We start from the raw sequence: 95,543 nt of genomic DNA on the forward strand, positions 1-95,543 counted from the left end.
CCGGTGCCGGCGCGGGATTGGCCAACATCTCGGCCTTTTCCATGCTCAGCTTGGACTCGGCATCCGCGGTGGACAGTTGCCGGGTGTCGCTGGCTGCTGTCATTGTGTTGGACTCTGATGCCTGGCCGGCTGCACCCAGCCCGACCAGAAGGGCGCAGGCCGTGCCGATCACGGCGGCGCGCTGTCCCAGCGACGGAATTCGCTTGTGAAGTTTGTGCGCCCCGCGCTGCGGGCGTGTTTGTACCTTGAATTCAGACATGATGGATCGCCTCTCACACCTGCGGAGTTAGCTGTCGGGTTCGGATGAGGGCATCCGGCCACACGGAACATCACGTGCTGGCTTCACCCCAAGGGCAAATAAAAAAGCCCGGGACTCTGGGTCCCCCGCCTCTGCCTGGTCTGAGCGGAATCCGGGAAGCGGCAGAGCTTGGCGTCATCCGGATATGTGGCCCGAACGGGAACCACACCATATCGACGGTACAGGAGCTCACCGCTTAAGTCACATTTTGGTAACGAGCATCACGACGACGGCGTGTTGCCTTGTGCGGATTGCAAATCGTCATCTGCGTGATTGGATGGTCGTGGTTGGCTTCCGTTTTGTGATGTCCGGCGCGCGCAGACCGTACCTTTTCTACCCGGCCAGGGCGTATACCGTGGTGCCGCCGATGGTCTGCGACGGGAAGTTGGCCGCCACCCACTCGGCTATCAGGGCTGGCGCGTCCGAACCGGTGCCGGAGGGCATATTCCCGCCGGCAATAAAGTAATGGATCCTACCCTGCGTCACCAGGTCCTGGAATTGGGCAACGGTGGGGGAGGGGTCCGTTCCGTTGAAACCGCCCACGGCCATGACCGGCAATTCCGTGGCCAGCTGGTAACCCGCAGCGTTGTTGGAACCCACGACGGCGGCCGCCCACGTGTAGCCGGAAGCGCCACTTTTCAATGCGGCAACAAGTTCAGGAGACGGTGTGGTTGCTCCGAGGAGTCCGCCCATCCCGCCGGCCTGCCGGTTACCGCCGGCGGTGCTGCCCTGTGACCCCGGCCGCTGGAAGCCCTGGGACGTGCTGCCCTGTCCGGTATTACCCTGTCCGGTGCCACCCTGCGCGGTATTACCGTCGCCGGTGCTGCCCTGTCCGGTATTACCCTGTCCGGGGCCGAAACCGTTGCGGGTCCCGCCCGGGCCGCCGATGCCGCCGGCCGCAGCGCCGCCCGGACGGAAACCGCCGGTGGTCGTCGCCGGTCCGGCACTGACGATCGCTCCGCTATGGGCCACGGCCGCCGTGGACAGCGAGAAGGCCAGCGGTCCGGCGAGGGAGGCAGCGACGGCGAGGACCGCCGTCGTGCGCTGCACAAAACCGATCCTCAGGTACCTGCCGAACAGCACCCCCGCGGCGCCGGCAAGCCCGCCAGCCAGAACCAGCCAGCGGAGCCACGGACCGTATGCGGAGGTGGTACCCAACAGGGCGAAGGCCATGAATGCCGCCGCTGCCACGGCGGCGGAGAGCAGCAAAGCCGCGACAGCCTGCCGCCGGTGCTGCCAGAGAAGGACACTGCCCAGCCCGGCCAGCCCGGCGATGCCGGGCGCCAGCGCCACCGCGTAGTACGGGTGGATGATGCCCGCCATGAAACTGAACACCAGCCCGGTCACCAGCACCCACGAGCCCCACACCATAACCGAGGCGCGGACGGCGTCCGTGCGCGGTGCGTGCCGGCCCACCCACAACAGGCCCGCGGCTAGGAGCAGGGCGGAGGGCAGCAGCCACGCAATCTGGCCGCCGAATTCGCTGTTGAACATCCGCAGCAGGCCGGGCACGCCCCACCCGTTGCCGCCGCCCACGCTCCCGGTTTCGTCGCCGGTCAGGCGGCCCAAACCGTTGTAGCCGAGCGTGAGCTCAAGGATCGAGTTGTTCTGCGAACCGCCGATATAGGGCCGCAGGTCCGCGGGCGTCAGCTCCACCGCGAGGAGCCACCAGCCGGCCGCGACCAGCATGGCTCCGCCCGCCGCCGCCAGGTGGAGCAGACGCCGGCCGAATCCTCGCGGCGCCGCCACAGCGTAGGCCACCGCAAAACCGGGCAGCACCAGGAGTACCTGAAGCTGCTTGGCCAGAAAGCCGAAGCCCAGGAACACACCGGCCAGCATCAGCCAGCGCAGCCTGCCGTCCTGGACGGACCGTAGCGTGGCGTATCCGGAGGCCGTCATGAGCAGGACCAGCAGGGCGTCGGGATTGTTGAACCGGAACATCAGCGTGGCCACCGGCGTGACGGCCAGGACCACTGCCGCCAGCAGGCCGGCCCGGTGCGCCAGCCGGGAATCACCGGTGGCCGGCGCCGCCGCACGTCGCACCGCGAGATACAGCAGCCAGGCCGTGGCTACCCCCATGATCGCTTCAGGGACCAGGATGCTCCATGAGCTTAGGCCGAAGAGGCGGACCGACAGGCCCATGATCCACAGCGAGGCCGGAGGCTTGTCAACCGTGATGGAATTGGCGGCGTCTGAGGAACCGAAGAACCAGGCGGTCCAGTCCTGCGATCCGGCTTGGGCCGCCGCGGAATAGAACGCATTGGCCCAGCCGGAGGCTCCGAGGTTCCAGAGGTACAGCACCGCCGTGGCCACCAAAACCACCGCCAACTCCACATGCTCCCGGAGACGTCGGGGGCGGGCGGCGTTCAGGCCCGTTGCCTCCTGGCGCTCGCCGGCGGCCTGGTGGGAAAAGTGGATGGCCATGGCGTACTACTTCGTCAGCGCGTACACGGTTGAGTTGCCCACGGTCTGGGCCTGGAAGTTGGCCTGCACCCACGCAGCCACCTCGGAGTTGCCGCCGCGGCCGCCTATGGCCCCGCCGCCCATGCCACCGCCGCCCATTCCGCCGCCTGCGATGAAGTAGCCGATCTGTCCCTTGGACACCAAGTCCTGGAACTGCGCGAGCGTCGGGTACGGATCGCCGCCGTTCCAGCCGCCGAGGGCAATGACGCTGGTGTTGGTTGCGAGTTCCAGGCTGGCCGCTTGGGTGGCGCCGGAGACGATCGCCGACCACTTGGTGGTGGTGGCGGAGAGCAACGCCGTCACTGCGGAGTCCGCCGAACCTTCCCCGCCGGGACCGGCTGCACCGCCAGGGCCACCAGCCCCGCCGGAACCTGCCGCAGCGCCGGGGTCAGTGCGGCCAGGACCTGCCGCTGCACCGTCGGTGGCAGCTCCGGTGCCGCTCCGGTCACCCCGGAAAGCACCGTCCGGGAAACCGGCGGCCCGGTTCCCGAAGCCGCCCGCCGAGGAGCCCGCGGGGCCCGACGTCGGGATGGAGCCCGAGTGCGCGGCGGCAGCAGTCGCCAGCGTCCAGGCACCGGTGCCTGCGCCTCCCGCAAGGAGGGACACAACGACGACGGCGGCGGCACCCGCGTGCCGGAACCTGCCTGCGGTGCCAAGGGAGTCGAGCCGAAGGACAATCGCCGCAGCGGCCAGGACGCCGAGGACAACCGTCACGATGCCCAGCCAAGGGAGCCAGGACGCATCGCGGCCCAGCAGCACCATGGACCAGATGGAGCTGCCAAGGATGACCCCAGCCAGGACGATCCGGGCCGGCCAGTAGGCGCGGCCACGCCACAGCTCCGCGGACCCGATGCCCACCAGGGCCGCGATTGCCGGCGCCAGTGCCACGGCGTAGTAGGGATGGACGATGCCGCTCATGAAACTGAAGACGCCGGCGGTGACCAGGAGCCAGCCGCCCCACAGAATCAGTGCAGCCCGCGTACGGGACGTGCGGACTTCCCTGCGGGTGAACCACAGGCCTGCTGCCAGCAGGACCAGCGCCGCCGGCAACAGCCAGGAAACTTCGCCGCCGAAGCTGGTGCCGAACATGCGCAGCAAGCCGGCGGCCCCGCCGAACCCGCCGTTTCCGCCGCCAAAGCCGCCTGCAACACCGCCCGCCCCGGGGGCATCGGCGACGCCGCCCGGCATTCCCTCTCCGGAGCCGGTGATGCGGGACAAGCCGTTATAGCCGAAGGTCAGTTCCAGGAAACTGTTGGTGGTTGAGCCTGCCATATAGGGCCGCGCGGACGCAGGCGTCAGCTGGAACAGCGCCACATAGCTGCCGGCCACTACAACGATGCCGCCCAGCGCGCCGAGCAGGTGCAAGAGCCGCCGGCCCAAAGTGGTGGGCGCCGCCCACAGATAGGCCACACCCAGGGCAGGGACAATGAGGAATCCCTGCAGCATCTTGGTGAGAAAGGCAAGACCCACCACTGCGCCGGCGGCCACGAGCCACTTCCAGCCCGCCCGCTCAATGGCCCGCGTGGTGAAGTACGCGGCGAGGACCAGGCAAAGGGTGAGCATGGCGTCCGGGTTGTTGAACTTGAACATCAGCGCCGCCACGGGCGTCAGCGCCAGAGCGCCGCCCGCCAGCAGGCCGGCCCCCGGTCCGGAGATGCGCTTGACCGTCAGATACAGGATGCCGACGGCGGCCACCCCCATGAGTGCCTCGGGGACCAGCATGCTCAGCGACGAGAAGCCGAAGATTCTGCCCGCGAGTGCAGGGATCCACAGTGCGGCCGGGGGTTTGTCCACCGTAATGGCGTTACCGGCGTCGAGGGAACCGAAGAGGAACGCCGTCCAGTCTTTCGTTCCGGCCTGGATGGCCGCGGCGTAGAAGGAGTTGCCGTATCCGGTGGCCGCGAGGTTCCACAGGTACAGGACGGCCGTGGCCACCAGGAGGCCCGCCGCCGAAGGCCGGACCCAGCGCGGCTGGCTCCCGAAGGCGTACCGGGTCCACCGGCTTTGGGGACCCGCGGCGCCGGGAACGGAACTGCCGGAAGGGGCATGCCCGGATTGTGCATGCCCGGGAGAGGCATGCCCGGAGTGCACCTGTCCGGAAAGTGCAGCGGTGTCCTGCCCTGAAGGGGCATTCGGCGGCGCAACCGCGGCCGAGCCAGCGTCTGTAGGCGTGAAGGTGGAAGTCATGATGCTGCCGTTTCTTTCGAAGTGGACGGGGCCGCGGCTGCTGGAACCGCGGGCTGCGCTGCAGGCCCGGGCGCACCGTTTGCAGGCGCCCCGGGCGAAGGGGTCGATGCGGGAGACGCAGGCGCTGCCGGGCCGCGGAAAACCCAGAGCCGGAACAGCAGGAACCTGATGGCGGTAGCGGCGAGGTTCGCACCCACCACGGTGAGGACTTCCACCCAACGGTCGGGCGTCGTCGTACTGTGCACCAGCGCGAGGGCACCGGAGGTGAGCAGCAGGCCGATGCCGAAGACGATCAGTCCCTCGAAATGGTGCCGCACCGGATTGCCGCCCTGGATGCCGAAGGTGAAACGCCGGTTCGCGGCCGTGTTGGCCACTGCGGTGATGAGCAGGGCCACAAAGTTGGCCAGCTGGGGGTCCATGAATCCGCGGCCGAACAGGAAGATGGCCAGATAGGCAAGGGTGGACGCTGCGCCGATGAATCCGAACCTCACCAGCTGGCCAAAGAGGCTGCCCACCCGCGTCTGCTCGACAGCCCGGGAAGATGCGGGCAGCGGACCGCGGGCGAGGGCGGCGCGTAGTTCCGGCACTGGGATCCGGCCGGAGACCAGGTCCCGGGTCAGGCGGGCCATGCCGCGCATGTCGGCCACGGCGGTGCGCACCACATCGACGCTCGAATCCGGATCGTCGATCCAGTCAACCGGGACCTCATGGACGCGCAGGCCGCAGCGTTCGGCGAGGACCAGGAGCTCCGTATCGAAGAACCACGAGTTGTCCAGGGTGTAGGGCAGGATCCGCTGTGCCACGTCGGCCCGGATGGCTTTGAAGCCGCACTGCGCGTCACTGAACTTCGCACCCATGAACGAGTGGAGCATGAGGTTGTAGCTGCGCGAGATGATTTCCCGCTTTGGCCCCCGGACAACCCTCGAATTGCGGGTCAGCCGCGTCCCGATCGCGAGGTCGGAATGCCCCGAGATCAGCGGAGCGAGGAGGGGCGCCAGCGCGGCGAGATCGGTGGACAAGTCCACGTCCATGTAGGCGAGGACCGGCGACGGCGACGCCAGCCACACTTTCCGCAGCGCATTGCCGCGTCCCTTTTCGCCGAGGTGGACCACCACGAGTTCCGGAAGCTCCCTGGCCAGGCGTTCGGCGATCTTCAGGGTTCCGTCCGTGCTGGCGTTGTCCGCCACTGTAATACGGAAGTTGTGCGGGAAGGACTGCTGAAGGTGGGTGTGGAGCCGGTGGAGGCACTCCGCCAGGTCACGCTCTTCGTTGAAGACGGGGATGGTGACATCGAGGACCGGGACGGCGGTGCGCGTGTCCACGGCGGCGCGCCGTCCGGCGGGCCGCGGGGATGGCAGCCCCTGCAGCGCCACTGCGGCGTCCGGCAGTGTTCCTGAAGTGGAGTCGGTGAGCGTCATAAATCAACAGTGACGCCGGCTCATTTGAGGGCTTTAGGCGCAACCTGTGACGTGCCTGTGTAAGTCGCCTGGGGCTAGTCCGCGGGGTTTATCACCCGCCGCCTGGACTCAGGCCGCCGGATTCAGGCTGCGGCAACCTTGGATCCGGGCAACCGGATGGCGAACTCCGTCCGGCCCGGCCGTGAGGTCAGTTCAACACTCCCGCCGTGGGCCTCGACTATTGACTCCACGATGGAGAGACCCAGCCCGGACGAGCCCTCCGAGCCGGAGCGGGCGGCGTCCGCGCGGGCGAACCGCGAGAAGATCCTGCCCTGGAACTCGGCCGGTATGCCCGGGCCGTCATCGGTGACTGTGACCACGATGCTGCCATCGGCTGAGCGCATCACGCCCGCGGCCACCGTGGTGCCGGCCGGTGTGTGTTTGCGTGCGTTGGAGAGCAGGTTGGCCAAGACCTGGTGGAGCTGGGTGTTGTCGCCCCGGACGGTGATGGGTTCGGCAGGGAGCTTCAGCTGCCAGACGTGGTCCGGGGCCATCACTTTTTCGTCGCTGACGGTCTCAACCACCAGTTGGGTAAGGTCCACATCGGTGGTCTCGGGAGCCCTGCCTTCGTCCAGCCGGGCCAGCAGCAGCAGGTCCTCCACCAGTGTGGTCATGCGCTCGGACTGGCTCTGGACCCGCCCCAGCGATTTGCGGCCGTCCTCGGTGAACGTCTCCGTCATCCGCAAAAGCTCTGTGTAGCCGCGGATGGCTGTCAGCGGGGTGCGCAGCTCGTGGGATGCGTCAGCCACGAACTGGCGCACCTTCGTCTCGCTGCGTTGGCGCGCTTCCAGCGCGCTGGAGACGTTATCCAGCATGAGGTTCAGTGCGTGTCCAACGCTGCCCACCTCCGTGCTGGGATGGGCGGCCGACGGCGGCACCCGGACTGCGAGGGCCACCTCACCGGCGTCGAGTGGCAGCTTGGAAACCTTCGTGGCGACGTCGGAAAGCTTCTCCAGCGGGCGCATGGTGCGGCGGATCAGCGCTGTCCCCGCGAGTCCGATCACGAGAAGCCCGCCCAGCGATACCAGCACCATCGTCAGCACCAGCGAGGCTTCGGTGCTTTGTTTTGTCGCCAGCGGCAGGCCGGTGATGACGACGTCGCCGAAGGGGGTCGAGGTGGCCAGCAGCCGATAGTCTCCGTTGGAGAGCTCCCGGTCCACCGGGCCGCCGGTGTGGGGCAGCGCCTGCAGGACGGCGACGTCATGGGACGTCAACGGCGTGCGGGTCGCGTCCGATGACAGGAAACCTGCTTCTTTGCTGACCTGCCCGCTCACGACCCGTGCGTTGAGGGTTCCCACACTCTGCCCGCGGGCATCGAGCGGGTCGGGACGCCCCGACGGGTTGCCTTCCGGTGGGCGGCCGCGGGACGCCAGCATCAGCTGCGCGTCCAGCTGGTTGGTCAGCACCACGTCCATGGACGCGTAGCTGACCACGCCGATGGCGCCGGAGATGGCCACCAGCAGGGCCATTGAAAGCAGAATAAGGCGCGTGCGAAGGTGCCAGGTGGAGGGGTTCAGCCAGTATCGGCCGGATTGCCGGGGAACACCGGAAAGAGCGGACATGCGGTCCCCGGCTAATCGGCAGGCTTGATGACGTAGCCGGCGCCGCGCACGGTGTGGATCATCGGCGGGTGGTTGGCCTCGATCTTCTTGCGCAGGTAGGAGATGTACAGCTCCACGATGTTGGCCTGCCCGCCGAAATCGTAGTCCCACACCTGGTCCAGGATCTGGGCTTTGCTGACCACGCGCCGGGGGTTCTCCATCAGGTAGCGCAAGAGTTCAAACTGCGTTGCCGTCAGCTGGATCCCGTCGCCGGCCCGGGTGACTTCCCGGGTGTCCACGTTCAGGGTCAGGTCGCCCACCACCAGTTCCGCGGTGTCCATGGCGGCCACACCGGAGCGCTGCACCAGGCGGTGCAGGCGCAGCAGGACCTCCTCCATGCTGAAAGGTTTGGTGACGTAGTCGTCGCCGCCGGCGGCCAGCCCGACGATCCGGTCCTGGACATCGTCCTTGGCGGTGAGGAAAAGCGCCGGTACCTCCGGCGCAAAGGCGCGGATTCTGCCCAGCAGCTCCACGCCGTCGAACCCCGGCAGCATCACATCCAGCACCAGGACGTCCGGGTGGAAGTCTTTGGCGGCCTTGACGGCAGCCGGGCCGTCCGCGGCGATGGCCACTGACCAGCCGGCCATGCGCAGGCCCATGCTCATGAGCTCGGACAGGCTGGGTTCGTCGTCCACCACGAGGGCACGGATCGGCGAGCCGTCCGGGTGCGTGAGCTGCGGAAGGTTGTTGGTCATGGAGTGCGGGGATGCCATGGGACAACTCTCTGATCTGCCGGTGTGTCGGTGCTTTGCGGTTCCTGTGTGCGTGCTGTGAGTTCCAGCGTAGCCACCTGCCCGGAGTGGCGGTACGCAGCGGGCGCCGTAACCGGCCCATGTCACCGGTCCAGGTCACAGGTCCAACTCACAGGTCCAGGTCACAGGCAGGTTGGCCCTGCCGCACAGCAGGAGCACAGCAAAGCGGCGGACGCTGGTCGGACAATCGCAACCAGCAACATCAACTTCCTTTGGAGACAAGCCATGGATCAGCAGAATAACCGGCCCGTCCCCGTCCCCGGTGCCGCGGCCGGCGACGGACAGCCACAGCGACGGGAGGAGGACGGCCACAGCCAGCCTGCCCCGGTCTGGGAAGGCACCCCCGCCGCGGTCTCGGAGGGGACGCCTGCCGCCAGGTGGGAAGGAACGCCGGAGGAGACCGCGCCCCACGCGGGGACTCCGGGCTGGGACGGCCAGCCTGTTGCGCCGCAAAACCAGCCGGGCCAAGGTTGGGGTGCTCCGGAACCGTCCGCTCCTGCCCAGTCCGCTCCGTCCCAGTCTGCGCCGGCCTGGGGCACGACGCCGGAAGCTCGCCAGGGCGGGAACATCGGGACCGGTTGGGGCGCGCCCCGGCAGTCCGCGCCGCAGGCTCCCTCGGGAACCCGAGGAAACAGGACCTGGACAGCCAGGAAGGGCGTCGTTGTCGGAGGCGTGGCGGTGGTTGTTGCTGCCGCAGCAGGCGCCGGCGCCTATGCGGCCGGGAACAGTTCGAGCGCGGCAGCAGCTGCCGACGGCCAGGGCGCGGCCGGCAGCCAGGGCGCTGCGGGCAGCCCAGGTGCCGGCCAGGGCCAGTTTGGTCCGGGTAGCCAGAACGGCATGACCGGTCCCGGAGGTGCCGCCGGGGGAATGGACGGCGGCCCCGGCGGTCTGGGCATGGGAATGGGCGGCCTCACGGCCGCCATCCATTCGGAGTACGTCATCCTCCAGGGCTCCAACTACGTCTCCATGGCAGGCCAGACGGGAACCGTCACCAGCGTCTCGGGGAGTTCCCTGACCGTCAAAAGCGACGACGGCTTCACCCGTACCTACGCTGTCGGCGCCAGCGTCCAGGTGTCGGCGGGAATGCGGCAGCGCGGGAACGCGGCTGGCAGCACCCTCAGCCTCTCTGACGTCGCCGCCGGCGCCAGCGTCCGCGTGACGGCCGTGAAGGATGTCGATACCTACACGGCTGAATCCATCCAGCTGGCCACGTCCGGCACATCCACCACCCCGAATTCGGGAACCAGCCCGAACTCCGGCACGTCCACCACGCCCAACTCCACCACCCCGAATTCGGAAACTACCACGAACTAGGGCCGGCGGGACCTTCCCGCCGGCCGGGAGGGCGAAGCGGCGCTCCGAATGGTGCCGGCGTGCCGGAAATCCTGTCGGGGATTGGACAAGAGCGGCTCGCGATGCTGCGATTTTACGTCAAGCGCGTGAAGTTTCGATGGATTCTAAGAAGGAACCCATCATCGAATTAAATTCGTCCATGAGCGGCTTGTAGGCCGCCGGGCGCAAATTTGGATAATTAGAAGCCTGCTTGCCGAATTGTGATACGACGCACATTATTGTCCATTCGTCTCACGATGCGGACAAGCAGCCCCTTTGTTACTTGCAAGTTTTCATTGTTACGTTGCACACTTTGAATTGTGAACAAGAACTCAACAGCAACTGCAGCCGCAGAATATTGGCCCAGCACATCCGCTGCTGCCGACATGCGCTGTTGTCGAATGCACGCCTGACCTTCAAACCCACGAAGTTCTTAGGCATTCGCCTCCCCAGTCCAGAGACGGGCGCCCATCCAGATTTTTATTGCGGGCAACCAAGCATTCGAGCCGCAATGACGGCCATTCACATTTGAGGTAAGCATTCATGTCAGTTGCATCCGGATACGTCCACATCTCCGTCCGTAACGCAGGTAAGCCCAGCCAGGCTTCCGGGCTCCGGCAAGGTTTTGGTACCCGCCAGGCGTTCGCACCGGGCGCTGCCGGAACCAGTTTCCCCGCTCCCGGGTACGTGCCCCAGGGCTACAACCCCAACTCCTACGGCCAGCTCCGCGCCGTGCAGCCCAACGACGCTGCGCCGCTCACCGCGCCGACGCCGGTTGTAGCAGGGAACAACGCGGCCCGCCCCACCGCGAACGACAACGTCGCCCGGGGGTTTGTTCTCTACATGGGCATCGACGAGGAGACCGCGGCGGCTGCCGGCACCTCCATCGCCAAGCTGGCCCAGGAAATCCGGGCCTACGCGCAGTCCCTCGTGACCGGTGCTGAAAGCTACGCTGCAGTGGCCATGGCCCCGGCCGGCACCCCCGGTTCCGCGCTCGACGTCGTCCGTTCCACCTTCGGCGACCCCACCGTCAATGCCCAGAAGCGCACTGAAACTGCACGGCTGCAGCAGGCCGCGGAGCCCCGCCCCTCCGGCGTCCTCATCGACCTGGCCCGCCGCGAAGTCCACCTCGACGGCGAATCCCTGAACCTGACCTTCAAGGAATTCGAACTCCTCAACTACCTCGTCGAGAACGGCACCCGCACCGTCGGCCGCGATGAACTGCTCGAAGGCCTGTGGCGCAACGCCGAGGAAGTACCCAACGAGCGCACCATCGACGTCCACATCCGCCGGCTCCGCTCCAAGCTCGGCCGCCTGGCCAACACCGTGCGCACCGTCCGCGGCCAGGGATACCGCTTCTACGAGCACCCCGAAGTAGTGGTCTGGGCCGCTCCGGAATACTCGATCTAGCCTTCTGCCACGCGCGAAAGCGGCATCTCGCCGTGCCTTAGACACCTCCTTCGTTCCTCAGTCGGCGATGCGGCACTACGCGAGATGCATCTTTCGCGCGTAAGGGCCAGTGAGCATTGGTCTCCGCGGCTGTTGGTTGGGGACGACGGCGGCGGGCTGGGTTCTGCTGGCGTTAGGCTTGGGGCATGAGTGACCACCACATCAAACGCCTGGTGATCATGCGCCATGCCAAGGCTGACTGGCCCGGCGGCGTCGCGGACCATGAGCGGCCGTTGGAGGAGCGCGGGCACCGCGAGGCGCCGCTGGCCGGGAAATGGCTGGTTAAGCACAGCATCTTCCCGGACTTCATCCTCTGCTCCAGCGCCCTGCGCACCCGGCAGACCTGCACATGGGTGTGCGCCGAGCTGGGGGATAAGGCCCCGACGCCGAAACTTGAGGACGGTCTCTACGCCGCCTCCGCGCTGCGCATGCTCACCGTGGTCAACCATGTGCCGGACACCGTCACCACGCTGATGCTCATCTCGCACATGCCCGGAGTCCAGGACCTTGCCATGCACCTGGCGTCACGGGACTCGAACCACGATGCCTACATGGACGCCGCCACACGCTACCCCACCAGCGCCCTCACGGTGCTGGAAACGGAAAAAACCTGGGCCGAACTCGACGGCCAGGACGCCCGGATCACCAAATTCAAGGTTCCCCGCGCGCACTAACGCACGGCAGTCTGTCAGAGTTGAACGGTGAACCTTAGACACTCCCTTCTGGCCCTGCTGGTCGCCGTCCTCTGGGGCGTTAACTTCGTCGCCATCGACCTGGGCCTGCACCCGGACGGCGAGGACGTCCCGCCGCTGCTGTTCGTCGCCATGCGGTTTGTCCTGGTGGTCTTTCCCCTGATCTTTTTCGTCCGGAAGCCGGACGTGGGCTGGGAGACGATCGCCGGCGTCGGACTCTTTATGAGCGCCGGCCAGTTCGGCCTCCTGTACCTGGCCATGGCGCTGGGCATGCCGGCCGGACTGGCCTCGCTGGTGCTCCAGGCGCAGGTGCTGCTGACGGTGCTCCTAGCGGCCGGGTTCCTGAAGGAGCGGCCCAGCCGCAGCCAGCTGTTCGGGGTTGGCCTGGGCGTCGCCGGGCTGGGAGTGGTGGCCGCGGGCCGCAGCGCCGTGGCGCCCCTGCTGCCGCTGATCATTGTGCTGGGCGCAGCGCTGTCCTGGGCCGCAGGCAACGTGATCGTCCGCCGGGCCAAGGCGGCGTCGGGGCTGGGACTGGTGGTCTGGTCCGGCGCTGTTGTTCCGCTGCCACTCGCCGGGCTTTCGCTCCTGGTGGATGGACCCGATGCGGTGCTCGGCACGCTGGCCCACCTGCAGCCGGTCACCATCGCCAGCGCACTGTACACGGCGATCTTCGGATCAATGGTGGGGTATGGAATCTGGAACCGGCTGCTGGCCCGCTACCCGTCGTCGGCCGTTGTTCCCTTCACTCTTCTGGTCCCCGTGGTGGGAATGAGCGCTGCGTGGCTCATTCTGGCCGAGGTCCCGACGCCGGCGGAACTGGCCGGCGGCGCACTGCTCCTGGGCGGGGTGGCGACGGCGGTGCTCACCGGAGGAGGCAGGCCGCGTCAGCGCCGGGACGTCGTTTTTGCGCCGGACTTGGGTGCCGCCGGGGGCACGGGTTTGGGGTCCGGCTTACGTGCCGGGGAAGCGGACGACGGCGGCCGCTTGGCTGCCGCCGCCGGCAACCTGGCCGGCGCACGGGAGCCGGAGGCACGCTGAGCGCTTGCCCCGGGGCTGCGGACAGCCGTGTTCCGGGTTGCGGGCCTGCGCCCGGCCGGCGTGGCCCGCGCCGAAGGGCCGCCCATTGAGGGCGTGCGCCTGCGGCTGCTGCCGGCAACCGGACGGCGCCCGGCCCCCAGCCGGTGCCCTGGCGGCCAGACTGCCCCCAGGAACAGCACCACCATGGTGGCGCCGGCCGAGGCGGCGGCCCAGAAGAAGTAATTATCGGGATCATCAGTGGGAAGTGGCGTGCCGATGATGGTCGACTGATTCACGAAAGCCAGCTCCCACGTACTGAGGAAGGCCAGCGAAAAAGCAACCGTCAGGCTGCTGCCCACCCCGGTGGCCACCAGGGCAACATGGCGGCGCCGCACCAGGAGTTCGGCCACCGCGGCCACATACGAAACTGCCGCGAGCCCCAAAAAGGTGACCGCAACAGCTTCCTCCAGCGTGATGGCGGTCAGCACCAGCACGCCCAGGGCGGCGACGGCCGTAATGAGGGCGAACTTTCCGCTGAAACCCATGTGGCGCATGGGATCAATCATCCCCGAGGGCGGGCTTACTTGAGCACGTAGCCGCGCATGATTGCCATGATTGCTGCAACGCTTTGGTCACGGCTGCGCTCCGGGTTGTAGGTCACCCGGTCCAGGCCCACCACGAAGCAGGCACCGAAAATTGCCGTCTCCAGGCTCCCGCGCGAGATGCCGCCGTCAACGGGATGAACGGCGGCCACGGCCTCGATGGCGTCACCGATCACGGCCAGGAGTTCGGTCCTGAGCACGGCAAACGTATCCTGCCACACGCTGGGGGTGCGCCAGTTTTCACTGACCCAGAGCCTCGCGAAGGACGGATAGTCGGCCATGAAGTCCATGGCCTGCCCGATCATCGCCTCCATGGCCAGCAGGGGGTCGGCGGCGGGGGCGGCAGCCGCACTGAGCAGGCGTGCCTTGAGGATATCCACACCATGCCGCAGCAGCTGGGCGATCAGATCGGACTTGCTGCCGAAGTTGTAATAGACAGTGCCTTTGGAGACGCCGGCCGCCGCAGCAATCTCGTCCACGGTCACGCCGGCGGCACCCCGTTCGCCGATCAGTTCCATCGAGGCGTCGAACAGCTTTTGCCGGGTGGCGTTGGTCCGGGCCGGCCGGAGCTTCTTCTCAGCCGCAGCAGGGTCCGGCAGCACGGTGCTCATACGGCAATCTCGGGTTTGAGGGTCTTGAGCGTCCAGTACTTGTGCTTACGCACCGCGAAGGTGGACATTGCGGCGCCCAGCAAGGTGTAGCCGAGGAGCCCCAGCACAATGGGCACAATCATGGACAAGTCCGCGCCGTAAATGAGGTGCCGCATGCCCGTGACCACGTAGCCCATGGGAAGGACCTCGTGGACCACGTGCAGCGGTTGCGGGGTGGTCTGCCAGGGAAACGTTCCTCCCGAGGAGACCAGTTGCAGCACCAGCAGGATCAGCACCACCAGCTTGCCGGGGGACCCCAGCAAAGCCACCACACCCTGGATGATGGCGCTGAACGCCATCGCCGCGGCCAGCATGAACAACCACATGAGGACCGGATGCGCAGGGTTCAGTCCCAGCGCCAGGTTGACCACCAGGGTCAGCAGGGTGGCCTGGACTGCTGAAACGGCCAGGAACGGAAGCCAGCCGCCGACGGCGATTTTCCAGGCCGGGGCGTTCGACGCCAGGGCCCGCTGGGTAATGGGCCGCATGGCCTGGACCAGCATAAAGATGCCGATCCACAGGGCAAGGGTCATAAAGAAGGGCGCCAGCCCCGCGCCGTACGAGTCTGCTTTGGCCTGGGAGACGTTGCTGACGGCGACAGGATCGGCCATCACCTGTGACAGGCTGTTCTTCTGCGAATCGTCGGGGTTGGGTACCTGGCCCGCGCCCCGGGCGATCTCGGTGGCGAGCGTCCGCGACCCGTCAGCGGCGGTAACAGCGCCGGCCTCAAGCTGCCCCGCACCGGCGTCCACCGTCTTGGCCCCTTCCGCAAGCCGGCCCGCTCCGTCGAGGGCAGCCTGCTCGCCGGTGGCCAGCGTGGCGGCGCCGGTGTGAAGCTGGTCCGCGCCGCCCGAAGCCTGCGCCACGGCGTTTTTCAAGGCAGGCGTGGCCGAGGCAAGCTGGGCGGCGCCCACACTCACGGCCGTGGCGCCGTCTGAGAGTTGCTGGATCTGGGCGGCGTCGCCCTGAAGGGTGGCCTTCGCGGCGGCCACCGGGCTGGAGGCTGCCGTGGAGTCGAACGCGTTCATCAGCTTTGTCGCTTCCTCAGGGGTCAAACTTGAGAGGGCGGCGGTTTCAACGCGTGCGCGGAGCCCCTTATCCGCGGCGTCGAGCTGGGTGGCAACGTTCTGGACCTTGGTATTCAACTGGGCGTTCCCGGCAGCCACGCTTGCGGCCCCGTTGGCCAGTGTCTGGGTGTCCGTGGGGAGTGTTGCGGTCTTGTCCTTCAGGAGGGTGAGGCCGCTGCTGAGTTGCCCGGCGCCGTCGGTCAGCTGGTTCGCCCCATCGCGCAGCTTCAGTTGTCCGGCGTAGAGCGCCGCGGCACCATTGCTGAGTTCGGTGGTCCCCGCGTGGAGTGTGCCGGCTCCGTCGCGGAGGGTGGCGACGCCGTCGGCCAGCTGGCCGGCACCGTCTCCCGCCTTGAGCATTTGGGCGTGGATGGTGCCAAAGCCGGTCAGGAGCTGATTTGCAGTCTCTTCACCCACCTCCTTGGCAACGGTGGTGTGAACCGAGGTGGTCAGCTTGTCCACGATGGTGCTCAGCAGGTAGTTGTTGGCATCGTTGGTGGTGACGTTCAGCATGGCCTGGCTCGCGGAATCGAAGCTGCCCGGTGAGACGAGGTTGGCGGAGAAGTCCTGGGGGATCTTCAGCGCAAACGCGTACTGGCCGCTGCTGACGCCGGCGTCGGCCTCCGCGGTGGTGGCCACCGGCTTCCAGTTGAAGACATGGCCGCTGATCAGCCCGTCTGCCACCTTAGTGCCGGCATGGAGTTCGGTGCCGTCAGCCGCCGTGGCCCCGGAGTCTTCCACCACCAGGGCGGCATCGATCTGGTTCAGGTTCCCGTAGGGGTTCCAGTTGGCGTAGAGGTACACGGCGCCATACAGCAACGGCACCATGGCCAGCGCCAGGATGGTCAGTTTTGGCAGCAAACCGCCGGTCATCCGCTTGAGTTCGGAGCGGGCCAGCCGCAGCACAGTCACTTGGCATCCTCGGTTTCGAGTAGGAGGGTTTCCGGTTCGTAAGCCGGGTCAGGTTCGTTGATCGATGCAGGCCGGGCCGGTGCCGACTGAGCCGGTGCAGATTCCGGGGCGGCTTCCGGGGTGGCGGCTGGTTCCTCCGCCGCCCGGACCTCGTTGCCGATCACGGCGGCCGGTCCGGTCCACGAGTCCGGGAGGGCAGTGACGGTAGCGACGACGGCGAGTGGCCGGCCGCCGTCGTACGCCAGCTCCTGGAGCCGCGGCAGCCAGTCCGCAACATTGGCGCTGTGCCTGTCGGGGGAGTCCACCACCAAAAGATCGGCGTTGGGGTTGGCCAGCGCCAAGGCCGTCAGCAGCTCCATCCGCTTGCCGGCGGCCAGCTGTTCGGTCCAGAGGTCCGCGATGTCTTCAAACCTGTTGACCTTGAGCCAGGGTTTGCTGAGAAGCGCGCCGCGGTAGCGCCGGGGGACCAGGGCGAGGTCCTCGGTCACGAGGTCGCGGACGCTGAGGTGCTGCTCCGGCTCGTTCACCCCCGGGGAGTCAACCAGCGCGCTCGCGAGCCGAAGGGCTTTGATGCGCGAATGGCCGCCCCAGGTGACCTGCCCGCCGGTCGGTTTCATGCGCCCGCTGATGGTCAGGGCGAGGGCGGTCCGCTGGTCCTGTCGGTCGGCTGCCACCAGGAGCAGCTCGCCCCGGCTGACGCGCAGTGAGGTGGGGGGAAGCAGGTCGTCACGCCGGCCCCTGACATGGAGCTGCTGGACAAATAGCAAGGATGGCCTTCCGCCGAGGTATGTCTCTGCCACCATCCTAACCGAACTGACTGGTCAGTTCAAATAGACTACAGGCCGTACTTTTCCAGGAGCCGCAGCCACACCTCGCTGATGGTCGGAAACGACGGCACCGCATGCCACAGCCGGTCCAGCGGGACCTCGCCCACCACCGCGATCGTGGCGGCGTGGAGCAGCTCACCCACGTCCGGTCCGGCGAAGGTGGCTCCCAGCAGGACCTTGCGGTCCTCATCGACCACCAGCTGCGCCCAGCCCGCGTAGTGCTCGGCGTGCAGCGATGAACCTGCTACCTCGATGGCCAACTCCACGGACGAGGCGTTGTAGCCGTCCGTCCTGGCTTGCTCCACCGTGCGTCCCACGGAAGCCAGCTCAGGATCGGTGAACACCACGCTGGGCACTGCGTGCTCGTTGGCCGTCTGGGCGTAGCGGCTCCAGGCCTCCGGGGCGCCTTTCAGTTCCCCCTTGGCCCGGGCGGCGATGGCGTCACCGGTGGCCCGTGCCTCGTACTTGCCCTGGTGTGTGAAGTAGTTCTTGCCGGCGGCGTCACCCACTGCATATAGCCAGGGCTCATCGCCCGGCGCGTCCTGGACTAGGCCAGTGGAGTCGGTGCGGAGCCGGAGCGGGCGCCCTTCTTCCGCCTCGAGGCCAACGCTGTCCAAGCCAAGGCCGTCCAGGGCCGGATGCCTGCCGGTGGAGACCAGGACCTTGTCCGCCATCACGGTGCTTGGTTCGCCGGCGGTCCGGTCGCGCAGGGCCAGGGTGAACGTGCCGTCGTCGTTCTGGCGGATGCTTTCCGTGGATGCGCCGAGGCAGACCTTCACTCCGTCCGCCCGAAGAGCCGCCGCCACGAGGCTTCCGGCCTCGGCGGGGAAGGCCCCCAGGAGGCCGCTCCGGGCCACGAGCGTCACGTCCGAGCCCAGGCGGGCAAACGCCTGGGCCAGTTCGGTGCCGGCCACCCCGCCCCCCAGGACGGCAAGCCGCTCCGGAATTTCCTGTGCCGAGGTAGCTTCGCGCGTGCCCCAGACCTTGAGTTCCGCCAGACCGTCGATAGGCGGCCGGTTGGGCGTGGACCCGGTGGCCAGTACGACGGCGTGCCGCGCCTTGAGCTGGTAGGTGTTGCCGTCCAGCCCGGCTACTTCCACAGCGCGGGGCCCGGTGAGCCGGCCGCGTCCGCGGATGAGATTGATCCCGGCGCCGTCAAGCCACTTCACCGCGCCGTCGTCCTGCCAGTTGGCGGTGAAATAGTCGCGGCGCTTGAGCACTGCCGCGGCGTCCAGTGTCCGGGTCACCGCCTCTTCGGCGCCCGGCACGGTCTGCGCACCGTGGAGGGCCGTGCCGGGGCGGAGCAGCGCCTTGGACGGCATGCAGGCCCAGTAGGAACATTCGCCGCCCACCAGTTCTGCCTCGACCACTACAACGGTGAGTCCGCCCTGCACTGCCCGGTCCGCAACATTTTCGCCCACCGCCCCGGCGCCGATGATTACGACATCAAATTCGCGGTCCACGGTTTGGGGCGTCATTTCTCCAGCCTACGCCCGGCCCTGCGGCGGCGGGGAGGACCGCCGCCCCGGGGTTAGCCCCGCCTGGCTGGCTCCCGGGCGAGGCCGCGCCGGGATTTACACACGTTTTGTCCTATAACCCCTAACCCGCGACGCGGCCTGGCGGTTAAAGCAAAAGGTCCGCACCGGCGAACCGGTGCGGACCTTCATTCTGTGCGCCCAAAGGGATTCGAACCCCTGACCTTCTGTTCCGTAGACAGACGCTCTATCCAGCTGAGCTATGGGCGCATATTCTGTTTCGCGGAGTATCTCGCTCCCCGAACCTCGAATTACTTTACGCGAGGGTGGGCCCTCGTGCCAAATCGAGGGGCATGTAATATAGCTGACTAGACCGGTCTAGGTGACCTTCATCACTTAAATTAGGCGATTTCAGTAAAGTTTCCTTGAATTTGCGCGGTTTACGTCCCTAACGATCACAAACGTGCATTGCCGGTGCCTCATGGGACCCCCGGGTGGCCAATAACATTTAGGACACACCGATGAACCCGAGGAAGGGAACCGTAATGGGCGATCTGGCGCAGAAACCGCTGCTCGAAAAAGCACCCACCACGCATGCCGCACTGTTGGCATGGGTCGAAGAGGTTGCAGAACTTACGCAGCCGGACCGCATCCACTGGGTTGACGGATCTGAGGAAGAGTACACCCGTCTCACCGACGAACTTGTCGCAGCCGGCACGCTGACGCGGCTGAACCCGGAGACGTTCCCCAACTCCTTCGCGGCCTTCTCCGATCCTGCCGACGTAGCGCGGGTCGAGGAGCAGACCTACATCTGCTCCGAAAAAGAGCGCGACGCCGGCTTTACCAACAATTGGATGGCTCCGGCTGAGATGAAGCAGAAGCTGCGCGGCCTGTTCGCCGGCTCCATGCGCGGCCGCACCATGTACGTCATCCCGTTCGTGATGGGCCACCTCGACGCCGAGGATCCCAAGTTCGGCGTGGAAATCACCGACAGCGCCTACGTGGTCGCCTCCATGCGCATCATGGCCAACATCGGCACCGAAGTGCTGGACAAAATTACGGCGACGAACGCATTCTTCGTGCCTGCCCTGCACTCCTTGGGCGCGCCGCTCGAAGCCGGCCAGGCCGACGTGCCGTGGCCGTGCAACCCCGACAAGTGGATTGTCCACTTCCCCGAGGAACGCTCCATCTGGTCCTTCGGCTCCGGCTACGGCGGAAACGCCCTGTTGGGCAAGAAGTGCTACGCCCTGCGTATCGCCTCCGTGATGGCCCGCGACGAAGGCTGGCTGGCCGAGCACATGCTCATCCTCAAGCTCACCTCGCCGGAGAAGAAGAACTACTACATCTCCGCGGCCTTCCCCTCCGCCTGCGGCAAGACCAACCTCGCCCTGCTGGATCCCACCATCGACGGTTGGGAAGTCGAAACCCTCGGCGACGACATCACCTGGATGCGGATCGGCAAGGAAGGCGAGCTGCGCGCCACCAACCCGGAGGCAGGCCTGTTCGGCGTAGCCCCGGGCACCGGCTGGGGGACCAACCCCAACGCCATGCGCGCCATCGCCAAGGGCCACAGCATCTTCACCAACGTCGCACTCACGGACGACGGCGGCGTGTGGTGGGAAGGCATGACCGACGAGGTCCCCGCGCACCTGACGGACTGGCAGGGTAACTCCTGGACGCCGGATTCGGACAAGCCGGCCGCGCACCCGAACTCCCGCTTCTGCACGCCGATCTCGCAGATCGACATGCTGGCTGAGGAGTACTACAGCCCCGAAGGCGTAGAGCTCTCGGCCATCCTGTTCGGCGGCCGCCGCAAGACGACGGTTCCCCTGGTCACTCAGGCCCGCAGCTGGACCAACGGCATCTTCATGGGCTCCACGCTCTCCTCGGAAACCACGGCGGCTGCCGCCGGCCAGGTCGGCGTGCTCCGCCGCGACCCGATGGCCATGCTGCCCTTCATCGGCTACGACGCCGGCGACTACCTGAAGCACTGGATCAGTGTCTCGGGCAAGGCCAACCCGGAGCGGCTCCCGCACATCTTTCTGGTCAACTGGTTCCGACGCACTGCCGACGGCGGGTTCGCATGGCCGGGCTTCGGCGACAACGCCCGTGTCCTCAAATGGGCCATTGAGCGTCTCGAAGGCAAGGCTGACGCCGTCGAAACGCCCATCGGATTCGTCCCGGCGGGCCACTCGCTGGACCTTACCGGCCTGGACCTCACCCACGCCCACGTCGAAGACGCGGTACGCGTTGACCGCGAGGAGTGGGAGGCCGAGCTGGCCTCGATCGAGGAGTGGTACGCGAAATTCGGTGACTCCCTGCCGGAGGCTTTGCGCGCCGAGCTCGACGCCCTGAAGGAGCGCATGGCGGACCACAGCTAGTCAGCTGGGTAGAAACAGACATTACGACGGCGGCCCCGCACCTTTCTCGAAAAGGTGCGGGGCCGCCGTCGTACTTTTTTGGGGACCTAGCTGGCGAGCCAGATGTCCGGGCCGAAGACCTCATAGTGGATGGATGTGGCCGGGATGCCCGCGTTGATGGCCTCATTGCGGATGTTTTTCATGAACGGCAGCGGGCCGCACAGGTACAGCGACGCGTCGGCCGGGAGATCCACCTCGCGCAGGGACATGAAGCCTTCCTTGGTGCCTTCGACCGGCTGCTCCAGCCACAGCTGCAGCTCGGCACCGTCCAGGCGTTCGACGTCGTCCGTCATCTGGCTGCGCAGCGCCCAGCTGTCGAGGGTGCTCTCGGCGTGCAGCACCAGCACCTGCCGGTCGGAGCCGGCTTCGGCGAGGGAGCGGAGAATCGACGCTGTGGGCGTGCAGCCAATGCCGGCGGAGGCGAGGACCACGGGGCCGTCGCCCTCCTTCAGGGTGATTTCGCCGTACGGGTTGGAGATATCGAGCACGTCGCCCACCTGCACGTTGTTATGCAGGACGGGGGAGACCTCGCCGCCGTCGTCGAGCTTGGTGGTGAAGCTGCGGCTGGTGCCGGCTTCCCCGGAGAGCGAGTACTGGCGGACCTGCCGCAGGCCTTCGGGCAGGGTCACCTTGACGCTGACATACTGGCCGGGCAGTGCGGGCGTGATGGGAGTGTCGTCTGCCGGTTCCAGGGTGAAGGTCATGGAGCCGAGGCCGGCGGGAGTCTTCGCCGCGACGCGCCACGGAGCCCACATCTTGCCATTGGCCTGTGCTGCGTAGAGGCCCTTTTCGAGTTTGATCAGGGCATCGGCCATCAGCCAGTACACCTCGGTCCAGGCCTCGGCGATTTCGGGGGTGATGACCTCGGCGAGGTCATCGGCGATGGCGGCGAAGAGGTGCTCGTAAACCACCTTGTACTGCGGTTCGGTGATTCCCAGTGAGGCGTGGCGGTGTGCAATCCGGGAGAGGACCGTTTCGGGGAGGGTGCCGGGGTTGCTGACCAGATGGCTGGCGAAAGCGGCGATGCTTCCTGCCAGCGCCTGCTGCTGATCGCCCGAGCGCTGGTTGGAGCGGCTGAACAGGCCGTCCAGGAGTTCCGGGTGCGCGGCGAAGAGGCGGGCGTAAAACTTGGGGGTGATGGCGCCGATCCGCGAGCCGACCAGCGGCAGGGTGGCCTCAATGACAGGGCGGGATTTGTCCGAGAGCATGCTGACTCCTGAGGTAGGTGACCGGGGCCTTCGTCCGGTCGGATAATACATGCATTTGAAATGCATGTATTGATACCTCAAGTTCTACACCCTGTAGAAATATGAAATCAAATCGAGTGTGTCATGTGGCGTTCGACGGCCGGACAGCCCGGCTGCGGGTGGGGCTACGGAGCCTTCAGGACCTCAGGCTGGAGGCCCGTAGGGTGGAGTCCCTCAAGCTGGAGGCCAGCAGGCTGGAGTCCCTCGGGCCGGAGGACCTCGGGCTGGAGGCCGGGGCGCAGGCCGATCATTTGAAAGACCGGCGTCATCTGCTTCGAGCCGGGCAGTTCGGCCACCACGACGTCGTCCAGTTCCCGGTAGAAGGCCTCACGGGCGCGGCCCAGGGCGGCGCGGAGCTTGCACTCGTTGATCAGCGGGCAGTTACCTGCCGGGGAAACACAGTCGGCGGCATCGGTGCGGGTGTTCAGCGCCCGCAGGACCTGGCCCACCGTGACCAGGCGGCCGGCTGAGCTGAGGCGCGAACCGCCGCTCCTGCCCCGTTCAACATCAATCAGGCCCAGGCCCCGCAGCTTGGCCATCGCCTTGCTGACATGGTTGTACGGCGTGGCCACGGCATCCGCAATGTTCTGGGTAGTGAGGAGCGTGGCCTCCGGGGCGGCAGCCAGGACCATTAGGGCCCGGAGGCTGACGTCGGCGAAAGCGTTGATTTTCATGACCATCGGCCGCGGTCTAGCCCACCCAGATGGCGGGCTCGTTGGTATCAGCCGCCAGCGGGCCGAAGTCCCATTCGCGGGTGGTCTGGTTGGCAGAGTACGGGAGGACGGCCGCGAAGACGGACCCGTCGCGGTGCTCGGCGGCCACGTGGATGGCATCCGAATCTTCCTCGACCAGCGTGATGTCGCAGACCACTGCGGCGGCCCGGAAATCATCCCGGTTTTGACGCAGGAGTTCGGTGAGGTCGCTGATCATGGCCTCGGCGTCGAAGTCACCGTCGGAGCCTTCCGTAGCATCCGCCGGAGTAACGGCCATGAGCCGGACCTCGCCGTCGTTCTGCACCACCAGCGCGAAAGGCAGGAACCCGCCGTTGCGCTGGAGCTGTTCCTGGGCGGCGCCAAGTCCGGTGCCCATCAGGTTCTCCAGATCCGCGGCGCTGGCCTCCGGAACGGAATCCCGCCAGGACGGCCCAGCCTGGCCGGCCGCGGCGTCGCTTGCCGGGCCGTGCTGTGCCTGGGGCTTAGCGCCGGACATTGGCCAGCACGCGGTCACGCACGCGTTCCATCAGCAGCCGGTCCGTGGCCTCCACATTAAGCCGGAGGAACGGCTCCGTGTTGGACGGGCGCAGGTTGAACCAGTAGCTTCCGTCGTTGGCCGTGAACGTGCTTCCGTCCATGGTGTCCACGATGATGTCTTCAGCGGCGAAATCTGCCTTGACCCGGTCCACAGCTCCGGCCTTGTCCTCGATTTCGGAGTTGATTTCACCGGAGGAGACATAGGGTTCGTACTCACGGCCGAGCTCGGACAGCGGACCGTCCTGCTCGCCGAGTGCGGCCAGGACGTGCATTGCGGCGAGCATTCCCGTGTCCGCGTTCCAGAAATCGCGGAAGTAGAAGTGCGCGGAGTGCTCACCGCCGAAGACGGCACCTTCTTCGGCCATGACTGCCTTGATGAAGGAGTGGCCAACGCGGGTGCGGACTGCGCGTCCGCCGTCGTTCGCCACCAATTCCGGCACCGCACGTGAGGTGAGCAGGTTGTGGATGATGGTGGGTGTCGCCTCGCCCTGTCCCTGCGCACGGGCGATTTCGCGGCGCGCCACCATGCCGGTGATGGCCGACGGCGAGACGGGCTCGCCCTTTTCATCGATCACGAAGCAACGGTCGGCGTCGCCGTCGAAGGCCAGCCCGATATCGGCACCGTGTTTGATAACGGCGGCCTGCAGGTCGCGCAGGTTCTCCGGCTCGAGCGGGTTCGCCGGGTGGTTGGGGAAGGAACCGTCGAGCTCGAAGTAGAGGGGGATGATCTCGAACGGCAGCTTCGGCAGGAGGGCGTCGCCGAGGACCGCGGGGGTGGTCAGGCCGGCCATGCCGTTGCCTGCATCGACGACAACCTTGAGCGGACGGGACCCGGAGAGGTCCACCAGTTCGCGGAGATACTCCGAGTAGTCCTTCAGGACGTCGTGGACGCCGATCTGGCCACGCTTCGGGGCGGCCGGGATGTGGCCGGTGTTCAGGTATTCCTCAGCCAGCGCCTGGATCTCCTTGAGCCCCGATTCGGAGGAGATGGGCTGTGCGCCGGCCTTGGCCATCTTGATGCCGTTGTATTCGGCGGGGTTGTGGCTGGCGGTGAATGTGGCGCCGGCTGCGTTGAGGGAGCCGCACGCGTAGTAGAGCTCATCGGTGGAGATGAGGTCAAGGAGCTGGACGTTGGCGCCGCGGGTGGCTGCGCCGTCGGCAAAGGCCTTGGCGAACTCGGGTGAGGAGGGGCGCATGTCGCCGCCTACCAGGACGGTTTTGCCTTCGAGTTCCAGGACATCGACGAACGCGGCGCCTACGGCTTCGACGATTTCGGCGGTGATGGAATCGCCCACGATGCCCCGGACGTCGTAGGCCTTGAAGGATGCCGAGAGGTCAAAAGTCTTTGTCTGTTCGCTAGTCACGGGTCTTATCTTACGTGGAAGTGCACGGCAGCCTGTTGAGGGGGAGTGGGCGCCAGGCCATGTGACGGAGGGTTCCTTTCCTTGTGTGCCGGCATATGGGGTTGTCCACATAGGGACCTTCGGGGAACCGGTGTCGATGGGGGCTGGGATACTGAATCAATGGTCGATACCCAGAACGCCGCCCTTCTTTCCGCTTCCCCTGATGCTCCGTCCACCACAAAGGTCCAGGCGCTGGAGGTCCTCCGGGAACTCGTGGGCCATCCGGAAGCCGCATTCCATGACGGGCAGTTCGAAGCGATTGAGGCACTGGTCGACGCCGGCCGGCGGGCGTTGGTGGTCCAGCGCACCGGTTGGGGAAAATCGGCCGTGTATTTCGTGGCTTCACTTCTGCTTCGGCGCCGCGGCGCCGGGCCAACGTTGATCGTCTCGCCCCTGCTGGCCCTGATGCGGGACCAGGTGGCCGCCGCCGCCCGCGCGGGCGTGCGTGCCGTGGCCATCAACTCGGCGAACCAGCTGGAATGGGACACCGTGCGGGAACAGCTGGCCGCGGACGAGGTGGACGTCCTACTGGTATCGCCGGAAAGGCTCACGAATCCGTCGTTCCGTGAGAACCAACTGCCGGAGCTGATCCGGCGAACCGGACTGCTGGTTATTGACGAGGCCCACTGCATCTCCGACTGGGGCCACGACTTCCGGCCGGATTACCGGCGCATAGCGGACCTGATCACCCAGCTGCCGGACTCGGTTCCCGTTCTGGCCACCACCGCCACGGCAAACTCCCGCGTGGTCCACGACATCGAGGAACAGCTCGGGGCCGGTGTCCTGACCATCCGCGGCACCCTGGGCCGTGATTCCCTGCGGCTGGGCGTCCTCTCCCTCCCTGATTCGCGCCAACGCCTGGGGTGGCTCCTGACCCACCTCGGCGATCTCCCCGGCAGCGGGATCATTTACACCCTGACCGTTTCAGCCGCGGAGGACACTGCGCGTCTGCTCGCCGAAGCGGGCCATGAGGTGCTGGCGTACACCGGCCGCACCGATCCCGCCGACCGCGAACGCGCCGAGCAGCTGCTTAAGGACAACCAGGTCAAGGCACTTGTGGCAACGTCCGCGCTCGGCATGGGCTTCGACAAACCTGATCTCGGCTTTGTGGTGCATCTGGGCGCGCCGTCCTCACCGGTGGCCTATTACCAGCAGGTTGGCCGTGCGGGCCGTGGTGCGGCAAACGCCGATGTGCTGCTGCTGCCGGGTTCCGAGGACCGTGACATTTGGCAGTACTTCGCTACTGCATCCATGCCTTCCGAGGAGAAAGCCACGGCGGTGCTGACTGCCCTGGCCGAGGCCGGTTCCGCGGTGTCCACGGTTGCCCTGGAAGCACGCGTTGACCTCCGCCGCACGCCGCTGGAGCTGCTGCTCAAAGTGCTGGCGGTGGACGGTGCCGTGGAGCGGGTCGGCGGCGGCTGGCGTTCGACGGGCGTGCCGTGGGTCTATGACGCCGAACGCTACCGCCGGATCGCCGAGGCCAGGGTGGACGAGCAGGACTCCATGGTCATCTACCAGGACACCGCCGGGTGCCGGATGGAGTACATCACCTCGGTTCTTGACGACGAAACAGCGCATGCCTGCGGGCGGTGCGACAACTGCGCCGGCCGCTGGTTCCCGGCTGACATTGCAGCCGACGCCACGGCAGCCGCAGGCCAGACCCTCAGCCGGGCCGGCGGGGTCCTGGAGGCCAGGCTGCAGTGGCCAAGCGGAATGGACCGCCTGGGCGTACCAGTGAAGGGCAAGATTAAGCCCGATGAGGGAGTGGCCAACGGCCGCATTCTGGCAAGGCTCACGGACCTTGGGTGGGGCGGTGCACTGCGGGAACTTTTTGCGGCCGGAGCAGCCGACCGGCCGGTGGACCCCGCAATGCTTCAGGCCTGTGTCCAGGTCCTGCATGAATGGGCAACGGGTGATGGCCGGACCCCGGGCTGGAGCGGCGCCGGAAGGCCGGCGGCAATCGTCAGCATGCCTTCACGGAGCAAGCCCGAACTTGTCCGCTCCCTGGCGCAGGGGATCTCGGAAATCGGCCGGATGCCCTACCTTGGCGAACTGTCTATGGGCCACGGCGGACCGACGGGAAGCAGGGGCGGCAACAGTGCCTACCGGCTGGCGGGGGTCTGGGACCGTTTGGTCGTGGGACCTGAACTCGAGGCAGCCGTGGCGTCACTGCGCGGGCAGGGCGTAATGCTGATAGACGATCTGGTGGATAGCCGGTGGAGCCTTACGGTCGCCGGACGTGCCCTGCGGCAGGCCGGGGCGGGTGCTGTCCTTCCGCTGGTGCTTGGGCAGGCGGGCTGACGGCCGGGCTGCTTGAATCCGGGCTGTTTGAATCGGGGCTGCTGGAATCCGGACTGTTTGAATCGGGGCTGCTGGAATCCGGACTGTTTGAATCCTGTCGGCTGGAATCCGGACTGCTGGCTGCCGGGCTTTTGGAATCCAGACCGGCGACTTCCGGTCCCGCAGGGCGGCTGACTTCTGCGCCGGCGTGCCGGTGCAGGGACAGGCTGTCCGCGGTGCTGAAGAGCATCAGGACCGCCATGGTGAAAAAAGCGCCACGGAACGGGCCCGCCGCATCCGCGTCGAAGACCGCCACGCCGTCAAAGACACGGATGAGCAGCGCGCCGACGGCAATGCCGGAGCCGGCCGCGAGCTGAACCAGCGTCGCGGATACTGAGTTGGCTGAGGTGAGCTGGGCGGGCACGATGTCCGCGTACTGAACTGAGGCGTATGCAGAAAATCCGATGGAGCGGAAAGCCCCGCTGCAGACCAGCAAGGCGAAGATCAAGGCCTGCGGGGTGTCCGGAGTGAGCAGGGCGCACAGCGCGAAGGTGACCGCGGACGCCAGGGAGCCAAGGACCAGCATGGCGCGGAAACCGAAGCGGCGGATCAGCGGCGTGGTGGCCGGTTTGATGCCGATGTTGCCGATGAACACAGCAGCCACCATGATGCCGGCATGCAGTGGAGTCCAGCCGAAGCCGGTCTGAAACATCAGCGGCAGCAGGAAAGGCACGGAGCTGATGGTCAGGCGGTACACAAAGCCGCCGGTGGCCATTGCCCGGAAGGTCCGGGTGCGGAATACCGAAAGATCAAAGAGCGGGTGTTTCGCGCGCCGCATCCACAGCACGGCGCACGTCAGGGCAACCAGCCCAGCCACAGCGGAGATCGCGGCCCACGGCCCGTCGGGATGGGCCGTGGCCAGCTCCAGGCCAACAACCAGGGAGCCCACTCCCGCGGTGGTCAGGGCCAGCCCCAGCCAGTCCAGCCTCCGCTCCGGATCGCCCGCGACGGCAGGAACAATCTTCAGCGCCGTGATGAACGCGGCTGCCCCCAGCGGCAGGTTGATGAGGAAGATCCAGTGCCAGGACAGATAGGTGGTCAGTGCGCCGCCCACAAGCGGAGCGAGCACCGGTGCGAGCAGCGCCGGCCACACCAGGAACGCCGTTGCCCGCAGCAGTTCCGATTTGGGTGTGCCGCGAAGCACCAGGAGCGTGCCCACCGGAACCATCATGGCTCCGCCGGCGCCCTGCACGATCCGGCTGACAGTCAACACCGTCAGGTCAGGGCTCAGCGCGCAGGCCAGGGACGCGAGCGTGAAAAGGGTGATCGCCAGGCAGAAGACCTTCCGGGCACCGACGCGTTCGGCGAGCCAACCGCTTAAGGGGATTCCCATCGCCACGGTCATGAGGTAGGCGGTCATGGTGATGTTCACATCGGCGGCGGGCACACCAAAGTCGCCGGCGATGTTGGGGATGGCGGTGGTGAGGATGGTGCCATCGAGGAATTCCATAAAGAATGTGGCGGCCACCAACAGTGCCAGACGAGGATTCCACGCCGGGCTTGTGCCGGTTTCGCTGTTCGGGGTGCTGCGTGCGGGCATTGCACCATCCTGCCACCGTCGGTCCGCACGCCCCCATGTAGGTCGCAGTTGATGTCGTTATGACGCTTCATAAGAGCATCTGCTGCTACTTAGTTGGGGGGAGGAGCGGGGGAGCCGGAGCCAGGAGGCCGGGTCCGGGTACGCAAAAGGCCCCGGTGCAGGACCGGGGCCAAACGCGGAGACGGGGGGATTTGAACCCCCGGTGGAGTTGTGCCCCACACTTCATTAGCAGTGAAGCCCATTCGGCCGCTCTGGCACGTCTCCAATTGCTATTCCTAGCCCACCAAGGATACGCAGAACCGGGCACCGATCGCAAAACGACCAACGCGGGGTCACTTCGCGCCAATAAAAGGCTCGTTATCGGGCGTGGAGCGACCCCGCGTTGGTCTGTGTGGGACGTACCATCCTGAGTTCGCGGAGGTTTTCCCAGTCAGTGATGTTGTCCTCGGCGCCGTCGGCTGCGAAGCCGAGCCGGCGGTAGAAACCGATGGCCCGGGCGTTGTCGGCGGCGACCCACAGGCTGGCGGGTGCAGTGCCCAAGGCCGCCTCGAGAAGCCGGCGGCCCAGACCCAGGCCCTGGTGGGACTCCAGCAGGTACATGCCCCAGAGCTCCAGGTCACCGGACGACGGCGGCGGGTGGCCCTCCGGCGAGCCGGGAGCGGGCAGCCGGCGGGCGCCGGCAAACCCGATCACCATGCCGTCGTCGCACGCCACCCACACTTCCGCCGGTTCCGGCCGGTCCAGGAGTTGCTTCCACAGCGCCAGCCGGCCGGCGGGATCCACCGCTGCCAGGAAAGCGTCGGACAGCATGCCGCGGTACGTTTCCTGCCAGCAGCGGACATGGACCTCGGCCAGCCGTTCCATATCAAATGGAACCGCCCGGCGCACCGACAACCCGGACATCAGCCGCCGGCCAGGGCACGCCACAGGAAGTGCTGGCTCCGGGCCTGGAGCGCGGCGGCCTGCCGGTTGTCCGAAGCGCCGGCGTGGCCGCCCTCCAGTGATTCGTGGAACCACACGTTCCTGATGCCCATGGCCTCCATGCGGGCAGCCATCTTCCGGGCCTGGACCGGGCCAACCCGGTCATCCGACGTGGCAGTCCAGATGAACGTTTCGGGGTACTCCACACCGTCCTTGAGCAGGTGGTACGGCGAGAACGTTTTGATGTACTCCCATTCGGCCGGCACATCCGGGTCACCGTATTCGGCAATCCATGAGTGCCCGGCGGAAAGCTTGGTGTAGCGCCTCATGTCCAACAGTGGAACGCCGCATGAGATGGCGCCAAACAGTTCCGGGTAGCTGGTGAGCATGTTCCCCACCAGAAGCCCGCCGTTGGACCCGCCTACACAGCCGAGCCGTTCGCGCGAGGTCACGCCGCGGGATACGAGGTGCCGGGCCACGGCTGCGAAGTCCTCGAACGCCCGGTGCCGGCTCTCCTTCAACGCGGCCCGATGCCAGGCCGGCCCGTATTCGCCGCCGCCGCGGATGTTCGCCACCACGTACACGCCGCCGCGGGAGTGCTGTGCCTCGCCTGCGGCGCCGGTTGCGGCCGTCCGCCGCTCCAGCCACGCCCTGCCCACTGTTCCGCTGTACGCGGGGGTGCGCGAGACCTCGAATCCGCCGTAGCCGGACAGTTGCGTGGGGTTCTGGCCGTCCAGGACGAGGTCCCGCGAGGCAACCTGGAAGTACGGCACCCGGGTGCCGTCCGCGGATACGGCGAAGTGCTGCTGCACTTCGTAATCGCCGTCGTTAAAGAACGACGGCGATGCCTTCACTTCCGCGTGGCGGCTCACCACGCGGGTGCTTGGGTAAGGAGTGTCCGCGTCAGCTGTGCCCGCGTCAGGAGTGCCCGCGGCCGCGTCGCCGCGTCCCTCCGACGCAGCCCGTTCCAGCCTTTCCCGTTCCAGTGTTCCCCGCATCAGCGTGCTGGGCGTGGTGAAGCTGGTGGCGACCAGCCAGAAATCGTCGCCCGCACCGCCGTCGTCTGGGCCTTCATCCTCATCGTCCACGGCGTAGGCGTTGACGTCATGCAGCGGCGGGCACGCATCCAGCAGCGACGAGGCCCAGGCCCCGGAAGCAGGGTTGGCAGAGGGCGCAGCCGGATCCAGCACCCGGATTTCGGAAGAGACGTCGCGGAGGAGGTTCAGCAAGAGGAAGTTCCGCGTCCAGCTCCAGGACTGCAGCGACGTGTGGGCGTCGGGGGTGAACAGCACCAACAGGTCCCGCGAGCCGGCAACGTAGTCGTCGAACCTGGCAGCAAGGAGGGACCCGGCGGGGTAGGTTTTGCCTTCGAGGGCCCAGTCCTGCTGCGGCCTGAACAGGAGCCATTCACGGTGGGCGCTGAGGTTCACGTCGGTGGGTGCTTCGAGCTCCACCCAGGAGTCCCCGGACCGGACAAACGTGCTGCGGTTGTGGAAATCGATGTAGTCCACCGCGAAGGTGCGCTCGAAGCCGGGTGTGGAGTCATGCGCCACCACCGCCAGCATGTGGTCCTCGGGAATCTCGAACAGCCGGGGAGCCGCAGGAAGGGCCTCGCCGCGGCGCAGGGTGACGGCCGTGCGGGCGTACCCGGACGCTGTCGTCGGCTGTCCCTCCGCCGTGGAGGCGACCAGCAGCGTGTCCGCGTCCAGCCACGAGAGGTTCCCCTTCGCCGTCGGCAGGTCAAAGCCACCGGCGGTCGGGTCAACGAAGGCGCGGGTGCCGACGTCGAACTCGCGGTAGCGGTTGGCGTCGCCGCCGTCGGGGGACAGCGCCACCAGCGCCAGACGGTACGGTTCCCCGTCGGCAGGGCGCAGGAACGTGGCCCCGTGGAACACCCACTCAACCCCCTCGGCGGCGGCCAGCGCGTCCACATCCAGCAGGACATGCCACTCGGGGGAGTCGGTGAGGTAGCTCTCCCACGTGGTGCGGCGCCACAGCCCCTTCGGGTTCGCCTGGTCCTTCCAGAAGTTGTAGTACCAGTCGCCGCGTTTACCCACCATGGCAATCCGGTCCGTGGAGTCCAGCACTTCCAGGATGCTTCCTTCCAGGGCCGCGTAGTCGGCGTCCTCCAGGAGGTCCTCCGTGCGGGCATTCTGCTCCCGGACCCAGGCCAGCGGCTCCTCGCCGTAGGTTTCCTCCAGCCAGACGTTCTCATCCGGGGGCTCCGGCGCAACCCCCGCGGGGACAGTGCCAAGGGGCGTAGGGGTGGAAGTGGACGATGAACCGGGCGCTGAATCAGCTGCAGTGGTGGTCATGCGCCCCATCCAAACAACAGATTCGCCCGGCAAGCAAGTCAAGGCCCTCCGGCCCGGGCGGATACTCTGGATGCCGTGGGTAAATCGACGAGCATCCGGGTAGCCATCATCGGCGCAGGTCCCCGGGGTACCAGCGTCCTGGAGCGCCTGCTCGCCCATGCTGCGACCCGGGACGGGTCCGTGGCCGTCCACATCGACGTCATCGACCCTTACCCGGCGGGCCCGGGGCACGTCTGGCAGCCCGGCCAGTCCCGGCTGTACCTCATGAACACCCAGTCCTTTTATCCCACGGTCATTCCCGAGGACCCCCGGCTCGCCGCGCCCCTGGCCGGTACAACATTCGACCAGTGGCGTGCCCGCCAGCAGGATGACCCCTCGCCTGCCCTGACGCCGGACGAACACGAGGAACTGGCCACCCTGGAAGCCCGTGACTTCCCCAGCCGCGCACTGTACGGCCGCTACCTTCGCTGCACCGTGGAGGAGCTCCTTGAGAGGCTGCCCGACGGCGTTACCGTCGTCTTCCATGAGACGGAGGCGTTGTCAGTGCGCAGGGCAGGGGACGCGTTCGACGTCGGACTCGTCACCGGCGGGTCGCTCACGGCCGACTCCGTGGTCCTCGCGCTCGGCCACATCCCTGCCAGGCTGAGCCCCGAGCAGCGCGAACTCCAATCGTCAGCCGGGCAGCTGGGCCTGCGCTACCTCCCGCCCGCCGTGCCCGCCGATGTGGACTGGTCCGCCATTCCGGCCGGTGAACCAGTCCTGGTCCGCGGCATGGGCCTGAACTTCTTCGACGCCATGGGCCAGCTCACCGAAGGCCGGGGCGGCAAGTTCATCGACGCCGGCGCCCGGCTGGAGTACCAGCCCTCGGGCCGGGAACCGCTGATCATCGCCGCCTCCCGCCGCGGGACCCCCTACCGTGCGAAGGCCGCGCTGGACGGCTACTACGCGTCGTCGGTCACGCTGCGCTACCTCACGGACGCCGCGCTGGAGCGGTTCGCGGCCGCCGGCATCCTCCCGGGGTTCGACCACGACCTCTGGCCCCTCCTGCACCGCGACACCCTCTGGGCGTATTACTCCACCCTGGTGCGCTCGCAGCCCGGTGCCGTCCCGGATGTGCCGGTGTTTCTGGCGGCCCTGGATGAGGCGATGCGGCCACACGCCCACAGCTCAACCCGCTGGGAGGACGCCGTGGAGAGTGTGCTGGCCGTGCACGTCGGGCCGCGGCACCGGCTGGACCTGCTGGGCCTTGCGTCCCCGCTGGCGGGCCGTTCGTTCGCCTCCCGCGCGGAACTGGATGCCGCCGTCGTCGATTACCTCCTCGATGATGCACGCCGCTCCGCGCTCGGGGAACTGGACCCGGTCAAGATGGCCATCGGGGCGCTGCACCGCGGGCGTGCGGTGCTGAAGACGGCAGTGGCCGACGGCGGCATCACCGATGAGTCCTGGGTCGCCGGCCTCCGGGGCTGGTTTGAGTCCTTCGTGGAGGGCCTGGCCAGCGGGCCGCCTGCCCTGCGGGCCGAGCAGCTGGCCGCGCTGGCCCGTGCTGGAGTGGTCAGCTTCGTGGGGCCGGACCCCCGGTTCAGCGTGGACCGCCGGGCAGGCCGGTTCAGCGCCGTGTCTCCGTGGGTGGACAGTCCGCCGGTGACGGCCAAAACGATGGTCGAGGCCCTGGCACCCGCCAACCGCGTTGCTGCGAATGACTCACCGCTCCTGCAGCAGCTCCTCGACGACGGCATGGTGCGGCCCCGGCTGATGATGACGGCGGAAGGCGCGCCGGTGGCGGCGACAGGCCTGGACGTCAGGCCGCATCCCTACCGTCCCGTTGCGGCCAACGGCTCCGTGACTGACGGGCTGTACGTCCTGGGCCTGCAGCTTTCCGCCACGCAGTGGGGTACCGCCATCGCGGCGGAAGCGGCCCAGTCCGGCGGCCCCGCCTACGCCAGCGGGCAGCGGACCTTGCGCGATGCCGACGAAATCGCGCAGGCCATCCTGGGAGGGTAGGACTTAAACCGCGGCTAGATCTTAAACCAACGCGGGGTCACTTCACGCCCGATTTCCTTCCCGGAAAGGACGCGAAGTGACCCCGCGTTGGTTTGTCGTGCGAAGTGGCTAGCCCTTCGCGTCCTTCAGGCAGTGGCGGTAGGCAGCCATCGCCTGGCCGTAGTTCAGCTGGCCCACGAGGTCGCCGGGCCGCTGGGGCTTGACCGGCGCCGTGCAGACCGGCTGGGCCGGGACGGTGACAGCAACCGTGACATCAGTCCTGACCGCGGTGCCGGATTCGACGGCGGTGAGCACCAGGGTGCCCGTTCCCGCAGCCGCGCCGGCCGGGACGGCAAGGTTGACGGTGGCCGCACCGGCGGTCACCGGCACGCTGCCCAGCTGGGTCACCGTGCCCGCTGCGTCGGTGAACTCGGCGTGCAGGGAGGTGTTGACCGGGCTGCCCAGCGATGTGAGGTCCAGCTTGGAAACCGCCAGGGTGATGGCGTCCCCGGCCTTGACCTCGGCGGCGGTGGTGTTGACCACGGCAACGGAACGGCGGGCGAAGTCCGGGGAAACCGGGCTGTGCGCCTGCAGGTACTTGATCCACGCGTCACGGTCGATCAGTCCGGAGTCCTTGGTGTTGGCGCCTTCCTGGAAGATCCGGAAGTTGTCACCACCCTGGGCCAGGAAGCTGAACGTGCCAACACGGTAGGACTTCGCGGGATCGATCGGAGCGCCGCCTACAAGGATCGAGGTGATCCGGTCACCGGCGGCGCGGGAGGCGTCGTAGGTGTAGTTGACGTTCTTTGACAGGCCCAGCTGCAGGTAGGCGCGGCTGGGAACCGTACCGTCAGCGTTGGTCTGCCACTGCTGCTCCAGCAGGACCTTGAACTGCGCACCGGTCAGGGACGTGGTCCACAGGTTGTTCACGAACGGCAGGACTGCATTCGCCTCGGCGTAAGTGATGGTGCCGTCCGGGGCGTAGTACAGCTCATTGCGGAGGCCGCCGGCGTTGACGACGCCGATTTCGGCGCCTCCGAGGTTGGTGTCCTTGAGCGTGTCCACCAGCGAGTCGGCCACGAGGTTGCCCAGCGTGGATTCGCTGCCTCGGTCATCGCGCTTGGCCGGACCGCCCGCGGGATCGGGAGTGAACGCCGTGGTGATGTCCTTGGTGACAGAGCCGACGGGCTGGTTGCCCACCTCGGCTGCGGCCGCCAGGGCCTTCTGCACGATGGAATCGACTGCCGCCACCCGGGGGTAGACGTTCTTCAATTCACTCGCCGCAACTTTCGTGCGCATGACGTTGGCGGCGGTGTGGGCCGTGACCTGCTTGCTGGCGGTATCCACCGTGAGCTTGATCTGTCCGATGTTCTCGCCGTAGTTGCCGGTCTGGACGATCGGACGGGTCTTGCCTGCCTGGCCCGGAACCGGGGCGTCCCAGGCGTATTCCTTGTGGGTGTGCCCGGTGAAGATGGCATCCACGTCGGCGGAGGTTTCGTTGACCAGCTTGGCGAAGGGGCCGCCGGCTGCGAGTTCCTGCTCCAGGGTGGCACCATCCGGGGTACCGGAACCGGCGCCGTCGTGGTTTTCCGCAATGATCACGTCAGCGAGGTTCTCCGCGGTGATCTTGGCGGCCGCACGGTTGATGGCCTCGACCGGGTCACCAAAGTCCAGGTCGGCGATTCCGCCGGGGCTCACCAGGGCGGGCACCTCCTGGGTGACGGTGCCGATGACGGCCACCTTGACGCCGTTCATGTCCAGAACCGTGAACTCGGGCAGGGCCGGTTCGGTGGTTCCCTTCTTGTAGACGTTCGCACCCAGGTACGGGAACTTGGCGTTGGTGCCGCCCGCAGTGACGCGGTCGCGCAGGTCTGCCCAGCCGCCGTCGAACTCGTGGTTGCCCACGGCGGACGCTTTCAGTTCCAGGGCGTTGAGGACGTCGATGGTGGGCTGGTCCTTGGCAACTGCCGAAGCGAACAGCGAAGCGCCGATGTTGTCCCCTGCGGACAGGAGGGCCGTCGCACCCGGGGAGGCCTGGGCGCGCAGCTGCTCAATGGTGCCCGCGAACTGGACGGTGTTGGCATCGATGCGGCCGTGGAAGTCGTTGATGCCCAGGAAGTTCAGGTCAACGGTGGCCGGTGTGGCGGGAAGGTCCAGCCCAACCACCACGGGGTCGTGGTCGCTGGCGCGGAACTGGTCCGGTGCGTAGTAGTTGGTGACGTTGTTGTTGTAGCGGCTGTACTCGAGCGCCACGGATTCGACCGAGTTGATGTTCCAGATGTCCGCGCCCGTGACGACGGCGTTGGCGGCCGGCGAGGCGAGGATGTGGTCCAGGGAGCCCACCAGGCCGCCGAAGAGGTAGGATTGCTTCGCGGATCCGTCGGCGTTTTTGGCTTTCTCGTCCTGGTTGACGTAGCCGGCGGCCCGGAAGACGTTCATCGGGTCTTCGTGGGCGTAGGAGTTGAAGTCACCGATCAGGAACACCTTGTCGGTGCCCTTGGATTTCTGCAGTTCGGCCGAGAAGGCCAGCAGGGACTGCGCCTGGGCGGTGCGGGCGAGGTTTGAGGCGCCCTGGCCCTGGTCGGTGTCAGCCGGAGTTGCTGCCGAGCCCTTGGACTTGAAGTGGTTGGCGATGGCGATGAACTTCTTGTCATCGGCGGCACCGGCCGGCTTGAACACCTGGGCGAGGGGTTTACGTGCACTGGCGAAGGCGGTGGTGTCGTTCAGGATGATTGACTCGCCCACCGGCTCTGCGCTGGCTTTCTTGAAAATGAAGGCGGTGCGGATCATGTCCTCGTCGGCCAGCGGGGGAGCGTTGGCGGGTGTGCGCACGTAGTCCCAGATGCCGGGGGTTTCAACGTTGAGGGCGTCCACCAGTTTGGCGAGGGCGTCGTCGCGGTTCTTGCCGAACTGCGCGGAGTTTTCGACCTCCATCAGGGACACGAGGTCGGCGCCGGACTTGGAGATGGCGGCAACGATTTTGTCCTGCTGGCGCTTGAAGTTCTCGGCGTTGGCGGCGCCGCGGACATCGCAGCCGCCGCTGACCGTGATGGGGTTGCCCGCGCGGTCGGTGTAGAACTTGCAGCCTGCCAGCGTGTCGCCGGTGGTGGGGAAGTAGTTCAGCACGTTGAAGGACGCGATCTTCAGGTTGCCGCCCACGTTGGCCGGAGCGTCGGTGCGGGTGGCGCCGAAGCCGGCCGGCTGGACGGTGTCCTTGTTGTCCTCGGTGAGGTGGGTCAGCGGCTGGAGCTTCCAGGCGTTGTTGGCGTAGCCGAGCACCACGTTGGTCTTAAACGTCACCGGAGAACCGACGCGGACGGGGTCCGTGGCAGTCAGGTACGGGAGCACCTGGGCTTTGGTGGTGGCGTCCTTGAGGAAGTTGGTGCTGGATCCGTCGTCGAGCTTGATGCCGCGATCGGCGTTGTCCGCCACGGCGGCCTTGTACTCGGCCGAACCGTAGGGCGCGACGGCGGTGGGCTGGACCAGGGTGGTGGTCCCGCCGGCCAGGCCGATCTCACCGTACTGGTTCAGGCTGTAGTTGTCCGTGACGGTGAGCGGTCCCTGCGGTGCCAGCAGCATACCTTCGAGGGATTCCCGGAAGGTCTCGTTGGCCGGCAGCACGAAGGTGGTGGGCTTGACCTCGGGGGCAGCTTCGGTGAGCTGGGTGAGTCCCGCGGCGGCGACGTTGAGCTGCGTCATGCCGAAGTACTCACTGACGGTGCCCGTGACCTGAACGTAGTCGCCGGACTGGACTGCCGCAGCAGTGGCGGGCGAGTAGACAAAAATGCCTTCCGAGGCCGCGTGGTTGGTGATCGTGAGGTCACCGCCGGTGCCCGCGGTCTGGATGTAGTAGCCGTTGAGGCCGCCGGTGGGGAAGACTGCGGTGACCTTGCCCGTCGTGGTGACGGTGGCTCCGGTCAGCGGGCTTTCGGCGCCGGTGCCTTGGATCTCTGCGATGGTCTTCAGCACGGGGGTGCCCGGGTCCACGGGGGGATCCACCGGCGGAGTTGCCGGGCCGGAACCCTGCGGGGTGATGGCGGCGCTGAGGGTGAAGTCGGCGGAGTTGTCATTGCTGTCCGCGAAATTGGTGCGGTTGAGGCTCTTGACGTCCGTGTTGCCCGACGGCGGTGTGGCGGCTTTGGTCTCGAAGGTGTTCGAGGTGCCGTACCCCAGCAGGTCGGCGATGCCGGCCGCCTCGATGACGGAGCCGGTGGCGAGCCCGGTCAGGGCGGTGGCCTGCTTGGCCAGGACAATGGTGCCGTCGGTGCCGGACGGATTGAAGTTGCTGGCATCGACGTCGGCCGCTGGCAGTTCCGGCGCCGTTGAGGTGGGGCTGTTCGTGCCGCCCTTGACCAGGAAGTGGCCCTTCGCGGGAATGGAACCGGCCAGCGGGGATACGCCGGTGGGTGCCCCCGTGCCGGTGCGGGAACGGTACTGGACCGACCAGCCGTCCAGCGAGACCGGCGCATCAGAGGTGTTGTACAGTTCCACGAACTTGTTCTTGTAGGCCGCTCCGGCGCTGCCGCCGCTGAGGTAGGCCTCGTTGATCACTACGGGCGAGGTGCCGGCAGCAGGCGAGACCTCTGCTGCCGCGGGCAAGGTTGCCAGCGGGGCTGCGATGAGCCCCACGGACAACGCTGTGCCCAGCGCTAATTTCCAAGGTGAGTTTTGCATCCGCTCTTACTTTCATAGGGGTGTCCCCGGATGGGGGGACCCGATGGAATGTGCCCGGTTTGTACCTACGGGCAGGGAACCGGACTCCGCTCCTGGTCAAAGTGGGTCCGGCACATCAAAACAGCGCTGGGTAAACGCAGGGTGGATTCCCCGTGTAGCACTGTTTGCTGTGTTGGGTTGCAGGGTTGAGCAGTGACCGATCACCCCCAGGTGACGGTCATCACAAAGAATACCGGCCGGTAGCTTCCAGGAAGCTACCGGCCGGTATTTTGTCGAAGAAATTTACTTAATCGATGATCCTGAACGTCGCCCCGGTGGGGTCAGCCAGTGCTGCCACGCGCCCAAACGGCGAGTCCGCAGGGCCGTCGAGGACCGTGGCGCCGAGGGCCACGGCTTTTTCGATCGAGGCGTCAGTGTTTTCCACATTGAAGTAAACCTGCCAGTTGGACGGGACCTCGGCCGGGAGAAAGCCGGAAGCATCCATGATGCCCGCCTTGGCGGCATCTCCGGCGCCCAGGGTGGTGTAGCGGAAGTCCGGGGTATCGCTCATGACATCCGTTTCCCACCCGAAGACGTCTTGGTAGAACTTCACTGCGGCATCGTAGTCCTTGCTTTGAAGCTCATGCCACGCAGCAGCGCCAGGCTCGGCAACCACTTCGTAACCCCGCATTTCGCGGGGCTGCCAGACGCCGACGGCTGCGCCCGAGGCGTCGCCGAAGACGGCCATGTGACCCTGTTCCGGAACATCCATGGGCGGCATGTAAACCTGGCCGCCATTGGCCGTGACTGCGGCTGCAGTGGCTTCGGCGTCATCGGAGCGGAGGTACGTAGACCACATGTCCGGCATGCCGGCCTGGGACTCATCTTTCTGCATGAGCCCGGCCACCATCTTGCCGTTCTTCCGGGCGGTGGTGTAGCCGCCGTACTTCTCCTCATCTCCGGTCTCGTATTCCCAGCCGAAGAGCTCGCCGTAGAACTGGCGGGCTTTGGCGATGTCGGAGGTCATCAGGTCAATCCAGCAAGGTGCTCCGGGGCTGATCTCGGGTGCAGGCATAGTGGCTCTTTCTGTGGAGGAACGGCAACAGGAATGACCCTATGCGGGGGCACCGACACTTTCAATGGGTTGGCCTGGTCCGGTGGTGCGCCGCTTGGGCTGCCGTCCGGGCCATCGCGTGCGCCGGAAACGACGGAACCCCGGCCTGCCATCGCTGGCAAACCGGGGTTCCTATCGCGGAAGGTAAGAGATTCGAACTCTTGGTACGGGGTTACCGCACACTAGTTTTCAAGACTAGCTCCTTCGGCCGCTCGGACAACCTTCCCTAACGAGTAGTGTTTCATAGGCAGTTGGCTGCAACAAAACAGAGTCTGCCGGCCGTCCGGTGCAGACTGGTTCCGGGGCACGAATCAGCTAGAAAACGGGAGTTGTCATGAAAGCCGTCTTTATTGCCGAACCTGGTGGTCCGGAGGTGCTGGAAGTCCGTGAAGTGGACGCCCCGGTTCCCGGTCACGGCGAGGTGCTGATCGACGTCGTCGCTGCCGGCCTGAACCGCGCGGATGTGCAGCAGCGCCGGGGCCTTTACCCGCCGCCGCCCGGTGCGTCCGAAATTCCGGGCCTGGAAGTTTCCGGCCGGATTGCGGGGTTCGGCCCCGGCGTCACCAAGGCATTCTCCGTGGGGGACAAGGTGGTGGCGCTGCTTGCCGGCGGTGGCTACGCGCAGAAGGTTGCCGTGCCCGCGGAGCAGGTCCTCAGGGTCCCCGACGGGGTGGACCTGGTCACTGCCGCGTCCCTGCCGGAGGTCGCTGCCACGGTGTATTCGAACCTGGTCATGACGGCACAGCTGCAGGCGGGGGAGACAGTCCTGATCCACGGCGCCACCGGCGGGATCGGGACCATGGCCATCCAGCTGGCCAAGGCGCTGGGCGCAAAGGTTGCCACCACTGCGGGGAGCGATGAGAAAGTGGGCACCGCCAAGGCCTTCCTCGGGGCGGACATCGCCATTAACTACAGGGAAGAAGACTTCCCGGACAGCCTGCGCCGGCAGAACGGCGGCAAGGGCGCCGACGTCATCCTCGATGTGGTGGGCGCAAAATACCTGGCGCAGAATGTGGATGCCCTGGCTGACTATGGCCGGCTCGTGGTGATCGGGCTCGTGGGCGGGGTGAAGGGCGAACTCGATCTCGGCCAGCTCCTGCGGAAGCGCGCTGCCATCGTGGCCACGTCCCTGCGGCCGCGTCCGGTGGAGGAGAAGGGCGCCATCATGAGTGCGGTGCGCGAGTCCGTCTGGCCGCTGATCGCCGATGGCAGGATTCGCCCGCTGGTGGCCAAAACCTTCCCGCTGGACCAGGTGGCCGCCGCGCACGAGTACTTCGACACCGGCGACCATGTGGGCAAGATCCTGCTGCTGATGTAGCAGCAGGCCGGAGGCTCCGGGTCACCGGGGGAAATCAGTAGATACTGAGTATTGCGTTGCCGGATCCGCTGGGCTAGTCTCGAGCCATACGCGGTATGCACGGATTTGGGGGTCCGTGCAGACCGGACGCCGAAGCCCCCGCCGGGAGACAAATGTCCATCCGCCACAGCCTCCTCGCCCTGCTGCAGGACCAGCCGCGATACGGCTATCAGCTTCGGGTCGAGTTCGAGAACCGCACAGGGGCCACCTGGCCCCTGAACATCGGGCAGGTGTACACCACGCTGGATCGGCTGGAGCGTGACGGCATGGTCAGCAATGACGGGGGCGACGGCGAAGGCCACGTGGTCTACAGCATCACCGAGGCCGGGAAAGCCGAGGTGCGGGGCTGGTTTGCCGCCCCCGTGGAACGCACCAACCCGCCTCGCAACGAACTCGCCATCAAGCTCGCGCTCGCGGTGACCCTTCCGGGGGTGGATGTGCAGGCCGTCATCCAGGCCCAGCGGGTGGCTTCGATCCGGGCCCTGCAGGACTACACCAAGTCCCGGCGGGACACGGCCGCCAACCAAAAGCCCGCGGACACTGCCTGGCTTCTTGTCCTCGACTCGCTCATCTTCCAGACGGAAGCCGAGGTCCGCTGGCTGGACCTGTGCGAAGCGCGGATGGTGCAGCAGGCCGCCGGCCAGGGTGCCACGGGCCAGGGAACTGCACGCAAAACGTCCACCGGGGTCACCACGGAAGAGGCTGCCCCGCTCCCCGCGGAGACGCGCCGATGAGCGTCCGGGGGCCGCAGCAGGTCCTGGAACTCGCCAAAGTCAGCAGGACGTTCGGTGAAGGGGCGACGGCGGTGGCCGCGCTGCGCGAGGTTGACCTCACCATCGCCGCGGGCGAGTTCGTCGCGGTCATGGGACCGTCCGGTTCCGGAAAATCCTCCCTCCTTGCGCTGGCCGGGGGACTGGACCGGCCGACGTCGGGCGGTGTCTTTGTGGAGTCCACGCCCCTCGGCGCGCTGGGACTGAACGAACTCGCCCGGTTGCGCCGCCGCGCCGTCGGCTATGTCTTCCAGGACTTCAACCTGGTGCCCACCCTGACGGCCGCGGAAAACGTGGCGCTCCCGCTGGAACTGGACGGGACGGCGGCGAAGAAGGCCCGGCGCCAGGCGCTGGACGCGCTGCGGCAGGTGGGGATTCCGGAACTCGCAGACCGGTTCATGGACCAAATGTCCGGCGGCCAGCAGCAGCGGGTGGCCATTGCCCGGGCCATCGTGGGCGACCGGCGGCTGATCCTGGCCGACGAACCCACCGGCGCCCTGGATTCCACCACCGGCCACGGCGTGATGGAGGTGCTCCGCGGCCGCGCGGATGCGGGTGCGGCGGTCATGTTGGTGACCCACGAGGCCCGGCATGCCGCCTGGGCAGACAGAGTGGTCTTCCTCAGGGACGGCAGGATCGTGGACCAGGCGACGGCCCTGCACGATCCCGCCGTGCTGCTTGCGCAGGTCGGCTCCTGACGTGGGGCTCAGTCTTGCGCCGGCCCCCGGCGGGCGCCGGCACGCTTTCCGTATCGCCCTGCGGATGGCGCGCCGCGATATCCGCCGGCACAAAGGGCGTTCACTGCTGATCATCCTGCTCATCATGCTGCCGGTAGCCGCCATGACCGGGGCGCTCACACTGTTCGAGAGCACCCAGGAGACGGCAGCAGAACGGGTGGAGTACCAGCTGGGCACCACGCAGGCGCGGTTCCGGGCCATGGCGGCGCCCAACAGTTCCATGGTCCAGGATCCCGTTGACGAGACCCGGTTTGATTCCGCGAACTGGGACAGCGACCCCGCGTTCACGCCCCGGGATCCCCGGGAGATGATTCCCGCGGGCTACACCGTGCTCACGGAATCCGAGGTGGAACTGTCGGCGGAGGCTGGTGCTGCCGATGTGCCATTGCTCGGCCGGGCGGTGGACGCGCTGGATCCTGCTTTCACCGGAAAGTACACCCTGCTCCAGGGGAGGGCGCCCGCGAACGACACCGAAATTCTGGTCTCGCCCGGCCTGCTGGACCGGTTCGGGCTGGACCTGGGCGAAGACCTGACGACGTCGGCGGGGACGTTCGTTGCGGCTGGCACCCTGCGTGACGCAGGCTATTCCGACAACAACTCCATCGCGTACCTCAGGCCGGGGCAGGGCGCTTCGTCCAGCCGGGACGCGGCACCGCCCGCGGCTGGTACCGCGGCCGCAACCCTTCGATCCACGTTCTATTACGTGGTGGGCCCGGAACCGGTGACGTGGAACCAGATCCGGGCGGCCAACGCGGCGGGAGTGGCGGTGCTGTCCAGGTCAGTGGCGCTTGACCCGCCCCTGCCCGACCAGCGCCCGCCAGCCAGCCAGGGTGCGCAGTCCGCCGCGGCCGCCCCACTCGCAGCGTATGCAGGCGGCGCCCTCCTCGGCGCGCTGGCGCTCCTGGAGGTTGGCCTCCTGGCCGGTGCCTCGTTCGCCGTCGGTGCCAAGGGGCAGGTCCGGGACCTGGCGCTGCTGGCCGCGACGGGCGCCGAACCCCCCACTATCCGCTCGGTGGTGATGGCTGCCGGCCTGTGGCTCGGCGGCATAGGGGTTGCCGCCGGCGCGGTCCTGGGACTGGCCGCGGCCGCCGTGGTGGTCGGCGTCTTTCGCCTGAACGGGTCGGTCCGGTTTCCGGGGTTCCATCCCGACGCGCCGCTGACTGTGCTGGTCATGGCCATGGGTTTTGCCGCCTGCCTGCTGGCCGCGCTTGCTCCGGCATGGCAGGTGGCGCGCCAGGCTGTGCTTGGCGCCCTTAAGTCCGGTCGTGCCCCGGCCCCTGCGGCCAAAGCTTCCACGGTGCTGGGCAGTATCCTCCTTGGCGTGGCCGCTGCGGCGCTCGCAGCGGGCACGTGGCTTGCCGTCAGCAGCGGGGACCCTGACGTATTCGCCGCCAGGACGCCCGTCATCGCCTGGCTGCTGCTGGGCGGGGCGGTACTGGGTGTTACGTCGCTGGTCCTGCTCACCGGCACCGTGGTGCGCATCCTGGCCCGGCTGGCAGGGCGGCTTCCGCTGGCGGGCCGGATGGCCGCCCGTGACGCGTCGCGGAACCGGAGCCGGACCGTGCCGGCGGTCGCCGCCGTCCTTGCGGCCGCCACCCTCGCCAGCGCCGGAATGGTCATGGCGTCCAGCCAGCAGGCGAACGAAGAACAGAACCACCAATGGTCCGGATTGCGGAACCAGGCCGTCCTGCCGTTGTTTGCCGGTCAGCCCGCGCTGGCTGACGGCACAGTGCCGGAACCGGTGCCGGTGGATCCTGCCACGCTGGTGTCAGCCCTGAAGGGGGTCCTGGACACCGTCGAATGGACCCACGTCCTGCGCACCCCCGCCATCAGGAACTGTGAGACCCGCCCGGAACGTATGGATGGGACACCCGCCCAGACGGCCACGTCCAGTTGCCTGCAATACTCGCTGGCAACCCCGGCGGGCAACGAGTGCCCGGTGACCGCGGGCCAGCGTGTCCTCGATCCTGACGACTGGCGCTGCCGGGGAGCGATGCGCCCGCACGCCTCTCAAGGAAGCGTCGACTCCATGGTGGTCGGAACAGCGGAAGACGTCGAAAGGCTGTTTGGAAAGACTCCCACGGCGGAAGCACGCGACGTGCTGGCTGCCGGTGGCATGGTGGTGACCAACCCGGCCTTCGTGCGCAACGGGCACGCGTCCTTGGTGGCGCATGACGTGCGCACGCCCCAGCCGTCGGTTCCCGGTTCGGATGCCTTCCAGGGATTCAGGGAGGCAGGGCGGACGGAAGTGGCCGCAGCGGTCCTGGAGCCGGCCGTCAGTATGCACTACTACGGAGTGATATCCCCGGCAGCTGCCGCGGCGGCCGGCATGCGGGTGGAAAGCGACGCCCTGCTGGTTCAGCTCAGCGCCTACCCTGATGCCGCCCAAATGGACAAAGTCACGTCCGCATTCGCCGGAGTCTATAAGCACCGGTACGCGTCCATGTACGTGGAGCGCGGAGCCGAGCGGGATGCCTCCCTGGTTCTCTGGTCCATCGTTGGCCTGGGTGCGCTGATCACCCTCAGCGCCGCAGGCATCACCACGGGGCTGTCCATGGCGGACTCGCGGAAAGACCATGTGACGCTGGCCGGCGTCGGTGCCGCCCCGCGGTTGCGCAAAGCGCTCGCGGGTTCGCAGGCGCTGATGACGGCAGGCCTCGGAACCGTGCTGGGAAGTGTTGCCGGGACTATCCCGGCGCTCCTGCTGGTGACTTCCACCGGGATGGCGCGTACCGCCGTCGTGCCCTGGCTTCAACTGGTGGCACTGCTGGTGGCGGTACCGTTGACCGGCGCCGCCCTGGCCTGGCTGTTTACGAGGGCGAAGCTGCCGGTGTCGCGCCGCGAGGTGGGGACCTGACCGGCCCCGACGCGGGGGAGCGGCCGCACTCCGTTACGGAGTCGGGTCTTTTCCAACGGCAGGGGCAGGCCTACGGTAAGAGGCAGGAGTTCTGTCACTGAGCGCCTCAAGCCTGCCGTTCACCGCATGGACTCACGACGTTGGCGAGGGGCCGAGTTTGCGGTCATGCCGCGTTGGTAGGGTGCCTTGGAGCAACCGATGGAAGCAGCAATTCTCGAGGAGGAGACATGGCCAACAGGCCTGACGAACCGGCAGGTTCAGCGAAACGGGGCGGCCCGCTGACCGCCAACCCGGAACTCCCGCCCACAGCGGTGGATGCGGCAGTTGCCGAGGCCGAAGAGAAGAAATGGACGCCGGCGAAGATCGCGCTGTGGGCGGCCATCGCCCTGCTCGGCGGTGTGGCCTGGTTTATGGTGGCCATCATCCGGGGCGAGACCGTCAACGCCATCTGGTTCGTGTTCGCCTCGGTCTGCACCTATCTGATCGGTTACCGCTTCTACTCCAAAGTGATCGAGCGGTACATCACCAAACCCGATGACCGCCGCGCCACACCGGCCGAGTACAAGGCCGACGGAAAGGACTATGTCCGGACCGACCGGAACGTCCTGTTCGGCCACCATTTTGCCGCTATTGCAGGCGCCGGCCCCCTGGTCGGACCAATCCTCGCCGCCCAGATGGGTTACCTTCCCGGAACGATCTGGATCATCCTTGGCGTGGTCCTGGCCGGCGCAGTTCAGGACTACGTGGTGCTGTTCTTCTCCATGCGCCGCGGCGGCCGTTCCCTGGGCCAGATGGCCCGCGAAGAACTCGGCGTCATCGGCGGCACGGCTGCGCTGATAGCCACACTGCTGATCATGGTCATCATCGTGGCGATCCTGGCACTCGTGGTGGTCAACGCCCTGGCGGAAAGCCCCTGGGGCGTCTTCTCGGTGGGCATGACCATTCCGATTGCCCTGTTCATGGGTGTCTACCTCCGTTTCCTCCGCCCCGGCAAGATCATGGAAGTCTCCCTGATCGGCTTCGTGCTGCTGATGGCTGCCATCATCGGCGGCGGCCTGGTGGCCAATACCGAGTGGGGTGCCGCGTCCTTCACCCTGGACAAGGTCACCATCGCCTGGGGCCTCATCGTGTACGGATTCATCGCCGCCATCCTTCCCGTCTGGCTGCTGCTGGCACCGCGTGACTACCTGTCCACGTTCATGAAAATCGGCGTGATCGTCATGCTGGCGCTGGCCATTATTGTGGTCCGCCCGGAGATCACGGTTCCGGCCTTCAGCGAGTTCGCAAGCCGGGACAACGGGCCGGTCTTCCCCGGCGCGTTGTTCCCGTTCCTGTTTGTCACCATCGCCTGCGGCGCCTTGTCGGGGTTCCACGCGCTGATCTCGTCCGGGACCACGCCCAAGCTGGTGGAGAAGGAACGTCAGACGCGCTACATCGGTTACGGCGGCATGCTCATGGAGTCCTTTGTGGCCATCATGGCGCTGGTTGCGGCCATCTCCATTGACCGCGGGCTTTACTTCGCCATGAACTCGCCGGCCGCCCTGACCGGGGGAACCATTGAAACGGCAGCCACGTGGGTCAACAGCCTCGGCCTTTCCGGGGTCAACCTCAGCCCGGACCTGCTGTCGGAGACCGCGCGTAACGTCGGCGAGGAAAGCATCGTGTCCCGCACCGGCGGCGCACCCACCCTCGCGGTGGGGCTCGCCCACATCATGCAGCAGTTCGTCGGCGGGACGGCCATGATGGCGTTCTGGTACCACTTCGCCATCATGTTTGAGGCCCTGTTCATTCTGACCGCGGTCGACGCCGGCACGCGTGTGGCGCGCTTTATGCTGCAGGATTCCATCGGGAACTTTGTCCCGAAGTTCAAGGAGCATTCCTGGCGGCCCGGGGCATGGCTCTGCACCGCCGTCATGGTGGCCGCGTGGGGGCTGGTGCTCCTGATGGGCGTGACGGATCCGCTGGGCGGCATCAACACGCTGTTCCCGCTGTTCGGCATCGCCAACCAGCTGCTGGCGGCCATTGCGCTGTCCGTGTGCCTGGCCATTGTGGCCAAACGGGGGAGCTTCAAGTACCTGTGGATCGTCGCGGTGCCGCTGGCGTTTGCGGCCGTGGTGACCATCACCGCGAGCTACCAGAAGATCTTCTCGTCCACGCCCGCCGTCGGCTATTTTGCCAACAACGCGGCGTTCAGCAAGGCGCTCGCCGACGGCAAAACCGAGTTCGGCACGGCCAAGAGCGTTGCGGCCATGGAAGCCGTGGTGCGCAACACTGCCATCCAGGGCTGGCTGTCAGTGATCTTCGTGGTGCTGAGCATCATCGTGATCGCCATGGCCGTCGTGGCAACAGTGCGCGCCTTCCGGAACCAGCAGGCGGGGATCCCCAACGAGGACAACGAGGACCCGGCCCGTCCGTCCCGTGTCTTCGCTCCGGCCGGGCTGGTTGCCACACCGGCCGAGAAGGAACTGCTGGCCGAGTGGAACAAGCTGCCGGCCGAGCTGCGGTTTGAAAGGGCGGGTCACAACTGATGAGCGCCGGCCTTGCCGCATTGGCCACAGGCTTCCGGGGTTTCGCCCGGTACTTCGGCGGCGTCATGGGGGCTGATGCATATGCCAAGTACCTCGAGCACTACCAGACGGCCGGTCACCAGGAGCCGCCGCTGACGGAGCGGGAGTTCTGGCGGGACCACACGGACCGGCAGGACGCCAACCCGCAGGGCCGATGCTGCTGAACGTGCCGTGCAGTGTCATCGACTGGACCCGGCGTAGCCGGCGCGTGAGAGTATGAACGCATGAGCGATCCGAACGACACTCAGCCTGACGACATTCCAGTGGAGGGCACCACCCTCGACAACGGCGGACCGGCCGAGCCGGGCGCGGCCGGGCCCGTCCCAACGGGTCCGGCTGCTGCCGGGGCGGCCGCCGGCAAGGACAAGCGCAGCAGCCTGCAGGACCTGGTGGACGAGCCTGCGAAAGTCATGCGGATCGGCACCATGATCCGGCAACTCCTGGAAGAAGTTAAGTCGGCTCCGCTGGACGAAGCCGCCCGCGGACGCCTGGCCGAGATCCACGAGCGTTCCATCAAGGAGCTGGAGGACGGGCTGGCCCCGGAGCTCGTGGCGGAACTGGAACGCATCAGCCTGCCTTTCCCGGACAACGCCACGCCGTCGGACGCGGAGCTCCGGATCGCCCAGGCGCAGCTGGTGGGGTGGCTTGAGGGTCTCTTCCACGGCATCCAAACAGCCATCGCTGCCCAGCACGCCGCCCGGGAGCATGCCGTCGCCCAGATGCAGCTGAAGCAGTTGCCGCCGGGGACCATGATTGCCCCGGGCGTAGTCATCGGGGAGAACGGGGAACCGCAGCGGGCCACTGCAGGGCAGCGCCCCGGTGCAGGGACGCCAGGCCGGCCGGAGGACCCGGACCACGGCCCCGGCCAGTACCTCTAGGTTTTCGTGGGGTTCTTTACCGCCGCCCGCCAGGGGCGCAAGGATGACGCCGAGCTCGGCAAGGGTCTGTGGCGCCGCGCCCACGATCGGTTCCACCGGGGTTTGGACCGCTATCACCAGGTGCTTGAGGGTGTGGAAGACGATCAGCTCTACGCCGAACTGGTGGAGATCGCCAATGAGCTGACCGGGCTCCTGGAACGTGTCCGCACCATCTGCGTTGAGGCTCAGCGGCGCTCACCCAGCGACGGGCTCGACATTCCCGGAGCGTTGGCCGGTGTGCACAGGTCCCTGTCCAAGGCGGGTAACTCGCTGGCCACCACGGCCGAGGCTGCCGCCATGCTGCGGCTCGCCGTCGGACCGGTCCCGGTAGGGGCGGCCTCGGTGCGCCGCCGCGCGGAATCGGTGTTTGAGCAGGTGGCCGACGCCGAGCGACGCCTCGCAGAGGATGCCGCCGGCGGGCCGTCGGAGTCGCACGCCGGCTGAGGCACACTCCGACTGCGGGGGCACTCCGGCTTCGGGGCCGGCCGGGAAGCCTCAGGCGGCGAGACGTGCCTGTTCCGTGGCGATTTCGTCAATGACGGCCCAGGCTTCCTCGCCCGTGCACTGCCGGGTGGCGAACCGCTCGGCTTCCAGCCGGGAGTCGAAAGTTTCGTAGCGGATCCGGCCACAGTCAGTGTCGAAGTACGTGACGTGGTATTCGTGAGCGACGTTGTTTTCCATAAATCCAGTCTGCAACCGGGGTCTGACATTCACCGGTCATCAGTCCCGCGTGTTGCCCAGCCTAAGTACCCGCTCCTGCGCGAGCACGGCTGAACGCTGGGCTTTTTCGGCTGCCCTTGCCGCCTGCTTTGCTTCGGCCGCGGCCGTGGACAGTCCCTTCCGGGCAGTGTCCAGCTGTTCCTCGGCGCTCTTCAGCCGTACCCGAAGGCCGAGGGTTTCGCGGGTCAGCGCGGCCACCTCTTCCTCCGTTTCCGCCAGTTGATCCCGCCGTTCCGTCGCCAGCGCGGCAGCCTCCTCCTCCGCTGCCTTGGCGTCGGCCAGGACGGCCTTGGCCTTCTCCAAAGCGGTAGGGGACGTCCGCCGGGGAGTCTCCCGGACAGCCTTGAGGCGCGGCTGGTCTGACGGCGGGCGGATGGTGACTGCCGCCGTCGGACGCTGTTTCTGTGCGTGCTCCGGTCCCGACTCAGGTTCGGCGCGCGGTACAGAGTCGGCGCGCGGTTCGGCCACAGCCCCGGGAACCGGCACAGCCCCGGGAACTGCCACGGCGCCGTCGAGATCCACCGTATCCACGCCGTCGGCTGACAGTGTCCTGACCAGGAGCCCGCTGCGGACGGCGGCCGCCGCTCCCTCGTCCGCGATGAGCGCCCCCAGCGTCCGCTCGACGTCGGCGGCGATAGGAGCGCTGATGGCGCGTCCGTGGCGCTCCGCGACTGAGCGGGCGGTATCGACGGCGTCACCTAGCAGGGCGCGGCGCTCCCGTACCAGTTCACGGAGGGCGCCGGCGTTGAAGGAAGACTGTGCGGCGCGCATCCGCTGCCCGAGGTCGGCGAGGCGCGCGAGGACCGAAGGCTCATGCGCCGCCATCATGTTGACGGCCCAAGCCGCCACGGAGGGCTTCGGCAGGGCCTTGACGGCGGCGGGGAGTTCCTTTCCGGACCCGGTGGCGGCTTTGGCCGCGGCTGTCCTGGCCGCCATGAACCCGTCAAATGGCACGGCATACAGTTCCAACGCGATGGCCGTGAGCGCCGTATCCTCCATGGAGGCCATCATAGGCGGAGCCCACGGCGCCTTTCAGGGGCGCGCCGGCACCCGTCGAGGGCCCCTGCGGCGTATTTTCAGTCTTCCGGGGCCTCGGGGCTCTTTCCTTCGCCCGGCGCCGTGAGCGCTCCTGCGCGGTGCTCTCAGCCCTGCCCGCCGTTCCGAGCGGCCCAGGAGGCTCAGCATGCTAATGATGATGCCCATCCAAAGCACTGCAGCACCCAGGACAATACAGATCAAGACCAAAGTCTGCATATGGCGCCCTTCGAAGCTAGCCCGTAACCGGGTGCGGTCCGCTCCCGGCCCGCACCCGGTGCAGTTGGCGGCACAAACACAAAGTCGGGTCGCCGGTTTACGCGACGTATTTCTGCAGCAGATCTGTAGTCTGCCGGCCGCATTTGGTGATCCGTGCAATGTTGGCGGCGGCCAGCTGTGGCAGCAGCCGGGCCGGTTCGGCGTGGTGGGTGTCAACCCGCAGGGAGTGCTCCAGATCGGTCGCAAACTCTGCAAGGCGTTCCGCGCCCACCATCTGGCTGGAGGACTTCAAGCTGAGGACCGCATCCAGGGCGCCCCTCAAATCTCCTGTGGTCAGGGTGAGGCGCACTTTTTCGGCCCTGTCGGGCAGCATCGCAATGAAGTTCAGGACGAAGTGCTTGCAGACATCTTCGTCGTCGAGGCCGTCCCGCAGCTTCTGCAGAACTGTCCGATCCAGCAACGGTAAAGCATTGGCGTCCATAATCTTCCCCGAGCGTCGACACACCTATCAACGTCCCCCAGGACATGTAATGGACGCTACTGGCTGGCATTGGCGAACGCACGAGTACGTGGTACTCGATTTTGCGCGCGCCGACACCCGAATGGCGCGTCATTCGGGTGTCGGGTAAGTGCCCGGGGTGGCAGGCGCTGGTCTCCGGTGAACTCACGCCTCCCGTGAACCCGCGCCGCCGGTGAAATCCGCGTTGGATCAGTCCAGGACGTCCGCCATATGGTCAAAGACCAGGTAGTCTCCGTCCGCCGGCTGGAAGCCAAACTCCTCCCAGTACTGGCGCAGTGCGGCCTTGGCCGCCTCGTGCTCCGGTGTGCCCTCCTCCGGCGCGCCATCGGCGGGAACAGGGGAGGCCTCCATGATGACTTGGACGGCGGAGCGGCCGATGGTGCAGAGAACCGCTTTCAGGACGGCGTGGCCGAGTTTATTGCCGCGGAACCGGGGCTGGATGCACAGGGAGGAGACGATGAGCAGGTCACCACCCAGTGCCATGTCCTGGATCAGGTCCGGGCGTTTGAGGCTGAGCATTGCACCGACACCGGCCACGTCCTGGTTCGCGGCGTCCAGGGTGAGCAAGAGGTCGATGATGCCGGCATCGGGCACCAAATACAGTTGGGCTTTCCCGACAGGAACCTCCATGCCGTCCGCGCCGTCGTCGTCCTCATCCCAGACAGTTCCGGTGACGGTGACGGTCCACGGCACCGGATAGTCCTCCGGGTCGTGATGCGCTCCGGGAATCCCCCGGAAATGGCAGCGGTAATCGAAGGTCAGATACTCGGGAACCAAGCCGGCCATGACACTCCTTCGGTACAACAGATGAGGCGGGAATGCTCTCGGATGCAGTCTACGGTCCTGCGCAAATGCCCGTCACGGTTCTGGCCCAGCTCAAGAAGGTTGATGTCGACGTTGCCGCTGCCTGGTTCAGGGAAGCCGCGGCGCTTGCGCAGTTGCGTGGCCTTGTACTCGTCACGGGCGAGGTTGAACGTGTGGGCCGTCATGAGTCCAGCAAAGCCGATCAGCCACAGGGCGCCCCAATCCGGCGGCACACCTTCCCACCGGGGACGCTGGAAAAGCCACAGGCCGGCGATCGTGCCGATCATCATGATGACCAGGATGATGCCCATGCCCCACCAGGTGCTGACCTGGGCATGTCCGCCTCCGGGCGTGAACCCGATCTCGTCGGCCGGGAAGCTGTACAGCTCGCCGGCTTTTGTCTTGCGCAGGACGCGCTTCTCACCGGCGGCGACAGCCTTCTTGTGCTCGGCGTAGACGGCGTCCTCGCGGTCGAACCGCTCCCGGTCATAAACCATCGGTGCTCGCTTCTCTCGGCTGGGCAGGTTGGTCGGGTCCGCCCCGTCAACCTGGGCGGACTGACGTTTCCGGAGGAGCCGTAAACAGTGGTTGGTCCGATGTCTCGAGGCTTCCTCGCGCACGAACCGTCGACCTTCATGGCGAAGCCCGTTGTGGAAACCATCGCGACAAAGGTCTGTGGGTGTGATTTCCTTGCCGGCATTCCATCTGCGGTAAATGCTTGGGCACGGATTGGTGTCAAAGCAGAGATAACGGACCGGCCGGACGACGTCTTTCTCCTGGGTCCAGCCTGGCGGAACTGAAAACCGGCTCACTCGGGATAATAGGTTCTCGGTATCTCTGCCCTCGGCCATCCGGACGAGGACCAGGCCGGCAGCGACAGTCAAGACCGCAGCGATCAGACGATGGTTTTCTTCTTCACTGTTCCTCAAGCAGCAGCGGCACCATTCCCCGGAGCTCTGAGGCCAGGCGCTATTGGAATGCATCGTATCCTCATGCGGCATCTTTGTCTGCGAAATTGCCAAGCCCGGCCCGTAGCGTTCGCGCCGGCTGGACCCTATCGGTCGCCGGCTGCAGAAACGATCCCGACAAGAGCGAATGCCTCAGACTTGGCGCCCTTGTCGTGCTGGCCAAACCCAGACACTGGAGCTATCTGGAAGGAGTTCAAAGTGTGCCCCGCCGCAATTGGGCAAGTCGGGTTAACCAGCGAAAAACCCCGGAAACCCCTAAAACAAGGGGCTGTCCGGGGTTTATCCCGAGCTTCCTATCAGAATCGAACTGATGACCTTTTCATTACGAGAAGTAGTGCTTCCTCATGTAGGAGTAGGGATAAACCGCAGAAGGGTGACGACAAAGTGACGGCCTAGTTCCAAGCCAGGTTCGCGAGCGCCCCGTTCAGGCGCTCGGCGCTGTCATGAAGGTCGTGGTCGAAGAGCCCAGCGTAAGTGTCTAGGGTCATCGTTGCACTCGCATGCCCCGCAATTCGCTGTACGACTTTCACGTTGGCTCCGTGACTGATTGCGAGGCTAACCGCAGTGTGGCGCAAGTCGTGGAATGTGGGCCTTGGAAAGGCCGGATGGGCCGCCATGACTCTGGCAATCGCGGGAGCATAGTGACGCTTTGTCCAAGTGTTATTGCGTAGGACAGAACCACGGCCACCTGTAAACATTCTCCCGTTCACGGTAGCTGTGCTAGCCAACTGCTCACATCTATGAGCGATCAGTCGGGGGAGTGGCACGACGCGGCTTTCCCCTCCCTTTGTCGGTCCAAGCACTAGCTTTCCGCTGACCTCCGAAAATGCCCGACGAACGGCGACAGAGGGCGTATCGCCAAATTCGAAGTCATCGGAGGACAGCGCTGTTATCTCACCCCAACGGAGGCCGCCGGTTCCTGCCAGCATCACGAATAGCTCGAAGCCCTCACACTCACGGGCCAGCAACGTGAGTTGTGGCATGGTGAGGTACACATGCTCCCGCTGCTTCTCCTTGGCGGGTATGTAGTCCGTCTGGCCAAGCGGATCCTTGGCCGGGTTGTTGGGCAGCAGGCGTTTCTTAACGGCATGCCCCATGAGCCTGCCGAAGTACAACCCAACCTCACGGCGAGTAGTCACGCCTGCTGGAAGACCGTCCTGTCCCTTGAGAGTTGTAATCCAAGCGGCCACGTCGTCGTACCTTACGTTGCCAACGGGCGTGTGCGCCCAGCGAGGGGCAACGTAGTTCTCATAACAACGGCGGTAGTTATCCACCGTCTTCGGACTGGCAGGTTTTCTCCCGTTCGCGCCTACCTGCGCGATCCTCTCGATCCACTCAGCGTAGAGCTGGGAGACGGTGACTTTGCTGGCAGTGCGGGGATCAATGAATGTCCCACCACGTATTGCCCGCACGGTAGTGTGCAGAAAATCTTCTGCCTCCCGCTTGGTTGCGAACCTCTTACGTTGGCGGACGCCGTCTGCCGTTGTCCAATCTGCCTGCCAGCGCTTGACGCCGCTGGCCAGCTTGTTAATTGCCATCGCTCTCTTCCTTTTGTGTACGTATGCGGGTGAGTATGTCGTTCGCCACAGCTTGATATGCCGGTGCAATTCGGGCGTCGCGTCCCTTGCCCACGAGTACGCCTCTTGATCTAGCCCTGCGAAGTCGTGCCGACCAAGTGTCGGGACTTTCCATGCTCCATTCCGTGAGCCTCTTGATTGGTTCGACGGATACCTGAACGAGTGAGACGTATGCCTGAGCGACGTGTACGTAGTCCTCGTCGCCTTCTACGCGGGAGGGAAGGGGCGTTACTTCTTCACGAACACCCGCTACTGCAAGCTGTTCGTACTGGTCACGCATCAGCGCCCTGGCGTGCGCCATGGGGATGGACCTCAGTAGAGAAGTTGTAATGCCATCGAAGGCCTCGGGCCTTTCGTCTTCGCCCGTCTCTTCAAGTTCCTGGGCGTAAGCAAGCGAATCAAAGTCGATAGTCAGTTTGTTCGGTTCTCGGAAGCTGCCCATCAAGTGGCCTACGACCCAACTAATAGTGACTGTCAGGCTGTGAATCCGATACACCGCTGTCAGCATCGGGAAAGTAATGCCTCCATCCTCGTATTCGCGCAGTGTCGGACCGTTCGGGGTCAGGCACTTAACGCCGTCAGGGAGGGGCGGTAGTTGCGTGGTGGTATCCATGATTCACAGATTAGCACAGTTGGCTTGTCAGTCAGACTGTGTCCGACACGTTTGCTTTGCCAAGCAACCTGTATTAGCATTTCTTCTCGACACAGTTTGATTGGCAATGTGACTGTGTATCAACTACGAGATTGGAGTGCTTTTGCACAAGCAGTACCGTGTCGGCCATGCCGATACACCCCATGCGGCCGGCCAACCCTCGCCGTTCATGACGCGGCGGGAGACCGCCGCTTTCCTCAAAGTGTCTGAGAAGTGGTTGGCCCAATCAGGCAAGGCCATTGGACCCGACTTCCATAAGTTCGGGAACCACTGTCGGTATCACGTCGACGACGTGGTTCGCTGGGCGCGACAGCAGCAGGTGCGGCGATGAAACAAGGGAGATCACCTATGCTCGCTACTGATGCTGTCCTTCTCCGGGAGCTGGAAGACCAGGTGACGGCCCATGGGGCCTCTACATTGTCTATCCGGCAATTGGCGGAGCGGACTGGCGTAACTCATAAGACGGTCAACCGATCCCTCGGCCGTCTGGCGGCCGCTGGGCGGATAGTTAGGGCCCGGCAGTCTTATGGCAATCGCCCAACTGCATGGCAACTATCCAAGCAGCTAGATACCGCTGACCAGCCAAAACGTTCGGAGCGGATGACCCCAAGGGATGGGGGAGGGATGCCGGACCTATTTCGGCGGCGGGACCTAAGTGGGCCGGGGGCTTTCTATGACGAGCTTCCGGATCAGGGGCTGTTCAGTGCCGAAGAGGCTCTTTTGCTGTCATCCCTTACAGCCAACGTCCGTACCGTCGAGTGGTGGCTATTGGTGCTTGCATCTCAGCTTTGGCCTTTGGTGGAAGAAGTGACGACCGACGACGGGCGAGTACTCTGGCGCAAGCTCCGCCTTAGCGATGAACACTTCACGGCCAATGCAGACCACTTGCAGAGGCATGCCGAAGCTACGGGGAAAAGGCCACTGAAGACCAGGGCCCAGTTGCAAAGGCAACATCAGCGCGAACGTCTGGTTATGACTCTTCGTTCGGCGGTGCCTCGTGGCAACTAAGGAACAACAGAAACTTTGTCGTGCGCGTGGTTGTCGTACCAAGTGGCGGCTCGCTTCGACCCAGCTCTGTCACAAGCATCGCAACCATGACTTGGTGAATGTGCGGCTACCGAGAAAGCCCCGACGCTGCACGGTGCCGGACTGTACAAATGACGTCCTGGCATCGGGACGTTGTAGTAGTCATCAGTACGCCCTGTATGAGCAGTTGACCGAAGAGACATTGCTGGAACTGGAGCTAATCCTTACTTCGTGGATCATCCCGGACCCTGACGGGTGCTGGATCTGGCACGGCAACACCAAGGACGGCTACGCGCAGACGATCGTGAACGGAAGGTGGATCACTGTCCATCGGTGGCTGTACATGCACCTTGTTGGTCCAATCCCCAACGCTCACGAGATGCACCACGAGTGTCAGAAGCCAAGGTGCGTGCGTCCGGGCCACCTAACTCCGCTCAGTCAGGATGCGCACCAGGACATAACTGCTTTCTCAAAGATGCTGTTTGGTATGGCTCCGTCTGCCATCCTCGCCATTGACAACTTCAGCAGAACGGATCGGGAGAGGATGTTCGCTCGGGCGTATGGGCTGCCCTCTGACATGGATGGGGTTCCTGTTGGCGAGATCCAATTCGCCTGAGAAACTTCTAACCCGTACGCAATAAGAGGTGCTAACACCACCGGGGGGTGAACAGATCCGCTCCGGGGTACTACCCCCACCCCTTTCCGGATGGCTTCTTCGGGTGGTCCTGGTCGACACGGGACCACTCGAAGAGGCACACGATAATGTCAGTTATCATGTGCGTATGAAACCTGCACCAGTCAGCACCCTCTCAGGGAATGAACAACGGCACGGCCACGTCATTGCGGCGTGGAAGCTGGCGCAGAGTTCGCCCCACACGCTCCGTGCCTACAACCGGAGCATGGCTGACTTCTGTTCCTGGCTGGACGCCAGGGGAATGGACCTGCTGACGGTGAAGCGCCCGATCGTTGACGGCTACCGGCACACACTGGCAGGCCTGTCACCTGCCACGGTGGCGGCCAGGCTGGCAGCGCTCTCGAGCTTTTACCGCTACGCGGTATCCGCTGATGCCATCAGGGGCGGCAATCCGGTGGAGCTGGTGAAGCGTCCGAAGGTGGATGCTGACCACTCGAGCACTGAGGGCATGACAAGGGACCAGGCAAAAGCTCTGCTGGAAGCGGCACGGGCTGACGGCCCGCGCTCCCACGCCCTCGTTTCTCTGTTGCTGTTCACAGGGATCCGGCTCAGTGAGGCGCTGAATGCCAGCACCACTGACTACGGCCACGATACCGGCCACCGGACGCTGAGCATCCGGCGCAAGGGTGGCAAGGATGGGAAGGTGGCAGTGCCGGCCCCGGCTGTGGAAGCCCTGAATGCCTACCTGGAGACGAGCGGCCGAGAACTCCTGGCAGGCGCGGCAGTTTCTGGCTTCCCGCTGTTTACGACCGCAAAGGGCCGGCGGTGGGCATCCTCGGAGGCCTTTAGGACTGTCCAGCGTCTTGCTCGCGCTGCTGGTATCGAAGGAAAGATCAGCCCTCACTCTCTACGGCACACGTTCGCCACACTCGCACTGGGCGCGGGAGTTGCTCTGCACGATCTGCAAGACAGCATGGGCCATGCTGACCCTCGCACCACCCGGCGCTATGACAGGGCAAGGGGCAGTTTGGCGAAGGCCGCAGGTTATGACGTCGCAAAGTCGTTGGCCTGACACCCCAGTAAGGTCTTTGCCGCTGACGCGCCTCACTTACCCGTAGGTATGAACCCTGAAGTGGGATCCCAGCGCCTTCCGAAGGGAAGAATTTGATCCGAGGCTGCCACTACTCCACGGAGGGGTGGGTGTTTCTCCTGACCTAAAATTTCCGGGGCTGCCGTCTCGATAGTCGAGTGACCTTCTTGGAAATGGCACTCTGGGGCAGGCGGGTCCGGCCAACGCTGACCTTAGTAGTGGCCGACACGTCAGGAATCACCAGGGTCTTCCTTTGCCCAGGTTTGATTACGCCGACGCCCTCTGGCGTCTTCTGCACGACGTTGACTTCCATGGCCCTACTTTACGCCTTTCTTGGCGTTGTTGCTCGGACGAGCATTGGGTCTGTTGCGAACGCTTTCAAAGGCCATCGACATAATTTCCGCAACTACTTCTACTAGATACTTGTCGCCCTCCGTCAAGGAATTCGCCTCGGGAGCGTCAATTGTGACCATCCCGTACGCTCCTTGATTAGTCCAGATTGGACATGATGCAAACGTCTTGTAGGAAGTCCTTTCAGGGTCGTACCATTCAGGACTTTCCGAGTCCAAATTCTCGTAGATAACAGGGCGCCCGCCACGAACAAAGCTAAGTGCTGCGTCGCCTTTTTTAGTGCCAGCCGTGAAGTTTCCCGGCTTTTCCCCCCGGCCCGTGTATGCCATCCAAGTCATTTGCTGAAGCTCGACGTCGAGATCGTAGACCGTTGCCCGAACACCGGGCGAGCGCTCGGAGACGAGCGCGAAGAGCGCCACCGTCGCGGCTTTGGCGGGCAGCCTCATGTGAGTTAGGCGCTGTGAGGGCATCAAGGCGGGAATTTCAGCGATGTGACCTGCGAGTGGTACTAGGGTATCCCTGAGAGATTTCCGAAGGTGCTCGCCAGCCTGCTCCACGGAAGCGGTGCGTCGTGATTCCGCCATAGCTCGCCGCACCTGGAGGACGATCGCGGTGATTAAAGCGACTGCAGCTGCGATAAGGAAGGGAATCTCCCAGCCTGGAAATGTTGCTCGGAGCGCGACTAGGGGACCAACTAAACCGGCGAGCAGTAGCGGCAGCCCAAAGGTCACCCATGCTCTGGGCTTTCTCTGCGGCTTTGGCTTTTCGTCTCCGTTATCGCGCACAAGTGAAATTGTACGGCGGAAGGAAGCTGTGACCCCGGCTTATTGCCGGTATGCAACATCATTACGCCCGTCTGCATCGTACAAAACGGTACGGGAAAACAGCGCCACCCAACATAGGGCTAGAGTCCCCGAATATCGGCATGACTTCAGCGTCAGATGAAGGCCTGGCGCAGGGGAGGCTACGACCGCGCACCGTACCCTCGGAAGGCGTCCGATATGGCGTCGCCAAGGCGCTGAGCTAAAGCGCAGTAGTGGCCCAACACTGCCCTTTCGCTCCGCGCATGCCCTCTTCGCTCCGCCGCTACTTGGGTTCTGCTCTTTCCGAGGGCTGGGGAACCGGGAGTACGTCGGCGGTAATCAAACTGCCTGCGACGACGCGCTGTAATAACTGATCTTGGACTGATGCTAGACGAACAGTGTGGGTCAGGACCTTCACGAGGTCCAGAAGTTCTCCATTCCAATCATCGTTCCAAGCCTCCGGGCGAACTACGTCCAGCGGCTGTGGTTTGGTCGCAGCGAGGCCGGAACCCTTGCGTGTTCTGAATGCAAGCCATTTCTTGAGCACCTGCCATCTTCCGACGGAGAACTCCCACACCTCAGGGGCGACTCCCGCCAAGCGTCCGGTCCCAACAGTCAAAGTCTGTGCTTCCTTGTCGTAAGAAACTTGACTCAAATCTTCGGGCACGTCCTCTATGTCGCAGTCCCATTGAAGACCAGGGACAGCAGGTAGCGTCGAAGTCCGGGCTGCTGAGTCATCCTGGAATCGCTCCGCGTAAGTCTGAAGCCAAAGCAACTTCTTGCCGACCTGAACCACTTCCCCGAAAAGTGCTGGGTCGGCGGTGATTGGAACTCTGGCTCCGGCGGTTACCAGCTCTTCCTCGAAGAACTTGCGATATCCCGCGTGCGCCAGTAGTGCAAATGAATAGGCGGCCAAATCTTCAGGCTCCAGAGGGATGCCGAGCTTGTCGCCAAGTACATCGAGCAGCCCCTGGGTGACATTGGGCATCGTCGCTGATCCGTCCCTGTATAGCGGCATTATGTCTTTGCCGCCCCGCCCATTGAAGAAATGCAGATCAGGTACATCGGCGGTAACCGTAAGCGCTGGACCATCACCCAAAGGCGTCGTGAACGAACTTGCGATGAAGATCTGCTTGTCCGATCGACTTCTCCAGAGTGACGGGCTATCAGTCTTTGCTAGACGGCGATCCTCTAGCGCCCACTGTCGGTCAAAACTGCGGAAGCCGTAACGCGCAATCGGCTCAGGCCGACTTCCGGGTAGGAGTTCGGACAGCTTCTTGGTATACCCGGCTACCTTTGTGTGTATATTCCTGCCGCTTGTGCCGGTGACGAAGTAGGCTGCGCGTTCAGACTCATCGGTCTTAGACAACAACAGCGCCCAGCGCTTCTCTATCAATTCGGGCTCAGGAGCGATTGGCCATGTTCGACCGTACTTTGAACCCGGTTGCTGCCATGGAAATAAGTCGGTCATCAGCGGCAACGCCAACCATGCGTCACCACTAAACGCGGGGATCAGCGAGCTGCCCTGCGAATCATCATGGGTAGACCAACCATCCGGGTCCTCTAAAGGATTCTTGGTAGACAAGACTTGGGTCAGCTTCTCCGCCCTGGTCCCTGCAATCTTTCGGTACTTGACGACAGCTGGGGTAGCCGTCGTGCCGCCTCTGCGGAAGAGCGTAACGATAGCTACTGGAGTCTGGATGGCAAATACATTTTCATCTTCATTTGCGCCTCGCCCTTCACCGCCGAGGTCCACGATCCACATTTCATCGGCGTACTTCCGTGCGAGATCCCTAAGTCCAACAAAGGCCGGACCGTTCAGCCAGGAAGACGCCGTTATGAAGCTGACAACAGCCGGTTCGTCTGGACGTTGCTCAAATGCCTTCCAAATGGCCCACCGCCAGAAGTACACATAGTCGTTGTACAGGCTAGCTTGAGCGGAAAATATGATGCCGGCCCGCTGGGCTGGCTCTATCACATCGAGAAAAAGAGACCTGCCCTTGCCGGGGTTGACGACCCATTTGCCGTCTGCAGCGGTGCCCCGGAAGTACGGCGGGTTTCCGAGGCAGACCGTGACCGGTTGGTCACTCTTTACTGTTCTTGCCCGTTCTCGTTCCTGCGCCAGCACTTCCATGTCGCCCCACAGAGTTGCAGGTGCCGGGACACCGGCCGGGTCGTCGAGCGTGTCGGTTAGGTATACGCGGACGTTACCCTCGGGCAGCATCGCTCCGCTTAGCTCGGCAAGGCGTTGTCCGATTCGCAAGTGAGCCACGGCGTACGGACCAGGCAAAAGTTCGAAGGCCAGCAGGTTACTGACTAAATGCTTGGAAGCTTGACGGGGGCCAGCCGGTCCCCGCTCTGCCAGGGCCACCTCGGCAGCGCGATCAATCACAGCCAGCGGGTACGTCCCTGAACCCGTAGCCGGATCGAGAGTAACAACGTTTTTGTCAGCGAAGCCAGGGCGTTTTTTTAGAACATTTCGGAGGATGTAGTCGACATGGTCGACTTGCATTCGAACTACTGCTGTGGGCGTGTAGTACACACCAGCTTGCTGCCTTGCCGCCGGATCGTACTTTGCGAGGAAGTCCTCGTAGAACCAAAGCCAGGGCTCACCACGACTGTCTTTGCTCTTTGCGATCGTCCGATTATCGACCACTGATACAAGGCGTTCGATGGCCCCAATTTCGGCTGCTACTGCGGCGTAGAGCCCTTTGACTTCCAGTACCGGGCCGAGCGAAGCCGCAAGTACGGCGTTGCTACTCTTCAGCGCGTCGCGCGCTTCCTCAAGTGAGATGCGGTTGTCTCGGTTCTTGTCCGCTCCGCCGCGCAACGCAGCGATGGCGAGACTGTAAGAAACCACTTGGGCGAGGTCGCTGGCAAACTGGGCGTCGTCTGCATTCTCATGCACATGGGCCGACCAGACTTTCTTGGCCTGCATAATGGCGGCATTGGCGGAACCTGGAGCGAGCCCCGCGCTAAGCCTTTGTCGGAGCATTCGCGCCAATGGAGCGAGACGATCAGCGAGCTGAGCGACTTTGGTGATGACGGGAGGCCGCATTGAAACGAATTTGCGCAGCAAATCGGACAGTCCCTGTGAGTCCCACTCACTTGTAGGTTCGGTCGGTAGGTCCGCTGTATCGATGATCTCGCCGAGTTGGTACAGATAGGCCTTTTCACCGTTCGTAACAATCAGGGAGTCTAGCTCCGAGAGCCGCTGCCACTGCGTCCGCTCCCGTCCTCGCCACTGGCTGCCGTCCAAAGAATGGCCTGGTGCCTTTAGCTCGATCCAGCCGCAAGCAGACTTGTTCACGAGTGCGGCAAAGTCAGGTCGGACGCCGGAAAGTTGAGCCTCACGTAACAGCTCAAGGCTGCCCATATTCTGACTCTGTGCCACGGAAACGAAGAGATCATGAACAGGAACTGTTAGTTGCGCCTCGGGCTCTGCTGCCACACCGGCCGCCATGGCGGCAGCTATGGACTGAACGTACTTCGATGCGGCATCCCCAAGAGTCATGGGAATACTCTGCCACACCTGGAGAACGCGACTTCACACGGGACGTGGGCGCATTGAGAAGGCAGCTTGAGTCAGTATCGAGGTGACGAAAAAATGACGAACACCTCGGGAAACGAAAGGAAAAGCGGGGAACGCATAAGGTTCCCCGCTTGTCAATAAGCCAGCGAAAAACCCCCTAGAAACCTTGATTTCTAGGGGGTTTGTCCCGAGCTTCCTATCAGAATCGAACTGATGACCTTTTCATTACGAGTGAAACGCTCTACCGACTGAGCTAAGGAAGCACCGCATGGAATCTCCCGGCGTAACCGGGCGGTTCATGCAAGAGTCAACTGTAATAGAGTCCCGCCGTCCGGGTCAAAATGAGACCCGGCAGTGGGTCAGCAGACGGTGTTGTCGGCGGGAACCTTGCCGCTCACGAGGTAACTGTCCACGGCGTCCTCAAGGCAGCTGTTGGCCCGACCGTACGCGGTGTGGCCCTCACCCTGCCAGGTCAGCAACGAGGCATTGCCTAGCTGCTTGCGGAGGGACGCTGCCCATTCCACCGGGGTGGCCGGGTCGCCGGTGGTCCCGATGACAACGATCGGGGACTCGCCGGTGTATTGGACCGGGGCCGGTGTGCGCACATTCTTGTACGGCCAGTCCACGCAGTTGGTGCCGCCGTAGGCAAAGAAGTAACCCAGCGTGGGGGAGGCCTGCTGCAGACGCTGGTCTTCGGCCCGCATGGACGCCGTGTCGGACACCATGGGGTAGTCCAGGCAGTTGATGGCATTGAAGGCGAAGGCGGAATTGGAAGTGTACTGCCCGTTGGAACCGCGGTCTGCGCCAAGGTCCGCCAGCCGGAGCATGAGGCTCACGTCCCCGGTCGCAGCGGCGGCCAGGGCCTGGGTCAGGGCCGGCCAGCTCTGGTCGTTATAGAGGGGTGTGATGAGGCCGCTGACAAACATGGTGGCGTTGACCGTGCGGCCGTCCTTCGCAACGCGCGGATTGTCCTGGACGGAGTTGATGAGGCCCCGGATCTGCTGGACCCCGCTGTCCACGCCGCCGGTGAGCGGGCAACCCTCTTTTTGCTGGCAATCGGCCACGTAAGACCTGATGGCTTTCTCGAAGGCAACGGCCTGGCCCATCGTCAGGTCCTCATTGCTGATCGACGGGTCCAGGGCGCCGTCCAGGACCATCTTGCCCACGTTGTTCGGAAACAGCGAGGCGTAGGTGGAGCCCAGGAACGTGCCGTATGAGTAGCCCAGGTAATTGAGCTTGGTGTCGTTCACCACGGCACGGAGGATGTCCAGGTCCTTGGCCGCGCTGACGGTGTCGATGTGGCCGAGGGACGGCCCGGTCTGTGCCGCGCACTGCTCGGCGATGGCTTTGTTGTCCGCCAGCACGGCAGCCAAACCGGCGTCGGTTTCCAGGTTGTAAATCTTGGCCCTCGCCGCGTCCCGTTCCGCATCCGTCATGCAGTTCACCGGGGCGGAGCGTTTCACGCCGCGCGGATCAAAGCCCACAAGATCGTAATTCGCCCGGACGGACTGGGAAAAGTGGGTCGTGGCGGCATCCTTGACGAAGTCGTACCCGGAGCCGCCGGGGCCGCCGGGGTTGACCAGCAGGCTGCCGGACTTCTTGCCCGTGCTGGGAGCCCGCAGGGCGGCGAGCTGAATCTTGTCCCCGCCGGGATTCGCGTAGTCCATGGGTACCGTCACCTTGGCGCACTGGAAGCCGTTTTCGCAGGGTTCCCACACCACTTCCTGCGAATAGAAAGAATCGAGACCGGCGGGCGCGGACGCCACGATGGAGGGATCAGCCTTGCCCGTGGCGGGCGCTTCGTCCGCCTTGTTGCCGCCAAGGAGGCTACATGAGGCCAGTGTCAGGGCCAGGACCAGGGCGCCGGCAGCCCGCAGTCCACTCCCCAGGGACCGGGGGCGTGCGGGCAGGGGGCGAGCAGTCATTCGAGAGGTCTCCTTGGAATGCTAAATCAGGCTGGCTGCCATGGACTCAATGGTCAACAGCGGAGCAACGTTGGTGGTGGTGATGCGTTGGCGGGCTTTGTTGATGGCGTCCATGCGGGCAAGCGTGGTCTCCGGGGCGGACCGGCCGGCAAATTCCTCCAGCTCACCCCTGAGTTCAACGTTCACCAGCTCCACACTGTTCCCCAGCTGGATAATGAGCACGTCCCGGTAAAAGGAAAGCAGGTCCGTGAGGGTCCGGTCCAGCGAATCGGTAATGGACCGCTTCGCCCGGCGTTTCTGGTCCTCTTCCAGTTGCCTGATCTGGCTGCGCATGGCCGGCGGCAGCGTCCCCGACTCGGGGGCACCCAGGGTGGCGAGCAGCGCGGCCTTCTCGGCGGCGTCGCGCTCTTCATTGGAACTGTTGGCTTCCGCTGTGGCGATCTTCACGAGCTTGTCCGCCATCATGACCGCGGCGGTGACCCCGCGCAGCCCCAACGGGAACCGCACTGTTTCCAGCCTGCGTTCCCTCGCCTCCGGATCGCGCGCCAGGCGGCGGGCAATCCCCACGTGGCTCTGCGCGGCGCGGGCCGCACGTTCGGCGAGGGCCGGTTCCACGCCGTCGCGCTTCACCAGCAACGCCGCGACGTCGGCAGCCGGGGGCAGTCGCAGGGCCACGGCACGGCAGCGGGAACGGATGGTCACCAGCACGTCCGCGGGCGACGGCGCGCACAGCATCCAGATGGTCCGCGGGGTGGGCTCCTCGATGGCTTTCAGCAGGACGTTGGTGGTGCGTTCGGCCATGCGGTCGGCGTCTTCCACCACAATGATCCGCCACCGCCCCGACGACGGCCGGTTGCCCGCGGCGGACACCAGGTCGCGTGCCTCGTCGATGGTGATGGTGACCTTCTCGGTCCGTACAAACGTCACGTCCGAATGCGTCTCGCCGAGGATGGTCAGGCAGGCGTGGCACTCGCCGCAGCCGCGCCGGGTCACGTCCTCCTGATCGCAGTTGAGGGCCGCCGCGAAAGCCTTCGCAGCGTTGGAACGCCCGGACCCGGGCGGGCCCGTGAACAGCCAGGCGTGGGTCAGACCCTCGCCGAGCGTTGCCTGCCGCAACTGTTCGACGACGGCGGGCTGGCCCTGGAGGTCGTCCCACACCGTCACGCGGCACCCCGCGAAGCCGCGAGCAGGGTATCGATGGAGGCCAGGATCCGCGCCGCGAGGTCGGGGACAGGCAGGTGGGCGGGCAGCACCAGATAGGTGTCGGGGCGGGCGTCGGCCAGGTCCAGGAAAGCCTGCCGGATGGTGGTGTGGAATTCGTCCGCTTCGGACTCCAGCCGGTCCTCGGCGGCGTCGCCGGCAGTCCGCCGGCGTCGGCCGTCGGCCGGGTCCACGTCCAACAGCACCGTGAGGTCGGGCTGGAGGCCCGACGTGGCCCATTCATTGAGCGAACGCACTGCATCAGCGCCAAGATCGCGCCCGGCCCCTTGGTACGCCACGGAGGAATCGATGTAGCGGTCTGTCAGCACAACGTCACCGCGCTCCAGTGCCGGCCGGATGACCTGGCTGGCGTGGGCAGCGCGCGAAGCTGCAAATATCAGTGCCTCCGTATGGGCATCGATATGGCCGTGACCGTGGTCCAGGACCAGCGAACGCAGCTTTTCGCCGATGGGTGTTCCGCCTGGTTCCCGGGTCCGCAGGACCGTCAGTCCGCGGGATTCCAGGGCCTCGGCGAGCAGGGCCGCCTGCGTGGATTTCCCGGCGCCGTCACCGCCTTCAAAGGCGATGAAAAGTCCAGGGCTGTTGGTGGTGGTCACCGCTCAAGCCTACCGACTTCGGCGGTCCGCGCGCGTCAAAGTACGCTTTCACCATGAGTCTCACGGAACAGCACGCAGCGTCCCTGTCCGCCGAAACCGTGGTGGTTGCCGCCGGCAGGCCCCCGCGCGAGCATGACGAACCTGTCAACGTCCCCGTTGTGCTGTCCTCGACGTATTTCGGCACCGGGGCCCTGGGGGACGGCGACCGCGGCTACGGGCGGTACGCCAATCCCACCTGGGATCCCTTTGAAGAGGCCCTGGGTCAGCTGGAAGGGTCCGAATTGCCCGGCCTGCTCTACGCGTCGGGGCTCGCGGCCGTGAGCTCAGCGCTGTCCCTGCTGCCCGCCGGCGGAGTCCTGGTGATGCCCTCCCACAGCTACGCGGGCTCCCTGGTGATGGCCAGCGAGATGGCACAGAAAGGGTTCCTGGAGCTCCGGACCGTGGACATTGCGGACACGGACGCGGTCAAGGACCAGCTGGCGCCACAGGGGCCGGGAGCCAAGGCCGCCAGGATGCTGTGGCTGGAAAGCCCCACCAACCCCATGCTGGGAATCGCCGATATCCGCGAGCTGACCGCCGCAGCACACGCCGTCGGCGCCATCGTGGTCACGGACAACACCTTTTCCACTCCCTTGGTCCAGCAGCCGTTGGCCCTCGGCTCGGACGTGGTGTTGCATTCGGTGACGAAATACCTTGCCGGCCATTCCGACGTCGTCCTCGGTGCCCTGGTGACCTCGAACAAGGACATCCGGGCCGCGCTGCTGCATAACCGGACCATCCACGGCGGCATTGCGGGCCCGTTCGAGGCCTGGCTGGCGCTGCGCGGACTCCGGACCCTGGCATTGCGGGTGGAACGGTCGCAGGCGTCGGCGGCAGTCCTGGCCGAACGCCTCAACCAACATCCCCTGGTCGAAAGCATCCGGTTCCCCGGTCTTCCCACCGATCCGGGCCACGAACGCGCCAAGTCCCAGATGAAGGGCTTCGGCTCGATTGTGTGCGTGCAGATCGCGCCGGTGGCCGGGCTGAACGGAGCGGACGCCGCGGACAAACTGGTCCGCGCCCTCCAGCTCTGGCTGCCCGCCACCTCATTGGGCGGTGTCGAGTCCCTCATCGAACGGCGACGCCGGCACACCGCCGAGCCGCTCAGCGTTCCGGAGAACCTGGTGCGGCTGAGCGTCGGCATCGAGAACGTTGAGGACCTCTGGGCCGATTTGAAGCAGGCGCTGGACTCGCTGGGCCGTTAGGCTTGGACGGTGGACGGTGAACTGATTATTCGGCCTGTAGAGCAGGCAGTGTTTTTTATCCTTGCCCTGGTGGCACTGGCACTTGAGGCGTGGGCGCTGCTGGACTGCATCCGCCACAAGTCCGCCGCCTTCGAAGCCACCGGCAAGCGGACCAAAACGTTCTGGCTGGCGCTGACCGGCGGTGCCACGTTCATCGGGGCCATTTCCCTCTTCAGCAGCGGCGGCATCTTCGGCACCCTCGGCCTGTTCGGGCTTGCGGCCGTAGTGGCCGCGTCCGTCTACTTGGCAGACGTCCGTCCCGCCGTCAAGGATGCGGGCCGGGGCGGCAACCGCCCTTACGGCTGGTGACCGGGCGCCACTGAGTTCGGCGCCACCGCTTCCCAGCTGACCGTCAGTTCACCCAGGCGCCACCGCGACGGTCCGTCCTGAACGGGCCACCCGCCGTCGCGCAGTGCCTTGCACATCGCCTGCCAGCGTTGCCGGCTGCCGAACGATGCCAGCGGCGCTGACTCCAGCCACGCGCGGTCCATCGCCTGCATCAGACGGTGCACCGGTTCCCCGGGGACGTTGCGATGGATGAGGGCCTTCGGCAGACGCTCGGCAAGGTCCGAGGGCAGGTCAAAGCTGCCGAACCGGACGGCCATGCTCAGGGACAACGGCCGTTCAGCGTCGAGGGCAACCCACGTGACGCGGCGGCCGATCTCATCGCACGTCCCGTCAATAAATATCCCGCCGGGGGATAGCCGGCCCTGGACCAGGCGCCAGATTGCTGCCACGTCAGCCTCTTCGTACTGCCGCAGGACGTTGAAGGCACGCACCAGCACCGGCCGCCCAGGCACCGGCAGTTCGAAGCCGCCCACCTGGAAGCTCAGCCCCGGCCGTTCCAGCGCCTTCGCCGCACGGACGCGTTCCGGCTCAATCTCGATCCCCACCACGCGCACGTCCGGCCGGGAGGCGCGGAGGCGGTCAAAAAGTTCGACGGCGGTGGCGGGCGTTGCGCCGTAGCCCAGGTCCACCACCAGCGGGTCCGTGGCCCCGCGGAGGCGCCAGGCCTGGGGCCCGGTGAGCCAGCGGTCCACACGGCGCATGCGGTTCGGGTTGGTGGTGCCGCGGGTAACGTTTCCCACCGGCTTGCCGCTGCGGGAATGGGGCGCGTTCACCCGCTCAGCCTTTTGCACCACGGCCCAACTTTATCCCCGTAACGCAGGGCAGGCTGCAGCGTGCCCTCCGCTAGGATGAAAATCATGACTTACAAGCTGATTCTGCTGCGCCACGGCCACAGCGAATGGAACGCCAAGAACCTGTTCACCGGCTGGGTGGACGTTGACCTCAACGATCAGGGCCGCGAGGAAGCAGCCCGTGGTGGTGAGCTCCTGGTGGAGAACAACATCCTCCCCGACGTCCTGTACACGTCACTTCTCAGGCGCGCCATCAACACCGCCAACATCACCCTGGACAAGGCTGATCGCGGCTGGATCCCCGTCAAGCGTGACTGGCGGCTGAACGAACGCCACTACGGCGCCCTGCAGGGCAAGGACAAGGCCCAGACCCTGGCCGAATTCGGCGAAGAGCAGTTCATGGAATGGCGCCGCAGCTACGACACCCCGCCGCCGCCCCTCTCGGATGACAGCGAGTTCTCCCAGGCCCACGATCCCCGTTACGCGGACCTCGGCGACGCCCTGCCGCGCACCGAGTGCCTCAAGGACGTCCTGATGCGCCTGCTGCCCTACTGGGAATCGGACATCAAGGAAGACCTGAAGGCCGGCAAGACCGTCCTGGTCACCGCCCACGGCAACTCCCTTCGCGCACTGGTCAAGCACCTGGACGGCATCAGCGACGACGCCATCGCCAGCCTGAACATCCCCACCGGAATCCCGCTGGTCTACGACCTCGACGAGGACTTCCAGCCCATCAAGCCGGGCGGCACCTACCTGGACCCCGAGGCCGCTGCCGAGGCCATCCTGGCAGTTGCCAACCAGGGCAAGAAATAAAGCAAAGCAGCCATCACGACGGCGGGCCGGTCACCTGAGGTGACCGGCCCGCCGTCGTACGCGGTGCAGTTCGGGGCTAGAAGCCCTGGGGCTGCCATTCGCCGGTCACCAGGTAGGTGACCTTGCGTGCCACGGAGACGCCGTGGTCGGCGAACCGTTCGAAGTAGCGGCTCGCCAGGGCAACGTCCACGGTGGTGGCGGGGGACTCGGCCCAATCGGGCGAAGCGATGGCCTTGAAGACGCTCAGGTGAAGATCGTCAATGGTGCTGTTGGCCTTGAGGATGTCGCGGGCCACTTCGAGATCCCGGGATTCCAGGAGCACGGTGAGTTTGTCCGCGATCAGCTGGTCGAGCTCAGCCATCTGCTTGAACGTGTCCGTCATGGAGGCGGGGATCACGTTGGAGGGGAAGCGCAGCCGGGCCAGCTGGGCGACGTGCCGGGCAAGGTCGCCCATGCGCTCCAGCGACGCGCTCATCCGCAGTGAGCCGACGATCATGCGCAGATCGCTGGCTACCGGGCCCTGCAGGGCGAGGATGTCGATGGCGCGCTCATCCAGGCTGTTCTGCAGGAAATCGATGCGGGCGTCAGCTGCAATGACGTCTTCGGCCAGGTCAACGTCCGCAACCTGGAATGAGGTGGTGGCCTTCTCCATGGCCTCGCTGACCAACTTGGAGATCTCAACCAGCTGCTCACCGACCTGAGCCAGCTCTTCCTGAAAAACCTTACGCACGGGGGCGTCCTTTCTCTGGAATTCCGGCCCCCGAAGGCAGACGGAATTCATGTCGCCGTTCGGCACTCCAACCCGTAACTCTGCCAGCGTGCGGTGAACGAACACTCTCTTGTAGATGAACGTTAGCTGAACCGTCTGTGCAATGGTCCCGGACGCACCGGCAGGCCACTAACCACAGCATAAGCTGGAGTCGTGGATCCTATGCTCATCGGTGTCATCGCCGGCCTCGTCGGCCTGGCGCTCGGCACCTTTGGCGTGCTCGCCTTCAGGGTCAGTGAAAAGCAGCGCCAACTTGCCGACGTCGACGAGGATGAGCTCGCCCTGCCGAAGGGCGCCGCGGAGGTACTGGCCGTGGTTGGCCGGGCCTTCGTGGTGGTGGACGCCATTGATGGAGTGGTGCGGGCCAGTCCCGCAGCGTACGCCTACGGCCTGGTCCGCGGACACACTGTGGTCCACAAAGAGCTCCTGGACATGACAGCCGGGGTTCGCCGCGACGGCGTGATCCTGGAGAAAAAGCTCGAACTCCCGCGCGGCCCGCTGGGCCAGGGCACCATCATTGTGCAGGTGCGTGCTGCCATGCTGGGCGAGGAATACATCCTCCTGCTGGCCGACGACCGCACAGAGATCACCCGGACGGAAGAGATCCGCAACGACTTCGTGGCCAACGTCTCCCACGAGTTGAAGACCCCGGTGGGGGCGATTTCCCTGCTGGCGGAGGCGCTGGAATCTTCGGCAGATGACGAACAGGCTGTCCGCCGGTTCGCCAAACGCATGCACAAGGAATCAGGCCGGCTTGCTGCCCTGGTCCAGGACATCATCGAGCTCTCCCGGCTCCAAGGCGCCAACGTGTCCCAGGGGGGCAGCGCAGTGGATATCAACGCCGTCATCGCCGAAGCGGTGGACCGCTCCCAGCTGCCCGCTGAAAGCAAGAAGATCAAGATCGTGGTCGGTGAACACGCAGACGCCAGAGTTTATGGGGACCGGGACCTGCTCGTTACTGCGCTGCGGAACCTGATCGATAACGCCATCCGCTATTCGCCGGAAAACACCAAAGTGGGCGTGGGCGTCCGGGTCAAGGACGGACTCATCGCCGTGTCCGTCACGGACCAGGGCGAAGGGATGACCCCGGAGGACCAGGAACGCGTCTTTGAGCGCTTCTACCGCGTGGACGCAGCACGGTCCCGCCACACCGGCGGCACGGGCCTGGGCCTGAGCATCGTCAAGCACGTTGCATCGAACCATGGCGGTGAGGTGACGTTGTGGTCCCGGCCCGGACAGGGGTCCACCTTCACCCTGAGGCTCCCCGAGATGGAGAGCCAGGACGAAGCCGATACTCCAGTTGTCAAAGATCGAGCCGTACCCGAGCGTGTTACAGAGCGCGGCGTACATGAGCAAGGAGCCAGCGCTTGAGCAGGATTTTGATTGTCGAGGACGAGGAGTCGTTCAGCGACCCGTTGTCCTATTTGCTGGGCAAGGAAGGATTCGAGGTCGAAGTCGTGGACAACGGCCTCGACGCGATCACCGAGTTTGACCGGAACGGGGCGGACCTTGTCCTCCTGGACCTGCAACTGCCCGGCCTGCCCGGAACCGAAGTTTGCCGCCAGTTGCGCCAGCGGTCCGGTGTTCCGGTCATCATGCTGACGGCCAAGGACTCGGAGATCGACAAGGTGGTGGGCCTCGAGTTGGGGGCCGATGACTATGTCACCAAGCCTTATTCCTCGCGTGAACTGGTGGCCCGGGTGCGGGCCGTGCTCCGCCGTCAGGGTGAGCCTGAAGAGCTGATCTCCGCCACGGTGCAGGCAGGGCCTGTCCGCATGGACATCGAGCGGCACGTGGTCAGCGTGGACGGCGAGCAGGTCCTCCTGCCGTTGAAGGAATTCGAGCTACTGGAAATGCTGCTGCGGAATTCCGGCCGGGTGCTGACCCGCGGCCAGCTAATCGACAGGGTCTGGGGCTCCGACTACGTGGGGGACACCAAAACCCTCGATGTGCACGTCAAACGGCTCCGCGGGAAGATCGAGCCGGACCCGTCGGCACCGCGCTACCTGGTGACGGTCCGCGGTCTGGGCTACAAGTTCGAGCCGTAGAGCGCAGGCCTTAGGCCGACGGCCTACGGCCTGCGCCTCCGCCTAAGCCTGACGCTGGCGCCTCAACCCGCGCTGGCGCGGCAACCCGCGTTGGCACGGCAAAAAGGAGGGGCTCCCCTGGGAGCCCCTCCTTTTTGCGTTTGCCTGGTTGCTGTGCCGGCCTAGTGCGCTGCCGCTGAGGCAGTTGCCGAGGCGGTTGCCGAGGCCGACGGCGACGGCGTGGGTGAGGCGGATCCGGTCGGTTCGCTGCCTGCCGGGAGGTACTCCTTGTACTCGGGCAGCGTGGCGTCCAGGACGGGCATCTCTACAGTCTTTGTGACGTTGGTGCCGTCTTCGGCAACCTTGATGTTCACGAGGGATCCGGGAATGCCGCCGCTCGTGCTGAGGATGGCCGCGTCCGTGGACTGGTTGAGCAGGGTGTAGGAGTTTGCCTTCACCGGCACCTGCGTCTGGGAGCCCTTGGCGCCGTTGACCGTGAGCTTGACGTCCTGCGAAGACGAGTTGTACACGGCACCAATCAGGCGGCCCGGCTTGTCCGCGCCGGCCGAGACGATCAGCATGTTCCGCAGCTGCAGGGGTCCAAGATCCGCGCGGATGCCGTCGGAGGAGGAGTACTGGTGAGTGGTCTGCTGGGGGGTGATGTAGCCGCAGCCGGTCATCGTCGCCAAGCCCAGGGCCAGGGCTCCTGCCGCCAGTGCCAGTTTGCCGCTCTGGGCCCGGTTCATCGCAGTGAAACGCACGTCACGTACTCCTTGGGAATGTGGAAACATTATTCAGCCATAGCCTAGCGGCAATCGGCCTCAAACGAGGATTCCGGGGAGTCACATCGTCCTTGGCACGGGGCCCGGCATGCACTATTATCCGCATCCGTCAAGGGGCTGGAGGGGGTCGATTCGGCCCATTTTCCGCGTATTTACGGGGTTCCGGGGCCCGTTCCGGGCCAGTCATATGCCTGAATCGTGATAAACTGGTCTGCGGGAAAGGGGAATGTTTACATGGTATTTGAGGTCGGCGAGACAGTAGTTTACCCTCACCACGGTGCAGCAAAAATTGAAGAAATCAAGATGCGCACCGTCAAGGGCGAAGAGAAGATGTATCTCAAGCTCAAGGTGGCTCAGGGTGATCTGACCATTGAAGTTCCAGCAGAGAACGTTGACCTGGTTGGGGTCCGTGACGTAGTGGGCAAGGAAGGCCTGGAGCACGTATTCGACGTACTCCGTGCCGAGTTCACTGAAGAGCCCACCAACTGGTCACGCAGATACAAGGCAAATCTGGAGAAGCTTGCTTCCGGTGACGTCATCAAGGTAGCAGAGGTTGTCCGCGACCTCTGGCGCCGGGATCACGATCGGGGCCTTTCCGCAGGTGAGAAGCGCATGCTGGCCAAGGCCCGGCAGATTCTGATTTCAGAACTCGCTTTGGCTGAAAAGACCGACGAAGAGAAGGCGGCAAGCGTTCTCGACGAGGTCCTGGCTTCCTAAGAATTGAACCCCGGGGGTGCGAAAGCACCTCCGGGGTTTCTTTTTGCCCGTTTCCGGGCCGGTACCATCCTGCGCCGGCTCGAATCCTGCAGCCGGGTTCAGCCGGACGGGCCGGGTGGGACGTAGGCTAGACGCCATGAACAACGGACTGCCCCGCCCCGTCACCGCCGTCATCCTTGTGGCCGCCGGTTCCGGCGAAAGACTGGGCTACGGAATGCCGAAAGCCGCCGTGCCGCTTGGCGGCGAACCCATCCTGATGCACGCACTTCGCGGCGTCGTGGCATCAGGGGTCAGCAGCCAGGTGTGCATAGTCCTGCCGGCGGACGCGGCCAGCCTCCATGCCTCCCTGGAAGAATTCAGGCAGGAATTGGCCGACGGCGGCCCCATCCTCACCCTGGTGGACGGCGGCGCCACGCGCGCGGATTCAGTCCGGGCCGGTCTCGCCGGCCTGATCGATGGCGTTGAAGCGGTTCTGGTACATGACGCCGCCCGCGCGCTGGCTCCCGAATATGTCTTCCACCGGGTGGTGGATGCCCTGGCCGCCGGTGCCGTCGCCGTCATTCCGGCCGTCCCTGTGGTGGACACCGTCAAGACCGTCACCCGGACGAGCGGGGATGACAGCGCCATCGCACCGGAACTCGTCACCGGGACCGCCCGCCGGGAGGAACTGCGTTCCGTCCAGACGCCCCAGGGCTTCCGGCTGTCCACGTTGCAGCAGGCTCACCAGGCGGCCGCCCGGTTTGATGAAGCCCAGGCTGCCGCGGTGACCGACGACGCCATGCTCGTGGAACTCCTGGGCGTCCCCGTCCATGCCGTCCATGGCTCTACCCAGTCACTGAAAATCACCACACCCTTGGACCTGATCATTGCCGAAGGTCTGCTGGAAGGCCCGCTCGGGATCCGCTGGGTGGAAGGCTGAGCATGGAGGGCACGCAGATGATCCTGCCGCGCACCGGCATCGGACTCGACGTCCACGCCTACGCCTCCGGCGAAAGCCCCCGTCCGCTGTGGCTGGGCGGGTTGCTGTGGGAAGGCGAACGCGGGCTCGCCGGGCACTCGGACGGTGACCCCGTGGCCCACGCGGCAGCCGATGCACTGTTCTCGGCCGCCGGCATCGGGGACCTGGGGACCCATTTCGGCACCGACCGGCCGGAGTTCGCCGGCGCGTCCGGAGTGACCCTCCTGGCCGAAGCAGCCAGGATTGTCCGGGCGGCCGGATTTGAAATCGGCAATGTGGCGGTCCAGTTTGTGGCCAACAGGCCGAAGTTCGGTCCGCGCCGGCTGGAGTCGCAGGACGTCCTGAGTGCGGCGGCACGCGCTCCCGTCAGCGTCACGGCCACCACCAGCGACGGGCTGGGTTTCACCGGCCGGGCTGAAGGCATTTCCGCCATTGCCACCGCCCTGGTGTATCCCAGGCAACCGGGCCGCATCGGCTAATCTGGAGCGGTGACCCTCCGTTTTTACGACACCGCATCCGCCGAAGTCCGCGACTTCGTTCCCCTCGTCCCGGGAAAGGTGAGCCTGTACTACTGCGGAGCCACCGTGCAGGGCATGCCTCACGTGGGCCACATCCGGTCGGCCATCGCCTTCGACCAGCTCACCCGCTGGCTTGAGTACCGGGGCCTGCGCGTCACAGCCGTCCGCAATGTCACGGACATTGACGACAAAATCCTTGCCAAATCCGCCGAGTCCTTCGAACCCGGCTTCGAGCAGGGCCCGGACACTGTCCGCGAGGAGGAATGGTGGGCGCTGGCCTACCGCTACGAGCAGGAGTTTCTGAAGGCCTACGACACACTGGGCGTGTCCCGCCCCACGTACGAACCCCGCGCCACGGGCCACATCCCGGAGATGCACGCGCTGGTGCAGCAGCTGATCGACCGCGGGCACGCCTACCCGGCCCTGGACGGCTCCGGCGATGTCTACTTCGACGTGCGGTCCTGGGAAAAGTACGGCTCGCTCACCCGCCAGAACATTGATGACATGCAGGGCGCGCCCGACGCCGATCCCCGCGGCAAGAAGGATCCCCGGGACTTCGCGCTGTGGAAGGGGTACAAAGAAGGAGAGCCGACGACGGCGAGCTGGGCTTCGCCGTGGGGTGCCGGCCGTCCGGGCTGGCATCTGGAATGCTCCGCCATGGTCACGAAATACCTCGGCACCGAGTTTGATATCCACGGCGGCGGCCTCGATCTGCGCTTCCCGCACCACGAAAACGAAATGGCCCAGTCCCAGGCGGCGGGCCACGGCTTCGCCAACTTCTGGATGCACAACGGCATGGTCACCTACCAGGGTGAAAAAATGTCCAAGTCCATCGGCAACACCATCAGCCCCGCCGAGATGCTGGAGCTCGCGTCGCCCCGGGTGGTGCGTTACTACCTCGGACAGGCCCAGTACCGGTCAGTGCTGGACTACCGTCCCACGTCGCTGGAGGAGGCTGCTGCCGCCGTCGAACGCATTGACGGTTTCATCACCCGTGCCGTTCGGGCCTTGTCTGCGGGCACACCGTCCGATGCAAGCAACTACGCGTTCTTCACCTACGGCAAGGTGCCCGAGGCGTTCGAGCGTGCCATGGATGACGACCTCAACGTCCCGCAGGCACTCGCGGTGCTGCACGAAACCGTGCGGTCCGGCAACACGGCCCTGACGGAAGGGCGGCTGGACGATGCCCGGCAGGCCCTGCACGACGTCCACGACATGCTCCGCGTTCTTGGCCTGAACGCGGTGGCCACCGGCGCGGCAGCGGACTCCCGCGAAACGGCTGCCCTTGAGGTACTGGTCGAGGCCCAGCTGGCCGCACGTGCCCAGGCCCGGGCAACCAAGGACTGGGCCGCCTCGGACGCCATCCGGGACACGCTGAAGGCGGCCGGCGTCGCCGTCGAGGACGGCCCCGAGGGCGCTACCTGGAGCCTCCAGCGGGACTGAACGGGCGATTTTACTTGATTCAGTAGACTGGTAAGCAGACTCAGTCAAACAATCAAGGGTGGAACTCTCATGGCCAATAACGGTCGCCGGTCGGTCAAAGCAAAGAAGGGGCCAACCATCGGAACCGGTGGCCACGGCCGCAAAGCCCTCGAAGGCAAGGGTCCCACGCCTAAGGCGGAAGACCGTACTTACCACAAGGCACACAAGAATAAGCAGCTCGCGGAGCGCTCCGCTGCCAAGCGCGGTACGGGTGCCCGCAGCGCCGGCGCAGCCCGGTCGGGCCCCAAGGGGCGTGCCACCGAGGAAGTGGTAACCGGCCGCAACTCAGTGGTCGAGGCACTCCGGGCCGGCATCCCCGCGAAGGCCCTGCACATCGCCATCCGGATCGAAATGGACGACCGTGTCAAGGAGTCCCTGAAGATCGCTGCCGAGCGCGGCATCCCGCTGCTCGAGACCGGCAAGCCCGAACTGGACCGCATGACCGACGACGCCGTCCACCAGGGCCTCGTCCTGCAGATCCCGCCGTACGAATACCAGGACGCCTATGACCTGGCTGAGGAAACGGTGGACCGCTGGAAGAAGGGCCACGTTTCGAACGCGCCGCTGTTCGTGGCGCTGGACGGCATCACGGACCCCCGCAACCTGGGCGCGATCATCCGCTCCGTCTCGGCCTTCAGCGGCCACGGCGTCATTGTGCCGGAACGCCGTTCCGTGGGCGTCACCGCCTCGGCCTGGAAGACCAGCGCCGGCGCGGCCGTGCGCGTCCCGGTGGCACGCGCTGCCAACCTCAACAGCGCGCTGAAGCAGTTCAAGAACATGGGCATCTTCGTTCTGGGTCTCGACGGCGACGGCGACGTCTCCCTGCCGGACCTGACACTCGCCACGGAACCGGTCTGCATCGTGGTCGGCTCCGAGGGCAAGGGCCTGAGCCGGCTGGTCCGCGAAAACTGCGACCAGATTGTCTCCATCCCCATCGACTCCGCCATGGAATCGCTCAACGCCTCCATGGCCGTGGGGATCTCGCTGTACGAAATCTCCAGGCAGCGCGCCGCCAAGTAACTCGTTGCGGGCCGGCGGCTGGGTCACCCTCCCGTGGTCGAGCCTGTCGAGACCCTCCTGCCCAGCCACGGCCGGAGGGTCTTGCTTTGGTTAAAACTCCCGGCGGTTGGCCAGGACCGGAAGCTTTTGGCGGGCTTCCCTGACCACGGCGGCGTCCAGGTCTGCGAACAGCAGCCCGGGGGCGCCGTCGAGCTCTTCCACTACCTCCCCAAAGGGTGAGACCACGGCGGAATACCCCACGCCCGTCGGAGCCGAGTTCTTGGCGTGCACACCCTGGGTGAGGGGATCGCCCTGCCCGCAGGCCAGGACGAAGGTGGTGGCGTCCAGCGCCCGGGCCCGCGCCAGGAGCCGCCATTGGTCCACCTTGCCGGGACCCGCGCCCCAGGAAGCGCAGATGATGTTCGCGTCCGCACCCCGCTCGGCGTTGGCCGTAAACAAGGCCGGAAAACGGATGTCGTAGCAGGTGGTCAGCCCGAAGGTCAGGCCACCCGCGGAGAACGTCACCGGCTCCGTTCCCGGGTCCACGGTGTCGGATTCCAGGAAGCCGAACGCGTCAAAAAGGTGGACCTTGTCGTAGCTGGTTTCCACGCCCGGGCCGGTTGCGAGCAGGGTGTTGCGTACTTTCCCCGCAGTGCCCGGCGTGAACATCCCTGCCACCACCACCATCTCCAACGCGGCCGCCACGCTGCGCACCCGGGTGGCCCACGGCCCGTCCAAGGGTTCGGCAATGTCCAGCAGCGAGTTTCCGAACGCCCGCATGGCAGCTTCCGGAAACACCACCATGTCCGCGCCGCCGGCCTTGGCCCGGTGCGCCTGCTCTTCCAGAAGGGACAGGTTGGCGGCCAGGTCCCGGCCGCTGATGATTTGAGCCAGCGCAACCCGCACCAAGCACCTCCACGTCGACGTTTCCTTCCAGTATGCAACCCGCCGCCGACTCCGGGCGCACCGGACAGTGGTTGGCCGCGCGGCGTCACAAACGCCGGGGTGCGGCTGAACAGGCGCTGGCGGCTACCATTGTCGGTGATGGTTATGCCGCTATTTGACACCGCCTCCACCATGGACGCCTCTTCAGCGCGCCCCCTGGGTGTTAGCGTGCCGCGCCCCGGGGCCGGGCCGGACCCCGCAGATCCGTCCAACGCCAACGTGGCCGTCTACGCTCCCGGCGTTGCGAACCTCGAGATTGTCTACAAGGCCTCAAGCAGCGAGTGGCGCCGGCAGCTCCTGCGCAATGTCACCCACGGCGTCCACCACGGTATTGTGCAGGATTTCCCGTACGGATCGCGTTATGGGTTCCGCGCGGCGCCTACTTCGGAGGCTTTGCCGCTGTCCTTCCCCATGCTGGATCTGGTTGGCGACGCCGGACAGCCGCTGCTGCTCGATCCTTACGGCCGTGCGGTGGATGAGAGTGAAGGTTTCCTGACCAGTGTGCGGATGGCCGCCGATTTTGACTGGGGAGCGGACCAGCGGCCACGGCTGCACTGGCGGAACACCATCATTTACGAGGCCCACGTCCGCGGCCAGACGATGTTGCATCCTGATGTTCCCGAGGAATTGCGGGGGACCTATGCCGGCATGGCCCACCCGGCCATCATCGAGCATTTCAAAAGCCTCGGCATTACCTCCGTCCAGCTGCTCCCGGTGCACTTCCACCTTGATGAGCTGCACTTGCAGGACCTCGGCCTGACCAACTATTGGGGCTACAACACCGCGGCCTTCTTCGCGCCGCATCCGGGCTACGCCACCAGGGCCGCCCGGGAAGCAGGCCCGCAGGCAGTCCAGGATGAATTCAAGGGAATGGTCAAGCTGCTCCACGCGGCAGGACTGGAAGTAATCCTTGACGTGGTCTACAACCACACTGCCGAGGGCGGCCCCGACGGGCCCGCCACGAGCTTCCGCGGCCTTGGTGAAGAGACGTATTACCGCACTGACGGCCACGGGAAGTATGTGGACACTACCGGCTGCGGGAACAGCCTGAATTTTGGCCAGCCCCGGGTGGTCCAGCTGGTCCTGGATTCCCTTCGGTACTGGGTGGACGAGTTCCATATCGATGGTTTCCGCTTTGACCTGGCCGTGACGCTCTGCCGTAATGCGGACAATGAGTTTGATCCTCGGCACCCGTTCCTGGTCGCCGTGGCAGCCGACCCCGTCCTGTCGGACGTGAAACTGATTTCCGAACCGTGGGATGTCGGGTACGGCGGCTGGCAGACGGGCCGGTTCCCAGGCGGCTGGGTGGACTGGAACGACCACTTCCGGGACGGCGTCCGGTCCTTCTGGCTCGCGGACCGCGCGGCCATTGAATCGGGCGGGCAGGGCGGCTCCGTGGCCCGGCTGGCCGACGCCCTGTCCGGGTCGGCCGGGCTGTTTGAAGCGTCCGGCCGTTCCAGGCTGGCGTCGCTGAACTTCGTCACCTCCCACGACGGCTTCACCCTCCACGACCTCGTTTCCTTTGACCGCAAGCACAATGAGGACAACGGGGAACAGAACCGGGACGGCCACGGCGACAACCGCAGCTACAACCACGGGTTCGAAGGTCCCACCGAGGATGAAGACATCCTGGCCCAGCGGGCCCAGTCCCGGCGCAACCTCATGGCGTCGATGATGATTTCCTTTGGCGTTCCCATGATCACCGGCGGTGACGAGCTGGCCCGCACCCAACAGGGAAACAACAACGCCTACTGCCAGGACAACGCCATCACCTGGATTGACTGGACGCGCACGCCGGAATCCCACGAAATGCTCCGCAGCACCAAGCGTTTCATCCGGCTCCGAAAAGAGTTCCTGGCCGGACAGCCGCACGATTTCCCGGCACGGGACGAACAGTCCTATCTCTATTGGTTCGACCACACCGGGCAGCCCATGTCCATGGACCGGTGGAATGACCCGCGGCACCGGGTGATGCAGCTCCTGCTCGGCTCCGACGACGGCACACTGGCAGGCCTTGTGGTGATCAACGGCGGCACGTCCGACGTCAAGATCACTCTCCCCGAGGTGACCAACGACGACGGCACGCCGCACCGCATGTTCGAACTCCGGCTGACCACGTCGCCCCTCCATGAGATCCGCCAGGGCGGCCGGGTAGCATCCGGCGAGACGGACCTTGTTGAGGCAAACTCGATCAACATCTACCGCACGTAGCTGCGGACGGGACAAGAATGCGCAACCGCTCCATCGTTGCCCTGCTCCTGACCGGGCTGGTGGTGGCCGCCCTGGCCATCTTCGGCGGCATCGGGTTCCTCGAGTCCCTGACGGGAAGTACGACGCCGGCAGCCAGTTCCAGCGCGGCCCCTGTTCCGGAGGCTCCCGCCACCGGGCCGGCGCATGTTCCGGCGCCCGCAGCGGTTCCCACAAACCCCTCCGCCCTGCCGGCGATCCGCGAGTCCGCGCTCCCGGCCGAAGCACGCAAAACCCTCGCGCTCATCCGCAAAGGCGGCCCCTACTCCTACAGCCAGGATGACCAGGCCTTCGGCAACTTTGAACGCGTCCTGCCCCGGCAGGCTTCGGGCTACTACCGGGAGTACACCGTGCCCACCCCGGGAGAATCGGACCGTGGCGCCCGCCGGATCGTTGCCGGCGCCGGGGGAGAAAAGTATTACACCCAGGACCACTACGACTCATTCAAATTCATAGCAGAAGGCAGCTGAAACCCAGTATGAAGATCTACTCCGCCGAAACGTGGACCATGGAGGAACTGCAGGAACAGACGGCCGACGCCGGCCGCCGCAGCCTGGTGGTGCCCGCCGCGGACAGCAAACGGACGGTCCTGGAAACGTTTGGTGAAGTCCTGTCCTTCCCCGAGCACTACGGGGTGAACCTGGACGCCCTCAACGATTCACTCCACGATTTTGCGGACAGCATCAGCGAAAACGGCAACGCCCCGGTCACCATCCTCTGGCAGGTCGCCGCGGCCTTCCGCGGCGACCGTTCCTTCGGGGTCATCTGCGAGATCCTCCAGGATGCCGAGAACTACGCCGGCAGCGACCTGAGGGTCACTGCCGTCCTCCTGTAGACAACGTCGCCAACCGCTGAGCGTCGAAGCGGTGCCGGCGCATTAGGTGTATTGACCTGAGAGGTTAGTGACACGGCTGGCCGGTGGCTGACCTTTGAGTGAGGTGTGGCCTCGGTGGACTCTTCTATGTCTGTCAAGCCCCGCTCAATGTTTCGGATGAGGCATTGAGCGTCCGATAGATGCGGCGGGCCATGTAGCGTTTGATGCACCGCCGGATTTCTTTGTCGGTACGACCTTCCGCGCGTCGTTTTTCCACGTACTCGCGGGTTTCGGCATCATGTGTCATCCTCGTTACCGCGACCATGTGAAGTGCGCTGTTCAGCGCCCTGTCGCCGCCCCGGTTTAGCCGATGCCTGACGGTGTTCCCGGAAGAGGCTGGGATGGGGTTCACCCCGGCCAGGGAGGCGAATGCCGCCTCGTTGCGAACCCTGCCTTCGTGGGACCACGCGGTGAGACACTTCGCGGCGCTGATCGCCCCGAACCCTTTCTCTTCTAGCAAGGGTGCGGCCTCGCTGACCTTGACCAGCTCGTCCAGCTGCTTCTCATTGGCCATGAGCTGTTCGTCCAGTTCGAGGATATGTTTAGCCAGGCGAATGGCCTCGGTCCGGGCGACGGACAAGGATAGTTCTTCCTGGCGGGGCCGCCACCGCGAGATGTCCGAGGTCTGTGAGGCGGTGAGGGACTTGCGGGCATCGACCCCCAGGTTGTTGCTGCGTACCAGAGCGTTGAGCGCGTTGACCGACCGTGTGCGGTCGGCGCTCATGGCGCCGCGGGCGGTGGTCAAGATACGTACCGCTTGGCGGATCCCGTCGTTGAGCCGGGGGCGGCGCAGCTTTTCCATGGGCAGCGGCAGAGTTGCGGCCGCGATCTGGTGGGCGTCCAGGGCGTCGGTTTTCCCCACGCCGCGGCGTTTCTTGGCATCCATGCGTGGTGCCTCGGCCACCGGATAACCATGCGAGGCCACTGTGCCGGCCAGGATCGCCCCGTAGGTCGCGGCACCTTCGATGACCCAGAGGGTGTCGGCATCCGCGCCGGTGCGGCGGGCCACCCACGTGATGGCGCGGTTGATTCCAGCCGCGTTGGTGGGAAATGCCCGGGTTTCAAGTAGGGCACCGGTAGGAGCGGCGAGGATCGCATAGACATGGTTGCGAGCGTGCGTGTCGACACCCACGACAAATGGGTGGGCATGAGCGACGATGGACATGGTGATCACGGCACCTTTCCAAGAGTGATGGACATGGTTCAACGGCCGTCGCAGGCCGGTATCAGCCGGTCGGAGTCACGTCGGAACAGCACTGTGATGGGTCACGCCCGCCATGGGGTGGACAATCTTCTGATCAAGCTACCGATGTGGGCCGGACGGTTACCGGCCGCCCACCCCGAAAGATGGACAAGTCCACTGCAAGACACTCAAACGTCAATGATTGTATGAGCCACATCTTCGGGGGCGGGGCGGCTAGTAGCCATCCTGCCAGCCAGTCCCGGACCAGCCATGATCAAGACTCACAATGATTGTAGTGATGGAGCCAGTCGGCGAATGCGGCAACACGCTCGGCCTCTGACGTATATGACTTCGCGTAGGCCCATTCATCGAGCATGGTGCGGTTGTATCGCTCGACTTTGCCGTTGGTCTGCGGCCTGTACGGGCGTGTGCGTTTGTGCTTGATTTCCGTGCCCAGCGCGTCTTTGAAGGCGTGGGAGCGGTAGCAGGATCCGTTGTCGGTCAAGACCCGTTTGACGGTGATTCCGCAGGATTCGAAGTAGGCGTTGGCACGTTCCCAGAAGCCGGCCGCGGTGTCCTTCTTCTCATCGCACAGGATCTCGGTATAAGCGAGCCGGGAATGGTCATCGACGGCGTTGTGGAGGAAAGCATAGCCCGGTCGCCGGTTCGCCGTGGTGCCGGTCTTGTTTCGGTTTCCGGCGGCCCTGCCGAGGCTTCGGTGTCCGCCGCCGTCAGGGATGCGTCCGAGTTTCTTGATGTCGACATGGACCAGGTCGCCAGGGCTTTGGTGCTCGTGGCGGCGGATCACTCTTCCGGTGGCACGGTCCAGCCACGACAGCCGGGCCAGCCCGAACCTGGACAGGACCCGGTGCACCGTGGACGGATGGATGCCCAGCAGAAAGCCGATCCTGGCCGGCCCCCAACGGCGGTTGACCCTGATCGCGATGATCCGCCGCTCCCGCCGTACAGGCGTCCGCCGCGGGGAGCTGACAGGCCGGCTGGAACGGTCCTGCATCCCGTCCTCACCAAGGGCCCGGTAGCGGGCGGCCCAGCGCGCCGCCGTCGTAACCGACACCTGGAACCGTTCAGCCGCCCGGCGTAGCGCCCACCCGTCCTCGACAACGCACCGGGCCAGCCGGAGCCTGCCCTTCGGCGTCAGGAGCGCGTTAGCATGGGACATTGAAGACCTCCTTGTGGATCGGACTCTTAGACAAGCCCCACTCCACTCGGAGGTCTTCTTTTTGTCACCTATCCACGCCGAGCGTTCCTAACGTCCGTGGTCAAGACAATTAGGCGTTGACGATCAGCCCCAGTTCGGCTTTTGACGCCAGCGCCTCGTGCCGGGGCAGGACCCGGACGGTGTAACCGAACGGGCCGGAACGGTCGATCACCAGGGAGCCGCTGAACAGGTAGCGGCCACCGCCCAGGTCTTCCTTCGGCTGCAGCTCCATCAGGGTCACGTCCGCCAGGTTGTCGCTTTCCTCGGCGCGCCCGTAGGCGACCTCCACAGAGACATCGTCCGGTGTCAGGGTGGTCAACGCAACGTAGGCGTTCACCTGCATCGTGTCGCCGATCTGCGGATCCTCGGATACGCCGACGGAGTCGACGTGCTCCACGTGCAGCATCGGCCAGGCTGCCCTGACCTGGGCAGTCCATGCAGCCAGTGACCGGGCCTGCGAGTAAGAGTCGGCCACGGCCTTGCGACCGGCCTCGGCGGCGGGGCGGTACAGAATGTTGACGTAGTCGTGCAGCATCCGGTCCGCCGAGACGGCCGGGCCGAGGTGGGACAGCGTGTGCTTGATCATGGACACCCAGTGCGTCGGCACCTTCTCGGCCCCGGTGCTGGACGGCCCGGCTGCGCCGGCGCTTTCCGACACGGTGCTGCCGTAGAAGCGCGGCGCCACCTGGGTTTCCAGGAGCTCGTACAGGGCTGCAGCCTCAATGTCGTCGCGTTCTTCGGGGGACGCGTCGTTGTTGGCCGTCGGGATTGCCCAGCCGTTTTCGCCGTCGTACATCTCGTCCCACCAGCCGTCCATCACCGAAAGGTTCAGCGAACCGTTGATGGCGGCCTTCATGCCGGAGGTGCCGCAGGCCTCCAGGGGACGCAGCGGGTTGTTGAGCCAGACGTCGCAGCCGGGGAACAGCGTCCTGGCCATGGCGATGTCGTAGTTCGGGAGGAAGGCAATCCGGTGCCGGACTTCGGGATCGTCGGTAAACCGGACGAGGTCCTGGATCATCTTCTTGCCGGCGTCGTCCGCGGGGTGTGACTTGCCGGCGATCACCAGCTGGATGGGGTGTTCCGGATGCAGCAGCAGTGCCTTCAGGCGGTCCGGTTCGCGCAGCATCAGGGTGAGCCTTTTGTACGTCGGGACGCGGCGGGCGAAGCCGATGGTCAGCACGTCAGGGTCCAGCACGCTGTCGGTCCAGCGGAGTTCCGCGTCGGCCGCGCCGCGCTTTTTCCACGCAGCCCGGAGGCGGCGGCGGACGTCGTCCACCAGGGCCGAGCGCATTTCGCGGCGCAGGGCCCAGACGTCGGCGTCGCTGACGTTGTACGCCAGGTCCCAGCGGCCCTGGGTTTCGGCCTCGGGGCCGAACTGTTTCCGGGCGAGCTGGGAAATCCGGCTGTCCACCCAGGTGGGGACGTGGACGCCGTTGGTGACGGACGTGATGGGCACCTCGGAGTGGTCAAAGCCCGGCCAGAGTGCCGAGAACATCCCGCGGGAGACTTCGCCGTGCAGTTTGGCGACGCCGTTGGCCCGCTGGGCGAGCCGCAAACCCATGACCGCCATGTTGAACACTGCCGGGTTGCCGTCGGCGTAGTTTTCGCGCCCAAGTTCCAGGATCCTGTCCACGGGCACTGCGGGCGCCAGCCCGGCCTGGAAGAAGTGCTGGATCTGGGCAATTTCGAAGCGGTCGATGCCGGCAGGCACAGGCGTGTGGGTGGTGAACACCGTGGAGGCGCGGCCTGCGGCCAGTGCTTCGTCGAACGTCAGGGCGGCGTCACCGGACATCAGTTCCTGGATCCGCTCGATGCCCAGGAACCCGGCATGGCCCTCGTTGGTGTGGAACACTTCGGGCGCCGGCGTGCCGGTGAGCTGCTGGTAGGCGCGCAGTGCCTTGACGCCGCCCATGCCCAGCAGGAGCTCCTGCTGGAGCCGGTGGTCCCCGCCGCCGCCATAAAGCCGATCGGTGACGCCGCGCGCGGCGTCGTCGTTCCCCGGCACGTTGGAGTCCAGGAGCAGCAACGGAACACGCCCGACGTCGGCACGCCAGATGTGTGCCAGCAGTCGCCTGCCGTTGGGCAGCGGCAGTGTGATCTGCAGCGGCCGGCCGTTGCCGTCGCTGGACGGTTCGCGCAGCAGGGTCAGGGGCAGCCCGTCCGGGTCCAGGACAGGATAGGTTTCCTGCTGCCAGGCGTCGCGGGACAGGGACTGCTTGAAGTAGCCGGCCTGGTACAGGAGTCCCACACCGATGAGGGGCACACCAAGGTCGGAAGCTGCTTTGAGATGGTCGCCGGCCAGGATGCCCAGGCCGCCGGAGTACTGCGGCAGTACCTCGGTGATGCCAAACTCGGGGGAGAAATAGGCAATGGCGGCGGGAGCGTTGGCGCCCAGGCCCTGGTACCAGCGCGGTTCGTCAAGGTAGCGGTCGAGGTCCTCAGCGGCGGCGCGGACGCGTTCCACCACGGACTGGTCAGCGGCCAAGGCCTGGAATTCCTCTCGGCTGACACGGCCAAGGAAGCTGACGGGATCCTGCTCGCTTTCCTCCCATTTCCGCGGGTTCAGGCTGGCGAAAAGTTCCCGCGTGGGCCGGTGCCAGGACCAGCGCAAGTTGGTCGCTAGCCGGACCAACGGCCGGATTGGCTCGGGGAGGACGGTTCTGACGGTAAATCTCCGGATTGCCTTCACCTGCGCCACACTAACCGACAACCTCAACAGCGGGAACTGCTTTGGCTTTCTTTTAGGTAAATGACAGTTGACGCCGTGGATAAGACGAATCGCCGCGACAAAAAACCTCGCAGGCTTAGCTATCTGGATCATTTCTCGCTAACGTCGAGCATGTGACGACTAACTCAGGAACCACCGCCGCCAGCAAGAAAAAGCCGAAAGGCAAGATCACCGACGGTCTCAGTTTTGGCCGTTTTCCAATCACCGCCGTACAGCCTGTGGTTGAGGGTGGAAAATACCCCGCCAAGGCCCTGCCGGGCGAGGGAATCGTGGTCGGGGCCACTGCTTTCCGGGAAGGCCATGACCAACTCGGGGTCAGCGCCGTCCTCCTGGATCCGCGCGGGAAGGAACGCCAGCGCGTCCGCCTGGCTCCGCCCAGGGGGGAACGCGGCATGGGCACCGATCGCTGGGAAGGTGTCCTCACGCCGTCGGCCGTTGGCAACTGGACGTTCTTCATTGAGGCCTGGCACGACCGCTACGGAACATGGCACCACAACGCCGAAGTCAAGGTGGCCGCGGGCATCGACGTGGAGCTGATGCTCGCCGAAGGCGAAGCACTCCTGTCAGAAGCGGCCGACGACGTCTCCCGCACCGCCTCGGACCGCCGCACCCTGCGCATGGCTGCTTCTGTCCTGGGCAACCCTTCCCTCACAGAAGAGGAACGCCTCGCCGGCGGCTTCAGCGCCGACGTCGCCGCCGTCGTGGACCGCCAGCCAATCCGTGAACTGGTCACGGTATCGGAGCAGTACCCGCTGCTGGTTGAGCGGGACCTTGCCGGTCGCGGCGCGTGGTACGAATTCTTCCCCCGGTCCGAGGGTGCAGTCCGGGACAACAACACGGGAGCCTGGACCTCTGGCAACTTCCGGACCGCAGCACAGCGGCTCGACGCTGTAGCGGCCATGGGTTTCGACGTGATCTACATGCCCCCGATCCACCCGATCGGCGTCCAGCACCGCAAGGGCCCCAACAACACGCTCATCGCCGGCCCGCACGACCCCGGCTCGCCGTGGGCCATCGGCGCCAAGGAGGGCGGACACGACGCCATCCACCCGGACCTTGGCACGTTCGAGGACTTCGACGCCTTCGTGGCCCGGGCCAACGAACTGGGACTGGAAGTTGCGCTGGACCTGGCCCTGCAGGCCGCGCCGGACCATCCCTGGGTGGAATCCCATCCGGAGTGGTTCACCACCCGGGTGGACGGCAGCATTGCCTACGCCGAGAATCCGCCCAAGAAGTACCAGGACATCTTCCCGCTCAACTTCGACAACGATCCCGAAGGGCTCGCCAAGGAGATCCTGCGGGTGGTGCAGCTGTGGGTCAGCCACGGCGTCAGGATCTTCCGGGTGGACAACCCGCACACCAAGCCCGTGTGGTTCTGGGAGTGGCTCATCGCCCAGGTCAACAAAAAGACACCCGGCGTGGTGTTCCTGGCGGAGGCATTTACGCGCCCCGCAATGATGCACGCCCTGGGCCGGGCCGGATTCCAGCAGTCCTACACTTACTTCACCTGGCGGAACACCAAGAAGGAACTGGAGACCTACTTCAGCGAGGTCAGCCACGAGTCGGCCGCGTTCTTCCGGCCCAACTTCTTCGTCAACACCCCGGACATCCTCACCGAATACCTGCAGTTCGGCGGTCCGGCGGCGTTCAAGATCCGTGCGGCGCTGGCTTCCACCGCCAGCCCCCTCTGGGGCGTTTACGCCGGCTACGAACTCTATGAGCACGTGGCGCGTCCGGGCGCCGAGGAGTACATCGACAACGAAAAATTCGAGTACAAGGCCCGCGACTGGGAGGCCGCTGCTGAATCGGGCCGTACGCTCGCACCGTACCTGACCAGGCTCAACAGCATCCGGCATGCCCATCCTGCGCTCCAGGACCTGCAGAACCTGACGGTCCACCAGAGCACCGATGACGCCACCGTGGTGTACTCCAAGCACAAGACCCTGCCGGACGGCACGAAGGACACCATCATCGTGGTGGTCAACGTGGATCCGCATGGCACCAGGGAAAGCACTGTGTCGCTGGACCTGGCCGCTTTGGAGCTCGACCCCGAGGACCTGTCGCCCAACGGCGGGTTCCGGGTGGAGGATCTCATTTCCGGCGAAACCTGGGAATGGGGCGAATACAATTACGTCCGCCTGGACGCGCACGTCGAACCCGCACACATTCTGAGCGTGAGGAGATCGAATCAGTGAGTTTTAACCCGCAGAGTTCCAGCCAGCATTTCACCCCCAAAAGCACGTTTGAATTAAACGCCCCGGGCCTGGCCCACGATCCTCTGTGGTATCGGAAGGCCGTATTTTACGAAGTGCTTGTGCGGGCGTTTGCGGATGCCAACGGGGACGGTTCCGGTGATTTTTCCGGCCTGATTGACCGGTTGGACTACCTGCAGTGGCTCGGCGTGGACTGTCTGTGGCTTCCGCCCTTCTTCCAGTCGCCGCTGCGGGACGGCGGCTATGACATCTCGGACTACAACTCCGTGCTGGACGAGTTCGGCACCATCAGCGACTTCAAGCGACTGGTGGCCGAGGCCCATGCCCGCGGCGTCCGGGTCATCATCGACCTGCCGCTGAACCACACCTCGGACCAGCACCCCTGGTTCCAGGAATCGCGCAAGGACCCTGACGGACCGTTCGGTGACTTCTACGTGTGGAGCGATACCGACGAGAAATACCAGGACGCCCGCATTATTTTCGTGGACACCGAAGAGTCCAACTGGACCTTCGATCCCATCCGCCGGCAGTTCTTCTGGCACCGCTTCTTCAGCCACCAGCCCGACCTGAACTTCGAGAACCCCCGGGTCATCGAAGCCCTCTTCGACGTGGTGCGGTTCTGGCTGGACCAAGGCATTGACGGCTTCCGGGCCGACGCGATCCCCTACCTCTTCGAGGAAGAGGGGACCAACTGCGAAAACCTGCCGGCAACCCACGATTTCCTGCGCAAGCTGCGCGCCATGGTGGATGAAAGCTATCCCGGGCGCGTCATCATCGCTGAGGCCAACCAGCCGCCCAACGAGGTGGTGGAGTACTTCGGCACGGCCGAGGAACCCGAATGCCACATGGCCTTTCACTTCCCGATCATGCCCCGGCTCTACTACGCCCTGCGCGACCAGAAAGCCGCGCCCATCATCGAAACCATGCATGACACCCCCGAGATTCCCGAGGGTGCCCAATGGGGGACGTTCCTGCGGAACCACGATGAACTGACCTTGGAGATGGTCACCGCCGACGAACGCGCCGCCATGCTGGGCTGGTACGCGCCGGACCCTAGGATGCGGGCCAACATCGGCATCCGCCGCCGGCTGGCTCCGCTGCTGGACAACTCCCGGGCGGAAATCGAACTCATCAATGCCCTGCTTCTGTCCCTGCCGGGCAGCCCGTTCCTGTACTACGGTGACGAAATCGGCATGGGGGACAACATCTGGCTTGATGACCGTGACGCCGTGCGCACGCCCATGCAGTGGAATCCGGACCGGAACGCAGGGTTTTCCCATGCTGACCCGGGGAAGCTGTACCTGCCCGTCATCCAGTCCCTGGTTTACAACTACAACATGGCCAATGTGGAAGCCGAGGCCGCCCACTCGGGGTCGCTGCTCCGCTGGACCCGGCAGATCCTCAGCGTCCGAAAGAACCATCCGGCGTTCGGCCTCGGCGCCTTCAAACACGTCGAAGCCGACCATGACGCCGTGGTGTCCTACCTGCGGGAACTCGGGGACGACAACGCCGCAGGGGAGCCCGGGGAAGTCATTCTGTGCGCGTTCAACCTTTCCCAGCACCCGGTCGCGGCGAATCTGCGGCTTCCGCAGTATGCCGGCCGCGGACTGCGCGACGTTTTCGGCGGCCAGCCCTTCCCCGGAATCGATGAAAACGGATCGTTGACCCTGACGCTGGGAAGCCACGACTTCTTCTGGCTGCGGGTCCGCTCGGCGGCGTCGAATCCGTCCTCGCCGCAGACCCAGGCGCTCCCGATTCTGTCCATCGAGAACTGATATGACCCAGCCGAAGCTCACAGCCGCACTGGCCGCAATCCTGCAGGAATGGCTCCCGCGCCAGCGTTGGTTCCCGATAAAATCAGCCGAATTCTCGCTGGAACAGGCAGGCAGCCTGGGCCTGGAGGACCCAGCAGGAAAGGTCCGACTGGAGGTCTTCCTGCTTGCCGTGACCTCCCGGACAGCCGACGGGGGACAACGCACGGACGTGGTCCAGGTACCCCTGAGCTATCGCGACGTCCCGCTTGCCGGCGGTGAAAACGCCGTGGTGGGCCAGGATCCGGAGGCCGGGATGGCGTGGATTTACGATGCCGTGCATGATCCGTCCTTCGTGTCCGCCTGGCTGGAACTGATCCGCTCGCAGTCCGCGCCGGCGGCAGGGGCGGCGACCGGCCACCGGACGTCCGCCAACTACCGCCTGCCCACCGCCCACGGCATGGTCAAGGTCCTTTCCGGGGAGCAGTCCAACAGTTCCGTGATCGTGGACGACGGCGACTCCGCGGCCATCGTAAAGTTCTTCCGGGTGCTCTCCGAGGGTAAAAACCCGGAAGTCGAGGTGGGTGCGGCGCTGACCGCCGAAGGGACCTCCGAGGTCCCCGCCACCCTGGGCTGGGTGCGGGGTGAGTGGCAGGCTCCTGTGCAAGTGGCTGCGTCCCAACCGGCGGGGGAGACCGGCCCCGGTCCCCGGCAGGCGCAGGGCGAACTGGCTGTTGCGCATGAATTCCTTGCCGGCGGCCGCGACGCCTGGCGCCTCGCCGTGGATGCCGCCCGTACCGGAGCCGACTTCACGGCGGAGGCGCGGGCCCTCGGGGCCGCCACTGCCACCGTCCACCGCCGCTTGGCGGCTGCCTTTGGAACCTCGGGTGAGGCAGTCCCCGGGCAGGTGATTGCGCCCGGAGTAGCCCAGCGCGTGCGGCAGGCATGGACGGAAGCCGCTGCCGCCGTCGGACCCTACGACCAAGAGCTGCAGGCGCTGCTGGGCGGCCTCGACGGAGTGGAAGCCGGGCCCCTTCAGCGGATCCACGGCGATCTCCACCTCGGGCAGATCCTGCAGGTACCCGGCCACGCCGGCGAACCCGGCCGCTGGGCCATCCTCGACTTCGAAGGAGAGCCCCTCCGGCCCATTTCGGAACGCAATTTCCCCGACGTCCCGCTCCGGGACGTGGTGGGGATGCTGCGCTCCTTCGACTACGCGGCCGGTGCGGCTGAACGTGAGTACCAGGGTGCCCGCGTTCCGGCATCCTGGGTGGACGACTGCGCCAACGCATTCGTCGCCGGCTATGCCGCCGTCACGCCGGGAATCATCGACCGTACTTCGCCGCTCTTTGTGGCATTGTGGCTGGACAAGGCGCTTTACGAAGTTGTTTATGAATTGCGGAACAGACCTGACTGGCTGGCCATTCCCACGAATGCGTCCAGGCGGCTCCTCAGCGTTCAAGGCTCCGGCGATCATGCCGGGGCAGCATCGGAAGGTAACAACATGACAGGTTCAGCACCCACAGACAGGCCGAGTGCACCGCTTCAGGTGGACGAGGCTACCCTGGGCCAGGTGGCCAACGGTGAGCACCACGCACCGCACTCGGTGCTCGGCGCCCACCTGGACAGCCACGGTCACGTCACGGTCAGGACGGTCAAGCACCTGGCGGAGTCCGTGAGCGTGGTGACGGCCGCCGGTTCGGTCCCCATGACCCACGAGAAGTTTGGGGTGTGGGTCGCCGTCATGGAGCCGCTCCAGGCAGGCCACGTGCCGGACTACCGGCTGGAAGTTACCTACCCCGGGGCCGAACCCGTCACGGTGGACGAGCCCTACCGCTACCTGCCCACTGTCGGGGAAGTGGACCTGCACCTCATCGGTGAGGGACGGCACGAGAAGCTCTGGGAAGTCCTTGGCGCCCACGTCCAGCACTACAAGTCCTCGCTCGGCGACGTGGACGGTGTTTCCTTCGCCGTCTGGGCACCGAATGCACAGGCCGTCCGCCTGAAGGGCGACTTCAACTCGTGGGACGGCCGAGAACACGCACTCCGTTCGCTGGGGTCTTCCGGCGTCTGGGAAGTCTTCATTCCCGGCGTCTTAGCAGGGGCGTGCTACAAGTTCGAGATTAGGACCAAACACGGCAACTGGGTCGAAAAGGCCGATCCACTGGCGTTCGGTACTGAGGTCCCGCCGCTGACGGCTTCCCGGGTGGTTGAGCCCTCCTACGCGTTCAAGGACGCCGAGTGGATGGAAGCACGCGCGCAGCGCGACCCGCACAATTCCCCGATGAGCGTCTACGAAGTCCACCTCGGCTCGTGGCGCCTTGGCCTGGGCTACCGCGAGCTCGCCACGGAACTGGTGGAGTACGTCAAGTGGCTTGGTTTCACGCACGTGGAATTCATGCCGGTGGCCGAGCACCCCTTCGGCGGCTCCTGGGGCTACCAGGTGACGTCCTACTTTGCCCCCACCTCGCGGTTCGGGCATCCGGACGAATTCCGGTTCCTGGTTGATTCACTGCACCAGGCCGGCATCGGTGTCCTGCTGGACTGGGTACCGGCGCACTTCCCCAAGGATTCCTGGGCCCTGGCACAGTTTGACGGTGAAGCGCTGTACGAACACGCCGATCCGAACCTGGGCGAACACCCCGACTGGGGAACGCTGATCTTCGACTTCGGGCGGACCGAGGTGCGAAACTTCCTGGTGGCCAACGCGCTGTACTGGCTCGATGAGTTCCACATTGACGGACTCCGAGTGGATGCGGTGGCCTCCATGCTGTACCTGGATTACTCCCGGGAAGACGGGCAGTGGTCACCCAACCGTTTCGGCGGCCGGGAGAACCTCGAAGCCATCTCCTTCCTGCAGGAAGTCAACGCCACTGTCTACAAGACCCACCCGGGCGCGGTGATGATCGCCGAGGAGTCCACAGCGTTCCCCGGCGTGACCGCCCCGACAAGCCACGGCGGCCTGGGCTTCGGCCTGAAATGGAACATGGGCTGGATGCACGACTCCCTCAAGTACGCCTCCGAGGATCCGGTCAACCGCAAGTGGCACCACGGGACAGTTACGTTCTCCATGGTGTATGCGTTCACGGAGAACTTCCTGCTCCCCATCAGCCACGACGAAGTTGTGCACGGCAAAGGATCCATGCTGCGGAAGATGCCAGGGGACCGCTGGCAGCAGCTGGCCAACCTTCGCGCATTCCTGGCGTACCAGTGGGCCCACCCCGGCAAGCAGCTCATCTTCATGGGCACCGAGTTTGGCCAGGAGGCTGAGTGGTCCGAACAGCACGGCCTCGACTGGTACCTTGCCGACATTCCGGCGCACCGCGGCATGCAGCTCCTCACCAAGGAACTCAACGAGCTGTACAGCACAACACCGTCGCTGTACGCCCGGGACAACGAACCCGGCGGATTCCAGTGGATCAACGGCGGTGACGCTGACCGCAACGTCCTGACGTTCATCCGTTGGGACAAGGACGGCAACCCGCTGGTCTGTGCCATCAACTTCTCCGGTGGTCCGCACGTGGGCTACGCGATCGGCGTTCCCGCAACGGGAGCCTGGGTTGAGGTCCTCAACACCGATGCTGAGTCCTACGGGGGATCGGGTGTTCTTAATGCCGGTCCCCTGACTGCCACGGACGCGGGACTGGATGGTCAGCCGGCCACACTGACCGTAACGCTGCCGCCGCTGGGCGCAGCGTACTTCAAACCCGGCACGCAGACGCTGGCCGGGCAGCCCTCCTCTGCACCGAAGGCTGTGAAGCCGCTCTCTTAAATCCGAAGGAAGAAGCCCGGAATCCCTTGAGATTCCGGGCTTTTTCGTTGGACGAAGGAGCTGCGGCGGGAGGCCGTTCCGGGGTCGGGTGGTCATCCCGGACAAGTGGTGGTAGAGTTTATTTCCGCGCTGCTCCACGGAGTCAGACGGAAAAATCGACACGAAAGCCTTACGGCAATGAGGGTCGCGGACGCCGGTTTGACAAGGGTGAGACCAGCCGGTATGTTTGGAAGGTTGCTCCGGAGCGATCCATGATGGTTTTTTTGTTGTGGTGGTGCCGGG

General features: G+C 65.4%; 70 protein-coding genes, 4 tRNA genes, 2 pseudogenes and 1 riboswitch. Of the genes and pseudogenes, 34 read left to right on the plus strand and 42 right to left on the minus strand.

What is annotated here, in order from left to right; genetic code table 11:
• The 6 genes and pseudogenes from NQJ30_RS11275 to NQJ30_RS11300 form a co-directional block, all read right to left on the minus strand.
• Window positions 1-259 (minus strand): annotated as a pseudogene (locus tag NQJ30_RS11275) (hypothetical protein); the annotation flags it as partial.
• 5 nt (window positions 260-264) lie between these two features.
• Window positions 265-416, minus strand: a riboswitch (cyclic di-AMP (ydaO/yuaA leader).
• A gap of 215 nt (window positions 417-631) precedes the next feature.
• On the minus strand, window positions 632-2,722 hold the full coding sequence (locus NQJ30_RS11280; protein WP_255770017.1) for an ArnT family glycosyltransferase: 2,091 nt from the start codon (window positions 2,720-2,722) through the stop codon (window positions 632-634).
• A gap of 6 nt (window positions 2,723-2,728) precedes the next feature.
• Window positions 2,729-4,948: a glycosyltransferase family 39 protein gene (locus tag NQJ30_RS11285; RefSeq protein WP_255770018.1), complete on the minus strand. Its 2,220-nt coding sequence runs from the start codon at window positions 4,946-4,948 to the stop codon at window positions 2,729-2,731.
• Window positions 4,945-6,366, minus strand: coding sequence for a bifunctional glycosyltransferase family 2/GtrA family protein (locus NQJ30_RS11290; protein ID WP_255770019.1), 1,422 nt, complete (start codon window positions 6,364-6,366; stop codon window positions 4,945-4,947). The genes NQJ30_RS11285 and NQJ30_RS11290 overlap by 4 nt, the downstream gene beginning before the upstream one ends.
• 122 nt (window positions 6,367-6,488) lie before the next feature.
• Window positions 6,489-7,967 carry a sensor histidine kinase gene (locus NQJ30_RS11295; protein WP_255770020.1) on the minus strand — a complete coding sequence of 493 codons (1,479 nt, stop codon included), beginning with the start codon at window positions 7,965-7,967 and terminating at the stop codon, window positions 6,489-6,491.
• 11 nt (window positions 7,968-7,978) lie between these two features.
• Entirely contained in the window at window positions 7,979-8,719 is a 741-nt protein-coding gene (locus NQJ30_RS11300; protein WP_255770021.1) for a response regulator transcription factor, read from the minus strand.
• A gap of 264 nt (window positions 8,720-8,983) precedes the next feature.
• Between NQJ30_RS11300 and NQJ30_RS11305 the strand changes: the two genes are divergently transcribed.
• From NQJ30_RS11305 to NQJ30_RS11320, 4 genes are all read left to right on the plus strand, one after another.
• Window positions 8,984-10,072 (plus strand): hypothetical protein, encoded by a 1,089-nt coding sequence (locus tag NQJ30_RS11305; RefSeq protein ID WP_255770084.1) that lies wholly within the window; start codon window positions 8,984-8,986, stop codon window positions 10,070-10,072.
• A 561-nt stretch (window positions 10,073-10,633) separates the two neighbouring features.
• A complete protein-coding gene (locus tag NQJ30_RS11310; protein ID WP_255770022.1) occupies window positions 10,634-11,500 on the plus strand; it encodes a winged helix-turn-helix domain-containing protein in 867 nt (288 codons plus the stop codon).
• Between the two features lie 185 nt (window positions 11,501-11,685).
• Window positions 11,686-12,213 (plus strand): SixA phosphatase family protein, encoded by a 528-nt coding sequence (locus NQJ30_RS11315; RefSeq protein WP_255770023.1) that lies wholly within the window; start codon window positions 11,686-11,688, stop codon window positions 12,211-12,213.
• A 27-nt stretch (window positions 12,214-12,240) separates the two neighbouring features.
• On the plus strand, window positions 12,241-13,269 hold the full coding sequence (locus NQJ30_RS11320; protein ID WP_255770024.1) for an EamA family transporter: 1,029 nt from the start codon (window positions 12,241-12,243) through the stop codon (window positions 13,267-13,269).
• A 559-nt stretch (window positions 13,270-13,828) separates the two neighbouring features.
• On the opposite strand, the gene NQJ30_RS11325 is transcribed toward NQJ30_RS11320, so the two are convergent.
• The 5 genes from NQJ30_RS11325 to NQJ30_RS11345 form a co-directional block, all read right to left on the minus strand.
• On the minus strand, window positions 13,829-14,461 hold the full coding sequence (locus NQJ30_RS11325; RefSeq protein ID WP_255770025.1) for a TetR/AcrR family transcriptional regulator: 633 nt from the start codon (window positions 14,459-14,461) through the stop codon (window positions 13,829-13,831).
• Entirely contained in the window at window positions 14,458-16,479 is a 2,022-nt protein-coding gene (locus NQJ30_RS11330) for a YhgE/Pip family protein (RefSeq protein WP_255770026.1), read from the minus strand. Before NQJ30_RS11330 ends, NQJ30_RS11325 begins: the two co-directional genes overlap by 4 nt.
• Complete coding sequence (locus NQJ30_RS11335; protein WP_255770076.1) at window positions 16,476-17,246, minus strand: ABC transporter ATP-binding protein; 771 nt, start codon at window positions 17,244-17,246, stop codon at window positions 16,476-16,478. The genes NQJ30_RS11330 and NQJ30_RS11335 overlap by 4 nt, the downstream gene beginning before the upstream one ends.
• Before the next feature lie 68 nt (window positions 17,247-17,314).
• Window positions 17,315-18,784: a dihydrolipoyl dehydrogenase family protein gene (locus tag NQJ30_RS11340; protein ID WP_255770027.1), complete on the minus strand. Its 1,470-nt coding sequence runs from the start codon at window positions 18,782-18,784 to the stop codon at window positions 17,315-17,317.
• Between the two features lie 193 nt (window positions 18,785-18,977).
• Window positions 18,978-19,051, minus strand: a tRNA-Arg gene (locus NQJ30_RS11345).
• Between the two features lie 275 nt (window positions 19,052-19,326).
• Here NQJ30_RS11345 and NQJ30_RS11350 point away from each other — a divergent pair.
• Window positions 19,327-21,162 carry a phosphoenolpyruvate carboxykinase (GTP) gene (locus NQJ30_RS11350; protein ID WP_255770077.1) on the plus strand — a complete coding sequence of 612 codons (1,836 nt, stop codon included), beginning with the start codon at window positions 19,327-19,329 and terminating at the stop codon, window positions 21,160-21,162.
• 86 nt (window positions 21,163-21,248) lie between these two features.
• Here the strand turns inward: NQJ30_RS11350 and NQJ30_RS11355 are convergent, their stop codons facing one another.
• From NQJ30_RS11355 to NQJ30_RS11370, 4 genes and pseudogenes are all read right to left on the minus strand, one after another.
• Complete coding sequence (locus NQJ30_RS11355) at window positions 21,249-22,409, minus strand: globin domain-containing protein (protein WP_255770028.1); 1,161 nt, start codon at window positions 22,407-22,409, stop codon at window positions 21,249-21,251.
• A gap of 266 nt (window positions 22,410-22,675) precedes the next feature.
• Window positions 22,676-23,122, minus strand: a pseudogene (locus tag NQJ30_RS11360) (RrF2 family transcriptional regulator); the annotation flags it as partial.
• 16 nt (window positions 23,123-23,138) lie between these two features.
• Complete coding sequence (locus tag NQJ30_RS11365) at window positions 23,139-23,657, minus strand: hypothetical protein (protein ID WP_308215206.1); 519 nt, start codon at window positions 23,655-23,657, stop codon at window positions 23,139-23,141.
• Window positions 23,644-25,062 (minus strand): phosphomannomutase/phosphoglucomutase, encoded by a 1,419-nt coding sequence (locus NQJ30_RS11370; protein ID WP_255770029.1) that lies wholly within the window; start codon window positions 25,060-25,062, stop codon window positions 23,644-23,646. Before NQJ30_RS11370 ends, NQJ30_RS11365 begins: the two co-directional genes overlap by 14 nt.
• Before the next feature lie 159 nt (window positions 25,063-25,221).
• Here NQJ30_RS11370 and NQJ30_RS11375 point away from each other — a divergent pair, with 159 nt between their 5' ends.
• A complete protein-coding gene (locus tag NQJ30_RS11375; RefSeq protein WP_255770030.1) occupies window positions 25,222-27,402 on the plus strand; it encodes a RecQ family ATP-dependent DNA helicase in 2,181 nt (726 codons plus the stop codon).
• On the opposite strand, the gene NQJ30_RS11380 is transcribed toward NQJ30_RS11375, so the two are convergent.
• From NQJ30_RS11380 to NQJ30_RS11395, 4 genes are all read right to left on the minus strand, one after another.
• Complete coding sequence (locus tag NQJ30_RS11380) at window positions 27,326-28,981, minus strand: MFS transporter (RefSeq protein ID WP_255770031.1); 1,656 nt, start codon at window positions 28,979-28,981, stop codon at window positions 27,326-27,328. The genes NQJ30_RS11375 and NQJ30_RS11380 overlap by 77 nt on opposite strands.
• Before the next feature lie 176 nt (window positions 28,982-29,157).
• Window positions 29,158-29,245: transfer RNA gene (locus NQJ30_RS11385), tRNA-Ser, on the minus strand.
• Window positions 29,246-29,338: 93 nt separating this feature from the next.
• Window positions 29,339-29,845 carry a GNAT family N-acetyltransferase gene (locus tag NQJ30_RS11390; RefSeq protein WP_255770033.1) on the minus strand — a complete coding sequence of 169 codons (507 nt, stop codon included), beginning with the start codon at window positions 29,843-29,845 and terminating at the stop codon, window positions 29,339-29,341.
• 38 nt (window positions 29,846-29,883) lie between these two features.
• Window positions 29,884-32,217 (minus strand): prolyl oligopeptidase family serine peptidase, encoded by a 2,334-nt coding sequence (locus tag NQJ30_RS11395; RefSeq protein WP_255770034.1) that lies wholly within the window; start codon window positions 32,215-32,217, stop codon window positions 29,884-29,886.
• Between the two features lie 75 nt (window positions 32,218-32,292).
• On the opposite strand from NQJ30_RS11395, the gene NQJ30_RS11400 reads away from it, so the two are divergent.
• The gene (locus NQJ30_RS11400) at window positions 32,293-34,218 is read left to right on the plus strand and encodes an FAD/NAD(P)-binding protein (protein WP_255770035.1); all 1,926 of its coding nucleotides are present in this window, start codon (window positions 32,293-32,295) and stop codon (window positions 34,216-34,218) included.
• Between the two features lie 108 nt (window positions 34,219-34,326).
• On the opposite strand, the gene NQJ30_RS11405 is transcribed toward NQJ30_RS11400, so the two are convergent.
• From NQJ30_RS11405 to NQJ30_RS11415, 3 genes are all read right to left on the minus strand, one after another.
• Complete coding sequence (locus NQJ30_RS11405) at window positions 34,327-38,871, minus strand: ExeM/NucH family extracellular endonuclease (RefSeq protein WP_255770036.1); 4,545 nt, start codon at window positions 38,869-38,871, stop codon at window positions 34,327-34,329.
• Window positions 38,872-39,157: 286 nt separating this feature from the next.
• On the minus strand, window positions 39,158-39,925 hold the full coding sequence (locus tag NQJ30_RS11410) for a VOC family protein (protein ID WP_255770037.1): 768 nt from the start codon (window positions 39,923-39,925) through the stop codon (window positions 39,158-39,160).
• A 177-nt stretch (window positions 39,926-40,102) separates the two neighbouring features.
• A tRNA-Ser gene (locus tag NQJ30_RS11415) sits at window positions 40,103-40,190 on the minus strand.
• 108 nt (window positions 40,191-40,298) lie between these two features.
• Here NQJ30_RS11415 and NQJ30_RS11420 point away from each other — a divergent pair.
• The 8 genes from NQJ30_RS11420 to NQJ30_RS11455 all read left to right on the plus strand — a co-directional run bounded on the left by NQJ30_RS11420 (window position 40,299) and on the right by NQJ30_RS11455 (window position 49,613).
• A complete protein-coding gene (locus NQJ30_RS11420; RefSeq protein WP_255770038.1) occupies window positions 40,299-41,282 on the plus strand; it encodes an NAD(P)H-quinone oxidoreductase in 984 nt (327 codons plus the stop codon).
• 152 nt (window positions 41,283-41,434) lie between these two features.
• On the plus strand, window positions 41,435-42,055 hold the full coding sequence (locus NQJ30_RS11425; protein WP_255770039.1) for a PadR family transcriptional regulator: 621 nt from the start codon (window positions 41,435-41,437) through the stop codon (window positions 42,053-42,055).
• Window positions 42,052-42,789 carry an ABC transporter ATP-binding protein gene (locus NQJ30_RS11430; RefSeq protein ID WP_255770040.1) on the plus strand — a complete coding sequence of 246 codons (738 nt, stop codon included), beginning with the start codon at window positions 42,052-42,054 and terminating at the stop codon, window positions 42,787-42,789. Before NQJ30_RS11425 ends, NQJ30_RS11430 begins: the two co-directional genes overlap by 4 nt.
• A gap of 1 nt (window position 42,790) precedes the next feature.
• A complete protein-coding gene (locus tag NQJ30_RS11435; RefSeq protein WP_255770041.1) occupies window positions 42,791-45,685 on the plus strand; it encodes an FtsX-like permease family protein in 2,895 nt (964 codons plus the stop codon).
• Between the two features lie 227 nt (window positions 45,686-45,912).
• Complete coding sequence (locus NQJ30_RS11440; protein WP_255770042.1) at window positions 45,913-48,213, plus strand: carbon starvation CstA family protein; 2,301 nt, start codon at window positions 45,913-45,915, stop codon at window positions 48,211-48,213.
• On the plus strand, window positions 48,213-48,416 hold the full coding sequence (locus NQJ30_RS11445; RefSeq protein WP_255770043.1) for a YbdD/YjiX family protein: 204 nt from the start codon (window positions 48,213-48,215) through the stop codon (window positions 48,414-48,416). Before NQJ30_RS11440 ends, NQJ30_RS11445 begins: the two co-directional genes overlap by 1 nt.
• Before the next feature lie 60 nt (window positions 48,417-48,476).
• Window positions 48,477-49,130 (plus strand): bacterial proteasome activator family protein, encoded by a 654-nt coding sequence (locus tag NQJ30_RS11450; RefSeq protein WP_255770044.1) that lies wholly within the window; start codon window positions 48,477-48,479, stop codon window positions 49,128-49,130.
• A 6-nt stretch (window positions 49,131-49,136) separates the two neighbouring features.
• Window positions 49,137-49,613 (plus strand): hypothetical protein, encoded by a 477-nt coding sequence (locus tag NQJ30_RS11455; RefSeq protein ID WP_255770045.1) that lies wholly within the window; start codon window positions 49,137-49,139, stop codon window positions 49,611-49,613.
• Between the two features lie 51 nt (window positions 49,614-49,664).
• On the opposite strand, the gene NQJ30_RS11460 is transcribed toward NQJ30_RS11455, so the two are convergent.
• The 7 genes from NQJ30_RS11460 to NQJ30_RS11490 all read right to left on the minus strand — a co-directional run bounded on the left by NQJ30_RS11460 (window position 49,665) and on the right by NQJ30_RS11490 (window position 55,625).
• Window positions 49,665-49,850 (minus strand): hypothetical protein, encoded by a 186-nt coding sequence (locus tag NQJ30_RS11460; protein WP_255770046.1) that lies wholly within the window; start codon window positions 49,848-49,850, stop codon window positions 49,665-49,667.
• Between the two features lie 39 nt (window positions 49,851-49,889).
• On the minus strand, window positions 49,890-50,888 hold the full coding sequence (locus tag NQJ30_RS11465) for a hypothetical protein (RefSeq protein WP_255770047.1): 999 nt from the start codon (window positions 50,886-50,888) through the stop codon (window positions 49,890-49,892).
• A 352-nt stretch (window positions 50,889-51,240) separates the two neighbouring features.
• A complete protein-coding gene (locus NQJ30_RS11470) occupies window positions 51,241-51,624 on the minus strand; it encodes an Hpt domain-containing protein (RefSeq protein ID WP_255770048.1) in 384 nt (127 codons plus the stop codon).
• Window positions 51,625-51,852: 228 nt separating this feature from the next.
• Complete coding sequence (locus NQJ30_RS11475; RefSeq protein ID WP_255770049.1) at window positions 51,853-52,449, minus strand: hypothetical protein; 597 nt, start codon at window positions 52,447-52,449, stop codon at window positions 51,853-51,855.
• Window positions 52,422-52,964 (minus strand): hypothetical protein, encoded by a 543-nt coding sequence (locus tag NQJ30_RS11480; protein ID WP_255770050.1) that lies wholly within the window; start codon window positions 52,962-52,964, stop codon window positions 52,422-52,424. Before NQJ30_RS11480 ends, NQJ30_RS11475 begins: the two co-directional genes overlap by 28 nt.
• An 863-nt stretch (window positions 52,965-53,827) precedes the next feature.
• Window positions 53,828-54,973 carry a tyrosine-type recombinase/integrase gene (locus tag NQJ30_RS11485; protein ID WP_255770051.1) on the minus strand — a complete coding sequence of 382 codons (1,146 nt, stop codon included), beginning with the start codon at window positions 54,971-54,973 and terminating at the stop codon, window positions 53,828-53,830.
• Entirely contained in the window at window positions 54,963-55,625 is a 663-nt protein-coding gene (locus NQJ30_RS11490; protein WP_255770052.1) for a hypothetical protein, read from the minus strand. The genes NQJ30_RS11485 and NQJ30_RS11490 overlap by 11 nt, the downstream gene beginning before the upstream one ends.
• A gap of 387 nt (window positions 55,626-56,012) precedes the next feature.
• Between NQJ30_RS11490 and NQJ30_RS19120 the strand changes: the two genes are divergently transcribed.
• The 3 genes from NQJ30_RS19120 to NQJ30_RS11495 all read left to right on the plus strand — a co-directional run bounded on the left by NQJ30_RS19120 (window position 56,013) and on the right by NQJ30_RS11495 (window position 58,396).
• Complete coding sequence (locus tag NQJ30_RS19120) at window positions 56,013-56,672, plus strand: winged helix-turn-helix domain-containing protein (RefSeq protein WP_374113251.1); 660 nt, start codon at window positions 56,013-56,015, stop codon at window positions 56,670-56,672.
• 322 nt (window positions 56,673-56,994) lie between these two features.
• The gene (locus NQJ30_RS19125) at window positions 56,995-57,306 is read left to right on the plus strand and encodes an HNH endonuclease (RefSeq protein ID WP_374113252.1); all 312 of its coding nucleotides are present in this window, start codon (window positions 56,995-56,997) and stop codon (window positions 57,304-57,306) included.
• A gap of 166 nt (window positions 57,307-57,472) precedes the next feature.
• Window positions 57,473-58,396, plus strand: coding sequence for a tyrosine-type recombinase/integrase (locus NQJ30_RS11495; RefSeq protein WP_255770053.1), 924 nt, complete (start codon window positions 57,473-57,475; stop codon window positions 58,394-58,396).
• Between the two features lie 335 nt (window positions 58,397-58,731).
• Here NQJ30_RS11495 and NQJ30_RS11500 read toward each other — a convergent pair whose 3' ends face one another.
• From NQJ30_RS11500 to tmk, 6 genes are all read right to left on the minus strand, one after another.
• Window positions 58,732-59,550, minus strand: a complete 819-nt coding sequence (locus tag NQJ30_RS11500) for a GAF domain-containing protein (RefSeq protein WP_255770054.1) — start codon at window positions 59,548-59,550, stop codon at window positions 58,732-58,734.
• A 301-nt stretch (window positions 59,551-59,851) separates the two neighbouring features.
• Complete coding sequence (locus NQJ30_RS11505; protein WP_255770055.1) at window positions 59,852-63,082, minus strand: type ISP restriction/modification enzyme; 3,231 nt, start codon at window positions 63,080-63,082, stop codon at window positions 59,852-59,854.
• 208 nt (window positions 63,083-63,290) lie between these two features.
• Window positions 63,291-63,363, minus strand: a tRNA-Thr gene (locus NQJ30_RS11510).
• 96 nt (window positions 63,364-63,459) lie between these two features.
• On the minus strand, window positions 63,460-65,025 hold the full coding sequence (locus tag NQJ30_RS11515; RefSeq protein ID WP_255770056.1) for an alpha/beta hydrolase: 1,566 nt from the start codon (window positions 65,023-65,025) through the stop codon (window positions 63,460-63,462).
• Between the two features lie 21 nt (window positions 65,026-65,046).
• On the minus strand, window positions 65,047-66,189 hold the full coding sequence (locus tag NQJ30_RS11520) for a DNA polymerase III subunit delta' (protein WP_255770057.1): 1,143 nt from the start codon (window positions 66,187-66,189) through the stop codon (window positions 65,047-65,049).
• Window positions 66,186-66,842 (minus strand): dTMP kinase, encoded by a 657-nt coding sequence (tmk, locus tag NQJ30_RS11525; RefSeq protein WP_255770058.1) that lies wholly within the window; start codon window positions 66,840-66,842, stop codon window positions 66,186-66,188. Before tmk ends, NQJ30_RS11520 begins: the two co-directional genes overlap by 4 nt.
• Before the next feature lie 53 nt (window positions 66,843-66,895).
• On the opposite strand from tmk, the gene NQJ30_RS11530 reads away from it, so the two are divergent.
• Together NQJ30_RS11530 and NQJ30_RS11535 are read left to right on the plus strand one after the other, a co-directional pair.
• Window positions 66,896-68,086 (plus strand): trans-sulfuration enzyme family protein, encoded by a 1,191-nt coding sequence (locus NQJ30_RS11530; RefSeq protein WP_255770059.1) that lies wholly within the window; start codon window positions 66,896-66,898, stop codon window positions 68,084-68,086.
• A gap of 9 nt (window positions 68,087-68,095) precedes the next feature.
• Window positions 68,096-68,434 carry a DUF2516 family protein gene (locus NQJ30_RS11535; protein WP_255770060.1) on the plus strand — a complete coding sequence of 113 codons (339 nt, stop codon included), beginning with the start codon at window positions 68,096-68,098 and terminating at the stop codon, window positions 68,432-68,434.
• Here the strand turns inward: NQJ30_RS11535 and NQJ30_RS11540 are convergent.
• Window positions 68,422-69,267, minus strand: coding sequence for a class I SAM-dependent methyltransferase (locus NQJ30_RS11540; protein ID WP_255770061.1), 846 nt, complete (start codon window positions 69,265-69,267; stop codon window positions 68,422-68,424). The two genes, NQJ30_RS11535 and NQJ30_RS11540, sit on opposite strands and share 13 nt — an antisense overlap.
• A gap of 63 nt (window positions 69,268-69,330) precedes the next feature.
• Between NQJ30_RS11540 and NQJ30_RS11545 the strand changes: the two genes are divergently transcribed.
• On the plus strand, window positions 69,331-70,077 hold the full coding sequence (locus tag NQJ30_RS11545) for a phosphoglyceromutase (RefSeq protein ID WP_255770062.1): 747 nt from the start codon (window positions 69,331-69,333) through the stop codon (window positions 70,075-70,077).
• Window positions 70,078-70,153: 76 nt separating this feature from the next.
• Here NQJ30_RS11545 and phoU read toward each other — a convergent pair whose 3' ends face one another.
• Entirely contained in the window at window positions 70,154-70,807 is a 654-nt protein-coding gene (gene phoU / locus NQJ30_RS11550) for a phosphate signaling complex protein PhoU (protein WP_255770063.1), read from the minus strand.
• A gap of 201 nt (window positions 70,808-71,008) precedes the next feature.
• Here phoU and NQJ30_RS11555 point away from each other — a divergent pair, with 201 nt between their 5' ends.
• Both NQJ30_RS11555 and NQJ30_RS11560 read left to right on the plus strand, forming a co-directional pair.
• Window positions 71,009-72,217: a sensor histidine kinase gene (locus NQJ30_RS11555; protein WP_255770079.1), complete on the plus strand. Its 1,209-nt coding sequence runs from the start codon at window positions 71,009-71,011 to the stop codon at window positions 72,215-72,217.
• Window positions 72,214-72,894, plus strand: coding sequence for a response regulator transcription factor (locus NQJ30_RS11560; protein ID WP_255770064.1), 681 nt, complete (start codon window positions 72,214-72,216; stop codon window positions 72,892-72,894). The genes NQJ30_RS11555 and NQJ30_RS11560 overlap by 4 nt, the downstream gene beginning before the upstream one ends.
• 161 nt (window positions 72,895-73,055) lie before the next feature.
• Here NQJ30_RS11560 and NQJ30_RS11565 read toward each other — a convergent pair whose 3' ends face one another.
• A complete protein-coding gene (locus NQJ30_RS11565) occupies window positions 73,056-73,619 on the minus strand; it encodes a hypothetical protein (RefSeq protein WP_255770080.1) in 564 nt (187 codons plus the stop codon).
• Between the two features lie 270 nt (window positions 73,620-73,889).
• Between NQJ30_RS11565 and NQJ30_RS11570 the strand changes: the two genes are divergently transcribed.
• From NQJ30_RS11570 to rlmB, 5 genes are all read left to right on the plus strand, one after another.
• A complete protein-coding gene (locus NQJ30_RS11570) occupies window positions 73,890-74,372 on the plus strand; it encodes a CarD family transcriptional regulator (protein ID WP_026266570.1) in 483 nt (160 codons plus the stop codon).
• Window positions 74,373-74,508: 136 nt separating this feature from the next.
• Window positions 74,509-75,291 carry a 2-C-methyl-D-erythritol 4-phosphate cytidylyltransferase gene (gene ispD, locus NQJ30_RS11575; protein ID WP_255770065.1) on the plus strand — a complete coding sequence of 261 codons (783 nt, stop codon included), beginning with the start codon at window positions 74,509-74,511 and terminating at the stop codon, window positions 75,289-75,291.
• A 17-nt stretch (window positions 75,292-75,308) separates the two neighbouring features.
• A complete protein-coding gene (gene ispF / locus NQJ30_RS11580; protein ID WP_255770081.1) occupies window positions 75,309-75,809 on the plus strand; it encodes a 2-C-methyl-D-erythritol 2,4-cyclodiphosphate synthase in 501 nt (166 codons plus the stop codon).
• 9 nt (window positions 75,810-75,818) lie between these two features.
• Window positions 75,819-77,291: a cysteine--tRNA ligase gene (gene cysS / locus NQJ30_RS11585; protein ID WP_255770066.1), complete on the plus strand. Its 1,473-nt coding sequence runs from the start codon at window positions 75,819-75,821 to the stop codon at window positions 77,289-77,291.
• A gap of 69 nt (window positions 77,292-77,360) precedes the next feature.
• On the plus strand, window positions 77,361-78,350 hold the full coding sequence (gene rlmB / locus NQJ30_RS11590; protein ID WP_255770067.1) for a 23S rRNA (guanosine(2251)-2'-O)-methyltransferase RlmB: 990 nt from the start codon (window positions 77,361-77,363) through the stop codon (window positions 78,348-78,350).
• 90 nt (window positions 78,351-78,440) lie between these two features.
• On the opposite strand, the gene NQJ30_RS11595 is transcribed toward rlmB, so the two are convergent.
• Window positions 78,441-79,235: a carbon-nitrogen hydrolase family protein gene (locus tag NQJ30_RS11595; RefSeq protein ID WP_255770068.1), complete on the minus strand. Its 795-nt coding sequence runs from the start codon at window positions 79,233-79,235 to the stop codon at window positions 78,441-78,443.
• Between the two features lie 138 nt (window positions 79,236-79,373).
• Between NQJ30_RS11595 and glgX the strand changes: the two genes are divergently transcribed.
• The 3 genes from glgX to NQJ30_RS11610 are packed head-to-tail and all read left to right on the plus strand — an operon-like array spanning window position 79,374 to window position 82,356.
• Window positions 79,374-81,485, plus strand: coding sequence for a glycogen debranching protein GlgX (glgX, locus tag NQJ30_RS11600; RefSeq protein WP_255770069.1), 2,112 nt, complete (start codon window positions 79,374-79,376; stop codon window positions 81,483-81,485).
• A gap of 17 nt (window positions 81,486-81,502) precedes the next feature.
• Window positions 81,503-81,991 carry a ribonuclease domain-containing protein gene (locus NQJ30_RS11605; RefSeq protein WP_255770070.1) on the plus strand — a complete coding sequence of 163 codons (489 nt, stop codon included), beginning with the start codon at window positions 81,503-81,505 and terminating at the stop codon, window positions 81,989-81,991.
• A gap of 8 nt (window positions 81,992-81,999) precedes the next feature.
• On the plus strand, window positions 82,000-82,356 hold the full coding sequence (locus tag NQJ30_RS11610; protein ID WP_255770071.1) for a barstar family protein: 357 nt from the start codon (window positions 82,000-82,002) through the stop codon (window positions 82,354-82,356).
• A 133-nt stretch (window positions 82,357-82,489) separates the two neighbouring features.
• On the opposite strand, the gene NQJ30_RS11615 is transcribed toward NQJ30_RS11610, so the two are convergent.
• The 3 genes from NQJ30_RS11615 to glgP form a co-directional block, all read right to left on the minus strand.
• Window positions 82,490-83,560: an IS110 family transposase gene (locus NQJ30_RS11615; protein ID WP_255770082.1), complete on the minus strand. Its 1,071-nt coding sequence runs from the start codon at window positions 83,558-83,560 to the stop codon at window positions 82,490-82,492.
• A 292-nt stretch (window positions 83,561-83,852) separates the two neighbouring features.
• Window positions 83,853-84,758 carry an IS481 family transposase gene (locus tag NQJ30_RS11620; protein ID WP_255770072.1) on the minus strand — a complete coding sequence of 302 codons (906 nt, stop codon included), beginning with the start codon at window positions 84,756-84,758 and terminating at the stop codon, window positions 83,853-83,855.
• Between the two features lie 109 nt (window positions 84,759-84,867).
• Window positions 84,868-87,486, minus strand: a complete 2,619-nt coding sequence (glgP, locus tag NQJ30_RS11625; RefSeq protein ID WP_255770073.1) for an alpha-glucan family phosphorylase — start codon at window positions 87,484-87,486, stop codon at window positions 84,868-84,870.
• A 152-nt stretch (window positions 87,487-87,638) separates the two neighbouring features.
• On the opposite strand from glgP, the gene NQJ30_RS11630 reads away from it, so the two are divergent.
• Genes NQJ30_RS11630 through NQJ30_RS11640 form a run of 3 tightly spaced genes read left to right on the plus strand, consistent with a single transcriptional unit; the run spans window position 87,639 to window position 95,261 of the window.
• A complete protein-coding gene (locus NQJ30_RS11630; protein ID WP_308215210.1) occupies window positions 87,639-89,720 on the plus strand; it encodes an alpha-1,4-glucan--maltose-1-phosphate maltosyltransferase in 2,082 nt (693 codons plus the stop codon).
• Complete coding sequence (gene treS / locus NQJ30_RS11635; protein WP_255770074.1) at window positions 89,717-91,513, plus strand: maltose alpha-D-glucosyltransferase; 1,797 nt, start codon at window positions 89,717-89,719, stop codon at window positions 91,511-91,513. Before NQJ30_RS11630 ends, treS begins: the two co-directional genes overlap by 4 nt.
• 1 nt (window position 91,514) lies before the next feature.
• Window positions 91,515-95,261, plus strand: coding sequence for a 1,4-alpha-glucan branching enzyme (locus NQJ30_RS11640; protein WP_255770075.1), 3,747 nt, complete (start codon window positions 91,515-91,517; stop codon window positions 95,259-95,261).
• The last annotated feature ends 282 nt before the right edge of the window (window positions 95,262-95,543 follow it).

Source organism: Pseudarthrobacter sulfonivorans, assembly GCF_024391045.1.
In the GTDB taxonomy this organism is placed as follows: domain Bacteria; phylum Actinomycetota; class Actinomycetes; order Actinomycetales; family Micrococcaceae; genus Arthrobacter; species Arthrobacter sulfonivorans_B.

Bases quoted from the DNA above. Each gene is read 5' to 3' on its own strand.
- NQJ30_RS11565 (WP_255770080.1), bottom strand. From the start codon at position 73,619: ATGAACCGGGCCCAGAGCGGCAAACTGGCACTGGCGGCAGGAGCCCTG.
- rlmB (WP_255770067.1), top strand. From the start codon at position 77,361: ATGGCCAATAACGGTCGCCGGTCGGTCAAAGCAAAGAAGGGGCCAACC.
- NQJ30_RS11420 (WP_255770038.1), top strand. From the start codon at position 40,299: ATGAAAGCCGTCTTTATTGCCGAACCTGGTGGTCCGGAGGTGCTGGAA.
- NQJ30_RS11615 (WP_255770082.1), bottom strand. From the start codon at position 83,560: ATGTCCATCGTCGCTCATGCCCACCCATTTGTCGTGGGTGTCGACACG.
- NQJ30_RS11620 (WP_255770072.1), bottom strand. From the start codon at position 84,758: ATGTCCCATGCTAACGCGCTCCTGACGCCGAAGGGCAGGCTCCGGCTG.
- NQJ30_RS11365 (WP_308215206.1), bottom strand. From the start codon at position 23,657: ATGTCCGGCGCTAAGCCCCAGGCACAGCACGGCCCGGCAAGCGACGCC.
- NQJ30_RS11460 (WP_255770046.1), bottom strand. From the start codon at position 49,850: ATGGAAAACAACGTCGCTCACGAATACCACGTCACGTACTTCGACACT.
- NQJ30_RS11605 (WP_255770070.1), top strand. From the start codon at position 81,503: ATGCGCAACCGCTCCATCGTTGCCCTGCTCCTGACCGGGCTGGTGGTG.
- NQJ30_RS11440 (WP_255770042.1), top strand. From the start codon at position 45,913: ATGGCCAACAGGCCTGACGAACCGGCAGGTTCAGCGAAACGGGGCGGC.
- NQJ30_RS11405 (WP_255770036.1), bottom strand. From the start codon at position 38,871: ATGCAAAACTCACCTTGGAAATTAGCGCTGGGCACAGCGTTGTCCGTG.
- NQJ30_RS11475 (WP_255770049.1), bottom strand. From the start codon at position 52,449: ATGGCCGGCTTGGTTCCCGAGTATCTGACCTTCGATTACCGCTGCCAT.
- NQJ30_RS11425 (WP_255770039.1), top strand. From the start codon at position 41,435: ATGTCCATCCGCCACAGCCTCCTCGCCCTGCTGCAGGACCAGCCGCGA.
- NQJ30_RS11355 (WP_255770028.1), bottom strand. From the start codon at position 22,409: ATGCTCTCGGACAAATCCCGCCCTGTCATTGAGGCCACCCTGCCGCTG.
- NQJ30_RS11465 (WP_255770047.1), bottom strand. From the start codon at position 50,888: ATGGAGGATACGGCGCTCACGGCCATCGCGTTGGAACTGTATGCCGTG.
- NQJ30_RS11515 (WP_255770056.1), bottom strand. From the start codon at position 65,025: ATGACTGCTCGCCCCCTGCCCGCACGCCCCCGGTCCCTGGGGAGTGGA.
- ispD (WP_255770065.1), top strand. From the start codon at position 74,509: ATGAACAACGGACTGCCCCGCCCCGTCACCGCCGTCATCCTTGTGGCC.
- NQJ30_RS11300 (WP_255770021.1), bottom strand. From the start codon at position 8,719: ATGGCATCCCCGCACTCCATGACCAACAACCTTCCGCAGCTCACGCAC.
- NQJ30_RS11555 (WP_255770079.1), top strand. From the start codon at position 71,009: ATGCTCATCGGTGTCATCGCCGGCCTCGTCGGCCTGGCGCTCGGCACC.
- NQJ30_RS11530 (WP_255770059.1), top strand. From the start codon at position 66,896: ATGAGTCTCACGGAACAGCACGCAGCGTCCCTGTCCGCCGAAACCGTG.
- NQJ30_RS11380 (WP_255770031.1), bottom strand. From the start codon at position 28,981: ATGCCCGCACGCAGCACCCCGAACAGCGAAACCGGCACAAGCCCGGCG.
- NQJ30_RS11375 (WP_255770030.1), top strand. From the start codon at position 25,222: ATGGTCGATACCCAGAACGCCGCCCTTCTTTCCGCTTCCCCTGATGCT.
- NQJ30_RS11450 (WP_255770044.1), top strand. From the start codon at position 48,477: ATGAGCGATCCGAACGACACTCAGCCTGACGACATTCCAGTGGAGGGC.
- NQJ30_RS11395 (WP_255770034.1), bottom strand. From the start codon at position 32,217: ATGACCACCACTGCAGCTGATTCAGCGCCCGGTTCATCGTCCACTTCC.
- NQJ30_RS11490 (WP_255770052.1), bottom strand. From the start codon at position 55,625: ATGGATACCACCACGCAACTACCGCCCCTCCCTGACGGCGTTAAGTGC.
- NQJ30_RS11280 (WP_255770017.1), bottom strand. From the start codon at position 2,722: ATGGCCATCCACTTTTCCCACCAGGCCGCCGGCGAGCGCCAGGAGGCA.
- NQJ30_RS11495 (WP_255770053.1), top strand. From the start codon at position 57,473: ATGAAACCTGCACCAGTCAGCACCCTCTCAGGGAATGAACAACGGCAC.
- NQJ30_RS11505 (WP_255770055.1), bottom strand. From the start codon at position 63,082: ATGACTCTTGGGGATGCCGCATCGAAGTACGTTCAGTCCATAGCTGCC.
- glgX (WP_255770069.1), top strand. From the start codon at position 79,374: ATGGTTATGCCGCTATTTGACACCGCCTCCACCATGGACGCCTCTTCA.
- NQJ30_RS11310 (WP_255770022.1), top strand. From the start codon at position 10,634: ATGTCAGTTGCATCCGGATACGTCCACATCTCCGTCCGTAACGCAGGT.
- NQJ30_RS11285 (WP_255770018.1), bottom strand. From the start codon at position 4,948: ATGACTTCCACCTTCACGCCTACAGACGCTGGCTCGGCCGCGGTTGCG.
- NQJ30_RS11610 (WP_255770071.1), top strand. From the start codon at position 82,000: ATGAAGATCTACTCCGCCGAAACGTGGACCATGGAGGAACTGCAGGAA.
- NQJ30_RS11545 (WP_255770062.1), top strand. From the start codon at position 69,331: ATGACTTACAAGCTGATTCTGCTGCGCCACGGCCACAGCGAATGGAAC.
- NQJ30_RS11305 (WP_255770084.1), top strand. From the start codon at position 8,984: ATGGATCAGCAGAATAACCGGCCCGTCCCCGTCCCCGGTGCCGCGGCC.
- NQJ30_RS11390 (WP_255770033.1), bottom strand. From the start codon at position 29,845: ATGGAACGGCTGGCCGAGGTCCATGTCCGCTGCTGGCAGGAAACGTAC.
- NQJ30_RS11295 (WP_255770020.1), bottom strand. From the start codon at position 7,967: ATGTCCGCTCTTTCCGGTGTTCCCCGGCAATCCGGCCGATACTGGCTG.
- NQJ30_RS11485 (WP_255770051.1), bottom strand. From the start codon at position 54,973: ATGGCAATTAACAAGCTGGCCAGCGGCGTCAAGCGCTGGCAGGCAGAT.
- NQJ30_RS11640 (WP_255770075.1), top strand. From the start codon at position 91,515: ATGACCCAGCCGAAGCTCACAGCCGCACTGGCCGCAATCCTGCAGGAA.
- NQJ30_RS11325 (WP_255770025.1), bottom strand. From the start codon at position 14,461: ATGAGCACCGTGCTGCCGGACCCTGCTGCGGCTGAGAAGAAGCTCCGG.
- NQJ30_RS11570 (WP_026266570.1), top strand. From the start codon at position 73,890: ATGGTATTTGAGGTCGGCGAGACAGTAGTTTACCCTCACCACGGTGCA.
- NQJ30_RS11350 (WP_255770077.1), top strand. From the start codon at position 19,327: ATGGGCGATCTGGCGCAGAAACCGCTGCTCGAAAAAGCACCCACCACG.
- ispF (WP_255770081.1), top strand. From the start codon at position 75,309: ATGATCCTGCCGCGCACCGGCATCGGACTCGACGTCCACGCCTACGCC.
- NQJ30_RS11445 (WP_255770043.1), top strand. From the start codon at position 48,213: ATGAGCGCCGGCCTTGCCGCATTGGCCACAGGCTTCCGGGGTTTCGCC.
- NQJ30_RS11340 (WP_255770027.1), bottom strand. From the start codon at position 18,784: ATGACGCCCCAAACCGTGGACCGCGAATTTGATGTCGTAATCATCGGC.
- NQJ30_RS11290 (WP_255770019.1), bottom strand. From the start codon at position 6,366: ATGACGCTCACCGACTCCACTTCAGGAACACTGCCGGACGCCGCAGTG.
- NQJ30_RS11410 (WP_255770037.1), bottom strand. From the start codon at position 39,925: ATGCCTGCACCCGAGATCAGCCCCGGAGCACCTTGCTGGATTGACCTG.
- NQJ30_RS11470 (WP_255770048.1), bottom strand. From the start codon at position 51,624: ATGGACGCCAATGCTTTACCGTTGCTGGATCGGACAGTTCTGCAGAAG.
- NQJ30_RS11430 (WP_255770040.1), top strand. From the start codon at position 42,052: ATGAGCGTCCGGGGGCCGCAGCAGGTCCTGGAACTCGCCAAAGTCAGC.
- NQJ30_RS19120 (WP_374113251.1), top strand. From the start codon at position 56,013: ATGCTCGCTACTGATGCTGTCCTTCTCCGGGAGCTGGAAGACCAGGTG.
- NQJ30_RS11315 (WP_255770023.1), top strand. From the start codon at position 11,686: ATGAGTGACCACCACATCAAACGCCTGGTGATCATGCGCCATGCCAAG.
- NQJ30_RS11480 (WP_255770050.1), bottom strand. From the start codon at position 52,964: ATGGTTTATGACCGGGAGCGGTTCGACCGCGAGGACGCCGTCTACGCC.